Source organism: Cupriavidus sp. CER-90, assembly GCF_057652055.1.
On the sequence record NZ_JBYGYM010000001.1, the window covers coordinates 793,789 to 907,542 of the forward strand.

97 protein-coding genes and 1 tRNA gene (2 of these 98 cut by a window edge) are annotated in these 113,754 nt (G+C 68.4%); 44 read left to right on the forward strand and 54 right to left on the reverse strand.

Annotation, left to right across the window (positions count from 1 at the left end; genetic code table 11):
• Both AC24R4_RS03555 and AC24R4_RS03560 read right to left on the reverse strand, forming a co-directional pair.
• Positions 1 to 698, reverse strand: partial view of a DUF3182 family protein gene (locus tag AC24R4_RS03555; RefSeq protein WP_487522247.1) — the 5' portion only. The gene continues 493 nt to the left of window position 1, outside the view; 698 of the gene's 1,191 nt are visible here — the first part of the coding sequence; it begins with the start codon at positions 696 to 698; its stop codon lies off the left edge, out of view.
• A 75-nt stretch (positions 699 to 773) separates the two neighbouring features.
• Positions 774 to 1,283, reverse strand: coding sequence for a low affinity iron permease family protein (locus AC24R4_RS03560; RefSeq protein ID WP_487522248.1), 510 nt, complete (start codon positions 1,281 to 1,283; stop codon positions 774 to 776).
• 230 nt (positions 1,284 to 1,513) lie between these two features.
• On the opposite strand from AC24R4_RS03560, the gene AC24R4_RS03565 reads away from it, so the two are divergent.
• Positions 1,514 to 1,867 (forward strand): BON domain-containing protein, encoded by a 354-nt coding sequence (locus AC24R4_RS03565; protein ID WP_400396730.1) that lies wholly within the window; start codon positions 1,514 to 1,516, stop codon positions 1,865 to 1,867.
• 105 nt (positions 1,868 to 1,972) lie between these two features.
• On the opposite strand, the gene AC24R4_RS03570 is transcribed toward AC24R4_RS03565, so the two are convergent.
• From AC24R4_RS03570 to AC24R4_RS03590, 5 genes are all read right to left on the reverse strand, one after another.
• Complete coding sequence (locus AC24R4_RS03570; RefSeq protein ID WP_153946003.1) at positions 1,973 to 2,437, reverse strand: PRC-barrel domain-containing protein; 465 nt, start codon at positions 2,435 to 2,437, stop codon at positions 1,973 to 1,975.
• 82 nt (positions 2,438 to 2,519) lie between these two features.
• Positions 2,520 to 3,089: a hypothetical protein gene (locus tag AC24R4_RS03575; RefSeq protein ID WP_487522249.1), complete on the reverse strand. Its 570-nt coding sequence runs from the start codon at positions 3,087 to 3,089 to the stop codon at positions 2,520 to 2,522.
• 109 nt (positions 3,090 to 3,198) lie between these two features.
• Positions 3,199 to 3,531, reverse strand: a complete 333-nt coding sequence (locus AC24R4_RS03580) for a hypothetical protein (RefSeq protein ID WP_487522250.1) — start codon at positions 3,529 to 3,531, stop codon at positions 3,199 to 3,201.
• Positions 3,532 to 3,740: 209 nt separating this feature from the next.
• Positions 3,741 to 4,562, reverse strand: a complete 822-nt coding sequence (locus AC24R4_RS03585) for a sensor histidine kinase (RefSeq protein WP_487522251.1) — start codon at positions 4,560 to 4,562, stop codon at positions 3,741 to 3,743.
• 134 nt (positions 4,563 to 4,696) lie between these two features.
• A complete protein-coding gene (locus AC24R4_RS03590) occupies positions 4,697 to 6,100 on the reverse strand; it encodes a sigma-54-dependent transcriptional regulator (protein ID WP_400397250.1) in 1,404 nt (467 codons plus the stop codon).
• A gap of 311 nt (positions 6,101 to 6,411) precedes the next feature.
• On the opposite strand from AC24R4_RS03590, the gene AC24R4_RS03595 reads away from it, so the two are divergent.
• From AC24R4_RS03595 to malQ, 6 genes are all read left to right on the forward strand, one after another.
• Entirely contained in the window at positions 6,412 to 7,428 is a 1,017-nt protein-coding gene (locus AC24R4_RS03595) for a sigma-54 interaction domain-containing protein (protein ID WP_400397470.1), read from the forward strand.
• A gap of 335 nt (positions 7,429 to 7,763) precedes the next feature.
• Positions 7,764 to 11,096, forward strand: coding sequence for an alpha-1,4-glucan--maltose-1-phosphate maltosyltransferase (locus AC24R4_RS03600; RefSeq protein ID WP_487522252.1), 3,333 nt, complete (start codon positions 7,764 to 7,766; stop codon positions 11,094 to 11,096).
• Positions 11,093 to 14,494 (forward strand): maltose alpha-D-glucosyltransferase, encoded by a 3,402-nt coding sequence (gene treS, locus AC24R4_RS03605; RefSeq protein WP_487522253.1) that lies wholly within the window; start codon positions 11,093 to 11,095, stop codon positions 14,492 to 14,494. Before AC24R4_RS03600 ends, treS begins: the two co-directional genes overlap by 4 nt.
• Positions 14,481 to 16,754: a 1,4-alpha-glucan branching protein GlgB gene (gene glgB / locus AC24R4_RS03610; RefSeq protein ID WP_400395107.1), complete on the forward strand. Its 2,274-nt coding sequence runs from the start codon at positions 14,481 to 14,483 to the stop codon at positions 16,752 to 16,754. Before treS ends, glgB begins: the two co-directional genes overlap by 14 nt.
• Before the next feature lie 79 nt (positions 16,755 to 16,833).
• Positions 16,834 to 18,981 carry a glycogen debranching protein GlgX gene (glgX, locus tag AC24R4_RS03615; protein WP_400395108.1) on the forward strand — a complete coding sequence of 716 codons (2,148 nt, stop codon included), beginning with the start codon at positions 16,834 to 16,836 and terminating at the stop codon, positions 18,979 to 18,981.
• Entirely contained in the window at positions 18,978 to 21,263 is a 2,286-nt protein-coding gene (malQ, locus tag AC24R4_RS03620) for a 4-alpha-glucanotransferase (protein WP_487522254.1), read from the forward strand. Before glgX ends, malQ begins: the two co-directional genes overlap by 4 nt.
• 4 nt (positions 21,264 to 21,267) lie before the next feature.
• Here the strand turns inward: malQ and AC24R4_RS03625 are convergent, their stop codons facing one another.
• Together AC24R4_RS03625 and AC24R4_RS03630 are read right to left on the reverse strand one after the other, a co-directional pair.
• A complete protein-coding gene (locus AC24R4_RS03625) occupies positions 21,268 to 23,187 on the reverse strand; it encodes a hybrid sensor histidine kinase/response regulator (RefSeq protein ID WP_487522255.1) in 1,920 nt (639 codons plus the stop codon).
• Positions 23,188 to 23,310: 123 nt separating this feature from the next.
• Positions 23,311 to 23,472, reverse strand: a complete 162-nt coding sequence (locus tag AC24R4_RS03630) for a hypothetical protein (protein ID WP_153945994.1) — start codon at positions 23,470 to 23,472, stop codon at positions 23,311 to 23,313.
• A gap of 258 nt (positions 23,473 to 23,730) precedes the next feature.
• On the opposite strand from AC24R4_RS03630, the gene AC24R4_RS03635 reads away from it, so the two are divergent.
• The 4 genes from AC24R4_RS03635 (at position 23,731) to treY (ending at position 32,870) form a co-directional block, all read left to right on the forward strand.
• Entirely contained in the window at positions 23,731 to 26,241 is a 2,511-nt protein-coding gene (locus AC24R4_RS03635; RefSeq protein ID WP_400396050.1) for a glycogen/starch/alpha-glucan phosphorylase, read from the forward strand.
• A 322-nt stretch (positions 26,242 to 26,563) separates the two neighbouring features.
• Positions 26,564 to 28,177, forward strand: a complete 1,614-nt coding sequence (gene glgA, locus AC24R4_RS03640; RefSeq protein ID WP_487522256.1) for a glycogen synthase GlgA — start codon at positions 26,564 to 26,566, stop codon at positions 28,175 to 28,177.
• Between the two features lie 63 nt (positions 28,178 to 28,240).
• On the forward strand, positions 28,241 to 30,190 hold the full coding sequence (gene treZ, locus AC24R4_RS03645; RefSeq protein WP_487522973.1) for a malto-oligosyltrehalose trehalohydrolase: 1,950 nt from the start codon (positions 28,241 to 28,243) through the stop codon (positions 30,188 to 30,190).
• A gap of 7 nt (positions 30,191 to 30,197) precedes the next feature.
• Positions 30,198 to 32,870, forward strand: coding sequence for a malto-oligosyltrehalose synthase (gene treY / locus AC24R4_RS03650; RefSeq protein WP_487522257.1), 2,673 nt, complete (start codon positions 30,198 to 30,200; stop codon positions 32,868 to 32,870).
• Between the two features lie 9 nt (positions 32,871 to 32,879).
• On the opposite strand, the gene surE is transcribed toward treY, so the two are convergent.
• The 4 genes from surE to AC24R4_RS03670 all read right to left on the reverse strand — a co-directional run bounded on the left by surE (position 32,880) and on the right by AC24R4_RS03670 (position 36,550).
• Positions 32,880 to 33,665, reverse strand: a complete 786-nt coding sequence (gene surE / locus AC24R4_RS03655; protein WP_487522258.1) for a 5'/3'-nucleotidase SurE — start codon at positions 33,663 to 33,665, stop codon at positions 32,880 to 32,882.
• A gap of 144 nt (positions 33,666 to 33,809) precedes the next feature.
• Positions 33,810 to 34,217 (reverse strand): hypothetical protein, encoded by a 408-nt coding sequence (locus AC24R4_RS03660; protein WP_487522259.1) that lies wholly within the window; start codon positions 34,215 to 34,217, stop codon positions 33,810 to 33,812.
• A gap of 226 nt (positions 34,218 to 34,443) precedes the next feature.
• Positions 34,444 to 35,451, reverse strand: a complete 1,008-nt coding sequence (locus AC24R4_RS03665; protein ID WP_487522260.1) for a cytochrome-c peroxidase — start codon at positions 35,449 to 35,451, stop codon at positions 34,444 to 34,446.
• Positions 35,452 to 35,683: 232 nt separating this feature from the next.
• Positions 35,684 to 36,550 carry a LysR substrate-binding domain-containing protein gene (locus AC24R4_RS03670; protein WP_153945989.1) on the reverse strand — a complete coding sequence of 289 codons (867 nt, stop codon included), beginning with the start codon at positions 36,548 to 36,550 and terminating at the stop codon, positions 35,684 to 35,686.
• 125 nt (positions 36,551 to 36,675) lie between these two features.
• Between AC24R4_RS03670 and AC24R4_RS03675 the strand changes: the two genes are divergently transcribed.
• The 7 genes from AC24R4_RS03675 to AC24R4_RS03705 all read left to right on the forward strand — a co-directional run bounded on the left by AC24R4_RS03675 (position 36,676) and on the right by AC24R4_RS03705 (position 45,718).
• A complete protein-coding gene (locus AC24R4_RS03675) occupies positions 36,676 to 37,263 on the forward strand; it encodes a cysteine dioxygenase family protein (protein ID WP_400394518.1) in 588 nt (195 codons plus the stop codon).
• Between the two features lie 98 nt (positions 37,264 to 37,361).
• Positions 37,362 to 38,975, forward strand: a complete 1,614-nt coding sequence (locus tag AC24R4_RS03680) for a rhodanese-like domain-containing protein (protein ID WP_400394520.1) — start codon at positions 37,362 to 37,364, stop codon at positions 38,973 to 38,975.
• Positions 38,976 to 39,029: 54 nt separating this feature from the next.
• Positions 39,030 to 40,046, forward strand: coding sequence for a Bug family tripartite tricarboxylate transporter substrate binding protein (locus AC24R4_RS03685; protein ID WP_400394522.1), 1,017 nt, complete (start codon positions 39,030 to 39,032; stop codon positions 40,044 to 40,046).
• A 66-nt stretch (positions 40,047 to 40,112) separates the two neighbouring features.
• Positions 40,113 to 41,327 (forward strand): cystathionine beta-lyase, encoded by a 1,215-nt coding sequence (gene metC / locus AC24R4_RS03690; protein WP_400394524.1) that lies wholly within the window; start codon positions 40,113 to 40,115, stop codon positions 41,325 to 41,327.
• Positions 41,311 to 42,342: a M14 family metallopeptidase gene (locus tag AC24R4_RS03695; RefSeq protein ID WP_400394525.1), complete on the forward strand. Its 1,032-nt coding sequence runs from the start codon at positions 41,311 to 41,313 to the stop codon at positions 42,340 to 42,342. Before metC ends, AC24R4_RS03695 begins: the two co-directional genes overlap by 17 nt.
• Before the next feature lie 204 nt (positions 42,343 to 42,546).
• Positions 42,547 to 43,467, forward strand: coding sequence for a Bug family tripartite tricarboxylate transporter substrate binding protein (locus AC24R4_RS03700; protein WP_487522261.1), 921 nt, complete (start codon positions 42,547 to 42,549; stop codon positions 43,465 to 43,467).
• A 4-nt stretch (positions 43,468 to 43,471) separates the two neighbouring features.
• Positions 43,472 to 45,718 (forward strand): molybdopterin-dependent oxidoreductase, encoded by a 2,247-nt coding sequence (locus AC24R4_RS03705; protein WP_400396018.1) that lies wholly within the window; start codon positions 43,472 to 43,474, stop codon positions 45,716 to 45,718.
• A 6-nt stretch (positions 45,719 to 45,724) separates the two neighbouring features.
• Here the strand turns inward: AC24R4_RS03705 and AC24R4_RS03710 are convergent, their stop codons facing one another.
• The gene (locus tag AC24R4_RS03710) at positions 45,725 to 46,087 is read right to left on the reverse strand and encodes a HEPN domain-containing protein (protein WP_487522262.1); all 363 of its coding nucleotides are present in this window, start codon (positions 46,085 to 46,087) and stop codon (positions 45,725 to 45,727) included.
• Positions 46,088 to 46,101: 14 nt separating this feature from the next.
• The gene (locus tag AC24R4_RS03715; RefSeq protein ID WP_487522263.1) at positions 46,102 to 46,440 is read right to left on the reverse strand and encodes a nucleotidyltransferase domain-containing protein; all 339 of its coding nucleotides are present in this window, start codon (positions 46,438 to 46,440) and stop codon (positions 46,102 to 46,104) included.
• Positions 46,441 to 46,644: 204 nt separating this feature from the next.
• Between AC24R4_RS03715 and AC24R4_RS03720 the strand changes: the two genes are divergently transcribed.
• Positions 46,645 to 46,977 carry a 2TM domain-containing protein gene (locus AC24R4_RS03720; RefSeq protein ID WP_487522974.1) on the forward strand — a complete coding sequence of 111 codons (333 nt, stop codon included), beginning with the start codon at positions 46,645 to 46,647 and terminating at the stop codon, positions 46,975 to 46,977.
• Between the two features lie 17 nt (positions 46,978 to 46,994).
• Here AC24R4_RS03720 and AC24R4_RS03725 read toward each other — a convergent pair whose 3' ends face one another.
• The 6 genes from AC24R4_RS03725 to AC24R4_RS03750 form a co-directional block, all read right to left on the reverse strand.
• The gene (locus AC24R4_RS03725) at positions 46,995 to 47,756 is read right to left on the reverse strand and encodes a LytR/AlgR family response regulator transcription factor (RefSeq protein ID WP_400396833.1); all 762 of its coding nucleotides are present in this window, start codon (positions 47,754 to 47,756) and stop codon (positions 46,995 to 46,997) included.
• Positions 47,753 to 48,685, reverse strand: a complete 933-nt coding sequence (locus tag AC24R4_RS03730) for a sensor histidine kinase (RefSeq protein ID WP_400396836.1) — start codon at positions 48,683 to 48,685, stop codon at positions 47,753 to 47,755. Before AC24R4_RS03730 ends, AC24R4_RS03725 begins: the two co-directional genes overlap by 4 nt.
• A 138-nt stretch (positions 48,686 to 48,823) precedes the next feature.
• Positions 48,824 to 50,011 (reverse strand): L-rhamnonate dehydratase, encoded by a 1,188-nt coding sequence (gene rhmD / locus AC24R4_RS03735; protein WP_487522264.1) that lies wholly within the window; start codon positions 50,009 to 50,011, stop codon positions 48,824 to 48,826.
• Positions 50,012 to 50,035: 24 nt separating this feature from the next.
• Positions 50,036 to 51,358, reverse strand: a complete 1,323-nt coding sequence (locus tag AC24R4_RS03740) for an MFS transporter (protein ID WP_487522265.1) — start codon at positions 51,356 to 51,358, stop codon at positions 50,036 to 50,038.
• A gap of 111 nt (positions 51,359 to 51,469) precedes the next feature.
• Positions 51,470 to 52,222, reverse strand: coding sequence for an SDR family NAD(P)-dependent oxidoreductase (locus tag AC24R4_RS03745; RefSeq protein ID WP_487522266.1), 753 nt, complete (start codon positions 52,220 to 52,222; stop codon positions 51,470 to 51,472).
• On the reverse strand, positions 52,219 to 53,082 hold the full coding sequence (locus tag AC24R4_RS03750) for a fumarylacetoacetate hydrolase family protein (RefSeq protein ID WP_487522267.1): 864 nt from the start codon (positions 53,080 to 53,082) through the stop codon (positions 52,219 to 52,221). Before AC24R4_RS03750 ends, AC24R4_RS03745 begins: the two co-directional genes overlap by 4 nt.
• Before the next feature lie 126 nt (positions 53,083 to 53,208).
• Here AC24R4_RS03750 and AC24R4_RS03755 point away from each other — a divergent pair, with 126 nt between their 5' ends.
• Entirely contained in the window at positions 53,209 to 54,177 is a 969-nt protein-coding gene (locus AC24R4_RS03755; protein ID WP_487522268.1) for a LysR family transcriptional regulator, read from the forward strand.
• On the opposite strand, the gene AC24R4_RS03760 is transcribed toward AC24R4_RS03755, so the two are convergent.
• Both AC24R4_RS03760 and AC24R4_RS03765 read right to left on the reverse strand, forming a co-directional pair.
• Positions 54,174 to 55,439: an NAD(P)/FAD-dependent oxidoreductase gene (locus tag AC24R4_RS03760; RefSeq protein ID WP_400397403.1), complete on the reverse strand. Its 1,266-nt coding sequence runs from the start codon at positions 55,437 to 55,439 to the stop codon at positions 54,174 to 54,176. The two genes, AC24R4_RS03755 and AC24R4_RS03760, sit on opposite strands and share 4 nt — an antisense overlap.
• Positions 55,436 to 56,458: a LysR substrate-binding domain-containing protein gene (locus AC24R4_RS03765; protein WP_487522269.1), complete on the reverse strand. Its 1,023-nt coding sequence runs from the start codon at positions 56,456 to 56,458 to the stop codon at positions 55,436 to 55,438. The genes AC24R4_RS03760 and AC24R4_RS03765 overlap by 4 nt, the downstream gene beginning before the upstream one ends.
• Positions 56,459 to 56,603: 145 nt before the next feature.
• On the opposite strand from AC24R4_RS03765, the gene AC24R4_RS03770 reads away from it, so the two are divergent.
• The 5 genes from AC24R4_RS03770 to AC24R4_RS03790 all read left to right on the forward strand — a co-directional run bounded on the left by AC24R4_RS03770 (position 56,604) and on the right by AC24R4_RS03790 (position 63,027).
• On the forward strand, positions 56,604 to 57,629 hold the full coding sequence (locus tag AC24R4_RS03770) for a tripartite tricarboxylate transporter substrate binding protein (RefSeq protein WP_487522270.1): 1,026 nt from the start codon (positions 56,604 to 56,606) through the stop codon (positions 57,627 to 57,629).
• A gap of 21 nt (positions 57,630 to 57,650) precedes the next feature.
• Positions 57,651 to 59,174 carry a UxaA family hydrolase gene (locus tag AC24R4_RS03775; protein WP_400396349.1) on the forward strand — a complete coding sequence of 508 codons (1,524 nt, stop codon included), beginning with the start codon at positions 57,651 to 57,653 and terminating at the stop codon, positions 59,172 to 59,174.
• Positions 59,175 to 59,219: 45 nt separating this feature from the next.
• Positions 59,220 to 60,689 carry an NAD-dependent succinate-semialdehyde dehydrogenase gene (locus AC24R4_RS03780; protein WP_487522271.1) on the forward strand — a complete coding sequence of 490 codons (1,470 nt, stop codon included), beginning with the start codon at positions 59,220 to 59,222 and terminating at the stop codon, positions 60,687 to 60,689.
• Between the two features lie 49 nt (positions 60,690 to 60,738).
• Positions 60,739 to 61,542, forward strand: a complete 804-nt coding sequence (gene hpaI, locus AC24R4_RS03785; protein WP_400395834.1) for a 4-hydroxy-2-oxoheptanedioate aldolase — start codon at positions 60,739 to 60,741, stop codon at positions 61,540 to 61,542.
• A gap of 72 nt (positions 61,543 to 61,614) precedes the next feature.
• On the forward strand, positions 61,615 to 63,027 hold the full coding sequence (locus AC24R4_RS03790) for an FAD-binding oxidoreductase (RefSeq protein WP_400395836.1): 1,413 nt from the start codon (positions 61,615 to 61,617) through the stop codon (positions 63,025 to 63,027).
• On the opposite strand, the gene AC24R4_RS03795 is transcribed toward AC24R4_RS03790, so the two are convergent.
• The gene (locus AC24R4_RS03795) at positions 62,951 to 63,856 is read right to left on the reverse strand and encodes an EamA family transporter (RefSeq protein WP_487522272.1); all 906 of its coding nucleotides are present in this window, start codon (positions 63,854 to 63,856) and stop codon (positions 62,951 to 62,953) included. The genes AC24R4_RS03790 and AC24R4_RS03795 overlap by 77 nt on opposite strands.
• Positions 63,857 to 64,073: 217 nt before the next feature.
• Positions 64,074 to 64,253: a CsbD family protein gene (locus tag AC24R4_RS03800; protein WP_092598271.1), complete on the reverse strand. Its 180-nt coding sequence runs from the start codon at positions 64,251 to 64,253 to the stop codon at positions 64,074 to 64,076.
• A gap of 356 nt (positions 64,254 to 64,609) precedes the next feature.
• On the opposite strand from AC24R4_RS03800, the gene AC24R4_RS03805 reads away from it, so the two are divergent.
• The 3 genes from AC24R4_RS03805 to AC24R4_RS03815 all read left to right on the forward strand — a co-directional run bounded on the left by AC24R4_RS03805 (position 64,610) and on the right by AC24R4_RS03815 (position 67,324).
• A complete protein-coding gene (locus tag AC24R4_RS03805; protein WP_487522273.1) occupies positions 64,610 to 65,272 on the forward strand; it encodes an ABC transporter ATP-binding protein in 663 nt (220 codons plus the stop codon).
• On the forward strand, positions 65,269 to 66,066 hold the full coding sequence (locus AC24R4_RS03810; protein WP_487522274.1) for an ABC transporter permease: 798 nt from the start codon (positions 65,269 to 65,271) through the stop codon (positions 66,064 to 66,066). The genes AC24R4_RS03805 and AC24R4_RS03810 overlap by 4 nt, the downstream gene beginning before the upstream one ends.
• A gap of 202 nt (positions 66,067 to 66,268) precedes the next feature.
• Entirely contained in the window at positions 66,269 to 67,324 is a 1,056-nt protein-coding gene (locus tag AC24R4_RS03815) for a porin (RefSeq protein WP_487522275.1), read from the forward strand.
• Positions 67,325 to 67,472: 148 nt separating this feature from the next.
• On the opposite strand, the gene AC24R4_RS03820 is transcribed toward AC24R4_RS03815, so the two are convergent.
• Genes AC24R4_RS03820 through AC24R4_RS03830 form a run of 3 tightly spaced genes read right to left on the reverse strand, consistent with a single transcriptional unit; the run spans position 67,473 to position 70,622 of the window.
• Positions 67,473 to 68,732: an MFS transporter gene (locus AC24R4_RS03820; RefSeq protein ID WP_400392798.1), complete on the reverse strand. Its 1,260-nt coding sequence runs from the start codon at positions 68,730 to 68,732 to the stop codon at positions 67,473 to 67,475.
• Position 68,733: 1 nt separating this feature from the next.
• Positions 68,734 to 69,237, reverse strand: coding sequence for a flavin reductase (locus AC24R4_RS03825; RefSeq protein WP_400392796.1), 504 nt, complete (start codon positions 69,235 to 69,237; stop codon positions 68,734 to 68,736).
• An 11-nt stretch (positions 69,238 to 69,248) separates the two neighbouring features.
• Positions 69,249 to 70,622 carry an LLM class flavin-dependent oxidoreductase gene (locus tag AC24R4_RS03830; protein ID WP_400392794.1) on the reverse strand — a complete coding sequence of 458 codons (1,374 nt, stop codon included), beginning with the start codon at positions 70,620 to 70,622 and terminating at the stop codon, positions 69,249 to 69,251.
• Between the two features lie 151 nt (positions 70,623 to 70,773).
• Between AC24R4_RS03830 and AC24R4_RS03835 the strand changes: the two genes are divergently transcribed.
• Positions 70,774 to 71,340 carry a helix-turn-helix domain-containing protein gene (locus tag AC24R4_RS03835; protein WP_400392792.1) on the forward strand — a complete coding sequence of 189 codons (567 nt, stop codon included), beginning with the start codon at positions 70,774 to 70,776 and terminating at the stop codon, positions 71,338 to 71,340.
• Here the strand turns inward: AC24R4_RS03835 and AC24R4_RS03840 are convergent, their stop codons facing one another.
• The 7 genes from AC24R4_RS03840 to AC24R4_RS03870 all read right to left on the reverse strand — a co-directional run bounded on the left by AC24R4_RS03840 (position 71,341) and on the right by AC24R4_RS03870 (position 78,678).
• On the reverse strand, positions 71,341 to 72,126 hold the full coding sequence (locus AC24R4_RS03840) for a GntR family transcriptional regulator (RefSeq protein ID WP_400392790.1): 786 nt from the start codon (positions 72,124 to 72,126) through the stop codon (positions 71,341 to 71,343).
• A gap of 99 nt (positions 72,127 to 72,225) precedes the next feature.
• Positions 72,226 to 73,083: an isocitrate lyase/PEP mutase family protein gene (locus AC24R4_RS03845; RefSeq protein ID WP_400392800.1), complete on the reverse strand. Its 858-nt coding sequence runs from the start codon at positions 73,081 to 73,083 to the stop codon at positions 72,226 to 72,228.
• A 5-nt stretch (positions 73,084 to 73,088) separates the two neighbouring features.
• Positions 73,089 to 73,607: a LeuD/DmdB family oxidoreductase small subunit gene (locus AC24R4_RS03850; RefSeq protein WP_400392789.1), complete on the reverse strand. Its 519-nt coding sequence runs from the start codon at positions 73,605 to 73,607 to the stop codon at positions 73,089 to 73,091.
• Positions 73,604 to 74,878: a 3-isopropylmalate dehydratase large subunit gene (locus AC24R4_RS03855; protein WP_400392787.1), complete on the reverse strand. Its 1,275-nt coding sequence runs from the start codon at positions 74,876 to 74,878 to the stop codon at positions 73,604 to 73,606. Before AC24R4_RS03855 ends, AC24R4_RS03850 begins: the two co-directional genes overlap by 4 nt.
• A gap of 9 nt (positions 74,879 to 74,887) precedes the next feature.
• Positions 74,888 to 75,862: a Bug family tripartite tricarboxylate transporter substrate binding protein gene (locus AC24R4_RS03860; protein ID WP_400392785.1), complete on the reverse strand. Its 975-nt coding sequence runs from the start codon at positions 75,860 to 75,862 to the stop codon at positions 74,888 to 74,890.
• A gap of 368 nt (positions 75,863 to 76,230) precedes the next feature.
• The gene (gene ilvD, locus AC24R4_RS03865; protein WP_400392783.1) at positions 76,231 to 78,090 is read right to left on the reverse strand and encodes a dihydroxy-acid dehydratase; all 1,860 of its coding nucleotides are present in this window, start codon (positions 78,088 to 78,090) and stop codon (positions 76,231 to 76,233) included.
• A 150-nt stretch (positions 78,091 to 78,240) separates the two neighbouring features.
• A complete protein-coding gene (locus tag AC24R4_RS03870) occupies positions 78,241 to 78,678 on the reverse strand; it encodes an Lrp/AsnC family transcriptional regulator (RefSeq protein WP_400392782.1) in 438 nt (145 codons plus the stop codon).
• 141 nt (positions 78,679 to 78,819) lie between these two features.
• Here AC24R4_RS03870 and AC24R4_RS03875 point away from each other — a divergent pair, with 141 nt between their 5' ends.
• From AC24R4_RS03875 to AC24R4_RS03890, 4 genes are all read left to right on the forward strand, one after another.
• Entirely contained in the window at positions 78,820 to 79,725 is a 906-nt protein-coding gene (locus tag AC24R4_RS03875; protein ID WP_400392780.1) for a DMT family transporter, read from the forward strand.
• Between the two features lie 45 nt (positions 79,726 to 79,770).
• The gene (locus tag AC24R4_RS03880) at positions 79,771 to 81,021 is read left to right on the forward strand and encodes a serine hydrolase domain-containing protein (protein WP_400392778.1); all 1,251 of its coding nucleotides are present in this window, start codon (positions 79,771 to 79,773) and stop codon (positions 81,019 to 81,021) included.
• An 83-nt stretch (positions 81,022 to 81,104) separates the two neighbouring features.
• Entirely contained in the window at positions 81,105 to 81,419 is a 315-nt protein-coding gene (locus AC24R4_RS03885; protein ID WP_487522276.1) for a hypothetical protein, read from the forward strand.
• A gap of 101 nt (positions 81,420 to 81,520) precedes the next feature.
• Entirely contained in the window at positions 81,521 to 81,700 is a 180-nt protein-coding gene (locus tag AC24R4_RS03890) for a hypothetical protein (RefSeq protein ID WP_249641031.1), read from the forward strand.
• A gap of 1 nt (position 81,701) precedes the next feature.
• Here AC24R4_RS03890 and AC24R4_RS03895 read toward each other — a convergent pair whose 3' ends face one another.
• The gene (locus AC24R4_RS03895) at positions 81,702 to 82,457 is read right to left on the reverse strand and encodes an HAD family hydrolase (RefSeq protein ID WP_487522277.1); all 756 of its coding nucleotides are present in this window, start codon (positions 82,455 to 82,457) and stop codon (positions 81,702 to 81,704) included.
• A gap of 95 nt (positions 82,458 to 82,552) precedes the next feature.
• The gene (locus tag AC24R4_RS03900) at positions 82,553 to 83,233 is read right to left on the reverse strand and encodes a Crp/Fnr family transcriptional regulator (protein WP_400395990.1); all 681 of its coding nucleotides are present in this window, start codon (positions 83,231 to 83,233) and stop codon (positions 82,553 to 82,555) included.
• Positions 83,234 to 83,422: 189 nt separating this feature from the next.
• On the opposite strand from AC24R4_RS03900, the gene AC24R4_RS03905 reads away from it, so the two are divergent.
• On the forward strand, positions 83,423 to 85,060 hold the full coding sequence (locus AC24R4_RS03905; protein WP_400395988.1) for an acyl-CoA synthetase: 1,638 nt from the start codon (positions 83,423 to 83,425) through the stop codon (positions 85,058 to 85,060).
• 40 nt (positions 85,061 to 85,100) lie between these two features.
• Here the strand turns inward: AC24R4_RS03905 and AC24R4_RS03910 are convergent, their stop codons facing one another.
• Complete coding sequence (locus AC24R4_RS03910; protein ID WP_487522278.1) at positions 85,101 to 85,979, reverse strand: c-type cytochrome; 879 nt, start codon at positions 85,977 to 85,979, stop codon at positions 85,101 to 85,103.
• 251 nt (positions 85,980 to 86,230) lie between these two features.
• Between AC24R4_RS03910 and AC24R4_RS03915 the strand changes: the two genes are divergently transcribed.
• Positions 86,231 to 86,307 (forward strand) — tRNA-Val (locus tag AC24R4_RS03915).
• Between the two features lie 74 nt (positions 86,308 to 86,381).
• Positions 86,382 to 86,714: a DUF2322 family protein gene (locus AC24R4_RS03920; protein ID WP_400396233.1), complete on the forward strand. Its 333-nt coding sequence runs from the start codon at positions 86,382 to 86,384 to the stop codon at positions 86,712 to 86,714.
• 87 nt (positions 86,715 to 86,801) lie between these two features.
• Here AC24R4_RS03920 and AC24R4_RS03925 read toward each other — a convergent pair whose 3' ends face one another.
• From AC24R4_RS03925 to AC24R4_RS03970, 10 genes are all read right to left on the reverse strand, one after another.
• The gene (locus AC24R4_RS03925; protein WP_400396231.1) at positions 86,802 to 88,466 is read right to left on the reverse strand and encodes a cation acetate symporter; all 1,665 of its coding nucleotides are present in this window, start codon (positions 88,464 to 88,466) and stop codon (positions 86,802 to 86,804) included.
• Entirely contained in the window at positions 88,463 to 88,771 is a 309-nt protein-coding gene (locus tag AC24R4_RS03930) for a DUF485 domain-containing protein (protein WP_400396230.1), read from the reverse strand. Before AC24R4_RS03930 ends, AC24R4_RS03925 begins: the two co-directional genes overlap by 4 nt.
• Before the next feature lie 279 nt (positions 88,772 to 89,050).
• A complete protein-coding gene (locus AC24R4_RS03935) occupies positions 89,051 to 89,344 on the reverse strand; it encodes a GYD domain-containing protein (protein WP_153945945.1) in 294 nt (97 codons plus the stop codon).
• A gap of 268 nt (positions 89,345 to 89,612) precedes the next feature.
• Complete coding sequence (locus tag AC24R4_RS03940) at positions 89,613 to 89,951, reverse strand: hypothetical protein (protein ID WP_153945944.1); 339 nt, start codon at positions 89,949 to 89,951, stop codon at positions 89,613 to 89,615.
• A gap of 200 nt (positions 89,952 to 90,151) precedes the next feature.
• Entirely contained in the window at positions 90,152 to 91,042 is an 891-nt protein-coding gene (locus AC24R4_RS03945; protein WP_487522279.1) for a LysR family transcriptional regulator, read from the reverse strand.
• Positions 91,043 to 91,096: 54 nt separating this feature from the next.
• Positions 91,097 to 91,801, reverse strand: a complete 705-nt coding sequence (locus tag AC24R4_RS03950; RefSeq protein ID WP_487522280.1) for a cysteine hydrolase family protein — start codon at positions 91,799 to 91,801, stop codon at positions 91,097 to 91,099.
• Between the two features lie 136 nt (positions 91,802 to 91,937).
• Positions 91,938 to 92,348 carry a hypothetical protein gene (locus tag AC24R4_RS03955; RefSeq protein WP_487522281.1) on the reverse strand — a complete coding sequence of 137 codons (411 nt, stop codon included), beginning with the start codon at positions 92,346 to 92,348 and terminating at the stop codon, positions 91,938 to 91,940.
• Between the two features lie 179 nt (positions 92,349 to 92,527).
• The gene (locus AC24R4_RS03960; protein ID WP_487522282.1) at positions 92,528 to 93,346 is read right to left on the reverse strand and encodes a class I SAM-dependent methyltransferase; all 819 of its coding nucleotides are present in this window, start codon (positions 93,344 to 93,346) and stop codon (positions 92,528 to 92,530) included.
• Between the two features lie 164 nt (positions 93,347 to 93,510).
• Entirely contained in the window at positions 93,511 to 94,476 is a 966-nt protein-coding gene (locus tag AC24R4_RS03965; protein WP_487522283.1) for an NAD(P)/FAD-dependent oxidoreductase, read from the reverse strand.
• 6 nt (positions 94,477 to 94,482) lie between these two features.
• The gene (locus AC24R4_RS03970) at positions 94,483 to 96,903 is read right to left on the reverse strand and encodes a hypothetical protein (protein ID WP_487522284.1); all 2,421 of its coding nucleotides are present in this window, start codon (positions 96,901 to 96,903) and stop codon (positions 94,483 to 94,485) included.
• Between the two features lie 182 nt (positions 96,904 to 97,085).
• On the opposite strand from AC24R4_RS03970, the gene AC24R4_RS03975 reads away from it, so the two are divergent.
• A complete protein-coding gene (locus AC24R4_RS03975) occupies positions 97,086 to 99,449 on the forward strand; it encodes a xanthine dehydrogenase family protein molybdopterin-binding subunit (RefSeq protein ID WP_487522285.1) in 2,364 nt (787 codons plus the stop codon).
• On the forward strand, positions 99,416 to 99,877 hold the full coding sequence (locus tag AC24R4_RS03980; RefSeq protein ID WP_487522286.1) for a (2Fe-2S)-binding protein: 462 nt from the start codon (positions 99,416 to 99,418) through the stop codon (positions 99,875 to 99,877). The genes AC24R4_RS03975 and AC24R4_RS03980 overlap by 34 nt, the downstream gene beginning before the upstream one ends.
• Before the next feature lie 19 nt (positions 99,878 to 99,896).
• On the opposite strand, the gene AC24R4_RS03985 is transcribed toward AC24R4_RS03980, so the two are convergent.
• Positions 99,897 to 100,580 carry a GntR family transcriptional regulator gene (locus tag AC24R4_RS03985; RefSeq protein ID WP_228770783.1) on the reverse strand — a complete coding sequence of 228 codons (684 nt, stop codon included), beginning with the start codon at positions 100,578 to 100,580 and terminating at the stop codon, positions 99,897 to 99,899.
• Between the two features lie 245 nt (positions 100,581 to 100,825).
• On the opposite strand from AC24R4_RS03985, the gene AC24R4_RS03990 reads away from it, so the two are divergent.
• From AC24R4_RS03990 to AC24R4_RS04010, 5 genes are all read left to right on the forward strand, one after another.
• On the forward strand, positions 100,826 to 102,124 hold the full coding sequence (locus AC24R4_RS03990) for an MFS transporter (protein ID WP_153945934.1): 1,299 nt from the start codon (positions 100,826 to 100,828) through the stop codon (positions 102,122 to 102,124).
• 48 nt (positions 102,125 to 102,172) lie between these two features.
• Entirely contained in the window at positions 102,173 to 103,354 is a 1,182-nt protein-coding gene (locus AC24R4_RS03995; protein WP_487522287.1) for a serine hydrolase domain-containing protein, read from the forward strand.
• Between the two features lie 63 nt (positions 103,355 to 103,417).
• The gene (locus AC24R4_RS04000) at positions 103,418 to 104,146 is read left to right on the forward strand and encodes a maleate cis-trans isomerase family protein (RefSeq protein ID WP_153945932.1); all 729 of its coding nucleotides are present in this window, start codon (positions 103,418 to 103,420) and stop codon (positions 104,144 to 104,146) included.
• A gap of 27 nt (positions 104,147 to 104,173) precedes the next feature.
• On the forward strand, positions 104,174 to 105,592 hold the full coding sequence (gene hydA, locus AC24R4_RS04005) for a dihydropyrimidinase (RefSeq protein ID WP_487522975.1): 1,419 nt from the start codon (positions 104,174 to 104,176) through the stop codon (positions 105,590 to 105,592).
• 5 nt (positions 105,593 to 105,597) lie between these two features.
• On the forward strand, positions 105,598 to 106,335 hold the full coding sequence (locus AC24R4_RS04010) for an aspartate/glutamate racemase family protein (protein WP_487522288.1): 738 nt from the start codon (positions 105,598 to 105,600) through the stop codon (positions 106,333 to 106,335).
• Between the two features lie 105 nt (positions 106,336 to 106,440).
• On the opposite strand, the gene AC24R4_RS04015 is transcribed toward AC24R4_RS04010, so the two are convergent.
• From AC24R4_RS04015 to AC24R4_RS04030, 4 genes are all read right to left on the reverse strand, one after another.
• Positions 106,441 to 107,748 carry a TolC family protein gene (locus AC24R4_RS04015; protein WP_487522289.1) on the reverse strand — a complete coding sequence of 436 codons (1,308 nt, stop codon included), beginning with the start codon at positions 107,746 to 107,748 and terminating at the stop codon, positions 106,441 to 106,443.
• The gene (locus AC24R4_RS04020; protein WP_487522976.1) at positions 107,745 to 110,876 is read right to left on the reverse strand and encodes an efflux RND transporter permease subunit; all 3,132 of its coding nucleotides are present in this window, start codon (positions 110,874 to 110,876) and stop codon (positions 107,745 to 107,747) included. The genes AC24R4_RS04015 and AC24R4_RS04020 overlap by 4 nt, the downstream gene beginning before the upstream one ends.
• Complete coding sequence (locus AC24R4_RS04025; RefSeq protein ID WP_487522290.1) at positions 110,876 to 111,955, reverse strand: efflux RND transporter periplasmic adaptor subunit; 1,080 nt, start codon at positions 111,953 to 111,955, stop codon at positions 110,876 to 110,878. The genes AC24R4_RS04020 and AC24R4_RS04025 overlap by 1 nt, the downstream gene beginning before the upstream one ends.
• 87 nt (positions 111,956 to 112,042) lie before the next feature.
• Positions 112,043 to 112,471 carry a hypothetical protein gene (locus AC24R4_RS04030; RefSeq protein WP_487522291.1) on the reverse strand — a complete coding sequence of 143 codons (429 nt, stop codon included), beginning with the start codon at positions 112,469 to 112,471 and terminating at the stop codon, positions 112,043 to 112,045.
• Between the two features lie 405 nt (positions 112,472 to 112,876).
• Here AC24R4_RS04030 and AC24R4_RS04035 point away from each other — a divergent pair, with 405 nt between their 5' ends.
• Positions 112,877 to 113,131, forward strand: a complete 255-nt coding sequence (locus tag AC24R4_RS04035; protein ID WP_153945927.1) for a hypothetical protein — start codon at positions 112,877 to 112,879, stop codon at positions 113,129 to 113,131.
• A 49-nt stretch (positions 113,132 to 113,180) separates the two neighbouring features.
• On the opposite strand, the gene AC24R4_RS04040 is transcribed toward AC24R4_RS04035, so the two are convergent.
• Positions 113,181 to 113,754, reverse strand: the final stretch of a protein-coding gene (locus AC24R4_RS04040; protein WP_487522292.1) for an MFS transporter. It continues 695 nt past the right edge of the window; only the last 574 of its 1,269 coding nucleotides appear in the window; its start codon lies off the right edge, out of view; it ends in the stop codon at positions 113,181 to 113,183.

Sequence of the window (113,754 nt, forward strand, 5' to 3'; positions counted from 1 at the left end):
AGGTCGCCGATCTGTATCTGCCCCACGCTGAACGTGATCACGTCGTCGAGATTGCGCTCCAGCACCAGCCCTTCGCGCTTCACGCGCTCCGCGTCCAGCGCCTGCAGCGCGTGGTCCAGCTCCGCCTCGGTGGCCACCACCTGCTGGCCAAGGCCGCCAATCCCGCACGGTTCCTTGATGCGGACCTTGCCATCGCGGAGCATTGCCCGTGCGCCACGGCTGGCGTCGTCGATCGAGAACGCCGTGAAGCCGGGCAGCACGTGCGCGTGTATGCGGGCCGCGAACGTGTCGCTCCACCCGGCGGGGACGGCAGCGTCGGGCGCCACCCGCCCGTGCGAGATCGCCTTGGTGGCGATGAACGCATGCGGCACCACACCGCCCAGCAGGTCGTCCGCCCCGGCGATGCCAAGCTGGCGCGCGCTGTCGACGCCGGTCAGCGTATCGGCCGGCACGAAGTAGAGCCGGCCATCCGCGGGCCGGTGCGTGGCCGCGTCGTAGCTGCCGGCAAACGTGAAGCCGGCAAGCCTGGCCACCCGCTGGGCAATGCCCTTGAGCGTGGCGCCCTGGTGGCTGCCCGGGTCATCGCAATCGGCGCGGCCGTACACCACCACGCGGACGTCGCGTGGCTGCGGATCGGGGGCCGGGGCGGTATCCATGGCCACCGAGGTCGCTGCTGCATCGGGAGTCGGGGTTGCCAAGTCGGGCTCCTCTGCGGCTAGGCCGCGTGTTGTCGTGTCGGCGTTTCCGGTACGGGTGTAGCCGGTTGCCTGTGGCTACGCCGCGGCAGACGCCTGGGCGTCATCAACCGGTTTGCGGCGGGCGTGCCGCACGCGGGACTTTTCGGCGTGATTCACGTTGGCTTCGTCGATCGAATGGCTGCACTTGACGCCGCCCTCCTCGTCGGCCAGTTCGGCCAGATGGCGATAGAACGTCACCAGCTGGCGCAGTTCTTCCTCGTCGAGGTCTTCGATGGACACCAGGTGATTGCTGGCCTCGCGATGCGACGCCAGCAGTTCGTTGAGCTTCAGGTGAACCGCCATGGCGTCCTTGTTCTGGCTCTGCTGGATCAGGAACACCATCAGAAAGGTGACGATGGTGGTGCCCGTATTGATCACGAGCTGCCAGGTCTCGGAATACCCGAAGAGCGGGCCGGTGACGGCCCAGGCCAGGACGACGAAGACGGCGAGCGCGAAGGCCACCGGCGAGCCGGCCTGGCGGGTTGCGGCACCGGCGAAGCGGTCGAACAGGTGAAACAGGCGGCGACGCGTGGGCTGATGTGGCATGAAACGCTCCCGTGGCAAGGCAGGACTGTCTACATTGTAGGGAGCACCCCAACGCAGTTTCAGTCGGTGGCGTCCTACAAGGATGTCATCCGGCACCGTGACATGTCGTTTTTACAAGCAACGATCCGGATACCCGGGTGCCCCGGTGGGCATGGCGATTGCGTCTCACCGGCATGCCGGACGCGGCCTTGCCGCCGCGCGCCATCACTTACCAGACGAGGACCGCCATCATGCAAACGGAAAGCGAAGCACCCCGCCGTACCAGCCCCGACGACGAAGACGAACTGCTGCGCGAGCGTGTAGGGACCTGTATCGCGGAATTTTGCGGCGGTGACATGCCGGACGGCGTGGCGGTACATGTGGTGGAACGCCGCGTGACCATCACGGGCCAGGTCGAGGACATCGACATCGCCCAGCGCATCGAAAAGGCTGCATCGACGCCGCCGGGCATCCTCGGCGTATCGAACCAGTTGACGACGCGGGTGCCGCCGCCGCGCGAAGCGCCCGGGCAGCCCACGCAGGCCACGGGCATGCGCGCCGATCCGGCAGAGAAGCCGCCTGGCCAGATCAACCACAAGGTCTAGCAACGGAGTCGGCCCCGCCCCCCGGCAAGGGAACGGGGCCGCGCGCGCCAGCCAGGCGCCGGCTGAACGCCGCGCCCGCCGACACTCCGGTTCAGTCCAGGCCGCTCAGGCCCACGGGTCGTACCGGTCCTTTTCCCAGTACGGCGAAATGCCGTAGTACTCGTGGATGCTGGTGGCCCACTGCGAATTCGCCATGGTGGGCCAGTGCTCCTTGTCGAAGCCCGGCGCCGCCTTGATGCGCTCCTTTTCTATGCCGAGCACAAAGCACTTGCGACGCGTGTCCAGCGTCAGCGCCGACCATGGCAGCGCATGGAGCTTTTCACCGATACCCAGAAAGCCGCCCATCGCCAGAACCGCATAGGCGATACGGCCGCCGAGCACGTCCAGCATGATGTGGTCGATGGTGCCGATTTCCTCGCCGGACGGATCGACCACCTTGTTGCCCTCGAGCGTGTCGGACGCCATCACGAACGGCCCGCATCCGGCCGTGGTCTGGTCAACGTCGCCAATGATAGACGCGCCGCGCGGCGGCGCACCGGCGGGCGGGGTCTGCGGGTCCATGGGCTTCATGAGCGGTTCCTCCAGGGGTGGACAGTTGAACGGCAAAGCACTGCAAAGTCAAAAGACGCCGGGCGGTGCCCAGTTCGTCCGGTTAGCGGCTCGCCGGCACCGGCGGGGCCAGCGGGTCGAAATCCTCCCAGCGGCCGTCGCGCCACTGGCCTTTCGCACGCTCGACATCGCGCGCGCCGCCACGGCGAAGTTCGCTGGCCACCAGCGCCGTGTTGGCATCACTGACATGGGCGGCCAGCAGCACGCCGGCGTGCCGCACCGGGCCCGTGCCGCGCTCGGTGCCGGCCAGCGCGCCCATCAGCGACCCGGCATAGGCACCCACGCCCGTGGCAAACGCCATGACCAGAACCAGTACCCACGGCTGCACCGACGCGGCGCCGAACCAGGCGCGAGCGGCGGCCACCAGACAGATCCCCACCGCAAAGCCCAGCGCGGCACCGATCGCGATGCCTCGCCCGGCACCGGGGCCAGCCTTGCGCGCACCGGGGTCCACGGCCTCGTCTCCCCCTATGGGGAAGGTGGCGTGCTGACCTGGCGGATTCACATAGAACATGGTCAGATCGTCCTGCCTGACGCCCTTGGCCATCAAACGTGATGCAGCAGTCTCGGCCCGGGCAAACGTTTCGAATCGTCCTGCGATGATCGTAGACATCCTGAGGCTCCGTTCAAAGGCATGTTGCAGTGCGAGGGTGGGGCAGCGATCACATCACGACCGCACGGGCGAGGAAACCGCCCTCGGCCGTTCCCGACCCCATCCCCCCTCAACGCTTCTTGTCGCCGCGATCGCTGACGCCGGTGCGATGCGCCGCGGCCTTTTCGCCTGCGGGCTGGTGTTCGCTGCCCTTCTTGAGCTTCCAGTCCACATCGTCGCGGCGCGTGGCGGTCTGACGCTCGGCATGTTCGGCAGCCCCGGGCGAAATCGGGTCACTGGCCGGGAAGGTCATGTCGAGCGATTCATCCACGGCGGCCTGGTAGGTCTTGCCGGCCTTGTCAGACTTGCCGGCCCCGGCCTTGTCCGCCGACTGGGTGGACGGCTTGTTCGACGGCTTGGCCGAAGGCTTGTGTGAACCCTTCGAAGCATGGGCATGTGACATGGCATCTCTCCTGTTCGGAATCGAATTCGGGTCCCTTGTATGCGGGGCGCCGTCTCTGAGCGATGCAAACGCCGGGCCAGCGCCGCACACCGCGCGCGCCGCCGTGGCAGGGTGCGCGCAGCGGCGCGTCATGCCGGGAATCGGACGGAAAATGTGAAGGAGAGGCCGGCGGTGGCGCTGCAGATTGTGCGCCATGCGGTAAAAAGTGCTCAGGCCGGACTGGCCGTCTTCACGCGGGGAAAGCGCACGGCAATGCAGACCGTGACGTTGTCGGTGTCGCCGCAGTTCTCGGCCGTCAGCGCGGCACCTTGCAGTTCCACCATGCGGCGGGTCAGCAGCAGCGCGGTACTCTGGCGCGGCGAATGCCCGCCCCCGGCCGGCGAGCGCCGCCCGAAGAAATCGCTCAACGCGGCAAGCCTGCCCTCGCCCCGCGAGCGTTCCACGGGCGGGCTTTCGGTGATGCGGAACTTGACGAAGTCGGGTTCGGCGCTCAGGTACACCCGTACCGATCCGCCTGCCGCCGCGCGCCAGATGCAATGGACCAGCAGATGCCGGAGCAGCGCCCCGATGCGCAGGGCGTCGCCGGGCACCGTAAAGCCGGCGCCCGTGTTGTCCTGGGCGTCCAGTGCCGCCAGGATGACCCCGCGCGCCTCGGCGGCGGCCCGTTTGTCCTCGATGGCCAGCCCCGCCAGCACGCGCAGATCGGTTTCTTCCCACGACGGGCGACGATCGTCGGCCAGCAGCCGCACCCCTTCTTCCATTTCCTCGATCAGCGCCAGTTGCTGCTGCATGCCCGAGCGCATGCCATCCAGCGCCCGCTGCGCCGGGGCCGCCAGCGAGTCGATCGAGCGGTCCAGCACATAGCTCCAGCTCTGGATCGCATTGAGCGACGACCGCAGGTCGTGCGCGGCCTGCTCGATCAGCGCACCCACCTCGCCGATGCTGCGCACGGCGGGCGGGGCGTCGTCTGGGGCACCGCCACCGGCCGAAGGCGGCACGGCAGCGGGGGGAATGCGCGGAGCGTCAGTCATGTTCAACCATCGGATCGGCAATCAATTCGGAAACCCTCATGGGTTTCACACCACGCAAGAACCATGCACTGACACCGTCAGCCTGTCTTGCGCGCCACGCCGCATGCGTACGCAGCAGCCCTGTCCGACACCGCTCATGAGGCGGCAGGCGGGCTGGCGTCGCCGCCACGTGCTGCCCGCAGCCATTCCGGCAGTTCGCCCTTGGCTGCATAGTCCTCCAGCCGGTTGTACAAAGTCTTCAAACTGATGCCCAGAATTTCCGCTGCATGCTTCTTCACGCCGGCACATTGCTCCAGCGTGGCGAAGATCAGCTGGCGGTCCGCCTCGGCCAGCGACATGCCCACCGGCACCGACACCACGGCCGTGCCGGTGCTGGGCGCGGCCGCCACCTGCAGCGGGATCTGGACCTCGGTGATGACGTCCTGGTCGGCCATGATGTAGGCGCGCTGCACGAAATTGCGCAGCTCGCGCACGTTGCCGGGCCACGAATGCATGCGCAGGCTTTCCAGCACGGCGGACGAGAACCGGCGCTGCGTGCCCTGCTCCGCGTTCAGTTGCTCCAGCATCGTGTTGGCGATCTGCACCACGTCGTCGCCCCGGGCGCGCAGCGGCGGCAGTTCGATCGGGAACACATTGAGCCGGTGATACAGGTCGGCGCGCAGCTTGCCTTCGGCCACGGCCTCCTCGGGGTTGCGGTTGGTGGCGGCCAGCACGCGGACGTCGGCGTGGGTCTCGCGGTTGGTCCCCACGCGCATGAACGAGCCGGTTTCCAGCACGCGCAGCAGTTTCACCTGCAGTTCCAGCGGCATCTCGGTGATTTCGTCGAGGAACAGCGTGCCACCGTCGGCGCGTTCGAAGTAGCCCTTGTGCTGGCGATCCGCGCCCGTGAAGCTGCCGCGTTCGTGGCCGAACATCTCGGTCTCGATCAGCGTGGGCGAGATCGCCCCGCAGTTGACGGCCAGGAACGGCTGGCGGCGGCGCGCCGACAGTTCGTGCACGGTCTGGGCGGCCAGTTCCTTGCCCGTACCGCTTTCGCCGATCAGCAGCACAGTGGCCTCGGTGGGCCCGACCTTGCTGAGCTGGTCGTAGACGGTCTGCATGGCCTCCGAGCTGCCCAGCAGGCGCCCAAAGCGCCCGTAGCGGCGCAGTTCGCCACGCAGCGAATGCACTTCGGCACGGAGTTCGCTGGTGGTGGCAATGCGCTTGAGCACCGTCTGCAGCCGCGTGACGTTGATCGGCTTGACCAGGTAGTCGGTGGCGCCCAGGCGCAACGCCTCGACGGCCGATTCCACGCTGGCATAGCCGGTGGTCAGGATCACTTCGACCCCAGCGGAGCCGACTTCGTCGAACAGTTCCATGCCGTTGCCGTCCGGCAACCGAAGATCGGCCAGGATGGCATCGGGCATGCGCCAGCCGATCTGCAGTCGCGCTTCGCGCAGGCTGTTGGCGCTGGCCGAGGAAAAGCCTTCGATCGCGACGATCTCTGCCAGCGCCGCACAGGCGTTTTCGTCGTCGTCAACGATCAGGATATGTGGCATAGGAAGGTCGGGTGGCGTCGTATGACCGGCGTCTGTTTGTCATGGGCCTGCAGGTGGCGGCTGGTTGGCCAGGGCGTATGCGGACGGCACACGCCTGAGGATAGGCTGAAGTGTAACGACCGTCCCCTGGCCACGATGCCGGTGTCCGTCTGACACGCCTGTGGGACCTTGCCGCAACAGCGTTTCAGGCTGTAGCCACCCGGCGCGTGAACAGATAGCATGATAGACATCTTCCACCATTGCGACGCGCCCGCGCGCACCGGCCGCCCCCAAAGTTTTTCCACGCCGGACCGCAGGCTCCCTCTACGCCCGTGTCAACCACCGCCACGCTCCCTTCCGGCCGTCCCGCCGCGCCGCCGCGCCCGGCGGGACGCCGCGCCGCACCCGCGCAGGTTTCGCTGCTGTGGGAAAGTACTTCGCCAGCCATGCAGCGGCTGATCGGCCAGCTGAACCGGGTGGCAGCCACCGACGTCACGATGCTTGCCGTGGGCGAAAGCGGCAGCGGCAAGGAGGTGGTGGCGCGCGCCGTGCATGAACGCAGCAGCCGCCGGTCGGGCCCGTTCGTGGCCGTCAATTGCGGCGCCATCGCGCCCACGCTGATCGAATCGGAGTTGTTCGGCCACGAGAAAGGCGGGTTCACCGGCGCGCTGGAACAAAAGGCGGGCTACTTCGAGCAGGCCCAGGGCGGCACGCTGTTCCTGGACGAAGTTACCGAAATGCCGCTGGAGATGCAGATCAAGCTGCTGCGCGTGCTGGAAAGCCGGTCGTTCCACCGCGTGGGCGGCGATGCGCCGATGATCAGCGACGTACGCATCCTGGCCGCCACCAACCGCGACCCCATGGACGCGGTGCGCGGGGGCCAGCTGCGCGAGGACTTGCTGTACCGGCTGGCCGTGTTCCCGCTGCATATTCCGCCGCTGCGCGAGCGTCCCGAGGACATCATTCCGCTGGCGCGCCATTTCCTGGACGAGTTCAACGCGATGGAGCAGACGGAAAAGTCTTTCTCTCCCGGCTCGCTGGAACGGCTGGTGCGCTACGACTGGCCCGGCAATGTGCGGGAGCTGAAGAACTCCATCTACCGCGCCTACATCCTTGCCGACCGTCAGGTCGAGATCGGCAACCCGGGCCTGGCCAGCCAGCCGCCCCGCCCCACCACCGTGGACGGCGTGGTCAGCGTGCGCGTGGGAACCACGCTGGCCGACACGCAGCGCGAAATCATCCTGGCCACCCTGGCCAAGTACGACGGCGACAAGCGCCAGGCCGCCAAGGTGCTGGGCATCAGCCTCAAGACGCTGTACAACCGTCTCGACGTGTATCGGGCGAGCTGATCGCCCGGCTTCCACGTCCGACCTTCCACCTTCTCCCCGGCGGGCCGCCTGGCGTCCGCCAGTCCACACGCCCGCCTGGCCCCGTTCGGGTGTCCTGAATGCACGCATTCCCATCAGGGCATTCCTGCGTCCCCGCCATTTCGACCCTGTATTTCTTACATCGCCCGCCCGGCAGCGGCGTTGGCGTCATCCGTGCCAACCCTTGCTGCGCCGCACTTCCAGCGCGATGCCGGCGCCCGGCGCCCGGCTGGCACGTCCTCTGCATGTCCTTATGGAATTGACATGACGCGCGCCCGCTTGTCCTACGGGGCGCCCACGGCCAGAGGACGTGTGACGTGCGCATTTGCCAAATCAACCTGACGGAATCGCGAGCCCTGGACAACGACGCCCTGGTGCGCACCGCCAGGCTCGGATTCGACCATATCCTGCTGGCCGGCTGGTCAGCTTCCCATTCCCGCCCCGACGTCCTGAAAGCGGCGTTCGAAGCGTGCCGCAAGCACGGCCTGGCGCCGCTGCTGGATCTTGCGCTGGACCGGCTTCCCAGCGACACGGCGGCCATGCATGACGGCTGGATCGATCATGCCCGCCCCGCCGGCAGCCCGGATGCCACCGACAACCACCTGCCCGGCGTTCGCGTGCGCTGGTTCGACGACGCCACGGCGGGGCAGTTGCTGGCCTGGTGGACCGCCCAGCTCGGCGATGCCCTGGCCGCAGGCGCCGCCGGCTTCTGCTGCAGGGCACCATCGCGTGTGGCGGGTCGGCACTGGGCCCAACTGATAGAGGCGCTGCAACGCGACACCCCACCGGGCGATGGCGGCAAGCCGATATTCCTGGCCTGGACCCCGGGCAGCACCCCCCAGCAGCTCGATGACCTGGCCGCCGCGCCGTTCGACGGCGCGTTCTCGTCGCTGCCATGGTGGGACTATCGCAGCGCCTGGCTGACCGAGGAAATCGCGCGCCTGCGCCGCTTTGGACGCGTGCTGGCCGCGCCCGCGCTGGCCCCTGACGGCGTTGACGTGCTGGCTGCCCGCCGGGCGTTGTGGACGGCCGCCGCCATCGGCGACGGATGGCTGGTGCCCGCCGGTTACGAGACCGGCGCCGCAGCCGCGCATGGGGCACCGGGCGCGGCGCTCGACGCGTCACCCGGCGCGCAGGCCGACGGCCATCCCGACGATATCGTCGACGCGCCTTACGACCTGACCCATGAACTGATGCAGGCCAACGCCTGGCTCGCCGCCCGCGATGACGAACCCGCCGTGGCGGTGCGACAGGTCAGCGGGCCCGATGCCCCGCTGACCGTGCTGGCCCGCGTGCCGCGCCACCTGGCCAACGGCGCCGCGGGGAAACCGGCGCTGACCGTGGTGCTGAACCCCTGCCCCGTGCAGCCTGCGTCGTTTGGCGTCGACCGGGTGCTGAGCGGCCTGCCGCAGCCGGCGGCCACCCTGACGCCCGTGAACGGCGGCCCCGGGGGCACGCTGGAAGACGGTCTCGACAACCTGAGCCCATGCAGCACGATCACGCTGCCGCCCGCCGATATCCGCCTGTTCGAGGCCGTGCCCGCGCCCGTGATCGCGACGAACGGGCGCAAGGATACGCGCAACGGCACCCGTAAATCAGCGGGACGGTCGGCCGACCGCGCGCTGGCCGCCGCCATGGAAGCGCCGCGCGTGGCCATCGAGAACCTGTCGCCGGCCACCGACAACGGCCGCTTTGCCGTGCGCCGCACCGTGGGCGAACGCGTGGAAGTCAGCGCCGATATCTGGATGGACGGTCACGACAAGCTGGCCGCCGTGGTGCTGTGGCGCGGCCCCGGCGAACAGGCGTGGCACAGGGCGCCGATGGTCCACATCGTCAACGACCGCTGGCGCGGCAGTTTCCCGATGGTGGCCATGGGTCGCCATGAATTCACGGTCGAAGCCTGGCGCGATACCTTCGCCAGCTGGCTCGACGAAGTCGGCAAGAAGCGCAAGGCCGGCGTCAATATCAAGCTGGAAATCGAGGAAGGCGCGCGCCTGGTGGCCGCCACGCTCGGCACGCCGGAAGCCAGCGCCGTCGCCGATGCCGGCGCGATCCTGGCCGACCTGTCGGCGGCGGCCGACGACGCCCTGCGCCTGGAAATCCTGCTGTCGCCGCGTACCGAGGCCGCCATGCGTGCGGCGATGGAAACCCCGGCGGGCCGTCCGTTCGCCAGCCGATATCCCACCACCATGCCGGTCGAGGCGGACCGTCTGGCCGGCCGCTTTGCCAGCTGGTACGAACTGTTCCCGCGCTCCGAGAGCGGCGACGTAAATCGGCACGGCACGTTCGACGACGTGATCCGCCGCCTGCCCGCCATTCGCGCGATGGGCTTCGACGTACTGTACTTTCCGCCGATCCACCCAATCGGGCAGGCGCACCGCAAGGGCAAGAACAACAGCCTGAAGGCCGAGCCCGGCGACGTGGGCAGCCCGTACGCGATTGGCAGCACCGAGGGCGGCCACGACGCCATCCATCCGCAGCTTGGCACGCTGGAGGACTTCCAGCGCCTGCGCCGGGCCGCCAGCGACATGGGCATCGAACTGGCGCTCGACTTCGCCATCCAGTGTTCGCCTGACCATCCCTGGCTGCGCGAGCACCCCGAGTGGTTTTCCCATCGGCCGGACGGCACGCTGCGCTATGCCGAGAATCCGCCCAAGAAGTACGAGGACATCGTCAACGTCGATTTCTATGCAGCGCCACCGGCCGGCGAGCAGCTCTGGCAGGCGCTGCGCGACGTGGTGATGTTCTGGGCCGATCAGGGCGTGCGCATTTTCCGCGTGGACAATCCGCACACCAAGCCGCTGCCGTTCTGGGAATGGATGATCGCGGACGTGCGGGCAAAACACCCCGACACGCTGTTCCTGGCCGAGGCCTTCACGCGGCCCAAGATGATGGCGCGGCTGGCCAAGCTGGGCTTTTCCCAGTCGTACACGTACTTCACCTGGCGCAACACCAAGGCCGAGCTGATCGAGTACATGACCGAGCTGACGCAAAGCCCGCTGCGCGAGTTCTATCGCCCGCACTTCTTCGTCAACACGCCCGATATCAACCCGTTCTTCCTGCACGGCGGCGAGCGCCCGGCGTTCCTGATCCGCGCCGCGCTGGCCACGCTGCTGTCGGGCCTCTGGGGCATGTACAACGGCTTCGAGGTCTGCGAGAGCGCGCCGCTGATCCTGAACGGCGTGGAGCGCGAGGAATACCTCGACTCCGAGAAGTACGAACTGCGCGTGCGCGACTGGCAGGCGCCGGGCAACATCGTGGCCGAAATCTCGCGGCTGAATCAGATCCGCGCGAGCCACCCGGCCCTGCAGAACCACCTGGGCCTGCGCTTCTATCACGCCAGCGACGATGCCGTGCTGTACTTTGCACGCTTCGTGCCCACCGGGGCCGAACACGCCGGCGCATTTGGCGACGACGTGCTGCTGGCCGCCATCAGCCTGGATCCGCGCGCCGCGCGCGAGACCGACATCGAACTGCCGCTATGGGAATGGGGCCTGCCGGACAATGCCGCGCTGGACGCCGAGGACCAGATGTTCGGCACGCGCTTCACGTGGCACGGCAAGCGCCAGCACATCCGCCTGAATCCGCACGAACTGCCGTTCGCGCTCTGGCACGTCAGGCCTCAACAACAACCGGGAGACACGGCATGAAGCGACTCTCCGAGGGCGCCAACGCCGCACTGCTCAACGCCGACCCGCTCTGGTACAAGGACGCGGTGATCTACCAGTTGCACATCAAGTCGTTCTACGACGCCAATGGCGACGGCGTGGGCGACTTTGCCGGGCTGCATGCCAAGCTGGACTACCTGGTCAGCCTGGGCGTCGATACGATCTGGCTGCTGCCGTTCTACCCGTCGCCACGCCGTGACGATGGCTACGACATTGCCGACTACCGCAACGTCCACCCCGACTACGGCACGCTGGCCGAGGCCCGGCGGTTCGTGTCCGCGGCGCATGCCCGCGGCCTGCGCGTGGTCACCGAGCTGGTCATCAACCACACGTCCGACCAGCACCCGTGGTTCCAGCGCGCGCGCCGGGCCAAGCCCGGGTCCGCCGCCCGCAACTATTACGTGTGGTCCGACAACGACCAGAAGTACGCCGGCACCCGCATCATCTTCTGCGATACCGAGAAGTCCAACTGGAGCTGGGACCCCGAGGCCGGCGCGTATTTCTGGCATCGCTTCTACTCGCATCAGCCGGACCTGAACTTCGACAATCCGCAGGTGCTTAACGAAGTGCTGTCGGTCATGCGGTTCTGGCTCGACATCGGCATCGACGGCCTGCGCCTTGACGCGGTGCCTTACCTGGTGGAGCGCGAAGGCACCAGCAACGAGAACCTGCCCGAGACGCACGCGGTGATCCGCAAGATCCGCCGCCACCTGGATGAACGGTATCCGGGCCGCATGCTGCTGGCCGAGGCCAACATGTGGCCCGAGGACGCCCAGCAGTATTTCGGCGGGGCCAGCGGCGGCGGCACCGCCGACACCACCGGCGCCGCCAGCCCGGACGGCGGCATCCAGGGCGACGAATGCCATATGTCGTTCCACTTCCCGCTGATGCCACGCATGTACATGGCCATCGCGCGCGAGGACCGGTTCCCGATCACCGACATCATGCGGCAGACCCCCGAGGTGCCGCCGAACTGCCAGTGGGCGATCTTCCTGCGCAACCACGACGAACTGACGCTCGAAATGGTAACCAGCAGCGAGCGCGACTACCTGTGGGAGGTCTACGCTTCGGATCGCCGCGCCCGCATCAACCTGGGCATCCGCCGGCGGCTGGCGCCGCTCATGGAACGCGACCGCCGCCGCATCGAACTGATGAACAGCCTGCTGTTCTCGATGCCGGGCACGCCCGTGATCTACTACGGCGACGAAATCGGCATGGGGGACAACATTCACCTGGGCGACCGCGACGGCGTGCGCACGCCGATGCAGTGGTCGCCGGACCGCAACGGCGGCTTCTCGCACGCCGACCCCGAGCGCCTGGTGCTGCCGCCGCTGCAGGGTCCGCTGTACGGCTACGAGGCCGTCAATGTCGAAGCGCAAACGCGCGACCCGCATTCGCTGCTGAACTGGATGCGCCGCATGCTGGCGCTGCGCCGCCAGCACCGCGCCTTTGGCCGCGGCACGTTGCGCTTTCTGTTTCCGGGCAATCGCAAGATCCTGGCGTACCTGCGCGAATACGACGGCGAGCACATCCTGTGCGTGGCCAACCTGTCGCGCGCGCCGCAGGCCGTGGAACTCGACCTGTCGCAGTTCAATGGCCGCGTGCCCGTCGAAATGCTCGGCGCCACGCCCTTTCCCGCCATCGGCCAGCTGACTTACCTGCTCACGCTGCCGCCGTATGGCTTCTACTGGTTCGTGCTGAGCGAGGACGCGCAGCCGCCGTCATGGCACGTCAACGCACCGGAGCAGATGGTGGATCAGGTCACGCTGGTGCTGCAAAATCTTGGCGGACGTTCCGAACTGACCGACGCGGCGCGCCGCGTGCTGACCACCGAGGTCCTGCCGAACTACCTGGCGCGGCGCCGCTGGTTCGCATCCAAGGGCGAACGCATCGAGCGCGTGAACGTGGCCTATGCGTGGCCCGTGGCCCGCGTGGGCAACAGCGAGGAGGTCTGGCACTGCGAGGTCGAGGTATCGCTGCCGGGCCGCACCGAGTGCTACCAGTTGCCGGTGGCCCTGCTGTGGGACCGTGAAAATACCGATGGCATGTCGCAACTGATGACGGGCCTGTCGATGGCCCGCATCCGGCGCGGCGCCCGCGTGGGCGTGGCCACCGACGGCTTCGTGGTGGAATCCTACGCCCGCGCCGTGGTGCAGTCGCTGCGGGACAACGTCAGCGCCGAAACCCCGCACGGCACCATCCGTTACCTGGCCGAACCGGGGCTGTCCGAGGCCCCGCTCGAAGACGAGCCAGTACAGTGGATGTCGGCCGAACAATCGAACAGTTCACTGGCGTTCGGCAACACGGGGGTACTGAAGCTGGTGCGGCGCGTGGCCGGGGGCATCCACCCCGAAGCCGAGATGACGCGCTACCTGACCAGCCACGGCTACACCCATTCGGCACCGTTGCTGGGCGAAGTCGTTCGCACCGGCGCCGATGGCACGCCGCACACGCTGATGCTGCTGCAGGGCTACATCCTCAACCAGGGCGACGGTTGGGACTGGACGCTGGACTATCTGGGCCGGTCGATCGACGATGCCCTGCCGGCGGCCGAAACCGGCAACGAGGACGAGTTCGGCGAAGCCATGGCCGGCTACGCCACCATGGTCGGCACGCTTGGCAGGCGCCTGGCCGAACTGCATGCGGTCCTGGCGCAGCCGACCGATGAAGACGCATTCGCGCCGGTACCCGCCACCGAGGCGCAGGCTATCGACTGGGCAGAGGAAGCCCTGCGCTCGCTGGAGGAGGCACTGGGACTGCTCGAAGCGCGCCGCGCCAATGCCACGGGCACGTTCGCCGCGGACATCGACACGCTGCTGGCCGCGCGCGGCCAGCTGCCGCATCTGGTGTCGCGCCTGGCCGCCGCCGCGCCCGACAGCCTGCAAACCCGCATTCACGGCGACTTCCACCTGGGTCAGGTGCTGATCGCCCAGAACGACACCTACCTGGTGGACTTCGAAGGCGAGCCGCGCCAGCCGCTGGCGTTCCGCCGGCGCAAGACCTCGCCGCTGCGCGACGTGGCCGGGCTGCTGCGGTCCATCGACTACGCCGCCGCCACGGTCGGCACGGACCGCCAGGAGCGCACGCACGCCGCGCTGCCGCCGGCACAGGCGGATCGCCGTGCCGCGCTGCTGGATCGCTTCCGCAACACCGCCGGCGAAGCGTTCCTGAACTGCTACCAGCAGGCCATGTCGGCCGCGCCCCAGCCCTGGGCCGCCGCCGGCCAGCTGCAACCGCTGCTGCACCTGTTCCTGCTGGAGCGCGCTGCCTATGAAGTGGGTTACGAGGCGGCCAACCGCGTGGCCTGGATCGACCTGCCGACCAGTGGCCTGGCGCGCCTGGTCCGCAAGCTGCTGGGAGACGACCATGGCCAGGAATGATGCCGCCGCGCTTGCATTACCGGCGCCGACGCTGCCCGGGCCGGTCATCGATGCGTTGCGCGAGGCGCGCCTGGCCGATCCGTTCGGCGTACTGGGCCCCCACCGCGACGAACACGGCGTGGTGGTACGCACCATCGTGCCCGGCGCGGCAGCCGTCCAGCTGACCCGCGCCGATGGCGAATTCCTGGCCGACATGGTCCGGTTGCACGCCGACGGCGTGTTTGCCGGCCGCCTGCCCGGCTTCGAAGGCCGGCAACCGGCCGCCCCCGACTACCGGCTGCGCATCCGCTGGCCGGACGGCAGCGAGCAGTTCGGCGCGGACCCGTATGCGTTCGGGCTGCTGCTGGGCGAACTCGACCTGCACCTGTTCAACGAGGGCCGTCACCTGGAACTTGGCAAGTGCCTGGGCGCGCAATGCCTGACGATCGACGGTGAGCCGGGTGTCCGGTTTGCCGTGTGGGCGCCGAATGCGCGGCGCGTGTCCGTGATTGGCGACTTCAATGGCTGGAACGCGGCGCGGCATCCCATGCGCCTGCGCCACGGCGCGGGTATCTGGGAACTGTTCGTCCCGCAGGGCATGGGCGTCGGGCCGGGCAGCCGGTACAAGTACGACATGACCGGCCCGCATGGCGAAGTGCTGCCCGACAAGGCCGATCCGGTGGCGCAAGCCACCGAACTGCCGCCGGCCACCGCGTCGGTGGTGGCGTGCGCCGGGCATGCCGCGCCGCCGTTCCGCTGGAACGATGCCGCGTGGATGGAACAGCGTGCCCGCACCGACCCCCACGCCGCGCCGATGTCGGTCTACGAACTGCACGTGATGTCCTGGCAGCGCGCAGCCAACGACAGCGGCCGGGGCTGGGAAATCCTGGCCGAGCGGCTGGTGCCCTATGTGCGCGACCTCGGCTTCACGCATATCGAGCTGCTGCCCATCACCGAGCACCCGTTCGGGGGATCGTGGGGCTACCAGCCGCTGTCGCTGTTCGCGCCCACGGCGCGCCTGGGATCGCCCGAACAGTTCGCGTCGTTCATCGACCGCTGCCACCAGGCCGGCATCGGCGTGATCCTGGACTGGGTGCCGGCGCACTTTCCGACCGACCCCCACGGGCTGGCGATGTTCGACGGCACGGCGCTGTATGAACACCAGGACCCGCGCGAGGGCTATCACCAGGACTGGAACACGCTGATCTACAACCTGGGCCGCAACGAGGTGCGCGGCTTCCTGCTGGCCAATGCCGTCCACTGGCTCGAACACTTCCATGCCGACGCGCTGCGCGTGGATGCGGTGGCGTCGATGCTCTATCGCGACTACAGCCGCAAGTCGGGCCAGTGGGTGCCAAACCGTTTTGGCGGCCGCGAGAACCTGGAATCGGTGGCCTTCCTGCGCGAGATGAACACCGTGGTGCACGAACGCTGTCCCGGCGCGCTGACCATCGCCGAGGAATCCACCGCCTGGCCCGGCGTCACGGCCAGTGTGGAATCGGGCGGACTGGGCTTCAATTTCAAGTGGAACATGGGCTGGATGCACGACACGCTGCGCTACCTTGGGCACGAGCCGATCCATCGCCCCTGGCACCACGGCGACATGACGTTCGGCATGGTCTACGCGTGGTCGGAGGCGTTCGTGCTGCCGCTGTCCCACGACGAGGTGGTGCATGGCAAGGGATCGATGATCGGCAAGGCGCCCGGGGACGACTGGCAGCGATTTGCCAACCTGCGCGCGTACTACGGCTTCATGTGGACCCACCCCGGCAAGAAGCTGCTGTTCATGGGCGGCGAGTTCGCGCAGTGGCGCGAATGGAACCATGACGACGAGCTGGACTGGGCGCTGCTGGACCAGCCCGCCCATCGCGGCGTGCATTCGCTGGTGCGCGACCTGAACCGCCTGTACCGCGACCTGCCCGCGCTGCACGCGATGGACCATCGGCCTGAAGGCTTCCAGTGGATCGTGGGCGACGACCACCAGAACAGCGTGTTCGCCTACCTGCGGCGCGCCGCGCCCGACAGCCAGGACGTGGTGCTGGTCGTCGTCAACATGACGCCGGTGCCGCGCCATGGCTACCGCCTGGGTGTGCCGTTCGCCGGGACATGGGAGGAATGCCTGAACACCGACGCCGAAATCTATGGCGGCAGCAATCTGGGCAATGGCGGGCGCGTGCAGGCCGACGCAACGCCATCGCACGGCCAGCCCGCGTCGTTCTCGCTGACCCTGCCGCCGCTGGCCACGCTGATTCTGCGGTATGCGCCGGAGCATGCCCGGTGACACCGGAGCGCGCGCTGCCCGCGCGGCGGGCCATGACGACAACCGACAACCATAACCAGAACAACGAGGAGCTTTACGCATGGCGAGCCTTACCGTTGATCGCCTGCTGCCCGGCAAGCCGTATCCGCTTGGCGCCCATTGGGACGGACTCGGCGTCAATTTCGCGGTGTTCTCCGCGAACGCCAGCCGCATCGACCTGTGCCTGTTCTCGCCAAACGGGCGCAAGGAAGTGCAGCGCCTGGCGCTGCCCGAATGTACCGACGAGATCTGGCATGGCTACCTGCCGCACGCCCAGCCGGGCCTGCAATACGGCTTCCGCGCGTTCGGGCCCTACGAACCCACGCGCGGCCACCGCTTCAACCCGCACAAGCTGCTGCTTGACCCCTACGCCCGTGCGCTGAGCGGGCCGGTGCGATGGTCCGATGCGCTGTTTGGCTACCGCCTCAACAGCCCGCGCGCCGACCTCACGCCCGACCGCCGCGACAGCGCGCCGACGATGCCCAAGGCGGTCGTCATCGACGAGAGCTTCAACTGGGGCGATGACCGGCCGCCCCAACAGCCGTGGGCCACGACCTCGATCTACGAGGTGCACGTGCGCGGCGTGTCGATGCTGCGCGAGGACGTGCTGCCGCAATACCGCGGCACCTTTGCCGCGCTGGCCGATCCGCGCTTCATCGAGCACCTGCTCAAGCTGGGCGTCACGGCGATCGAACTGCTGCCCGTCCACGCGTTCCTGCAGGATCGCTTCCTGATCGAGCGCGGCCTGCGCAACTACTGGGGCTACAACACGCTGGCATTCTTTGCCCCCGAGCCGCTCTACCTGTCCGGCCGCCAGCACCACGAGGTGAAGATCGCGATCCGGCGCCTGCACGCGGCCGGCATCGAGGTGATTCTGGACGTGGTCTACAACCACACGTGCGAGGGCAACGAACTGGGGCCCACGATGTCGTGGCGCGGGCTGGACAATGCCAGCTACTACCGGCTGATACCCGGCGACGAGCGCCATTACATCAACGACACCGGCTGCGGCAACACGCTGAACCTGTCGCACCCGCGCGTGCTGCAGATGGTCATGGACTCGCTGCGCTACTGGACGGAAGTGTTCCACGTGGACGGCTTCCGCTTCGACCTGGGCAGCACGCTGGGCCGCGAAAGCAACGGCTTCGATCCCGGGTCTGGCTTCTTCGACGCCATCCTGCAAGACCCGGTGCTGTCACGCGTGAAGCTGATCTCCGAGCCCTGGGACCTGGGCCCCGGCGGCTACCAGGTGGGCAACCACCCGCCCGGCTTTGCCGAATGGAACGACAAGTTCCGCGACAACGTGCGCCGCTTCTGGCGCGGCGACGCGGGCCAGCGCGGCGAACTGGCGGCGCGGCTGACCGGCTCGGCCGACCTGTTCGACCGCCGCCACCGCAAGCCGTGGGCCAGCGTCAACTTCATCACCGCGCACGACGGCTTCACGCTGGCCGATGTGGTCAGCTATGCGCACAAGCACAACGAGGCCAACCACGAGGACAACCGCGACGGCAACGACGACAACGCCAGCGCCAACTGGAGCCCGGACGGCAGCATCGAAGGCCCCACCGACGACGAGGCCGTGCTGGAAACGCGCGCCCGGGTGGCACGCGCCATCATGGCCACGCTGCTGCTGTCGCAAGGCACGCCAATGATCACGGCCGGCGACGAATGGGGACGCAGCCAGCAGGGCAACAACAACGCCTACTGCCAGGACAACGAGCTGTCGTGGCTGAACTGGGACGATGCCGCCCATCCTTCCAATGCGCCGATGGGCCAGGTGGTCAGCCGCCTGCTGGCGCTGCGCCGCCGGTTGCCGGTACTGACCGAGAACCGCTTCGTCCATGGCCGCTCGCAGCCAGCGCCGGGCCTGGCCGATATTGCGTGGTTCGGACCCGACGGCAACGAACTGACCAGCGAGCAGTGGGCCAATCCCGAAGACCGTACGCTGGCGCTGCGCCGCGCCACGCACTGCCCCGAGGAAGAGGTGGAGGTCATCGTGCTGTGCCTGAACGCCAGCCACGAGGACGTGGTCTTTCGCATGCCGGCGCCGGGCGAGGACTGGCATCTGCTGTTCGACAGCACCGCGCCCGACCTGGAAGACGAACCCGTGGCGCTCGACGACGAAGGCCGACCCGCGTACAAGGTGCCGGCGCGCGGCCTGGCGCTGCTGTCCGCCGCGGTGCCCAAGGACGAGGATCCCTCGCGATGAGTCACGACGACGCGCTGCAACGGCTGGCTGAACGCGCGGGGCTGCAGGTGCGTTGGCGCGACGCGTGGAACCAGCCGCAGACGCTGTCGCCGGAAGCCCTGCGCACGGTGCTGACCGCGCTGGACCTGCCCTGCGGCACGGCCGGCGAGTGCGAGGCATCGCGCGCCCGGCTGGCCGCCGACGACGCGGCGCACGCGCTGCCGCCGCTAATCACCGCGGACCAGGGCAGGCCCGTGGTCGTGCCATGGGCACACCCGCTGCCGGAGCGGCCTTATCGCCTGGAATGCGAGGACGGCTCAATCATCGAGGGCATCGCCCGGCGCACCGGCGACGGCACGCTGCAAATCGCGCCGGTCTCGCAATGGGGTTACCACTACCTGCTGCTGGGCGATGTGGCTACCACGCTGGCGGTGGCGCCGCCGCGCTGCTTCAGCGTGGCCGACGCGCTCGCGGCGTCGCCGCGCCCGGTGCTGGCAAGCAAGCCCTGGGGGCTGTCGGTCCAGCTGTACGGGCTACGGCGCGGCGCCGATGCCGGCATTGGCGACCTGACCACGCTGGCGCTGACTGCCGAGGCGGCGGCAGGCGCCGGTGCCGACGCCATCGCCATCAATCCGTTGCATGCGGGATTTCCGGCACTGCCCGAGCGTTTCAGCCCTTACTCGCCGTCCAGCCGCATCTTTTTCAACCCGCTCTACGCCGACCCGGCGCGCATCTTTGGCCAGGCCGCCGTGGACCACGCGGTGGCAACCCTGGGCATCGGCGCGGCACTGGCCGAAGCCGAGCGGCGCACCGAGATCGACTGGCCGGCCGTCGCCCACGTGCGGCTGCGGTTGCTGCACTGGCTCTGGCAGCATCACGACACCCTGCTGTCCGCCGTGCAGAAGCAGGCATTCGCGGCATTCCGCGCGCGCGGCGGCAAGGCATTGCTGGCGCACGCCACGTTCGAAACCATCCAGGCCGAACGGCTGGCCGCCGCGGCCGACGGTGACGCCGCCCGCGACGCCGCCGACTGGCGACGCTGGCCGGCGTCGCTACGCCACCCCGATGGCGCGGCAGCCGCTGCCATTGCCACAAGCGCCGCCGACGCCATCGGCTATCACGCCTTCCTGCAATGGCTGGCCGCCGATGGCCTGGACGACGCGCAGCAGCGTGCGCGCGCGGCAGGCATGGCGATTGGCGTGATCGCAGACCTTGCCGTCGGCACCGACCCCGGCGGCAGCCACGCGTGGACGCGCCAGGCCGAGATCCTCAACGGCTTCCACGCCGGCGCCCCGCCCGACCTGTACAACCCGCTGGGGCAGGACTGGGGCGTGGCCGTATTCTCGCCACGCGGCCTGCGCCGCAACGGCTATGCCGCCTTCATCGAAATGCTGCGCGCCAATCTGGCCCACGCCGGCGGCCTGCGCATCGACCATGTGCTGGGTCTGGCGCGCATGTGGCTGGTGCCCGAAGGGGCGCCCGCCAGCGCCGGCGCCTATCTTACCTATCCGCTCGACGACCTGCTGCGCCTGGTGGCCATCGAGTCCTGGCGGCACCGCGCGATCATCATCGGCGAGAACCTTGGCACGGTGCCGGAGACGCTCGATACCGCACTGGCCGCGCGTGGCGTGCTGGGCATCGACGTGCTGTGGTTCGTGCGCGAGGCGGACGAGGCGGACGAGGCAGACGCGGCGGACGAGGCGGACGGCGATCGCGCCGCCGCCGATGCCCGGCCGGACACGCCACCCTCGCCACCCGCGCAGGCGCCCGGCGAAACCGCTGCCGCGGCCGGGCCGGCCTGCCCCGCATTCCTGCAGCCCGATCGCTGGCCCGCGCTGGCCGTGGCCACCACGACCACGCACGACCTGCCGACCATCGCGGGCTGGTGGGCGGGCCGCGACATTGCCTGGCGCGCCCGGCTGCACCAGCTGGCCGCCGACGAGACCGAGGCCGGCCTGATGGCGCTGCGCTCTGCCGAGCGCAGCGCGCTGTGGCAAGCCATGCGCGACGCAGGCGTGGCGCACGGCGCCGAGCCGCCCGCCGACACCGCGCCCGTGGAAACCGTGCTGCGCTGGCTGCATCGCACTGCTACCCCGCTGCGGCTGGTGCCGGTGGAAGACCTGCTGGCGCTGCGTGAACAGCCGAACCTGCCGGGGACGGTCTCCGGCCATCCAAACTGGCAACGGCGACTGGACGCCGATCCGCGCGACCTGTTCACGCGCCCCGAGGTGGCGCGGCGGGTGGCGGCACTGCGCGACGGGGACGCGCTGGAAAGCAGCGGGGGCGGAGACAGCGATGCGTGACGCGTCAGGGCGCGTGCGGGTCCGTCAGCGCGCGGCAGAGCGCCTCCACGGTCAGCGGCTTGACCAGGTGCGCGTCGAAGCCCGCCGCTTCGGTGCGGCGCCGGTCGTCAGGCGAGCTGCGTCCGGTGAGCGCAAACACGCGCGGCCCCAGGCCGCTCTGGCGCAGCGCATCCAGCACCTCGTAGCCGCTCATGTCGGGCATCTCCAGATCCAGCAGCACCACGTCCGGCGCGAAGCTGCGCGCCGCTTCCACCGCGCACATGCCCGTGTAGACCGGCTGGGCATGATGGCCGAGCACGGTCAGCAGTTCGGCCATGCTGTCGGCCGAATCGGCGCTGTCATCGACGATCAGGATGCGCTGGCCCGCACACTGGGCCGTTCCCGGACGCGGCACGCTGGCACCGTCCATCTGTACTTCGGGCAGCATGACGGTGAACGTGCTGCCATGGCCCTCGCCCGCGCTGCTGGCCCGGACGGCACCGCCGTGCGCCTCGATCACGGCCCGTGCCAGGGCCAGCCCGATGCCCAGCCCGGAGCGCGCGGTCTCGTCGCCTTCCTGGGCGAACAGATTGAAGATGCGGTCCAGCGCCTCCGGCGCGATGCCGCGCCCGGTGTCGCTGATCGTGGTCACCACGTTGCCACCGTCCGCGCGCACCCGCACCGTCACCGTGCCGCCGCGCGCCGTGTACTTGGTGGCATTGCTGAGCAGGTTCGACAGCACCTGCTCCAGCCGCGCCGCATCGCCGTTCACGAAGACGGGATCGGCGGGCAGCACCACGTCGAACTTCTGGCTGGCACCCTCCAGCGCGGGGCGCATCGCCTCGATCGCGGTGGCAACCACTTCGTTGTACAGCAGGGGCACCGGCTGCACCTTGAGCTTGCCCGACGTCACGCGTCCCACATCCATCAGGTCGCTGACCAGCCGCGTCAGCAACTGCAGTTGCCGGCCGATGATTTCCGCGCAATGGCGGATGCGGGAGTCGGCCACCGGCGTCAGCCGGATCACATCGACCGCATTGCGGATCGGAGCCAGCGGGTTGCGCAGTTCGTGGGCCAGGATGGCAAGGAACGCCTGTACACGGCGCCCCGCGTTATCCAGATCGGCCAGGCGGGCCGCGTCGGTCACATCGCGGGCGATCCACAGTACGCCCGACACGCCCTGCGCGGCATCGCGCAGCAATACCTGGCGGACATGGCACTGCACCAGCGTGCCGTCATGCCGCTGCAGGCGCTGCTCGCCCGACCATGCACCGCTGCCCCGCACGGCATCGAGCAAGCCCGGGGTGCTGGCCGGCCGTTGGCCGGATGGCACATCGGAAACCGTGTCCGGCGCCATGTCGGCCCGGGGGTGCACCAGCGACAGCGGCTGCCCCACGGCCTCCTGCGCGGTGTACCCGAACAGCGCCTGGGCGCCGGCGTTCCAGCTTCGGATCTGCCCTTCGGGGTCAAGCTCGCAGATGGCACAGTCGTCCATCGTGTCGAGCAGTTGGTGCCAGCGCGCCTCGACCGCACGGGCGTGCTCCTCGGCCGCGTACTGGACCGTGATGTCGCGGTAGACCACGCCAAAGCCGTCGGGTCCGCCATTGCGTCCACCGTCGGGCCCCGGCAGGGCCACGATCACGGTGCTGGCATAGAACACGCTGCCATCGCGGCGCAGGCGCCAGCCCCTGGATTCGGCCCGTCCGGCCGTGCGGGCCGTCGCCAGCAGCTGGTCGGCGCTCGCCGCCCCGTCGTCCGGATCGTCCGGCCTGGCGGGATGAAAGCGCGACAGCGGCGCACCGGCTGCCTCGTCGGCGGTGTACAGCAGCACGCGCCGCGCGGCCTCCGTCCACGCACTGACACGACCATCCGCCGCCAGCGCGAAGATCGCGGTGTCGTCGACCGCATCGAGCGCATTGAGCAATGCGCAACCCGCAAGGGTCATGGGTACGCTCCCTCTTCTCTTGTTGCCGCTGCCCTTCTTGGAGGCAGTCGCCGCATCGAGCGCGCCGGCCAGGCGGGCCGGCACGTCTGCGTTTGTAAAAACTACAAGGGGATGCCGAAAACGCTAGCCGTGTTCGCGCGCCGACCGGCTGACCGACGGCGGCGGCGGATGCTTGTCCGGCAGGTTGCGGGCGGGCTGGTCCCCTTTTTCCTTGTTGTGATCGGGGCTCTGGTCGGGCCGACGGTCCGGCCGGCGCACGGGGTCATGCGGGATGTGGGTAGCCATGGCGCGTCTCGCAGTGGTTCGCAGGATGGGAAGGCTCGTTGCGCTGCAGTTTTCATACCAGCACCGGCACTAATGATTCCCCGGTGCCCCCTGATTTCTTTTGTAGCCTGAAACCAGCACGAAGTCTCGATCCACGTTGATCTGTTCAGGAGTCAAGTGATGACCGATGCATCCCGGCTGCGGCCGGCCCCCGCCGATGCAACCCGCGGCACCCAGAGCACGACCGCCCAGGAGAACCCGGACGACACGCGCACCGCGATGTCCAGCGCCACCATCCGGCGCGCCTTTCTGGACCATGTGTTCTATACCCAGGGCAAGCTGCCCGGCCATGCCAGCGGCAACGATCTCTACCAGGCGCTGGCGCACACGGTGCGCGACCGCCTCGTGCAACGCTGGATCAGCACCGCCGAAACCTACCAGACGCAGCCGTCGCGCACGGTGGCCTACCTGTCGGCCGAATTCCTGATGGGCCCGCATCTGGGCAACAACCTCGTCAACCTGAGCATCGTCGACGAGGTGCGCGCGGCCATGACCACGCTGGACCTGGATCTGGACGACATCCTGTCGCACGAGGAAGAACCGGGGTTGGGCAACGGCGGCCTGGGCCGGCTGGCCGCCTGCTTCATGGATTCGCTGGCCACGCTGGAAATTCCCGCGCTGGGCTACGGCATCCGCTACGAATACGGCATCTTCCACCAGAACATCATCGACGGACAACAGGTGGAAACCACCGACACCTGGCTGCGCCATGGCAATCCGTGGGAAATCCAGCGATCCGAATGGGCGGTGCAGGTGCGGCTGGGCGGTCACACCGAGCACTACACCGACGACCGGGGCCGCTACCGCGTACGCTGGGTGCCCGAAAAGACCGTGGTGGGCGTGCCGTTCGATTCGCCGATCCTGGGCTACCGGGTCAACACCGTGAACACGCTGCGCCTGTGGCGCGCCGAAGCCACCGAGGCGTTCGACTTCCACACCTTCAACCGGGGCGACTACCTGGGCGCGGTCAGCAAGAAGGTGACCTCGGAAAACCTGACCAAGGTGCTGTACCCCAACGACGAAACCCAGCAGGGCAAGGAACTGCGGCTGGAGCAGCAGTACTTCTTCGTGGCGTGCTCGCTGCAGGACATGCTGCGCCTGCTGGCCTCGCACGGCATTCCGGTGTCCCGCTTCCACGAGAAGTTTGCCGTGCAGCTCAACGACACCCACCCCGCCGTGGGCATCGCCGAGCTGATGCGGCTGCTGGTGGACGATCACGGCCTGACCTGGGACGATGCCTGGTACATCACCCGCAACGCGTTTGCCTACACCAACCACACGCTGCTGCCCGAGGCCCTGGAACAGTGGCCGCTGGAACTGTTCCGGCGCGTGCTGCCGCGCCACCTGGAAATCATCTACGAGATCAACGCGCGCTTCCTGGACGAGGTGCGCATCCGCTTCTATGGCGACGAATCGCGGCTGGCGCGGCTGTCGCTGGTAAACGAGCAGGGCGGGCGCTACGTGCGCATGGCCGGGCTGGCCTGCGTGGGCAGCCACGCCATCAACGGCGTGGCCGACCTGCACTCGCGCCTGATGCGCGAGGACGTGCTGCAGGACTTTTACGCGATGTGGCCGGAGAAATTCACGAGCATCACCAACGGCGTCACACCCCGGCGCTGGCTGGCGCTGTCCAACCCGCGGCTGACCCGGCTGGTCAGCGATGCCATCGGCGATGGCTGGATCAAGGATCTGGACCAGCTGCAGGCGCTGGAGCCGTACGCCGGCGACGCCGGTTTCCGGGCCCAGTGGCAGGCCGTGCGCCGCGACAACAAGCGCGACCTGGCGCAGCTGATCCGCGACACCACCGGCGTGACGGTAGACCCGGCGTCGATGTTCGATGTGATGGTCAAGCGCATCCACGAATACAAGCGCCAGCACCTGGCCGTGCTGCACATCATCGCGCTGTATCACCAGATCAAGTCCGATCCCCACGCCGAGATCCCGCCGCGCACCTTCCTGTTTGCGGGCAAGGCCGCGCCGGGCTACCACTATGCCAAGCTGATGATCCGCTTTGTCACGTCGGTGGCGGAGGTGGTCAACCGCGATCCGCAGGTGCGCGACCGGCTCAAGGTGGTCTTCCTGCCAAATTTCAACGTGACCTACGGCCAGAAGATCTACCCCGCGGCGGACCTGTCCGAACAGATCTCGCTGGCCGGCAAGGAGGCGTCGGGCACCGGCAACATGAAGTTCGCTATGAACGGGGCCATCACCATCGGCACCATGGACGGGGCCAATATCGAACTGCGCGACGCCATCGGCGCGGACAACTTCTTCCCGTTCGGGCTCAACGCGTCCGAAGTCTATGCGCTGCGGGCGGCCGGCTATCATCCGTCCACGTATTACGAATCGAGCCCCGAACTGCGTGCCGTGGTGGACCTGATCCAGCACGGGTTCTTTTCCAAGGGCGACGCGGCCGTGTTCCGCCCGCTGTTCGACGGGCTGCTGCAGCACGACCCGTACATGCTGATGGCCGACTTCGCGTCGTACCTGCAGTGCCAGCGCGATGTTTCCGCCGCTTATGCGGACCCGGCGCGCTGGCAGCGCATGTCGGTACTGTCCACGGCGCGCTCGGGCCGGTTCTCGTCGGACCGGGCCATCCGCGAGTATTGCGCGCGCGTCTGGCATGTCGACCCAGTGCCCGTGTGCCTGCTCCGGCGGTCGAGCGGCCAGGTGCAGGGGCAGCGCCGCGCCGGCGACGCCATCGCCGGCTTCAGCGAACGCTGCCAATAGTCGCGCGGCGTCACAGGCGGCAGCCAACGCGGTAGCGCTGCCGCCACATGCCACCCGGGCCGATCCACCGATTGCAGATTGGTGGATGTCTGGCCCGCTTGCTGCACTTTCTACAAAAGTGGCGGCACCTTATACATCGGCGTTGCTCCGCGCCCGTCCCGCAAGTCCAGCCGCCTCAGGCGTCACGCGGCACGCCAGCCCGCGCCGGGGCTGGCACAAAGTTCGCATTGCTGTTCCCCTGCGTCCTGCGGCCCCTGTGTGCGGCGCCGCACGGAGCATCCACCCCATCCCAGCAGAACGGCAAACCAGCGGGAGTCTTTCCTTGAACGCGAACACCCTGTTTGTGGCGGCAGAAGCCCAGCCCCTGGCCAAGACTGGCGGGCTGGCCGACGTGGTAGGCGGACTTGCCCGTGCGCTGCTGCAGCGCGGCGCCGATGTCACGATCCTGATGCCCGGTTACCCGCGCGCCATTGCGGCGGCGCGCGACGTGCGCAGTCTCGGCGCGATCCGCCTGCCGATGGCGCTGCCGCCGGGACACAGCCCTGCGCGCCTGCTGCAAGGCCAGATGCCGGATAGCGGCGTGCGCGTGGTGTTCCTCGACTGCCCGTCGCTCTACGACCGGCCGGGATCGCTGTACGTTGACGCCACCGGCCGCGACTTCTGCGACAACGCCCAGCGATTTGCCGCGCTGGCGCATGCCGCCACGGCCATCGCGGCGGGCGAGACGCCGCTGCCGGTGCCGAGCCTGGTCCATGCGCACGACTGGCACGCGGCGCTGACGCCGCTGCTGATGCATGCGCGCGGCCTGCACACGCCCACCGTCTGCACGATTCACAACCTGGCCTTCCAGGGCGTGTTTCCCATGGCCGCGGCCGGGCCGCTGGGCCTGCCCCCGGAATCGCTGACACCCGATGGCATCGAGTTCTGGGGCAAGATCAATTTCCTGAAAGCCGGCATCCGTTATGCCGATCGCATCACCACGGTCAGCCATACCTATGCGCGCGAAATCCTGACGCCCCACTTCGGCCATGGGCTGGACGGCCTGCTGGCGCATCGCGCGGCCGTGCTGGGCGCCATTCCGAACGGTGTCGATACCGACACCTGGTCACCCCGTACCGACCGCCTGCTGCCGCAGTGCTACGACGCGCGCAACCTGGCAGGCAAGCGCGCCTGCAAGGCCGCCCTGCAGCAGCGCCACGGGCTGCCGGTGGAGGCCGACCGGCCGTTGATCGCCATGGGCAGCCGCCTGACACACCAGAAGATGGCCGATGTCGCGCTCGACGCGATCGCCCTGGCACTGGCCACACACACCGACGCGCAGTTCGTGATCCTGGGCTGCGGCGATCCCAGGCTAGAAGCCGCATTTTGCGCACTGGCCCAGCGCCATCCGCAGCGCGTGGGCGTGGCCATCGGCTATCGCGAGGAAGATGCGCATCTGCTGCACGCAGGCGCCGACATGCTGTTGCACGGCAGCCGCTTCGAGCCCTTCGGCCTGACGCCGGTCTATGCCATGCGCTATGGCACCGTACCGATCGTGTCGCGCGTGGGTGGCCTGGCCGACACCGTGCGCGACGTGGGCGACGGCACCGCACCGGCCGCCCGCGCGAACGGCATTGTTTTCGACGGCGAATCCGTAGAGGCGATGTGCGCAGCCATGACCCGTGGACTAGGATGGTATGGTCGCCAGCGCCACTGGCGCAGCCTGCAGCGTACCGGCATGCAAACCGACTTCGGCTGGGAAGGCCCCGCGCGCCAGTACCTCGCCATGTATGGCGCGCTGGCCCCGGCGCTGGCTCACGTGCCGGTCGTGGACGTGGAAGCCGTGGCAGCAGCGCCGACGGTACAGCCGGCGCGCGGTGGTCGCCGTCCGGTGGCAGTGCCCGACGCACCGGCGCTGTCGCCGTCCGACGCCGGGGCGGCCGCGACGCCCGCCTGAACCGCGTCCGGCGTGTCCCCTAACTGGATGTGCGATGTGCCTGCACGAAGGTAGCCTCAGATGATGACTGCTACGCCATCCCCGCCGCCCCGTGACGGCGCGCCGGTCCGCCGGAACTGGCAAACCCTGGGCGCCGATGCCAGGCTGCTGCCCTGCGGCGACGAAGCCGCCGAGGGCTACTGGTTCGGCCCGGTGCGCCTGGCAGACGGCCGCGTGCGCTTCCGGCTGTGGGCGCCAGACGCTGCCGCGCAGGGCCATGCGATACGGCTCGAAGTCGCTGGCATGGCCCCCGTGGTGATGACGGAAGGCAAACGCGGCTGGTTCGAAGCGGTGGTGCCGTGCTGCCACGGCGTGCGTTACTGGTTCCGGCTCGACGACGGCACCATCGTGCCCGACCCGGCTTCGCGCCTGCAGGCCGATGACGTGCATGGCCCCAGCGTGCTGTGCCTGCCGGAGGCCGGCGCGGCCTACGCCTGGCAGCATACGGAATGGCGCGGACGCCCGTGGCATGAAGCGGTGATCTACGAGCTTCACGTGGGCCTGTGCGGCGGCTACACCGGCGTGATGTCCGAACTGCACCGCCTGGCGGCGCTGGGCTTCACCGCCATCGAACTGATGCCGCTGTCGGAGTTTCCCGGCGCCCGCAACTGGGGCTACGACGGCGTGCTGCCGTTTGCTCCCGAGCACAGCTATGGTTCGCGCGACGCACTGCGCGCGCTGATCGACGCCGCCCATGGGCTGGGCATGATGGTGCTGCTCGACGTCGTCTACAACCACTTCGGGCCCGAGGGCAACTACCTGCACCAGTACGCCAGCCCCTTTTTCCGCACCGACCGGCAAACCCCGTGGGGGCCGGCCATCGACTTCCGCCGCGCGGAGGTTCGCCGCTTCTTCGGCGAAAACGCGCGCTACTGGCTGGAATCGTTCCGCTTCGACGGACTGCGGCTCGACGCCGTGCATGCCATCGAGGATAAGGGCTGGCTGCCCCAGCTGGCGCAGGAACTGCGCGCATGCCTGCCGGACCGGCACGTGCATCTGGTGCTGGAGAACGATCACAACGACGTGGCGCTGATCCAGGCCGGCTACGACGCACAGTGGAACGACGACGCCCATCACGCGCTGCACGTGCTGCTGACGGGCGAGCATGACGGGTACTACCGCGAGTATCAGTCGGCACTGCCCGGCGCCACGGCGGCAAAAGACATCGGCACGCCCGCGCTGCATCACCTGGCACGGGTGCTGGGCGAAGGTTTCGCGTGGCAGGGCGAAGTGTCGCCCCACCGCAGCGGCGACGAGAATGGCCCGCTGCAGGGCCGCGAGGTCCGGCGCGGGCAGCCCAGCGCCGGGCTGCCTCCCACGGCCTTCGTGATGTTCCTGCAGAACCACGACCAGACCGGCAATCGTGCGTTCGGCGAACGCCTGACCACGCTGGCGGACCCCGACGCCCTGCGCGCGGCGGTGGCGCTGCAACTGCTCTGCCCGCAGATTCCGCTGGTGTTCATGGGCGAGGAGCATGGCGCGCGCACGCCCTTCCTCTACTTCACCGACCATCCGCCGGAACTGGCCCAGGCGGTGCGCGACGGCAGGCGGCGCGAATTCGCCGCCTCGTCGGCCTTCCGCGACGACGCCCATGCCGCGCGCATCCCCGACCCGAACGCGCCGGAGACGTTCGATGCCTCGCGTCCGGTCTGCGACGATACCGACGGCGATTGCCGCGCGTGGAACCACTACTACGGCGAACTGCTGTCGATCCGCCGCAACGAGATCGTGCCGAGGCTGCGCCATTGCCAGCCGATTGGCGTCACGCCACTGGCCGACCGCGCGCTGGTGGCGCGCTGGCGCCTGGGCGACGGCAGCCAGCTGTCAATCTGGCTCAACCTTGGCGCCGAGCCCGTGGAAGCCGACTGCGCCGGCGGCCGGATGCTGCATGCCAGCCAGGCTGGCGCCATTGCATCGCTCAACGCCGGCATCCTGACCGAACGCTGCTGCGTCACCTGCCTGCATCCCGCCTGACACCGCCATGACCACACCCGCCGACGTGCATCACGCCGACCTCGATCATGCCGGCGTGCCCCGCGCCACGGCGCGGCTGCAACTGCATGCCGGCTTCACCTTTGCCGATGCCGCTACGCTGGTCCCCTATTACGCCGGGCTCGGCATCAGCCATCTGTATCTGTCCCCGATCACCGAAGCGCGGCCGGGCTCCACGCACGGCTATGACGTCACCGACTGCACGCGGATCAGCACGGCGCTGGGCGGTGAAGACGGCTTTGTGGCGCTGGCCAGCCAGGCGCGCGAAGCCGGCCTGGGCATCGTGCTGGACATCGTGCCCAACCACATGGCCGCCGACGCCACGCACAACGCATGGTGGCGCGATGTGCTGGCGCAGGGCGAACGCAGCCCGTTTGCCCACGACTTCGATATCGACTGGCAATCACCCGACCCCGCCCTGCGTGGCAAGGTGCTGCTGCCGGTGCTGGGCGACCCGTACTGGCAGACGCTGGAGTCGGGCGCGCTGACCGTCGAACGCGGCAGCGATGGCCGGCCGACGCTGCGCTACGGCGACCACGACCTGCCGCTGTCGATGCCGGATGGGTCAGCCTTGCCCACCGACGCACAGGCACTGCACGCGCTGCTGGAACGCCAGCCCTACCGGCTGGCGTGGTGGCGCACCGGGGCCGCCATGCTGAACTGGCGCCGCTTCTTCGAGATCACGGAACTGGTAGGCGTGCGCCAGGAGTGCGAGGACGTGTTCGAGGCCACGCACGCGCTGCCGTTCCGTCTCTACCGCGAGGGCTGGATCGACGGGTTGCGCATCGATCATGTGGATGGCCTGGCCGACCCGGCCGGCTACTGCCGCCGCGTACGCGCGCGCCTGGACGCCCTGCGGCCCGGCCGGCCTGCCGCGCTGGCGCGCGCGCATCCCTGGCTGGTCGTCGAGAAGATCCTGGGCGAGCGCGAACCGCTGCCGCGCGACTGGCAGGTGGATGGCACCACCGGCTACGACTTCATGGACGAGGTGGGCGCGGTGCTCCACGACCTGCACGGCGTGGCCCCGCTGAACATGCTCTGGCTGCAGATCAGCGGCGACGACCGCACGTTTGCCGAACAGGTGCATGCCGGGCGGCATCGCGTGCTGGCCCGCCATCTTGTCACGGAGGTCGCGTCGCTCTGCGCGCGGCTGCTTGCGCGGGCCCGCAGCGACGTCGCCACGCGCGACCTGTCGCCGCACGCGCTGCAGCATGCGCTGTCGGCATTCATGACGGCCATCCCGGTGTACCGCAGCTACTACGTGTCCGGCGACGATGACCGGGACCGTTCGTTCGACGACGACATCGTGTCGGCCGCAGCCGACGCCGCGCGCCGCCACCTGGCGCCGGACGAATCGGCCGCGCTCGACTTCATCGTGGCCGCCTTGCGCGCCGACGCCCCGCTCGACGCCGCCGCCGGGCAGCTTCGCACCAAACTCCAGCAACTGATGCCGGCGCTGGCCGCCAAATCCACCGAGGACACCGCGTTCTACCGCTATGGGCGGCTGCTGTCCCGCAACGAGGTGGGCAGCGATCCGGGCACGCTGGCCATTGCAGCCGAACGCTTTCACCAGCGGATGCAGGTGCGCGCCGACACATGGCCGCACGCCATGCTGGCCGTATCCACCCATGACCATAAGCGCGGCGAGGATGCGCGGATGCGGCTGGCCGTGCTGAGCGAGTTGCCCGAGGCCTGGGCGGAAGCCGTGGCCGGCTGGGAGACGCATCTGGCGCCGCTGCTGGCGGCATCGCCCAGAGGCCCCGACGGTATCGACCGCCTGATGCTGTACCAGACGCTGGTGGGCGCATGGCCCGCCGATCCGGGCGCGCTGGCGTCCGAAGACGGCCAGCGCGCCTTCGTCGACCGCATCCTGGCCTGGCAACGCAAGGCCATTCGGGAGGCCAAGCGTCACGGCAGCTGGACCCATCCCGACAGCGAATACGAGAACGCGTGCGAGGCGTTTCTACCCGCCATGGCCATCGGCGGGCCGGACAGTGTGCTGGAGAGCATCGGCGCCTTCGCGGCGCGCATCGGCACGGCTGCGGCGCTGAACAGCCTGGCGCAGACGCTGTTGCAACTGACCGCGCCCGGCGTGCCGGACCGCTACCAGGGCAATGAAACCTGGGACTTCAGCCTCGTCGATCCCGACAACCGGCGCGCACCCGATTACGCGCGCCTGCAGGCGCAACTGGAATGCCGGGCGGGCTGGCCGCACTGGCTTGCGCACTGGCGCGACGGCCGCATCAAGCAGCAACTGATCCGCAGCGTGCTGGCCTTTCGGCGCGACAACCCCGCGCTGTTCGACCGGGGCAGCTACCGTGCGGTGTCCGCGAGCGGCGATCTGGCCGGGTCCGTGCTGGCGTTCGCGCGCCAGTGCGGCAACGTGGAAGCGGTGGTGGCCGTGACCCGGCTCGCCGCGCGCCATGTGGACCCGGCCGTGCCGCGTATCCCACCGCATTGCTGGCACGATACGGGCCTGCATACGGGCGATGGCGGCGGCGCGGGCGGTAACGGCGTCGGTAGCGGCGTCGGTAGCGGCATCAATAGCGGCGACGGCTGGACCGACATCCTGACCGGCCATGCCGTGACATCCCACGCGGGATGGCTGCGCGCCAAGGATGTATTTGCCACGCTACCCGTGGCGCTGCTGGTGCGACGCTGACGCCAGGTACTAACCGAGGGCGGCAGCCAGTTGCGTGGCCAGTTGGGCGGCCGCGTCGTCATCGGTGCGCTCGAAGCGCAGCGGCGTGACCGACACCGCGCCCCGCCCCACGACCATCGCTTCGGCATCCTCCACATCGGGCCGCGGGCCACGCGAGAACTGGAGCCAGTGGTACGGAATGCCGCGCGGGTCCACATGCGCGCGCACGTCGATGGCCTTGACCAGCCCCATGCCCTGGCGCGACACCTCCAGCGGGCCGGCTTGCTCCGCTTCGACATCGGGAAAATTCACGTTCAGGCACGCCCCGTCCGTCCACCCTGCCGCCAGCAGGCGGCGGATCACATCCGGCGCCAGCGCGCGCGACGTCTGCCATTTCACCGCATCGCGATCGGTGAACACCTGGCTCAGCGCGATGGAACGGATGCCGAGCAGCATGCCGGTCATGGCGGCGCCCACCGTGCCGGAGAATACTGTTTCCAGCCCCAGGTTGCCGCCCCGGTTGATGCCGGACAGCACCAGATCGGGCGGCGCGTCGCGCATGAGATGGCGCGCCGCCATCACCACGCAGTCACCCGGCGTGCCGCTGATGCCGAAGCGGCGTGGGCCATGTCCGGTCACGCGCAGCGGCGCGTGCAGGCTGATCGAGTGCGACGTGCCGCTCTGGTCGTGATCCGGGGCGACGATCCACACCTCACGGGCCAGCGTGGCCGCCACCTGCTCCAGCACGGCAAGGCCGGGCGCCTCGATGCCATCGTCATTGGTCAGCAGCACGCGATCGACTACGAAATCAGACATGGGGACACTCTTTGGAGGACGAATGAACGGCCCCTACTGTATCGCAACCATGCCCGGTCCCGTGGCTGCGCGATGGCCCGGGATGCCTCGTTGCACCCAAAAAAAACGCCCACATCGCCGGATGCGGGCATCGCCGTCGCAGCCTTAGTGCAGGCGGTGCGCGTCGCTGTCGAGTGCCCGCTCTGCCGCGTCGCCGGTCGCGCCGCGATAGTAGAGATGGACGCCGATGGCCAGCGAATCGTGACGGATTTCATGCAGGGCACGCCACGCCTGCACAGGATCCTTGAAGACCAGATAGTGCGCCTCGCGTTCCACCAGCGTGGCCACCTCGTGCAGCCCGTGGTTGCGCAGGGCGCCGACCAGGTGATCGAGACTGCGATGCGTGCGGGCGTCCGTACGCGGATAGAGCATGTGCAGCACGGCTACCGGCGAAGCCGACGGCTGCGCGGTGAACGCGGCAACGATGTCCTGATGATGGATGGCCGTGACGGCAGCGTCATTGGCCTGCGTGCGGAAGGACTGAAGTCCTGCGTCGAGGGTCGTGTTGTTCATCTCAGCACCTCCTGGTCAAAATCTGAACGACAGTGGTGCAAAGATAGGGGATATTTGACGCGCCGCAATACGCGTTTCTCGCAACAGTGAATTCCAGCTATTCCGCCGAACGGAACGCGCGGCAGGTTGTCCATGGATCGCATGTCTTTCCAGCAGCTTTCCATGGGCTTTCAATTGGCTTTCGCCGCTGCCCCGCACCCGGGGTGCGGCGGCAGCGGCTGACCCGTTATTCGAACGGACGCGGCTTCGGCGTCTTGTCGTTCGAAGGCGGCAGGATGGGCAGCATCAGGCGCGGCTGATCGCCCGTCAGCGTATGCAGGAAGGCCACGATATCGGCGTTTTCCTCCGCCGTGAACTTGCGGCCGAGTTGCAGACGCCCCATCACGTCCACCGCCTCGGTCAGCGTCGCCGCCTCGCCGTCGTGGAAGTACGGATAGGTCAACGCCACGTTGCGCAGCGTGGGCACCTTGAAGCTGAAGCGGTCGGCGTCCTTCCCTGTCACGCCGGCCCGGCCTTCGGACGGGTTCTTCGTCTTGTACGGCTCGATCAGGCCCATCTTCTGGAACGACCCGCCGCCAAGGTTCGGACCGTTGTGGCAGGCCACGCAGCCGGACGACTTGAACAGCTGGTAGCCGCGCAGTTCCTGCGCGTCGATGGCCGTCTTGTTGCCTTTCAGCCATTTGTCGAAGCGGGCATTCGGCGTGACCAGCGTCTCTTCGAACGCGGCGATGGTCAGCGTGATCTCGTTCATCGTCAGCTTGCCGGATGGGAACACCTTGCGGAATTCGGCCCGGTATTCGGGAATGGATTTCACGGTATCGACGGCCAGGTCATGCGTAAAGGCCATCTCGATCGGGTTGGCAATCGGCCCGTGCGCCTGCTCCTGCAGGTCCTTGGCGCGGCCGTCCCAGAACTGCACGAAGTTCAGGCTCGAATTGAGGACGGTGGGCGAATTGAGCAGCCCCTTGTTCCATTTGTCGCCAATCGACGTCTTCAGGTTGTCCGAGCCGCCCATGCTGAGGTTGTGGCACGAATTGCACGAGATGAAGCCCGAGCGCGACAGGCGCGGATCGAACCAGAGCTTTGCGCCCAGGGCCACGCGGGCCGGGTCCTTGATCTTTGCGGGTTCGATGGGCTGTACGGGTTCGGCCGGCTGCGATGTGGCGGACGCCACGCCGGCGGCGACGGATGCCGTGATCCACAGCAGTACTGGTAGGAATTGTCTGAGCTTCATGGGAGGACTCCGAATTTCTTTGGACCGCTCCGGCATCACCGATGCATTGGAACGGGCTCTCGGATTAGGCTCCCATGGCCTGTGGCTTACCCTGACGGGCGTCAATGCCGCCCTGAAAGCCGACGGAAAGGTGCCCTCGCATATCCATACACGATCTTCTTCGTTGGCGCAGTGTTGCGCGCGCCCTACGATCTCGTCTTTGCCCTTTGGGAATTCGCGGCAGCGGCCGGCGTCAGGCGCTGGCCAGGCCGCGCTGCAAGGCCGTTTTGAGCATCGAGAAGACATGTCGCGCCACAGGATTGACCGCATTGGGACGCGCCCACAGGTAGTACGTGACATCGGGCAGCCGTGGCAGGCCATCGCTTTCGCCCAGGATGCGCATGTCGGCCTGCAGCAGGTCGATGCTGCGCGCCGTGATGCCCAGGCCGGCGCGCAATGCCGCCTTGATGCCGATCAGGCTCGGGGCCAGATAGGCGATGCGCCACGGCACGCCGGCCTGCGTCAGCGATTCCAGCGACAGCTTGCGGAACAGGCTTGGCTCGTCGGCAAGGATCAGCGGCACCGCCGTGCCCCGCTCATAGACAAAATCGGCCGCGCAGACCCAGATGGTGGGCGTGGTACGCAGCACGATGCCTTCGAGCGCGCTGTCCTCGCGCGTGGAAACGGTCAGGTCGATTTCACCGCGCCGCAGCGACTCCATCAGGAAGGGGCTGCGGCCGACATGGATCTCCAGCCGCAGGGCCGGCGACGACCGCGCAATATGCGACAGCAGCACCGGCAGGATGGTATCGGCCACATCGTGCGGCGCACCAATGCGCAGCGAGCCCGTCAAATCGCCCTCGCGCAATACGCGCAGCGCCTCGTCGTTGGTGCTCAGCAGTTGCCGCGCGTACTCCAGCAGCTTCTTGCCGTGCCGCGTGAACTGCTTGCTGCGGCCCTGCCGCTCGAACAGCGGCAGGTCGAGCTGCTCTTCCAGCCGCTGCATCTGCTGGGTCACCGCCGACTGGGTACGCTGGACGGCCTCGGCGGCCGCCCCGAACGTATCGTGATCGGCAATGGCTACCAGCGTGCGCAGCAGGTCGAGGTCAAGGTTTCGCATTCATTAGCAGCGCTAATGGATTTTCGTCGCGCATTAAGTGGTTTTCAGAACAGGTGTTCATTACAGTGAAACACGAAGCACCGTTCTACCCCCGAAAAACAGAGATTGCAAGGATTGATCGCACCATGTCCCTCGCAGCACAGCGCCAGTCCGCCGTTGGCGACACCATCGAATCCATTAGAAACATTGTAGACAAGGGCGGCGTGACCCGCGCCAGCCTGGCTGAAGTGCTGCCCCTGGTGGAAGACCTGGCCGCCCGCACCGAACTGTGGAATGAAGCCGACTATCCGCCGCCCGAGGCCAACGAGCGTCAGGCCCGCTACCTGATTGCCGAAGACCCGGACCAGACCTACGCGCTGTACCTGAACGTCATGCGGCCCGGCAAGCGTATTCCGCCGCACAACCACACCACCTGGGCCTGCGTGGCCGGCGTGAGCGGCGTGGAGGTCAACGACGTCTACGTGCGCACCGACGACGGCAGCCAGGCCGGCGTGGGCACGCTGGAACATTCGCACACCGTGGAAGTGGGCCCGCGCAACGGCATCGCCCTGCTGCCCGACGACATCCATTCGGTGGAAATCCGGGGCGATGCCGTCATCCGGCACCTGCACATGTACGGGCGCGCGCTGGAAACGCTGACCGAACGGCTGACGTTCGACCTCGAGACCGGACGCTGCCAGATCATGAACATGGGCGTCCAGACCCGCCGCTAAGCCACACCTGACCGGGGCCGCCGCGCCCCGCCAACTCCTGAATCGAAGCCGACTCCTCGCTCCCGCAGCGAGGACGGCCCCCTTTTTCCCAAAAATTCATGACCCAGCCCACCTACACCGCCGTCGATGCCGTCACCCTGAAGGGCTGGCTGCACGATGCCGACGAAATCGCGCTGTTCGACGTCCGCGAGCACGGCCAGTATGGCGAGGGCCATCCTTTCTATGCCGTGCCGATGCCCTACAGCCGGCTGGAGCTCGATGTCGGCCGGCTGGCCCCGCGCACCGATGCCCGCATCGTGCTGGCCGACGACGGCGATGGCGTGGCGCAGGCCGCCGCCGCGGCGCTGGCATCGCTCGGCTATACGAACCTGTTCGTGCTCGACGGCGGCATGCCGGCCTGGCGCGCCGCCGGCTATACGCTGTTCGCGGGCGTCAATGTTCCGTCGAAGACCTTCGGCGAACTGGCCGAGCACCATTACCACACGCCGCGCGTGACCGCGCAGGAACTGGCCGCGATGCAGGCCGGCCCCCAGGCGCCGGTCGTGCTCGACGGACGCCCCGCCAGCGAATTCCGCAAGATGAACATTCCGGGCGCGATCTGCTGCCCCAACGGCGAGCTGGCCTATCGCCTGCGCGACCTGGTGCCCGACAGCACCACCCCGATCGTCATCAACTGCGCGGGCCGCACGCGCAGCATCATCGGCGCCCAGTCGCTGATCAACTTCGGCGTTGCCAATCCTGTCTACGCGCTCGAAAACGGCACGCAGGGCTGGTACCTGAACGATTTCCCGCTCGAACACGGCGGCACCGCGCGTTATCCGGACAATGGCCTGCCGCGGGACATCGACGCCGCCCGCCGCGCCGCCCAGGCGCTGACGCAACGCTTCGACGTGCCCCACATCGACGCCGCCCAGGCCCGGGCATGGCTGGCTGACACGACGCGCACCACGTTCCTGTGCGACGTGCGCACCGCCGAGGAATTCGCCACCCAGACGCTGCCCGGCGCACAGCACACGCCCGGCGGCCAGTTGATCCAGGCCACCGACCAGTACGTCGGCATCCGCCGCGCCCGGCTGGTGCTGTTCGATGCCGAAGGCGTGCGCGCCCCGGTGGTGGCCAGCTGGCTGCGCCAGATGGGCCATGACGCCGTGGTGCTCGAAGGCGGCCTGCAGGCCGGTCAGGCCGCCGGCGTACGCGCCCCCCAGGGCCCGACCCATGAAGTGACCGCACTGCCGGCCATATCCGCCGCGCAGCTGGCAGCGGGCCTGGCCGACCAGTCGATGCTGGCGCTGGACCTGCGCGGCAGCATGGCCTACCGCGCCGGACATGTCGCCGGGGCGCGCTGGTCCATCCGGTCCCGCCTGGCGCAGGACCTGCGCGGCGTGCCGCACGACACCACGCTGGTGCTGATCGGCGATGCCGATGGCGACGATCCCGCCGAGCTGGCCGTGGCCGATCTGCGCGCGCTGGGCTTCCGCGATCTGCGCCGGCTGCAGGGCGGCTTTGCGGCCTGGCGCGATGCCGGCCATGCGGTGCGCCAGGGCGCCGACACGCTGCCCGATGCGCGCTGCATCGACTACCTGTTTTTCGTACACGACCGCCACGACGGCAACAAGGCCGCCGCGCGCCAGTACCTGGCCTGGGAAACGGGCCTGATCGCCCAGCTCGACGCGCAGGAACTGGCCACGTTCCGCTTCCCGCCCGCCGGCTGATTGCCACCCGCGCCATTCCACTTTCCACCTGCCATAGAAGAACGAGGTCGCCCCATGTCCCGTCCGATGTCATCCCGCCTGTCGTCACGTCTTGCGCAGTACCTGGTTGCCGTATGCACCGTCACGCTGTCCGCCGCCGCCACGGCGCAGCAGCCCATGGCACCCGTCAACGGATTTCCGTCGCAGCCGCTGCGGATCGTCTCGCCGTTCCCGGCCGGCGGCGGCAACGATGCCGTGACCCGCGTGGTGGCCACGCGGCTGTCGCAGGTGCTGGGCCAGAGCGCCGTGACCGACAACCGGGGCGGCGCGGGCGGCAACATCGGCACGCGCTACGTGGCCGAGGCCAAGCCCGACGGCTATACGGTGCTGACCTCGCAGGTGTCGATCATGGCCGTCAACCCGACGCTGTACCGCGCGCCTGGCTTCGATCCGGTCAAGCAGTTCATCCCGGTCACGCAGATCAACGCGGCGCCGCTGGCCATCGTGGTATCGGCCAACGCCCCGTGGAAGACTTTCGAGGAACTGGCCGCGCAGGCCAAGGCGCAGCCGAACCGGATCACGTTCGCCACGCCCGGCAACGGCACGCTGTCGCACCTGGTGGGCGTGGTGCTCGACAAGGACAGCCAGGTTTCGCTCCAGCATGTGCCCTACAAGGGCGCGGGTCCGGCCATCAACGACCTGCTTGGCGGGCAGGTGGACGTGCTGATCACGTCCACGTCGTCGGTGTCCAGTTTCATCCAGACCGGCCGCATGCGTGCGCTGGCCGTCACCAGCCCGCGCCGTCTCGGGGTATTCACCAAGGTGCCGACCCTTGAAGAGCTGGGCTATCGCAATGCACGCTTCGAGGACTGGTACGGCTTCTTCGTACCGGCCGGCACGTCGCCGGAACGCGTTGCGCTGCTGAACCGCGCCATCGTGCAGGTGCTGCAAATGCCCGAGGTGGTGAAGACCATCAACGAAGGCGGCAGCGACGTGGTGGCCAACAGCTCCGAGGCATTTGCCGCGCAGATGAAGCAGGACATTGCCCGCTGGTCGCAGATCGTCAAGCTGTCCGGCGCGCACGTGGACTGATCGACCGGTGCAGGCACGCGCCTTGCGACCCTCTCACACAACATGCGCCAACCCACAGGCCAGCCAATGACGAAAGCGATCCCCACCCGCCTTGCCCATGCCGGACGCACCGCGGCCGTGCCCGGCGGACAGCCGGTCAATCCGCCCGTGGTGCGCGCCAGCACCGTGCTGTTCGAGTCCGTCGCGCAGCAGCGCGAGATGCGCGCCCGGCGCGACACCGAGCGGCTGTTCACCTACGGCGCGCGCGGCAACCCCACCAACTTCGCGCTCGAAGACATGGTGACCACGCTGGAAGATGGCTATCGCACGCGACTGTTTCCGTCGGGCCTGGCCGCCGCCGCGATGACGATCCTGGCCTACGTGCGCCCCGGCCAGCACGTGCTGCTGCCCGATTGCGTCTACGAGCCGGTGCGCAACCTGGCCAACGGCTTCCTGCGCCAGCACGGCATCGCGGCCGACTTCTATGCCGCCAACGGCGCCGATCTGGACGCGAAGCTGCGCCCCGACACGCGGCTGGTCTATGTCGAGGCGCCCGGTTCGCTGGCCTATGAGATGTGCGACCTGCCCGCGCTGGCGGCCCGCGCCCATGCGCACGGTGCGCTGGTGGCGGCGGACAATACCTGGGGCTCGGGCCTGCTGTACCGCCCCTTGACGCTTGGCGCCGACATCTCGCTGATGGCCGCCACCAAGTACCTGGGCGGCCATTCCGACGTGATGATGGGCACGGTGTGCACCACCGAGGCCGCGTGGCAGCCGCTGGCGACCATGGCCGATGCCTTCGGCATGACCGTGAGCCCCGACGACGCCTACCTGGTGCAGCGCGGCATCCGTTCGCTCGGTGCGCGCCTGGCCCAGCACCAGACCAGCGCGCTGGCCGTGGCGCAGTGGCTGCTCGACCGCCCCGAGGTGGCCGAGGTCTTCTGCCCCGCGCTGCCGCACGATCCCAATCACGCGCTGTGGCAGCGCGACTGCCACGGCACCAACGGCCTGCTGTCGTTCACGTTGCGCTCGCAGGCGCCGGTGGCGCCCGAACGCTTCGTCGACAGTCTGCAGCTGTTCGGCATCGGCGCCTCGTGGGGCGGCTTCGAAAGCCTGGCCGTGCTGGCCGACATGCGCCGCGCGCGCAGCGTCACGGACTGGTCGCAGCACGGCACCGTGATCCGGCTGCATATCGGCCTGGAAGCCGTCACCGACCTGCTGGCGGACCTGGATCAGGCATTCGCCGCCATCGCTCATCTCGACTCGACAGAAAAGGACACTTCCCATGCCCATCATCGGTGACTGGCTGCGCCAGCAATCCGGCCCTGCCCGCACCAGCGGGCAGCTGCCCGTTGGCTCGATGGCCTCCGGCATGTCCGTCACGCTGCCCTACGTGGCCGTACGTGGCGCACGGCCGGGGCGCACGCTCTGGCTGCATGGACAGGTGCATGGCGACGAGATCAACGGCATGGTGGCGGCCCTGCGTTTCGCGCGCAGCCTGGACCCCGCGGCCATGCGCGGCAACGTGGTGGTCACGCCCACCGGCAATCCGCAGGCGCTGGACGCGCGGCGCAAGCGCAATCCCTATGACGAGCTGGACCTGGACCAGACCTATCCGGGCAGCGCCGGCGGCCTGGTCTCCGAGCGGCTGGCCCATGCGCTGATGAGCGAGGTGCGCGGCGTGGCCGACGTGCTCATCAACCTGCATACGATGAATCCGCTGTTCGACGCCCGCCCCTACACGGTCTACAAGGTCCACCCGGGCAGCAGCGTGACCGAGGCCGAAGTGCTGGCCGCCATGGCGCCATTTCATCCCCACGTGGCCTGCCAGCAGGACGTGGGCGGCAAGGGCGAATTGCCCGGCAACATCGCCGGCGCGCTCGACTACCAGTGCCTGGCCGCCGGGGTCTGCGCGTTCATGCTCGAGCTGGGCAGCGGCAGCCGTTTCGAGGCCGACAACATCGCCGTGGCCGAGACCGGCTTCCACACGCTGGCCGTGCAGATGGGCATTCTCGACGGCCCGCCGGCCAGGCCCGCCGCCACCACGCTGCGGCGCGTGACACGGCGCGGCTGGATTACCGCCGATGACGGCGGCCTGTTCATCCCGGCGGCACGGGCCGGAGACAAGCTCGGCGAAGGCGCATCGATTGGCGACACGCTCAAGCTCGACGCCTCGCTCACGCCCGTCAAGCCGCTCGCGCGCGACGGCGTGCTGATCGGCCTGCGCAGCGACCCCGTGGTCCACACCGGCGAGCGCCTGGCGTTCGTGGCGTGGGAATGGGACACGGTATCGATCCAGCCTTTTCGTACGGCATGACAACGGCCTGCCCTCTCCCCCGCCCCTCTCCCCCGCCCCTCTCCCGTGAACGGGAGAGGGGAGAAAACCAAGGGCCATTCGCATGCGCTGGTTCGCTCCCCGGGGGAGAGGGCGGGCGCCGCAACGCCTCACCAAGCCTTGAAGCAAGACCATCGGAGCCTCACCATGTTTGCCCGCCGCGCCCTCGTTCTCAGCCTTGCCCTCATGACACCCCTGGCCCATGCGGCCTGGCCCGATCCGTCCAAGCCGATCCGCGTGGTGGTTGGCTTTCCGCCCGGCGGCGGTGCCGACGCGCTGGCGCGCGCCATTGCCCCGGCGCTGTCGGACCAACTCAAGGCCAACGTCATCATCGACAACCGGCCCGGCGCGGGCGGCCTGATTGCCACCGACATGGTCGCCAAGGCCGCGCCCGACGGCTACACGCTCTACATCGCCACGCCGGGATCGTTCACGATCTGGCCGAACCTGCGCAAGCTGGCCTACGACCCGCAGAAGGACTTCGCGCCGGTCAGCGTGCTGGTGACCATGCCCAACGTGCTGGTGACCGGCGCCGACACGCCGTACAAGGACGTGCAGGGCCTGCTGGCGGCCGTGAAGCGCGCGGACGGCAAGTTCTCGTACGCATCGGGCGGCAATGGCACGATCGGCCAGATCGCTGCCGAGCAGTTCAAGATGCTGGCCGGCGTGCAGATGCAGCATGTGCCGTACAAGGGCACCACCCCGGCGCTGACCGACGTGATGGGCGGCGTGGTGCCGATCACGTTCTCCGATCCGTCGGCCAAGCCGCTGATCGCGTCGGGCAAGCTGCGCGTGCTGGCGGTAACCACCGCCAAACGCTCGCCGCAGTTCCCCGGCGTGCCAACCGTGGCCGAAGCCGGCGTGCCCGGCTACGAGGTCACCAACTGGTACGGGCTGGTGGCGCCGGCCGGCACCCCGCCCGATGTCATCACGCAGCTGAACAAGGCGCTGGTCAAGGTCATGGCCGACCCCGAGATCCGCCACCGCCTGGCCATATCGGGCATGGATGCCACCTCGGACACGCCGCAGCAGTTCGCGAAGCTGCTCGACAGCGAGCGCGCCAAGTGGGGCGACCTGATCCGCAAGGCCGGCATCCAGGGGGATTGAACCCGTGACAGTCCGCCGCTACCCGCAACTGGCGCATTGGGGGGCCTTCACGGCCGTCGTCGAGAATGGCAGGCTGGTCCGCTGCGAACCGTTCGCCGCCGATCCCAACCCGTCGCCCCTGCTCGATGCCATCGTGCCGATGGTCTACTCGCCCACGCGCATCCGTACGCCGATGGTGCGGCGCGGCTGGCTGGCGCAGCGCGAGGCCAGCGACGGCCATGCGCGCGGACGCGACGATTTCGTCGAGGTGTCGTGGGATGTCGCGCTCGACCTGGTGGCGGGCGAGATCCGGCGCGTACGCGAGCAACATGGCCCTGCCGGCGTATTCGGCGGCTCGTACGGCTGGTCGTCGGCCGGGCGGCTGCATCACGCGCGCTCGCTGATCCGCCGTTTTCATTTCACGGGCGGCGGCTGCGTCGACCAGGTGGGCAACTACAGCTGGGGCACCGCGCAATTCCTGCTGCCCCACGTCATCGGCACCGACCGGCCGCTGACGGGCCGCGTCACGGCCTGGCCCAGCCTGATCGCCCATACCGAGGTCTTCGTGGCCTTCGGCGGGCTGGCGCTGAAGAACGGCCAGGTGTCGTCGGGCGGCGCCGCCGAGCATACGCAGGCGTCCTGGCTGCGCAAGCTGGCGGCCAGCGGCGCCACGGTCATCAATATCAGTCCCACGCGCGACGATTGCCCCGATTTCCTGGGCGCTGAATGGATTCCGATCCGGCCGAATACCGATGTCGCGCTGATGCTGGCGCTGGCTTACGAACTGCGCCGCACGGGCGCGCACGACGCGGCATTCCTGCAGTCGCATTGCAGCGGCTGGGCCGAACTCGAATCCTATTTGCTGGGCCACGCCGACGGCGAGCCGAAGACGCCCGCGTGGGCGGCCGCCATCACCGGCATTCCGGCCGCGCGCATCGCCCAACTGGCCGCCCAGCTGGCCGGCAAGCGCAGCTACCTCACCTGCAGCTTCGCCGTCCAGCGCCAGCATCGCGGCGAGCAGCCGTACTGGATGGCCATTGCGCTGGCGGCCATGCTGGGCCAGATCGGTCTGCCCGGCGGCGGTTTCGGCTTCGGGCACGGATCGATGAATGGCGTGGGCAACCCGCGCGTGGCCACGCCGGGCCCGGAAATGCCGGTCGGCCGCAACCCGGCCAACCTCGACATCCCCTGCGCACGGCTGTCGGACATGCTGCTGAATCCGGGCACCGCCTACCGCTTCCAGGGCGAGACGCGCCACTATCCCGATGTGAAGCTGGTGCACTGGGCCGGCGGGAACCCGTTCCATCACCACCAGCAGCTGGGGCGGCTGCGCCAGGCGTGGGCGCGCCCGCAGACCGTGATCGTGCAGGACATCTGCTGGACGGCCACCGCACGCCATGCCGATATCGTGCTGCCGGTGACCACCGCGCTGGAACGCAACGATATCGGCGGCTCGTCGCGCGACCGCTATGTGCTGGCCATGCACCAGGCCATCACGCCACTGCATCAGGCGCGCAGCGATCTCGACATCTTTACCGACCTGTCCGACCGCCTCGGCTATCGCGCGGCCTTTACCGAGGACCGCGACGAACGCGGCTGGATCGCGGCGATCTACGCCCGCTGCCGCGACGCCCAGGCCAGCGCCGGCATCGAACTGCCGCCGTTCGATCAGTTCTGGCGCAGCGGGCACGTGGCCCTGCCCGCGCCCACCGACGACTTCGTGCTGTTCGACGATTTCCGGCAAGACCCGCTGGCGCATCCGCTGCGCACGCCAAGCGGACGCATCGAGCTTGCCAGCCCGACACTGGGCGCCATGTCCGAAGACTGCGGCAGCCATCCGAACTGGCAGCCGCCTGTCGAATGGCTGGGCGCCGCCGAAGCGCGGCGCCACCCGCTGCACCTGGTTTCCGTGCAGCCGGCCGACCGGCTCCATAGCCAGCTCGATGCCGCCCCACTGGCCCAGGCGGGCAAGGTGGCCGGCGCCGAACGGATCACGCTGCACCCGGCCGATGCCGCCGCGCGCGGCCTGCACCCCGGCATGCGGGTGCGCGTGCACAACGCCCGCGGCGCCATTGCCGCCGGGCTGGCGGTGAGCGACGGCGTGGCCCCCGGCGTGGCAATGATCGCCACGGGCGCCTGGTACGACCCCGATGCCGACGGCGTGGACCGCGCCGGCGCCGCCAATACGCTGACGCTCGACATCGGCACATCGGACCTGACCCAGGGACCGAACGCGATGAGTTGCCTGGTGGAGGTGTCGCGGGAGGGGTAGGTTCGGTTAGCCGCCCGCGGGGATGCGGTGGCCAAGGTAAGCATGGATCGCCGCCACGAACGATCCGGCCTGTTCGATCATTTGACGGGCGTCTTCGGGCTCCACAGGCTCGCCTTCATAGTCGGCGACATAGCGGCGCGTTTCCGCCTGCTTGAGCAAGCGGCCCATTTCCCGGGAGATAGGGCCGTTCTTGACGAGTTGATCGCTGAAGGCGTTCAGGACACCCTTGTGGGTCTTGCCGATCTCGGCCCCTGCGGCAATCAGCGCGGCATCGAACATGGCGTAGTAGCCGCGGTTGCACGCGCCATCGGGATCCCCCGCCTCGAGCAGAAGCCGGGCCGACGCCAGCGCCTGGTCCGCCTTGGCCATCAGGTCTGCAGCCTTCACAACCGCACCCCTTCTCTTGCAATATTCCGAAGCAGAGCCGGATTGGCGAATCGCTCGGGATGATCCCACTGGTCGAGCCAGATGGGCAGCGGAGAAATGTTGATGCCAGTGTCGAGTAGTACGTCGTACGCGACGTCGGCCATGGCCAGCGTTGTGGGGAGCGCACGCTGATGCTCCCCGTTCAGCAGGATCGCGACGTCCGCGTCGCTGTCGGGACGGAAGGTGCCCCGGGCCCTGCTGCCAAAGACGATGGCGCCCGCCACGTCGAAACGCGGTGCGAGTACGGCCAGAAACTGACGAACGGCACTTTCAGTGTTAGGGTCAAGGCGATTCATATGTCACCTGCGAGGCGATTCGTGTCAATCATAGCGCGTCTGGGTGAATCCGAAGTCAGTTGCCGGCCGCCATTGGCGCCATGGTTCCGTAGCTGACGCCGCAAACCCGTCGATTCAGCCCCTGCCCCTGGCAAGTGCCTTCGCCGTGGCTTATACCTGTCACATCGCAACGACATTCACGACGAGGACCGAGCCATGCGCCATATGCATCCCCCCTTTCCGAACGCCAGCGCCGATGACGACCAGGCGTGGGCCTACTGGCGTGCCCGCCGCATGGTGCGGGCGCTGCGCGGCTGGTATATCCATCTGCTGATCTACGTGGTGGTGAACAGCTGGCTGTGGCTGCGCTTTTTCTACTTTCCGACACCGTCCTGGTCGCACTACGCCACCTCGGGCTGGCCGTGGCCGCTGACGACCACGCTGGCCTGGGGGCTGGGGCTGGGCGTGCATGGCATCCTGGTCTGGACGCGCCTGTCGCGCTGGGGCCGCGACTGGGAAACCCGCAAGATCCAGGAATTCATGAACCGGCAGCAGTGACCGGCCGGCCCCGCAGGCTACATCTGCCGGAATTTGTGCACGTAGGCGCGCGATACCGGCAGTTCCGTGTCGCCGCCGCGCATCCGCACGAACAGGCGCCCCGAATCGTCGCGCCGCGTGCCGGCCACGTGCTCCATGTTGACGATGGTCGAGCGGTGCACCTGCCAGAAGACTTCGGGGTCCAGCCCGTCGATCAGTTCCTGCAGCGGCGTGCGGATCAGGTGTTCACCGTCCTGCGTGTGGACCACCACGTATTTGTCGTCGCTCTGGAAATACAGCACGTCCTGGATCGGCACGTGGCTGGTGGTGTTGCCCCGGCTCGCGCGCACCCACCGCAGCGGCCCGGCACCATCCGCGCGCGCCTGTCCCCGCGCCAGCTGACCCAGCAGCTGCGCCAGTTCGGGCAGCGGCGCGGACTCCTGAAACGCCTTGCGCAGCCGTTCGATGGTGCGGCCCAGCCGCTCGTCGGTGACGGGCTTCACCAGATAGTCGACGGCGGCGCGTTCGAACGCGTCGAGCGCGAACTCGTCGTAGGCGGTGACGAACACCAGGCGCGTGTCGGTCTCGATGCCCTGCGCCACTTCCAGCCCCGACAGGCCCGGCATCTTGATGTCGAGAAAGGCCACGGCAGGCGCCAGCCGGGCGATGGCCGCGGCCGCTTCCAGGCCGTTGGCGGCTTCGGCCACGATGTCCAGCTCCGGCCAGAGCCGGGCCAGCTTGCCGCGCAGGTGCGCGCGCAGGTGTTCCTCGTCATCGGCGATCAACGCGGTGGGCTTCATGCGGGGTCTCCGTTATGGCGCGCGCGTGGCAGCGGGATGTCGATCAGCACGGCGGTGCCGGGTGCGCGGTCCTCGATGCGGACGTGGGCATCGCCGTCATAGAGCACGGCCAGCCGCTCGCGCAGGTTGGACAAGCCCACCCCGGCATTGCCGCCCGGCCTGAAGCCCATGCCGTCGTCCTCGATCGTGGCCAGCATGCGCGCCCCGCGCCGTTCCAGCCTCACGAGCAGGCGGCCGCCTTCCACCTTGGGTTCCAGCCCGTGCTTGACGGCGTTTTCCACCACGGGCTGCAGCAGCATCGGCGCCAGCGGCACGGTGTCCAGCGATCCATCGACGTCCACCGTGTACTGCAGCCGCTCGCCCATGCGAATCTTGATCAGCGCCAGGTAGTCGCGCAGCAGCGTGGCTTCCTGCGCCACGGTGCCTTGCGTGGCCCGGCTGGCCGCCAGCGATGCCCGCAGGTACGCGATGAAGTGTTCGAGCATCAGCGTGGCCTTCTGCGGCGCGGGCTCGATCAGGCTCACCACGTTGGCCAGCGTGTTGAACAGGAAATGCGGCTCGATCTGGGCCTGCAGCAGCCGCATCTGCGCTTCCACCAGCTGTTTCTCGGTGGACAGCGTGCGTACCTGGTCGCGCGCCATGAATTCGGCAATCTTGCGTTCTTCCCAGCCCCGGCCCAGCAGGCCCACCCGGCTCCAGGTCATGATGCCGTGCACGGCCAGGCCGATGCCCCAGCCCATCAGCGGCGCACGCACCCACGGCCGCTCGGGCGACGTCACCAGGTTGATGACGATCAGCAGCGCGTTGACCCCCACATAGACCAGCGCATGCATGTAGAAGAAGCGCAGCGCCCGCACGCGGCGGCGCGCGTCCTGATAGGCGCGCTGGTCGGCAGCGGTACGCCAGAGTTCTGGATCGACGGAACGCAAGGTGGAATCCCGGGGGCGGGGGTGGAGTTGCCGCGAGATTACCACCGGCCCGGCACGGCGGACACCGGAAAAGTGCGGATCGACAGGAATCCGGCGCCGCCCGTCGCTATGCGGCGCCAGCGACGGATCTACGCCGGGCTACCTCGGATGCGGCCGGTGCAGCGGCAGATCCGGGTTCAGCCGTACGCCAAACCCTGGCGCATCGAGCGCGGACGCCTTCATCCGGCCGTTGACGGGCACCGGCTCGTCCAGCAGTTGCGGATCGAACATCGGCACGATCTGGTCGGCGCCCGGCGACATGTTCAGGAATTCGGCAAACGGGCTGTTATGGCGCGTGATGACGAAGTGGTAGCTGTAGACCGACGACCCGTGCGGCACCACGAGCTTGCCGTGGGCGTCGGCCAGGGCCGAGATGCGGATCAGTTCGGTGATGCCGCCGCACCACCCCACGTCGGGCTGGATGATGTCGCAGCAGCCCATCTCCAGCAGCATCCTGAAGCCCCAGCGCGTGGCCTCGTGCTCGCCGGTGGTCACCAGCATGCCGCGCGGCACGTTGCGGCGCAGTTCGGCATAGCCCCAGTAGTCGTCGGGCGGCAGCGCCTCCTCGATCCATTTCAGGCCGAAGTCGTGGTACGCCGCCTGCGCCAGGCGCGTGGCGTATTCCACGTCCAGACTCATCCAGCAGTCGTACATGAGCCAGAAGTCCGGGCCGCAGGCCTCGCGCATCCGCCCCAGCAGTTCCAGGTTCCTGCGCAGCCCCGCCTCTCCCTCCGCCGGGCCGTGGTGCAGCGGCAGTTTGCCGCCGATAAAGCCCTGCTTCCGGGCCAGGTCGGGCCGCGCCCCGGTCATGTAGAACTGCAGTTCGTCGCGCACGGGGCCGCCCAGCAGCGCGTGCACCGGTTCCTTTCTCACCTTGGCCAGCAGGTCCCATAGCGCCAGGTCCACCCCCGATATCGTGTTCAGCACGATGCCCTTGCGGCCGTAGTACAGCGTGGCGTTGAACATCTGGTCCCAGATCTTCTCGATGTCGGTGACCTTCTGGCCCTCGATAAACCGCGCCAGGTGCTTCTCGACGATCCAGCAGCCCAGTTCGCCGCCCGTGGTGACGGCGAACCCGACCGTGCCGTCGCTGGCCTCGATTTCCACCACCAGCGTGCCCAGCACGTTGATACCGAAGCGCTGCCGGCTGCGGCGGTATTCGGGGTACTTCGCCATCGGCGTGGCGATGTGGTCGTCGATCCAGTGGCCGGCGCCCTGGTCGTGATAGTCGGCGCCGGCGCCGCGCAGCGTGAAGGCACGGACGTGCCGGATGGTGGGCATGCTCATGTTGCGGTGCTCCAGGAATCGGAATCAGGAAAATTGGCGACGGGCGGCCGCGTCGGCGTGCGCCTGCACCGGGCGCGCGCCGCGCAGGCCCAGAAACAGCAGCCCGCCCAGCACGGTCATCGCGGCCAGCAGGTTCATGCCCGCCGTGTGCGACGCAAACGCCTGCTCGGCCCACGTCTTGATGTTCGGCGCGACAAACCCGCCCAGCGCGCCCAGCGAATTGATCAGCGCAATGCCGCCGGCCGCGGCCGCGCCGCCAAGGTAGCTGGTGGGAAAGGTCCAGAACAGCGGCTGCACGGCGATAAAGCCGGCCGCCGCGAAGCACAGCGCCACGAGCGCCAGCAGCGGCGACGCCGTATGCACGGACAGTGCGATGCCCGCCGCCGAGACCACAAGCGTGCCCAGCGCCAGCCGCGCATGATTGCCGTGCCGCTCGGCCACGCGCGGCAGCACGTAGGCCGCCACCAGCGCGCAGACCCATGGAATGGCCGTGACCAGCCCCACCTCCAGGCCCACCTTCTTGCCGAGCAGCGCCGCCACCTGGGTCGGCAGGTAGAACACCACGCCGTACACGCTGGCCTGGATCAGGAAGTAGATCAGCGCCAGAAACAGCACCCGTCCGTTGCCCAGCGCGCGCATCACCGTGGCGGGACCGTGCGCGGCCTTGCGTTGCTCCTCGCTCTCGATGGCCTGGGCCAGCGTCTCGCGTTCGTCGGCACTGAGCCAGCGCGCATCGCGCGGTTCGTTGTCGAGATACCAGTAGGCCCACACGCCCACCGCGCTGGCCAGCAGCCCTTCGACCAGGAACAGCCACTGCCAGCCCTTCAGGCCCAGCGCGCCGTCGAATTCGAGCAGCAGCCCCGACAGCGGGCTGCCGAAGATGAAGGCCAGCGGCGCGCCGAAGTAGAACAGCCCCATGACCCGCGTGCGCGAGCCGGCCGGAAACCACTTGGTCAGGTAGTAGATGACACCCGGGAAGAAGCCCGCTTCGGCCACGCCCAGCAGAAAGCGCAGCACGTAGAAGCCGGTTTCGCTGTGCACGAACATCAGCGCGGCCGACACCAGGCCCCACGTCACCATGATGCGGCACATCCAGATGCGCGCACCCACGCGATGCATGATCAGGTTGCTGGGCACTTCCAGCAGCGCGTAGCCGATGAAGAACACGCCGGCACCCAGCGCGAACATCGCGTCGGAGATGCCGGTATCGAGCTGGAATGCCTTCTTGGCGAAGCCGATGTTGGCGCGGTCCAGGAACGCCAGCACGTACATCAGCAGCAGGAACGGCACCAGGCGCGCGATGGCCTTCGCCGTGACGGACGCCAGGTCCGGGCGGTGGGATTGCATGACGAGTGTCTCCTCTGCGCAGGACCGGCCGTCGGCAAGACGCCAGGCCGTGCGCATGGGTTGAGGTAGCCGCCCCGGGATGCTTGCCCCGGGGTCTGTGCCGCAGGAAGCTCAGTAGGTGGCGCGTCCGCCCGACAGGTCGAACACCGCGCCCGTGCTGAAGGCGCAGTCCTCGGTCGTCAGCCAGGCGATCATCGACGCGGCCTCTTCCACTTCCAGGAAGCGGCCCATCGGGATCTTCGACAGCATGAACGCGATGTGCTGCTCGGTCATCGAGTCGAAGATCGGCGTGCGCGCCGCCGCCGGCGTCACGGCATTCACCAGCACGCCGCTCTGCGCCAGTTCCTTGCCAAGCGACTTGGTCAGGCCGATCACGCCCGCCTTCGACGCGCTGTAGTGGGATGCGTTCGGGTTGCCCTCCTTGCCGGCCACCGACGCGATATTGACGATGCGCCCGAACTTGCGGGCCATCATGTGCGGCACCACCGACCCGCAGGTCAGGTAGCTGCCGATCAGGTTCACCTCGATCACGCGCCGCCAGACGGCCGGGTCCAGTTCCCACGTGGGGGCATTGCCGCCCGTGATGCCGGCGCTGTTGACCAGCGCGTCGATGTGCCCCAGCTTCTGGATCGTGGCTTGCGTGGCCCGGTCGACGGCATGCTCGTCGGTCAGTTCCACGACCTCGCCGGTGACCTGGCCCAGCTTCGACAGCGCATCGCCAGCCTTGACCAGCTGCGCCTCGTTGACGTCCCACAGCGACACCACGGCACCCGAACGCAGCATCCGTTCGGCCACGGCGTAGCCAATGCCCTGCGCACCGCCGGTAATCACGGCTACGCGGCCCTTCAGGTCGAGCTGGTTCATTGCGGGTCTCCCACGTTGGCCGCCACGGTGCGCTGCTGCTGTTCGCCCAGCCCGGTGATGCCCAGGCGCATGGTCTGTCCCACGGTCAGGTACACCGGCTGCGGCTTCTGCCCCAGGCCCACGCCGGGCGGCGTGCCGGTGGAGATCACGTCGCCGGGCTGCAGGCTCATGAACTGGCTGATATAGGACACCACGGTCGGCACGTCGAAGATCATCGTGCGGGTGTTGCCGTGCTGGTACCGCTTGCCGTCCACCTCCAGCCACATCTCCAGGGCCTGGGCGTCGGGCACTTCGTCGCGCGTGACCAGCCACGGGCCCATCGGGCCAAACGTGTCGCAGCCCTTGCCCTTGTCCCACTGCCCGCCGCGTTCCAGCTGGTAGGCACGCTCGGAGACATCATTGACGATGCAGTAGCCGGCCACATGGTCCAGCGCATCGGCCTTCGACACATAGCGCGCTGTCTTGCCGATCACCACGCCCAGTTCGACTTCCCAGTCCACCTTTTCGGCGCGCGGCGGAATCTCCACGTCGTCGTTGGGCCCGACGATCGCGCTGGTGGCCTTCATGAACAGCACCGGCTCGGTGGGAATCGGCATGCCCGATTCGGCCGCGTGGTCCGAATAGTTCAGGCCCACGCAGATCATCTTGCCCACGTTGCCCACGCACGCGCCGATGCGCGGCGCACCTTGCACCAGCGGCAGCGATGCCGGGTCGATGGCGGCAAGGCGGGCCAGGGTATCGGGGGAAAGCGTGGCGCCGGTGATGTCCGGCACATGGGCAGAGAGGTCGCGCAGGCGTCCCTGGGCATCGATCAGGCCGGGCCGTTCCTGGCCGGCCGCACCGTGGCGAATCAGCTTCATCTTGTCTCCTGTCTTTATCGTGATGGGTGAGAAGCGTCCGTTGCACTGTAGGCCGCCAGCCTATATCGTTCCAATCAATTTTAAACAGCGAGCCATTCCATATTGGAATAGCCAAGGAGACACCGCATGTCGCTGACACGCCGCCTGGTGAACCGGCTGAAACTCAAGCATTGGGCGCTGCTGAGTGCGCTGGCCGACACCCCCACGCTGAACCAGGCCGCCGCGCTGATCCACGTCACGCAGCCGTCGGCCACGAAGATGCTGGCCGATATCGAACAGGCGTTTGGCTTTGCGATCTTCGAGCGCCACGCCCGCGGCATGCGGCCGACGCCGCTGGGCATCGAGGTGGTCACCTATGCCCGCCACACGCAGGCCAGCCTGGACCGCTTTCTGGAGGATATGGAAGCGCGCCGCCGGGGCGGCCACGGGCATCTGGTGTTTGGGGCGATCATGGGGGCCGCGCCCGACCTGGTGGCGGCCGCCGTGGCCGACATCAAGCGCGAGCGGCCGCGCCTGGGCGTGCGCATCCTGGGCGAAACCAGCGACCAGATCGGCGTGCTGCTGGAGCGGCACGAGATCGAACTGGCCGTCGGGCGCTTTGCCGGCCCGCTCGACCACAACCGGTTCGACTTCTGCGCGCTGTCCGACGAGCCGCTGCGGATCGTGGTGCGCAGCGGGCACCCGCTGGTGCAGGCGTTCCGGCAACACGGTCACGACAGCCCGGGCTGGGACGAACTCGTGCGCTGGCCCTGGGTGCTGCAGACGCTGACCAGCCCGGCGCGGCTGATGCTCGAAGACCAGTTCGCGCAGGCCCAGGTGTCCACGCCGCAGGACGTGATCGAGTGTTCGTCGATCTTCGCCACGCTGCAGCTACTGCAATCGGGCGATGCCATTGCGATGCTCCCCGAATCGGTGGTGCGCGATCATGTCCGGGCATCGCTGCTGGCCACGCTGCCCGTGGAAGTGGGGCAGGACATGAAGGCATTCGGTATCCTGACCCGCAAGAACGAGGCGCTGTCGGACGTGGCCACGGCGTTCGTCGGCTACCTGCAGGCGCGCGCGCAGTCGAAGGCCGCGGCGGCTTCGGCAGCTTAACGGCCGAAGCGGCGCGGGTCGTACGGCGCGGGGTCCACGTACGGCGTTTCGCGGTCGAACAGTTCACCCAGCAGGCGCGCCGTGGCCGGCCCCAGCGTCAGGCCCTGGTGGCCATGGCCGAAGTGGAACCACAGGTTGGCATGACGCGGCGCACGCCCCACCACCGGGCGCATGTCGGCGATGCACGGTCGCGCGCCCATCCACGGCTGAGCCTCCACGGGCTGGCCCAGCCGCACCAGATCGCCGGCCAGCATTTCCGCCCGCACCGACTGCACCGGCGTGGGCGGCGATTCATGATGCGCGAACTCGGCGCCCGTGGTCAGCCGCAGGCCCTGGCGCATCGGTGCCAGCAGGATGCCGTTCTCGGCGTCGAGCAGCGGCCTGTCCGGCATGGCGTCCACATGGTAGTGGCGGTGGTAGCCGCGCTTGACGAACAGCGGCAGCCGGTAGTCGAGCCGGCGCGTCAGCCCCGCCGCCCATGGCCCCAGCGCGATCACGGCGTGTTCGGCCTGCACCGCGCCATCGCGCGTGCGCACCGTCCAGCCGCTGCCCGACTGGCGCAGCGTATCGGCGTCGCCCTGCAGCAGCACGCCCCCCTCGCGCTCGAACAGCGCCGCGTAGCGCGCCACCAGTTCGCCGGGATCGCTGACCGTCCACGGGTCCTGCCAGTGCACCGCGCCGGCCATCGGCCGCTGCAGCACCGGCTCGGCGGCGGCCAGTGCCGCGCTGTCCAGGACCGCGTGGCGCAGATCGTGCGCGGCCGCGACCGTGCCGGCCGCGTTGGCCGCCGCGTCGAACGCGGCCGGCGTCCGGTAGGCCTCCAGCCAGCCCGATTTGCGGACCAGGTCCTGGGCACCGGCGCGTTCGATCAGCGGCGCATGTGCGTCGATGCAATGGCGGATCAGCGCCGCGTAGGCACTGACCGTGGCCATATAGCGTTCCGGCGCCGACGCGTGCCAGTAGCGCGCCAGCGACGGCACCAGCGACGGCAGCGCCCGCAGGTGGTAATGCACGTCGTTGCCACGCCGTGCCGCCACCCGCAGGATTGCCTGCCAGGCGCGCGGAAACGCGTACGGCTGCACTGCCTCGCGCTGGATGATGCCGGCATTGCCGTACGAGGTCTCGCGGCCCGGCGCCTTGCGGTCGATCAGGCACACGGCATGGCCGCGCTGTTGCAGCGCCAGCGCCGTGGCAACGCCAACGATGCCGGCACCCAGCACAACGACTTCGGTCTGGCGGGACGTTCTGGAAGTTTCTGTCATGAGGTCTTGCTTGCGGGTTTAGCGGTCTTGCGCGTCCGGCCGCCCTTTCCGGCGCTGCCGGGGCTGCCGGGGCTGCTGTTTGCCATGTCGATCTCCCGCGCCGTCTCGCGCAGGCAATAGGCCAGTTCGGCCACGCTTGGCGGCAGCCGGCGGTCGCGCAGCGTGATGAGGCCTACGGGCGGCAGTTCCACTTCCACGGGCATCGCCAGCACGTGGAAGCGCCCTTCCGCCTGCCATTGTCGGCCCACGGAGCCTGCCACGAAGCCCACCGCCTGCCGCTGCGCCACGAAGGTGGTGACGGCCAGGTACGACGACGACTCGATCACGTCGGCCGGTGGCTGCTGCCCATGGCGGAAGAACGCCTGCTCGATCTTGACGCGCAGCGATGCCCACGGCGGCGGCAACACCAGCGGATGCCGCGCCAGGTCGGTCCAGTCGGGGCTGGCCTGCCGCGACAGCGGATGGCCGGCGGCCACGATGGCCACCATCGGATCCTCGTAGAGCGCGTCGGTGATCAGGTCCGGCGCGGCGTAGCTGGGTTCCAGGCGGCCAACGATCACGTCGAGTTCCGACAGCCGCAGGCGGGGCAGCAGATGCGTGAGGTCGCCCTCCTCGACCAGCACCGTGGCACGCGGCGAGCGGTCCTTGAGGCGCGCCACGGCCCGGGCCAGCAGCACGGGCAGCGTGGCGCCCATCGACCCCACGCGCACGCGGCCTGCCGCGCCGCTGGCCACGGCCTCGATCTCGTCGCGCGTCACGTCGTACTGGGCCAGCACGGCGCGCGCAAAGCGCACCAGCGATTCGCCGGCCGGCGTGGGCTCCGTGCCGCGCGTGGAGCGCGTGAACAGCGTCAGCCCGAGCATTTTCTCCACTTCGGCCAGCACCTTGGACACGGCCGGCTGGCTGACCGACAGGAATTCGGCGGTGCGGCCCAGATGCCGGAACTCGTCCAGCGCCACCAGCAGTTGCAGGTGGCGAAGCTTGATATTGGAGCGGAAGGCCCGGTCGATATGCGCCATGGCAGCGAGTCTACCTAACCGGAAGGTTATGAAGCAATGCCAATTTTCTATTGGATGGTTATGTTCGGGACGCCCACAATCGCTCCCAGAGCGGATTGGCATCGACGCCGGTCCGCGACCTAAAACAAGATCGGAGACATCCCCCATGACGCAAGGTCTTCCCGCCAGCCTTTCGCGCCGCCGGCTACTGCTGGGCAGCGCCGCCACCGCCGCCGTTGCCGCCACCGGCACGGCCAGCCTGCTTGTGCCGCGCATGGCACGCGCCGCCGGCGAATATCCCGACCGGCCCATCACGTTCATCTGCCCCTGGCCGGTGGGCGGCACGGCCGACCAGTCGATGCGGGCCCTGTGCCAGGTGGCGTCGGGGATTCTCAAGCAGTCGATCGTGGTGGAAAACCGCGCCGGCGCATCGGGCATGATCGGGACCAAGGCGCTGGCCCGCGCCAACCCCGATGGCTACACCATCGGCCAGATCCCGATTTCGGTCACGCGCTTCTCGCAGCTGGGCATGCTGCAGCTGGACCCGCGCACCGAACTGACCTACCTGGCACGCACCTCGGGCCAGACCTTCGGCATCGCCGTGCCGGCCGGCTCGCGCTTCAAGACGCTGGCCGATGTGGTGGCCGAGGCCAAGGCGCATCCGGGAAAGCTCACCTACGCGCATGCCGGCATCGGCGGCGCCACGCACGTCGGCATGGAGCAGTTCGCGCTGGCCGCCGGCGTGAAATTCAATGCCATCGCCTACAAGGGCGGCTCGCAGGCCCTGCAGGACGTCCTGGCCAACCAGGTGGACCTGCTGGCCGATTCCAGTTCGTGGGCGCCGCATGTGGAAGCCGGCAAGCTGCGCCTGCTGGCCACCTGGGGCGAGCAGCGCACGCCGCGCTTCAAGGACACGCCCACGCTCAAGGAACTGGGCTACAACGTCGTCGTGGAAGCTCCCAACGGCATCGGCGCGCCCAAGGGCCTGCCGCCCGACATCGAAAAGAAGCTGCGCGATGCGTTCCGCGCCGCCGTGGCCAGCGCCGAATTCAGGGCCGTGGCCGCGCGCATCGACGCGCCGATCATGTACCTGGACGGCCCCGACTACAAGAAGTACGTGGCCGAGGTCTACAGCCAGGAAACGCAGCTGATCCAGCGCCTGAAACTCAAGGAAATGCTCGCGCAGAGCTAACCCGCCCCCACCCTGTCAATCGTGACCCTGAACCCCGTCATTCGCCTGCACGCCAACGACAACGTCCTGATCGCCCGCGCCGACCTGACGCTGGGCCAGCACCTGGAGGACCTGGACGTGCGCGTGCGCGCCCAGGTGCCCGCCGGCCACAAGATCGCCGCCCGTGCGATCCCACGCGGCGAGCGGGTCAAGAAATACGACACCGTGATCGGCGTGGCCGACCGCGACATCGCCGCCGGCGAGCATGTGCACAGCCATAACCTGCGGCTGGTGGACGACTACCGCGATCCCGCGTTCTGTGCCGATGTGCGCCCCGTGGCCTACGTGCCGGAACGCGAACGCGCGACGTTCATGGGCTATGTGCGGCCGGACGGGCGCGTGGGCACGCGCAACTTCGTCGGCATCCTGTCGTCGGTGAACTGCTCGGCCACGGTCATCAAGCACATCGCCGCGCATTTCACCACGGAGCGGCTGGCCGCCTATCCCAATGTCGATGGCGTGGTGGCGTTCGCGCAGAGCAGTGGCTGCGGCATGTCGTCGCCAAGTGAGCACTTCGACCTCCTGCGCCGCACTATCGCCGGCTATGCGCGGCATCCGAACCTGGCCGGCGTGCTGATCGTCGGCCTGGGCTGCGAACGCAACCAGGTGGCATCGCTGGTGGAATCGCAAGGGCTGGTCCCCGGCGAGAACCTGCACACGCTGGTGATGCAGGACACGGGCGGCACGCGCGCCACGATCGAGGCGGGCATCCGCGCCATCGAGGCCATGCTGCCGGCCGCCAATGCCTTCCGGCGCCAGCCCGTGAGCGCCAGCCATATCAAGATCGGCCTCGAATGCGGCGGCTCGGACGGCTTCTCGGGCATCACGGCCAACCCGGCGCTGGGTGCGGCCATGGATATTCTGGTGCGCCACGGCGGCACCGCGATCCTGTCGGAAACCCCGGAAATCCACGGCGTGGAGTTCATGCTCACGCGCCGGGCGGTGACGCCCGAGGTAGGCCAGAAGCTGCTGGATCGCCTGGCCTGGTGGGAACGCTACACCGCCGGACACAACGCCCAGTTCAATGGCGTGGTCGGGCATGGCAACCAGCAGGGTGGCCTGGCCAACATTTTCGAGAAATCGCTGGGCTCGGCCATGAAGGGCGGCACCACGCCGCTGCAGGCCGTGTACGAGTACGCCGAGCCGATCGACCGTGCCGGGTTGGTCTTCATGGATTCCCCCGGCTACGACCCGGTGGCCGCCACGGGCCAGATCGCCAGCGGCGCCAACCTGATCTGCTTCACCACCGGCCGCGGCTCGATGTTCGGCTCGAAGCCGGCCCCGACCATCAAGCTGGCCTCGAATTCGCCGATGTTCCGACGCCTGGAGGAAGACATGGACATCAACTGCGGCCTGGTGCTCGATGGCGAACTCAGCGTGGCGCAGATGGGCGAACGGATCTTCGAGCACATCCTGCGCGCCGCATCCGGCGAACCCACCAAGAGCGAGCTGCTTGGGCTGGGCGATCACGAATTCGTGCCCTGGCACGTGGGGATCGTGAGCTAGGCCCTTCGCATATCAGACGCTTCCAACATCCGACCCCGCCATCGCATGCTGACCACCCTCACCGACCCGACCCTGCTTCGTAGCCAGAACTTCATCGACCAGCAATGGTGCGACAGCCGCGCCCGCCTGGCAGTCACCGACCCGGCCACGGGCGCAGTGATCGCCGACGTGCCCGACAGCGATGCCGCCGACGCCCGGCGCGCCGCCGATGCCGCCGCGGCGGCCTTCCCGGCCTGGAGCCGCCGCACCGCCCGCGACCGTGCCCAGATCATCAAACGCTGGCACGCGCTGATCCTGGCCAACGAGCAGGACCTGGCCCGCATCATTTCCGCCGAGCAGGGCAAGCCCATGCACGAGAGCGTGGGCGAAGTGCGCTACGGGGCTTCGTACGTGGAATGGTTCGCCGAGGAAGCCACGCGCATCTGCGGCGACGTGGTGGCCGAGGCCGTGCCGGGCCGCAAGATGATCGTGCTCAAGGAGCCGGTGGGCGTGGTCGCCGCCATCACGCCATGGAACTTTCCGCTGGCGATGATCGCCCGCAAGATCGCGCCCGCGCTGGCCGCCGGCTGCACCGTGGTGGCCAAGCCCGCCGAAGACACCCCGCTGACCGCGCTGGCGCTGGTCCGCCTGGCGGAACGCGCGGGCATGCCGCAAGGCGTGTTGAACATCGTCACCGCATCGCGCGCCAACACCCCGGCCGTGGTCGATGCCTGGCTGGCCGATGCGCGCGTACGCAAGATTACGTTCACGGGCTCCACGCCGGTGGGCAAGCACCTGGCCCGCGAGTCGGCCGGCACGCTCAAGAAGCTGTCGCTGGAGCTCGGCGGCAACGCCCCGTTCATCGTGTTCGACGATGCCGACCTCGATGCGGCCGTGGAGGGCCTGATGGCCGCCAAGTTCCGCAACGGCGGCCAGACCTGCGTGTGCCCGAACCGCGTGTACGTGCAGGCTGGCGTCCACGACGCCTTCGTCAGCAAGCTGGCCGCCCGCGTGGGTGCGCTGCACGTGGGCCCGGCCACCGAGCCCGCCGCGCAGATCGGTCCGATGATCAACGCCCGCGCCGTCGACAAGATCGACCGCCATGTGCGCGATGCCGTGGACCAGGGCGCCCGCGTGGTGGTGGGCGGCGAGCGCGTGCGCACCGCCGACGGCCCGCACTACTACGCCCCGACCGTGCTGGCCGGCGCCACGCCCGCGATGGCGCTGGCGCACGAGGAAACCTTCGGGCCCGTGGCGCCCGTGTTCCGCTTCACCCACGAGGATGAAGTGATCCGCGACGCCAACGACACGCCGTTCGGGCTGGCCGCCTACTTCTATTCCAACGACGTGCGGCGCATCTGGCGCGTGGCGCAGGCGCTGGAAACCGGCATCGTGGGCATCAACGAAGGCGCGCTGGCGTCCGAGGCGGCGCCGTTCGGCGGCGTGAAGGAATCGGGCTACGGCCGCGAAGGATCGCGCCACGGGCTTGACGATTACATGCATACCAAGTATCTGTGCCAGGGCCAGTTGCACTGACAACGCCCATCGAACCCCGTTCGACACCCGCACCGACAGGAGACACCCCATGCCCGCCCATAACCCGTTCAAGGCCGCGCTGGCCGCCCGCCAGGCCCAGATCGGCCTCTGGATGTCCGCCGCCACGCCCTACGTTGCCGAAATCAGTGCCACGGCCGGCTTCGACTGGCTGCTGGTGGACGGCGAACACGCGCCCAACGACGTGCGCACCATCCTCCAGACGCTGCAGGCACTGGCCCCGTACCGCTCGCAGCCCGTGGTGCGCGCCGTGTCGGGCGAGACCGCACTGATCAAACAGCTGCTGGACATCGGCGCCCGTACGCTGCTGATTCCGATGGTGGACACCGCCGAACAGGCCGCCGCGCTGGTGCGCGCCACCCGCTACCCGCCGTTTGGCGTGCGCGGCGTGGGCAGCGCCGTGGCGCGCGTGTCGCAATGGAGCGCCCGCAAGGACTACCTGGCCGTGGCCGATGACGAAATCTGCCTGCTGGTGCAGGCCGAGACCGTGACCGCCATGCAGAATCTGGAAGCGATCTGCGCGGTCGACGGCGTGGACGGCGTCTTCATCGGCCCGGCCGACCTGGCGGCGTCAATGGGCCATCGCGGCAACCCGGGGCACCCCGAGGTGCAGGCGCAGATCGAGACGGCCATGCGCACGATCATCGCCAGCGGCAAGGCCGCCGGCACGCTGACGTCAGACAATGCGCTGGCGCGTCGTTACCTGGAACTGGGCTGCACCTTCGTGGCCACCGGCGTCGACGTGCTGGTCTACGCCAACGCGGCGCGCAAGCTCGCCGCCGAATTCCTGCCGGAGCGCGCCCAACAGGTGTCCGCGCCCGGCGCCGCCTACTGAGTATCGAAGATGTCCCCGCTGCCTTCCCAAGCCCTGCCCTCCCAAGCCCTGCAAGCCGACCTGCTGCAGGCCATGCTGGCCATCGTCGGCCCCAACGGCTGCCTGACCGCCGACGCCGACACCGAGCCGTACGTGACCGACTACCGCCGCATCTATCGCGGCAAGTCACCGTTGGTGGTCATGCCCGCCACCACCGAACAGGTCAGCCGCGTGATGGCCTGGTGCCATGAACACGACGTGCCCGTCGTCCCGCAGGGCGGCAACACGTCGCTGATGGGCGGCGCCGTGCCCGACGACAGCGGCACAGCCGTGGTCATCAGCCTGAAGAAGATGAACCGCGTGCTGGCCATCGACACCGTCAACGACACGATGACCGTGGAAGCCGGCGTGACGCTGTCCGGCGCACGCGCCGCGGCCGACGATGCCCGCCGCCTCTTTCCGCTGCGCATCGGCTCGGAGGGCTCGTGCCAGATCGGCGGCAACCTGTCGACCAACGCGGGCGGCACGGCCGTGCTGCGCTACGGCAACATGCGTGACCTGGTGCTGGGCATCGAGGTGGTGCTGCCCGACGGGCGCATCTTTTCGTCGCTCAAGGGCCTGCGCAAGGACAATACCGGCTACGACCTCAAGCACCTGTTCATCGGCGCCGAAGGCACGCTCGGCATCATCACCGGCGCGGTGCTGAAGCTGATGCCGCAGCCGCGCTCCACCGCCGTGGCGTTCGTGGCCGTGGACGGCCCGGAAGCCGCCGTCAAGCTGCTGGGCGAGGCCCGCGCGCTGTCAGGCGGCGCGGTCACGGCCTTCGAACTGATCTCGGCCCCGGCGCTGGACCTGGTGCTCGAATACCTGGGCGACGTGCCGTCGCCGCTGCCGGGGCGTCATGACTGGATGGTGCTGATCGAACTGACATCGGGCACCGACGAGGCAACGCTCGGCGGCACGCTGATGGAGATCCTGGAATCGGGCCTGGGCAACGGCTGGGTCGTGGATGCCGCCGTGGCGGCGAGCCTGGCCGACGTGCAGCAGTTCTGGCGCATCCGCGAGGAAATCTCGGACGCCCAGACGCGCACCGGCGGCAGCATCAAGTGCGATATCTCGGTGCCGGTGTCGCGCATCGCGCAATTCATCGAGAAGGCGTCGGCCGAGGTGCTGGCGCTGGAGCCGGCCACCCGCATGGTGATCTACGGCCATATGGGCGACGGCAATGTCCACTTCAACCCGCTGCGCCCCAAAGACCGCGATGCCAGGGACTTCCTGGCGCAGTGGTACAAGCCCGTGTCGGATCTGGTCGATGGTCTGGCCCACGCCGAGAACGGCTCGATCTCGGCCGAGCATGGCATCGGCGTGGCCAAGCGCGACGACCTGGGCCGCTACAAGTCGCAGGTGGAGCTGGAGCTGATGTGGCAGGTCAAGCGCGCGCTCGATCCGAAGAACCTGTTGAACCCGGGGCGGGTGCTGCCACGGATCGCTGGGCCCGCTGACTGAGCCAGACCCCGCCGAGCACCAGCACCATGCCCGCAATCTGCGCCGTGCTCAGCGTCTGGCCCAGCACGATCCAGCCGATCAGCACCGCCGTGAGCGGGCTCAGGAACCCCAGCGTTGCCACGGCGCCGGGGCCCAGCCGCGCGATGCCCCGGAACCACAGGACATAGGTCAGCGCCGCGCCGATCACCGTCAGCCACGCCATGCCCAGCGCGTTGGCCAGCGTGGGCGTGGGCAGCGGCGGCTCCAGCCATAGCGCGAACGGCACCAGCAGGATGCCGCCCGCCGTCAGTTGCCAGGCCGTGAACGTCAGCGCCGGCACCGGCGGCTGCCAGCGGCGCGTGAGCACGGTGCCCAGCGCCATCGACACCGCGCCGGCCAGTCCGGCCGCCACACCCACCGCATCGAGCGTGGCCTTCGGGGTCAGCACCAGCAACGCCACGCCCGCCAGCCCGGCCAGCGCCGCGGCAATCGCGCCCCCCCGGATCGCAGATCCCAGCAACACCCGCGACAGCGCGATCACGATCAGCGGCTGGATGGCGCCGAGCGTGGCCGCCACGCCACCGGGCAGCCGGTAGGCCGAGACGAACAGCATGGCCCAGAAGAACGAGAAATTGAGCGCGCCCAGCACCAGCAGCCTGGGCCACCAGCTGCGCGCCGGAAACTGCCGGCCCAGCAGCCAGAGCAGCATGCCCGCCGGCAGCGCACGCAGCGTGGCAACCGTCAGCGGATAGCCGGCCGGCAGCCAGTTGGTGGTCACAAGGTACGTGGTGCCCCAGATGGCGGGCGCCAGGGCGGTCAGCAACAGGTCTGTCGAACGGCGTGTGGCCATGGGGATTCCCTTTGGGACCAGTGCAGGTGGAGGAACGCGATGAATGTGCGCACATTACAGCACTGCACCGTCCGACGGAAGCCGACGGATATGGAACACAGCATTTACCGCCCGTCATGAATCGGGGCGCCATGCAAAAAGCGGGGCCGCAGCCCCGCTTTACGGTGTTTGGGTGCCGCCAGTGGCTGGCGGCCCCTGCCTCGTGCCGGATCAGGCCCTAGCGCGGGTTCTTCTTCATGTCTTCCTTGGTATCGCCATAGCTGGCCTGCGTGCGGCCGGCCACCTGCTGGGCCTTGCCCTTCATTTCGGTGGAAGTCTTGCCGGTTACCTTGCCGGCCAGTTCCTTTGCCTTGCCCTTGGCCTCGTTCATGCGGCCCTTCACCTGGTCCTTGTTCATGATCGCACTCTCCTGATGGGTCGGTTCGTAGGGCGTCCGGCGTCCGCGCGCTGGCCCGGCTGACGGGCGCTGCGGCAGGCAACGGCGCTACTGGACAGTGTAGAAAGGGCACGGGAGCTGTCGTGTAGGACATGGCCGCAACAGGCTGTCGGACGGTGCCAATGCGGTTCTCCCGGCGCCGATGCCTCGCCCTTGCACCCGCCGCGACTGCGCCCACAATGGACCCAGGCGTGCGCATGCATCGCGAGCCGATGCCGCCTGACGTCATACGATATGCCTCACTTAATCCGCCATTCATCGAATGACGATACGCTTGCGGCACTCCGCCTTCCACCTGCCTTGCCCCGCCCCGCCCCATGGACGGCCACCTGCATATCCAAGACCTGACCGGCCACGGCCGCGGCCCTTATACGTTCGACGTGACGGGCGGCAAATGCACGGTGCTGTCTGGCCCGTCGGGCAGCGGCAAGAGCCTGCTGCTGCGCATGATTGCCGACCTCGATCCCAGCCACGGCAGCGTACGCATCGGCACCACGCCGCGCGAGGCGCTGAGCGGGCCGGCCTGGCGACGCGAGGTGATCTATGTCGCGGCCGAATCGGGCTGGTGGGCCGACGACGTGCGCAGCCATTTCGACGACCTCGGCCCGGCCGACATCCCCGATACGACCCGGGGCTCCGGAACACCTGGCACCGCCGATACCCGGCTGGCGCGCCTGGCGCGCCGGCTCTGCCTGCGCGACGACATCCTGGCCGCGCGCGTCAGCCATCTGTCCACCGGAGAACGGCAGCGGCTGGCGCTGCTGCGGGCCATCGTCCGCCGCCCCCGCTTCCTGCTGCTCGACGAGCCCACCTCGGCGCTCGATCACGACACCACACTGGCCGTGGAAGCCGTGCTGCGCGAAGTCATGGCCGAAGGCGTCGGGTTGCTGGTCGTTTCCCACAACACCGAACAGGCAGCGCGCCTGCAGCACGCGCACTGGCGCCTGTACCCGTCCGGACTGGAGCCCCTGCACCCATGAACCCGATCCTGCTGACAACGGGCGACCTGACGCTGGCCAGTCTGCTGATCGTGGCCGGCGCGGCGCTGTCGCTGGCCATGTCGCTGGGCATCCATCGCGCCCTGCTCTGGGCCGCGGCCCGCATGGTGGTGCAACTGATACTGGTGGGCCTGGTGCTGCGCGCGGTCTTTGCGCTGTCGTCGCCATGGCTCACGCTGCTGGTGGTGACGGCGATGATCTTCGCCGCGGCGCGTGAATCCGGCAGCCGGCTGGAGCGTCGCTTCGCGCCGCGCTGGCAGATGGCGATCGGACTGGCGTCGGTCAGCGCGCCCACGCTGGTCATCACGGTGCTGGCCCTGCTGACCGCCCTGCGCCCCACGCCGTGGTACGACGCACGCCACGCGATTCCGCTGGCCGGCATCATCCTGGGGAACGCCATGAACGCGGCCAGCCTGACGCTGCACGCCACGCTCAACGCCGCGTGGCACCAGCGCCAGGCCATCGAGGCCAGGCTGGCCCTGGGGGACGACCGCCATGCCGCCTTGCGTCCGATCCTGCGGCAGGCGGTGCGCGGCGGCCTGCTGCCGACGATCAATACGATGGCGGCAGCGGGCATCATCACGCTGCCGGGCATCATGACCGGCCAGATCCTGGCCGGCATGGACGCGATGGACGCCGCGCGCTACCAGATCCTGCTGATGTTCCTGCTGGCCGGCGGCAGCCTGCTGGCCGTGGTGGTGGCCGGCTGGCTGGCCGTATGGCGCCTGACCGACGAGCGCCACCGCCTGCGCCTGGACCGCCTGCACGCGGCCTGAACCGCCACCCAACTGCAACATCCCTGACACCATTGACATGGCACTTCGTAGAACTGCCATGTGGTGACGCATTTCCGTGCAACAGTCTCATCTCGAATGAGAAAAATCTCATTCAGAGTGACGAAGAAGCGAGCCAAATCAAAGCTGAAACATTCATGCCTTCCGATCATTGCGGATTCCTTCCCAACCTGGAGAACAAGGCATGAAACTGAAACTGGCAGCGGCTGCTGCAATCACGATGTTTGCCGCGGGCGCTCAGGCGCAGTCGAGCGTCACCCTGTATGGCGTGGCCGACGTCGGCGTGGAATACCTGAACCGCACCGCCGGCGACCACAGCAACGTGCGCATGCAGTCCGGCAACGGCATCACCACCGGGTCCTGGTGGGGCATGCGCGGCACGGAAGACCTGGGCGGCGGTCTCAAGGGCGTGTTTGTGCTGGAGAGCGGCTTCAACCTGGACACCGGCACATCGGCCAGTAGCCGTCTCTTCAACCGGCAGGCATTCGTGGGCCTGCAGGGCCGGTTCGGCGCCGTGATGCTGGGCCGCCAGCAGACGCCGATCTACGACTTCACGCTGGCGTTCGACCCGATGGCCGCCACCTCGCAATACTCGATCGTCAATCTGGACCCGTTCATGGCCAGCCGGGCCGACAACGCCATCCAGTACAAGGGCACGTTTGGCGGCCTGACGGCGGCGGCGCTGTACAGCTTCGGCTATGACAACAGCACCGCGTTCGGCTTCGGCAGCGGCGAGGTGCCGGGCAACTACAAGAAGGGCCGCGAGTACGCCGCCAGCCTGCGCTACACGACCGGTCCGTTCGACGTGGGCGTGGTGTACGACCTGCGCCAGCCCGACACCGATATCAAGGACCAGCGCGCGTCCGTGGCCGGCAGCTACGCCTTCGGCCCGGCCAAGGTCTTTGCTGGCTATCGGTGGGAAAACCTGAGCGGCGCGGGCGCGGCCTTCAAGCACAGCAACATCTACTGGATGGGACTGGGCTACCAGGCCACACCGGCACTGATGCTGAAGGGCGCGGTGTACTACAACGACTATGCCGAGACCAGCGCCGACCCGGTCGTCTTCGTCGCCACGGCCGACTACGCGTTTTCCAAGCGCACCAGCGCCTACCTGGACCTGGGCTACGCGTGGAACCGCACCAGCAAGGGCGTGGCGTCGCGCGCCAGCCTGAGCGCGGACAATATCCGGGCAGGCGACAGCCAGTTCGGCGCGATGGTGGGGGTACGCCACCGCTTCTGACCCCGCCGCAAGACACTTTCCGATTTTGCCCGGCCGCGCGCCGGGCTTTTTTATCTCGGCTTCCTCGAAAAACGGCCCGCCGGGTTCCCGAATCGCGCCGCCAACCACCTGCCTGACTTCGCATAACGCCCGCGGACGTGCCGGCAATTCAGCGCCGGCCACCCGCCAGCTTCCGCGCGTCGGGATGGCTGCGCAGCCGCCACATCGCCACGCAGCCAAGTGCCGGACCGATGGCCAGCATGCCGAAGCCGGCGCGCCAGCCAAGCCATTCGACCACGTCGGGCACGAGGTGGATGCTGGCCAGCGTCAGCAGGAAGCCGGCGCAGGTCTGCGCCGTCAGCAGCGTGCCGATCGATGACGGTTCGGCCAGTTCGGTCACGCTGGCCGAGAACTGGGCGGAATCGGCGATGACCGACACACCCCATACCAGCGCCACCGTCACCAGCACCGCCATCGGTGCCGTATCGAGCCAGCCCATCAGCGCCGCGCAGCTTGCGCTGATGGCCATGGCACCGATGGTGACGGCGGTGCGGCCCACGCGGTCGGCCAGCCATCCGCCCGCCCAGGCACCCAGCGCGCCAACGGCAATCGCCGCGAAGGTCAGCAGTTCCGCCCGGCCGCGCGCATCGGCCATGCCGCGTGCGGCAAACGTCTGCTGCAGGAACAGCGCCAGCCACGCCCACATCGCGTAAAGCTCCCACATGTGGCCCAGATAGCCCAGGTTGGCCAGGCGCACTGCGGGCTGGCGCCAGGCCTGCGCGATCTTGGTCGGGTCGATGCGTGCGGCCTTCCGGAGATTGGGGCCGATCGCCGCCATGCCGATCAGCAGCGCCGCGCCGGCCGCGCAGGCCGCCGCCACGGCGTAGATAGTGCGCCAGTCGGGGCCGCCCGCAGCGGGCGTCAGCCACGCGGCCACCAGATGCGGACTGGCCGACCCGAGCGTCAGCGCGCCCACCAGCAGCCCGATCAGCAGGCCCAGGTCAGCCCGCGCCCAGGTTGCCGCCAGCCGCATGCCCACTGGATAGACCCCGGCCATGCACATGCCGGTGATAAAGCGCAACGCCACCACCGCGCCGCCCGTGGGCGCGATGAACGCGAGCATGCCCGTGGCCAGCGCCGCCACCAGTGCCGATCCGGCGAACAGGCGGCGCAGGTCGTAGCGGTCGGGCAAGGACAGCAGCGCCGACATCAGCGTGCCGGCGACAAAGCCGAACTGCACGGCAGTAGTCAGCAACGCCTCGTCGAACGCCGAAATGGCCTCGGTGCGCTGGATCAGCGCCACGGCGGTGCTCGCAGAGAACCACACGCCCATCGCCGCCACTTCGGCCAGCAGCAGGATGGCGATCGAGAACAGCTTGCCGCGCTGGCGCTGCCGCACTGGCGCGGCCGCCGAAGTGGGTGCCGTCATCTCAGACGGCCGCCGGGTGTGCGACGGTGCCCACGGGATGGAAGTCGCGCCCGAAGTAGATCAGGCCCGCCTGGCCGCTGGCGCTTTGCGCGGCCTTCACGGCGCAGAAGAACACGGTATGCGTGCCGACTTCGGTTACCGACGTGATCTCGCAATCGAGCGCGCTGATGGCGCCATGCAGCACCGGCGCGCCCGTGGCCAGTTGCCGCCACTCGGCGCAGGCAAACCGCTCGTCCAGCGACAGGTCCCTGTCGGCAAAGCGCACGGCCACGTCGCGCTGCCCGGCGGCCAGCACATTCACGCAGAGCCGGCCGTTCTGGCGGATGGCGGCGTTGTTGCGGCTGGACCGGTTGATGCAGACCAGCACGGTGGGCGGATCATCGGTAACCGGACAGACGGCGGACGCCGTGCAGCCGCCCAGCCCGGCCACGCCGTCCGTGGTGATGACGTTGACGGCGGCACCCAGGCCCGCCATCGCGTCGCGAAACGTTGTCTTGTCTACCATGATGCGTCTGTCTATGCCCGATTGGCGCCGGTTCCGCGATATTGCGCCGCCGCGTGGGTGGCTGGCAAGCGGGCCGTGCCGAACAGCTTGTCGCGATAGGTGCCCGGCTGGTAAGCGGTCTTGTAGGCGCCGCGCTCCTGCAGCAGCGGCACCACCAGGTCGATCACGTCCTCGAAGCACTCCGGCACCACCGTGCGCGACAGGTTGAAGCCGTCCACGCCGGTCTCCTCGCTCCAGGCCATCAGCAGGTCTGCCACATGGTCGGCCGCGCCCACCCACGGCGGCTGGCGGCTGCCCAGCACCATCTGTTCCAGCAGTTTGCGGCGCGTCCATTGCGGGCCCGCGCTGCGCGTCATGGCTTCCACGTTCGACACGATGGCCTGGCTCTTGCCGGTATCGATCGGCTCGTCCAGGTCGTAGCGCGAGAAGTCGATGCCCAGCGACGCCGCCGCGTGCACCAGCGCGGCCTCGGAACTGACATAGCGCCGGTATTCCTCGAACTTGTCGCGCGCCTCGGCGTCGGTGCGCCCGACCACCAGCGTGGCGCCCAGAAACACCTTCACGTCGTCGGCCTGCCGGCCCAGCCCCACGGCCTGCGCGCGGATGTCGTCAACGATTTCCTTCACGCCCTCCTTCTTCTGCCCGTTCACGAACACGCACTCGGCGTGCGTGGCGGCAAAGCGGCGGCCCCGCGTCGACGACCCGGCCTGGTACAGCACCGGCGTGCGCTGCGGCGACGGCGCGCACAGGTGCATCGCATCCACCTTGTACTGCGGGCCGCGATGATGGATCACGCGCACTTTTTCGGGATCGGCATAGACCCCGGCCGTGCGGTCGGCCACCACGGCGCCGTCGTCCCAGCTGCCTTCCCAGAGCTTGTAGACCAGCGCCATGTACTCGTCGGCCAGGTCGTAGCGGTCGTCGTGGGCCACCTGGCCGTCGATGCCGATGGCCCGCGCCGCGCTGTCCAGATAGCCCGTGACGATGTTCCAGCCGATGCGCCCGCCGGTCAGGTGATCCAGCGTGGACATGCGGCGCGCAAACAGGAACGGCTGCTCGTAGGTCAGGTTGGCGGTCACGCCAAAGCCCAGGTGCCGGGTCACGGCCGCCATGGCCGGTATCACCAGCGTCGGGTCGTTGACCGGCACCTGCACCGCGCCGCGCAATGCGGCGTCGGGGCTGGCGCCATAGACATCGTAGACGCCCACCACGTCGGCAAAGAAAATGCCGTCGAACAGGCCGCGCTCCAGCGTCTTCGCGTAGTCGGTCCAGTACTGAAGCTCGGCGTAGCGGTGCGACTGGTCGCGCGGGTGGGTCCACAGGCCCTGCTGGATGTGGCCCACACAGTGCATGTCGAAAGCGTTCAGGCGGATTTCACGGGGCATGGGGGCGGCTCCGGGGGGAAAGGGGCGGTCTCGGCTCCATCCACTATAGTGGACGAATGAGCATCATCGTGAGGATTTCAGGCTGAGGGTTAACCCGCGCCACGCAATGCCGCTTCTATAATCGGACCACCTTCCCCGCGCCTTCGCCACCATGAGCCGCCTGCCCGACGACCCCACCACCGCCATTTCCGTCCGCGTGCGCATCGAGCGCGAATCGCGCGGCTGGTCGCTGGCGGAGCTGGCGGACCGCTCCGGGGTGTCCAAGGCGATGATCAGCAAGATCGAACGTGGCGAGGCCAGCCCCACGGCGACCGTGCTGGGCCGGCTGTCAGGCGCGTTCGGGCTGCAATTGTCGATGCTGCTGGCGCTGGCCGAGCAGGCCGGCGAACGCCTGAGCCGCGCCGCCGAACAGCCGGTGTGGCAGGACCCGGAAACGGGCTACACGCGCCGTGCGGTATCGCCGCGCAACGGCGGCATGCTCGAACTGGTGGAGGTGACGCTGCCGGGCCACGCGCGGGTATCGTATCCGTCGTCGGCCTTCACGTTTCAGCATCAGCAGATCTGGGTGCTCGATGGCACGCTGGTCTTCGAGGAAGGCGAGCTGGCGCACACGCTCGCCGCCGGCGACTGCCTGCAGCTGGGGCCGCCCGCGCCCTGCACGTTCATCAATCCCGGCCCGGACGCCTGCGTCTACGTGGTGGCGCTGGTGCGCCGCTGATCAGGGCTGGTCGGCATCGATCCATACGCGCGTCGACGCGCCCGCGCGCGTCAGCCGCATCTGGTAGGTATAGCGTTCGGGGTGGTAGAGCCCGACCAGGAACTGCACCGGGCGGCCGTTCGTGTCGGATGCCACGCGCGACACGCGCAGCAACGGCACGCCGGGCGCGATGCGGAAGATGCGGGCCACGTCCAGATCGGCCACGGCGGCGCCCAGCGTCTGCTCGGCCGAGATCACTTCGACGCCATGCTGCGCCAGCGCCACCAGCATCGGCGTGTCCTGCAACGTATGGCGGTCCAGCGCCGCCGCCAGATCGTCGGGCACGAACACTTCGGTATAGGAAATGGGCTGCGCCTTGAACTTGCGCACCCGTACCACCTTGAGCACGGGCGCGCCGGGCGGCAGGTCCAGTGCGGCGCTGACGGCGGCGGGCGCCGCCATGCGCTTCCATTCCAGCACCTGCACGCGCGTACGCATGCTGACGCTGACGATGTTGTCGAGCAGGCCGCCTCGCACGGTCTGCACGGCGGTCCCGGCCGGCGCCACGTTGCGCGCGGTCGGCACCGTGCCCTTGCCGCGCAACCGCATCACCAGGCCTTCTTCCTGCAATCGCGCCAGGGCCGACCGCACGGTCACGCGCGCCACGCCGAACTCCTCGGCCAGCTGGCGTTCGCCGGGCAGGGGCAGGCCGGCTGCGTAGTGACCGCCGCGAATGCGCTCGCGCAGGATCAGGCGAACCTGCTGGAAACGCGGCAGCGAGGTCAGCGGGGCGTGGGCATCGAGCATCGGGCGGGGGCGGCAATCAGGCGGGTGAGCCGGGAACTGCCGGCGATGCCGCCACGGTACGCGTGCCGCCCCGGTCAGGCAAGCACGCGTCGCATCGGGTTATTCGTACTGCTTGCCCAGCGCCAGCATTTCCGGCGTGCCGATGACGTCATTGAGCGCCTGGAACGACAGCATCCTGTCCAGGTACGGCGTGGTGGTGCCGTTGGCGTGCAGGCTGGCCAGGTAGTCGCGCAACGCAAAGCTCAGCGCGCGCACGGTGCCGCCCGGGAAGATCACGATGCGGAAGCCGATGGCCTCCAGTTCGGCGGCCGGCAGCACGGGCGTCTTGCCGCCTTCCACCATGTTGGCCAGCAGCGGCGCGCGGCCGCCCAGGCGGGCGATCGCTGCCGTCATGTCCTCGCGGCTGCGCAGGGCCTCCACGAAAAGCACATCGGCGCCCGCTTCGGCGTACTGCTCGGCGCGTGCCAGCGCGGCGTCCATGCCTTCCACGGCAACCGCATCGGTGCGCGCGATGATCAGCGTATTGTCGTCGCGCCGCGCATCGCAGGCCGCGCGGATCTTGCCGGCCATCTCCGCGGCGCTGACCACGGTCTTGCCATCCAGATGACCACAACGCTTGGGCATCGACTGGTCTTCGAACTGGATGGCGGTGGCGCCGGCACGTTCCAGCACGCGCACCGTCTGCATCACGTTCAGTGCATTGCCAAAGCCGGTGTCGGCGTCCACGATCAGCGGCAGCGTGGGGCAACGTTCGCGGATATTGCGCGTGACCGATGCCACGTCGTCCATCGACAGGAAGCCGATATCGGGCCGCCCCAGCCGCGTGTAGGCGATGCTGGCGCCGGACAGGTAGGCGGCCTGGAAGCCGGCCTGCTCGACCAGCAGGGCCGAAAAGGCGTCGTAGACGCCCGGTGCGGTCACGATGCCGGTGCCTTGCAGGCGTTGCTTCAGCGTCATTGCAGTCATTGCACTCCCTCTTTGACCGAAAGTTGGCCCGACGCGATCCGGCGCGCCAGGTGCGGGACCAGCCCGCCATCGCGGATCATGGCCACCAGATGCGGGGGCACCGGCTCGCACTGCAGCGCCGGCGCGTTGTCAATATAGACCTGGGCCGTGTCGATCTCGCACCCCGCGCGCTGGCCGGGCGTCACCGGCGGCAGCGCCGGGCAGGTCAGCAGCGGCAGCCCGAGGTTGAATCCATTGCGGTAGAACAGGCCGGCGAACGACGGGGCCACCACCGCCACCACGCCCAGGTGGCGCAATACCTCGACCGCCTGCTCGCGCGACGATCCCGCGCCAAAGTTGCGCCCGCCAAAGACGATGTCGCCGGGGCGCACCTGCGCCGCGAACGACGGGTCCACGGCTTCCAGGCAATGGCGCGCAATCTCTTCGATGCCAAACTTCATGTAGGCGCCCGGCGCCAGGAAATCGGTATTGATATCGTCACCAAACACCCAGGCCCGGCCGGAAAAACGACTCATGCCAGCACCTCCCGTGGATCGGCAATGCGGCCGGCAACGGCCGAAGCGGCCACCGTGTACGGCGAGCCCAGGTAGACCTGCGACGATGCCGCGCCCATACGGCCCTTGAAATTGCGGGCCGTGGCGCTGATCACCACGCTGTCTTCGCCAAACCGGTGCTCGCCGTAGCCCGCGCAGGCGCCACAGGCGTTGGGCAGCAGCTCGGCGCCGGCATCGGTCAGCGCGGCCAGCGTGCCTTCCTGCGCGGCGCGCTGCTGGTCGGCGGCACTGGCCGGCGCCACCAGCAGGCGCGTGCCCCGTGCCACGCGCTTGCCGCGCAGCACCTGTGCCGCCATGCGCAGGTCGTCCAGCTTGGCGCCGGTGCAGGCACCGATATAGGCGATGTCGATGCCCACGCTGCCGAACGTGCCCACGTCGTCGGCGTTGGCCGGCGTGTGCGGCCGCGACACCTGCGGCGCCAGCGTCGCGGCATCGAAGTCATGCACCGCCAGGCAGGCCGCGTCGGCGTCCGACTGCCAGTCGTCGATATCGACGGCATCGGCCGGCGCACCGGCGGCCAGCAGCCAGTCGCGCGTGGTGGCGTCCGGGGCGATGAGGCCCACCTGCCCGCCCAGTTCGGCGGTCATGTTCGACAGCGTCATGCGTTCCTGCATCGACAGCGCCGACACGGCGTCGCCGGTGTACTCCACGGCCTGGTACTGGCCGCCGTCCATGCCGAAGCGCGTGCACATGCGCAGCATCATGTCCTTGGCCGAGACACCGGCGCCCAGGCGGCCATGCCAGCGCATGCGGATGGTCTGCGGCACGCGCACCCAGATCTCGCCCGTCACCAGCACACCCAGCATCTCGGTGGCGCCGATGCCGAACATGTAGGCACCGAACGCGCCGCCGGTGGACGAATGGCTGTCGCCGCCCACCGCGAACATGCCCGGGCGCAGATAGCCCTTCTGCGGCACCACCACGTGGCAGATGCCCTCCATGTCGTGGAAGCGCGCCACGCCTTCGTCGCGCGCCCAGTCGCGCGCGATCTGCACGATCCTGCGGCTGTCGGCGTCATGCGCGGGCACGTAGTGGTCGGTGACCAGCACCACCTTGTCCGGATCCCACACCTTCGCGCCGAGCTTTTCGAGCATCGGCTTCACGCGGCGCGGCCCGCTGGAGTCATGCATCATCGCCAGATCCACGCGACACGTGACAATCTCGCCGGGCGCCACGTCGGCCCGGCCCGCGGCCCTGGCCAACAGCTTCTGCGCCAATGTCTGGCCCGTCATTGCTATTCCTTACTCGACTTTGGTACCGGACGCCTGGATCACCTTGGCCCAGTGCTGGATGTCGCTGCGCACGAACGCGCCGAACGCCTGCGGCGTCATGCTGACGGCCGTGGCGGCTTCGGTCTCCATGCGTTGCTTGTAAGCTGGGTCTTCGACGGCCACCTTCACCGCGCGATAGAGCTGGTCCGTGACGGCCGGCGGCAGCCGGGCCGGGCCGAACAGGCCGAACCACGCCGACGACTCGAAGCCCTTCACGGTCTGGCCGATCGGCGGCACACCCGGGAACTGCGGCAGTGCGTCCCGGCTGCTGACGCCCAGGAACTTCAGCGTGCCCGACTTCAGGTGCGGCAGCACGTTCACGGTGCTGGCGAACATCAGGTCCACGGTGTTGTTGCCCAGTACATCGGTCAGCGCCGGATTGGTCCCCTTGTACGGGACGTTCACGATGTCGGTGCCGGTGGCCAGCTTGAACTGCTCGCTGGCCAGATGCAGCGACGAGCCCTGCGCGCCAATCGCAAACGTGAGCTTGCCGGGGTGCTTCTTCGCGTAGGCGATCAGGCCCGCCGTGTTGTCGAACGGCACGCCCTTGCGGGCCACCAGCACGCTGGGCACGCGCGCCACCATCGTGATCGGCGTGAAGTCCTTGACCGGATCGAACGGCAGGTTCTTGTAGAGCGACGCGTTGATGGTATGGCCGGTAAAGCTCATCAGCAGCGTGCTGCCGTCCGGTGTGGCGCGCGCCACATATTGCGCGGCGATATTGCCGCCAGCGCCGGGCCGGTTGTCCACCACCACGGTGCGGTGCAGCGTGTCGCCCAGCGAGCGCGCAATCAGGCGTGCCAGGGCGTCGGTGGTGCCGCCGGCCGGGCTGCCCACCACGATCGTGATGGGCTTGTCCTGCGCCGCCGCGCGCTGGACCGGGGCCAATATGGCAAACATGGCCAGCGTCGCGCCGGCCAACAGCTTTCTTCGACTGATCAACATCCGTGTCTCCGCCTCTGTGTACTTCCTGTGGGGTTCAGGCGGACTCTATGCCCCATGGCCCGGTCACTCAATGGAACCAGCTGGTCCTATCCACGGGACCAGTCAGCGCAATGGATGTACAGACATTGTCGGCCCCGCATGGCAGGCATCCCTGTGCACGCCGCGCCGGCGCCGTCCGAAAGCGCGCCATGGTACACAGACATGGCGCAAGTCAATACAACGCAATGCAATGCAAAGGGGAATGTCGGGGGCGACGCGAGGGAGCCATTTGCCGGCTGAAACCGGGGCCAGATGCAAAAACGCCGCGCGTCCCGACTGGCGGGGCGCGCGGCGTTGCGCGATCGAGCGGGCCACGCGGGCCCGGCAGATCAGTCGTCGAGCAGCGACAGGTCGCGCACGGCGCCCTTGTCGGCCGACATCACCAGCTTGGCATAGGCCTTGAGCGCGGCCGACACCTTGCGCGGACGCGCCTTGGCCGGCTTCCAGCCACGGGCGTCCTGCTCGGCACGGCGGGTGGCCAGTTCCTCGTCCGACACCAGCACGTTGATCGTGCGGTTGGGAATGTCAATGCGGATCTTGTCGCCATCGCGCACCAGGCCAATGGCGCCCCCGGCCGCCGCCTCGGGCGAGCAGTGGCCGATCGACAGGCCCGACGTGCCGCCCGAGAAGCGGCCGTCCGTCAGCAGCGCGCACGCCTTGCCCAGGCCCTTGGACTTGATGTAGCTGGTCGGGTACAGCATTTCCTGCATGCCCGGGCCGCCCTTGGGGCCTTCGTAGCGCACGATCACCACGTCGCCGGCCTTGACCTTGTCGTTCAGGATGTTCTCGACCGCCTCGTCCTGCGACTCGGTCACGTGGGCCGTGCCCTCGAACACCAGGATGCTTTCGTCCACGCCGGCGGTCTTCACCACGCAGCCGTCCAGCGCGATATTGCCGGTCAGCACGGCCAGGCCGCCTTCCTTCGAGAACGCGTGCTCGTACGAGCGGATGCAGCCCTCGGCGCGGTCCAGGTCCAGGCTCGGCCAGCGCGTGTTCTGGCTGAACGCCACCTGCGTGGGGATGCCGGCCGGGCCGGCCATGTAGAACGTGCGCACGGCTTCGTCCTGCGTGCGGACGATGTCCCACTGGTCCAGCGCGTCCTTGAGCGTGGGCGTATGCACGGTCGGCACGTCGGTGTGCAGCTTGCCGGCGCGGTCCAGCTCGCCCAGGATGGCCATGATGCCGCCAGCGCGATGCACGTCCTCGATGTGGTACTTGTTGGTGTTCGGCGCCACCTTGCAGAGCTGCGGCACCGAGCGCGACATGCGGTCGATGTCGGCCATCGTGAAGTCGATCTCGGCTTCACGGGCAATCGCCAGCAGATGCAGGATGGTGTTGGTGGACCCGCCCATGGCGATGTCCAGCGTCATGGCGTTCTCGAACGCCTTGAAGCCCACGGAACGCGGCAGCACGCGCTCGTCGTTCTGCTCGTAGTACATGCGGGCCAGATCGACGATGCGCTGGCCGGCGCGCTTGAACAGCTGTTCGCGGTCGGCGTGCGTGGCCACCACGGTGCCGTTGCCGGGCAGCGACAGGCCCAGCGCCTCGGTCAGGCAGTTCATCGAGTTGGCCGTGAACATGCCCGAGCACGAGCCGCACGTGGGGCAGGCCGAACGCTCGACCTGCGCCACATCCTCGTCCGAGTACGACGGATCGGCGGCCATCACCATGGCGTCCACCAGGTCGAGCTTCTTCAGTTCGATGGTCTTGGTCACCGGGTTGGCCAGGCGCGTCTTGCCGGCTTCCATCGGGCCGCCCGACACGAAGATCACGGGGATGTTCAGGCGCATGGCGGCCATCAGCATGCCCGGGGTGATCTTGTCGCAGTTCGAGATGCACACCATGGCGTCGGCGCAGTGGGCATTGACCATGTATTCCACCGAATCCGCGATGATGTCGCGGCTGGGCAGCGAATACAGCATGCCGTCGTGGCCCATGGCGATGCCGTCGTCCACGGCGATGGTGTTGAATTCCTTGGCCACGCCGCCGGCGGCTTCGATCTCGCGCGCGACGAGCTGGCCCAGATCCTTCAGGTGGACGTGGCCCGGCACGAACTGGGTGAACGAATTGACCACCGCGATGATCGGCTTCTGGAAGTCTTCGTCTTTCATGCCGGTGGCGCGCCACAGCGAGCGCGCACCTGCCATGTTGCGGCCGGCGGTGGAGGTCTTGGAACGGTATGTGGGCATTGTGGGTGCTTGGAAATAACGCAAACGCAGCGGCCCACAGCGGATCGACAGGGCCAGGACAAACCCCTGCGGGCGGCCTTGTGAGCCGGGCGCCGGGCAAAGCTCGGGATTATCCCACAGCCCTTGCCCGGGTTGGGTGCCGGTCCGCGGCTACAGCGGCGGGAGTCTTCGCTTGACCGGCTGCGCCTTGACGATGGCCGAACTGGTCTCGGCCATCTCGGTGATCTGCTCCAGGATATGGTCCAGGTGCTCGATAGATCGCAAATACAGCCGACCGATAAAACAGTCGTCGCCGGTCACCTTGTCGCATTCGGCGAATTCGGGGATGGCCTCGATCAGCTTCTGCACCGCCTGCAGCTTGCCGGGCAGCGGCCTGATGCGGACGATGGCCTGCATCGGAAAGCCCAGCGTGCGCGGTTCCACATCGACCGTGAAGCCGCGGATCACGCCCCGGTCCTCCAGCCGGCGCAGCCGTTCCGACGCGCCGGGGGACGACAGGCCCACCTGCTCGGCCAGAGTTTTTACCGGCATGCGGGCGTCCTGCTGCAGCAGGACCAGGATGCGACGGTCGATATCGTCAAGCGACATAAGGTATTTTCCTAAAAACGCCTTACAAAATACAAAAGAAAGCGAGAACAGCCTGCATTTTCGACTGTGGATTGTAGGCCAGAGGCCTTAAACTGCAACCCTCATTTTGCGACGATGCACGCACAGGGACAGGAGATAGCCGTGGACGACAGAACGCGGGGCATGCTGGAAATGGTGGCGGCGATGGTGATCTCGGGCACCATCGGCTGGCTGGTGGTGGTATCGGGGCGGCCGGTCACCCAGGTGGTGTTCTGGCGCTGCGCCTTTGGCGCGGTGGTGCTGGTGCCGGTCTGCCTGGCGCGCGGTTACCTGCGGCCGGGCGGCATCTCGCTGCGCCAGGTGCTGCTGGCGGTGGCCGGCGGGGTGGCCATCGTCGCCAACTGGCTGCTTCTGTTTTCGGCCTACGAAGGCGCATCGATCTCGATTGCCACGGCCGTGTACAACACCCAGCCGTTCATGCTGGTGGCGCTGGGCGCGCTGTTCCTGGGCGAGCGCCTGACCGTGGCCAAGGTGGCATGGCTGCTGCTGGCGTTCGGCGGCATGCTGCTGATCGTGCAGGGCAAGCCCGGCGCCGGCGCAGCGCATGGCAACTACCTGCTGGGCATCGGGCTGGCACTGGGCGCGGCGTTCTTCTACGCGCTGGCGGCGCTGATCGCCAAGCAGCTCAAGGGCGTGCCGCCGCACCTGATCGCGCTGATCCACGTGCTGGTGGGCACCGTCATGCTGCTGCCGATGGCGCTGCGCGCCGACCTGCCGACCGGCGCCCTGCCCTGGGCCACGCTGGCGACCATGGGCTTTGTCCATACCGGGCTGATGTACATCCTGCTGTATGGCGCGATCCAGAAGCTGCCCACGCACCTGACAGGCGCCCTGTCGTTCATTTATCCTATCGTGGCCATTCTGGTGGACCGGCTGGCCTTCGGACATCATCTGCTCCTGTCGCAAATCGGCGGGGCGGCGTTGATCCTGCTGGCCGCCGCAGGCATGACGCTGGGATGGCCCTGGCGCGGAATGCTGCCGTGGGGGGCGCGCAAGCCCTCCGCCTGACGGCGGCCCGCGCCCCGACTTCAACTCTGACAGGGAGGCGCGCAGATGCAGCAGACGCAGGGGATGTCGCGGGATCGGCTGGACCGGATCGGACGCTTTATCGACGAGACCTACGTCGCCACCGGCAAGCTGCCGGGCGCGCTGGTGCAGGTCTGGCGGCGCGGCGAACTGGCCTTGAACACCGTGCTGGGCCTGGCCGACCGCGAGCGGCAGGTGCCGCTGGCCGAGGACTCCATTTTCCGCATCTATTCGATGACCAAGCCGATCACGTCGGTGGCCATCATGATGCTGGTGGAGGAATGCAGAATCGCCCTCGACGACCCGGTCAGCAAGTACATCCCGGCCTGGGAAAAACTGGGCGTGTTCGCGGGCGGCTTCATGGACAGCTTCCAGACCCGCCCGCCCGCGCGGCCGATGCTGGTGGTGGACCTGCTGCGCCATACCGCCGGCCTGACATACGGCTTCCAGCAGAACAGCAACGTCGACGCGGCCTACCGCAAGCTGAAGATCGGCGAACTGGCCACCGAAGGCACGCTCGACGACATGATCGAGAAGCTCGCCACGCTGCCGCTGGAATTCTCGCCCGGCGAGGCCTGGAACTACTCGGTGGCCACCGACGTGCTGGGCTACCTCGTCGGCAAGATCAGCGGCATGCCGTTCGACACCTTCCTGAAACAGCGGATTTTCGATCCGCTGGGCATGGTCGATACCGGCTTCCACGTGCCCGCGCACAAGGCCGCCCGGTTCTGCGCGTGCTACGCGGTCGGTGCGCTCGGTTCCAAGGTGATCTCGCCGCGCGGGCCGATGCTGCAGGACGATCCGCAGACCAGCCCCTACCTGCAGCCGCCCGCCTTCCTGTCGGGCGGCGGCGGCCTGGTATCGACGGCCGCCGACTACATGCGCTTTGCCCGCATGCTGCTGAACGGCGGCGAACTCGACGGCGTGCGCCTGCTCGGCCCCAAGACGCTGGCGCTGATGACGGCCAACCACCTGCCCGGCGGGGTGGACCTGCCACGCCTGTCGCGCTCGATGTTCAGCGAAGCCACCTACGACGGCGTGGGCTTCGGCCTGGGCTTCGCCACCACCATCGCGCCGGCCAGCACGCTGATTCCGGGCAGCGCCGGCGACATGTTCTGGGGCGGCGCCGCCAGCACGTTCTTCTGGGTCGATCCGAAAGAAGACCTGATCGGCCTGTTCCTGACCCAGCTGCTGCCGTCGTCGGCCTACCCGGTGCGCCGCCAGTTGCGCACGCTGGTCTACAGCGCGATCACGGAATCGGGGCCCGCACCGCGCTAGCCCGGCTGCCCGCGCCAGGGCGGCCCGGCGCGGGCGCGAGTAAAATACGGCCACGTGAAACCCGCTACGGACCCGACCGAAACATGAAGCTCCGCACGACGATCGTCACGATGTCGCTGGCCGCCATGGGCGCCCTGAGCCCCCTGGCCCACGCCAGTGTGTCTTCCGATGCACACGCCTTCAAGGAAGGCGTCAAGGAAGCCGGCAAGAAAACCGGCCACGCGGTGGCCGATGTGGCCCGCACGATTGGCCACGGCGCCAAGGAAGCCGGCGTCACCATCGGCCATGGCGCCCGGGACGCCGGCCACGCGGTGGCCGACACCACGAAACGCGGCTATCAGGCGACCAAGCAGGCCATCAAGGGCGACGGGAAGAGCGAAGGCCGCGGCGAGGATTAATCCCGGATTGCGCCGACGATCTGGCGACGATCAGGCCCGATGTCGCGCCGCCCCGCCGCACATGCGTACAATGCGCGGCTTAACCAATTGGAAAGCTGTCCGTGAAGAAAACCGACCTGGAAAAAAACAAGGGCCTGAAGATCAACAACAATCTGAAGCAGGCCGGCGCCAACCGGGCAGGTGGGCTCCCGAAGTCGCAGCGCCAGCAGGGCACCGGCAAGAACGGCCTGCTCGGCAAGCTGCTCGGCAAGGCCGTGCCGCAGGAAAAAACCGAGGATTGAATCAAATCGCCGGGGCCGCCGGCATCGCGCGCGCCACCGGGCAGGTCGGGTCGATGGCCCGGCACAGCGCATAGAGATCGCGCACGATCACATGCGGCGCCGGGCTGCTGCGGGCCCAGCGCGCCGCAGCGGCATCGTCCGAGCGCACCACCCATGCGGCCTGAAAGCCAGCCGCGATCGCACCCACCACATCCAGATCCGCATCGTCGCCGACGTGCAGCATCCGTTCGGGCCGGCACCCAGCCAGTTCGGCCGCCGCATGGAAGATCGCGGCATCGGGCTTGGCGCAGCCCGCACTCTCCGGATTCAACGCCGCATGGAAGAAGTGATGGCCGCCCGTCACCTGCAGGCTGGCGTTGCCGTTGGACACGGCCACCAGCGGAAAGCGGGCGCTCAGCCATTCCAGCGCCGGGAACGCATCGTCAAAGAAATCCACGCGCTGGCGCGCGGCAAAGAATACGTCATAGGCCGCTTCGGCCAGTTGCGGGTCTTCGTCCGACAGTTCCAGGAGCATGCGGATCGATCCCAGCCGCAGTTCGCGCAGGCTGTGCGACAGGTCGGGGCGCTCGGCCTGGAACCGCGCGCGTAGCTCGCCCAGCACCTGCGGCGACGTCAGCAGGCCCGATGTGCGCGGCGCCTGCGCCAGCAGCCAGTCGTGCAGGGTCTGCTCGGCCCGGATGACGGCGGGCGTGAAGGGCCACAGGGTATCGTCGAGATCGAGCGAAATGGCCGCGAGGCTGGCCAGTGGTTGTTGCATGGGGACAGGGCACGGAATGGGGAATCGGTCCGAATTGTGCCAGTGTTCGCCGCGCCCCGTACGGCAATCGCCCCGCATTCGGCACGCTGGCCGCCTTACAGTTCCGAAATTCCGAAACGCCGCAGCGCCTCCAGGTCCGTGACCCGGATGGTCTGGTACGACAATCCGACCATGCCTTCGGCTTCGAGCCGCCGTAGCGCCTGGTTCACGCGCTGGCGCGACAGCCCGGTGAGCAGGCCGATTTCCTCCTGCGACAGCTCCAGCACCGCCGTCGTCTTCGGATAGAGCGCCCGGTGGAACAGCTGGGCGATGGCCTGCGCCACGCGGGCATCGGCGCCCAGCAGGCGGTCGTTCTGCACCATGGCGATGAACTGGCCCATGCGCTCGTTGAGCTGACGCACCACGTAGCCTGCAAAGGGCAGGCTGTCCGCCAGCAACGTGTTGAAGACCGTCTCCGCCACCAGCAGCACGCGCGACTCGCGGATGGCGATCACATCGTAGCGCCGGTCTTCGCGCTTGATGACGCTGCCCTCCCCGCACCAGCCACCGGCCGGCACGCCACAGAAGGTGCAGCCGCGCCCGTCCGGCGTGTAGACCGCCAGCTTGATCAGGCCGGCATCCACGCCGATCCAGTGGCGCGAATATTCGCCGCGCCGCGCGATATAGCTGTCGGGCGCGAACGTCCGCACCCCGGTGCCCGACGCCGCCAGCGCCTGGTGTTCCGGCGCCAGCGCGCGATACCAGTCGTGTTGTTCAAGCAATTCGTGGACGTTCATGAGCGTGCGGCAACGGTTACGCAATGAAATCTGACGCGAAACTTACGCCAACGGGGCACAAGATGCATCAATGTCGCGGTTGGGGCAGATCTGTCGCCTGCATGACAGTGTCGGCCCGCGCGAGAATGATAGCGTGGCCCCCGACCACACAACACGAATCCAACAGGATCCAAACAGGAGACACGCATCATGCCGACCGACTTCGATACCGGGCTGGCCCGCAACGCCGCCAATTTCGTGCCGCTGACCCCGCTGGACTTCATCGCCCGCGCGGCCGAAGTCTACGGCCAGCGGCTGGCCATCGTGCATGGTCCGCTGCGGCAGAACTGGCGCGATACCTATGCGCGCTGCCGCCGGCTGGCCAGTGCCCTCGCGCGCGCCGGCGTCGGCAAGGGCGACACGGTCGCCGCGTTGCTGCCCAACACGCCGGCCATGATCGAGGCGCATTTCGGCGTGCCGATGTCCGGCGCCGTGCTCAACGCGCTGAACATCCGCCTGGATGCCGCCAACCTCGCCTTCATGCTGCGCCATGGCGAGGCGCGCGTGCTGCTGGCCGATACCGAGTTTGCCGATGTGGCGCGCCAGCTTGCGCGCGAGGTGCAGGGGCTCAAGGTCATCGCGGTCCATGACGTGCTCGGCCCCGAGCCCGACGCGCCGTTTGGCGACACCGACTACGAGCGCTTCCTGGCCGGCGGCGACCCCGACTACGACTGGCAGATGCCGGCGGACGAATGGGATGCCATCGCGCTGAACTACACGTCCGGCACCACGGGCGACCCCAAGGGCGTGGTCTACCACCACCGTGGCGCGGCCATGAACGCGGTGTCCAACATCCTGGAATGGGACATGGCCAAACACCCGGTCTATCTGTGGACGCTGCCGCTATTCCACTGCAACGGCTGGTGCTTCGCCTGGACCGTGGCCGCCCGCGCCGGCGTAAACGTCTGCCTGCGCAAGTTCGATCCGAAGCTGGTGTTCGATCTGATGCGCGACGAGGGCGTGACCCACTACTGCGCCGCGCCCATCGTGCATACCGCGCTGGTCAGTGCCCCGGCCACGTGGCGCGAAGGCCTGCGCGGGCCGGTGCGGGGCATGGTGGCGGGCGCCCCGCCGCCAGCTGCGGTGCTGGCGCAGATGGAACAGATGGGCTTCGAACTGTCGCACGTCTATGGCCTGACCGAGGTGTACGGCCCGGCCGCGGCCTGCGCGGAGCAGGACGACTGGCGCGACGTGTCGATGGAAGAACGCGCCGTCCTGAAGGCTCGCCAGGGCGTGCGCTACCACCTGCAGGCAGGCGTGGCCGTACTGGACCCCGACACCATGCAGCCGGTGCCGCGCGACGGCGAAACCATCGGCGAGATCATGTTCCGCGGCAATATCTGCATGAAGGGCTACCTGAAAAACGACCGCGCCACGCGCGAGGCGTTTGCCGGCGGCTGGTTCCATACGGGCGACCTGGGCGTGTGCATGCCCGACGGCTATATCAAGATCAAGGACCGCAGCAAGGACATCATCATCTCGGGCGGCGAGAACATCTCCAGCGTCGAGGTCGAGGACGCCATCTACCGCCACCCGGCCGTCATGGCCGCCGCCGTGGTGGCCCAGCCCGACGCCAGGTGGGGCGAAACCCCGTGCGCGTTCGTCGAACTCAAGGACGGCGCCAGCGCCACCGCCGAGGAAATCATCGCCCACTGCCGCACGCTGCTGGCCGGCTTCAAGGTGCCCAAGGCCGTGTACTTCGGCCCGCTGCCCAAGACATCGACGGGCAAGATCCAGAAGTTCGAGCTCCGGCGCCGGTTGCAGTCTGCCGCCGCGATCGACGTCTGACGCCCCCCCGCCGTGCAACGCGCCGCTGCGCTGCCGCGCCTCAGGGCTTGGGCGGCGGGGCGTCCGCCTTGCGCCCCGCCATGTGGTGCAGGTAGGCCAGCAGATCCTTGAGCTCGGCGTCGGACAGCGTTTTCTGGTCGATCGACGACATCTTCGAGCCCGGCCACCAGCGCAGCGCCTGCGGGTTGCGGATCAGCTTCGACAGCTTGTCGTCGCCCAGGTACTCCACCGGGTTGTAGGGCACGTTCAGGTCCGGCCCCAGGTTGGCGTCGCCGGCGCGGTTCATCGAATGGCACGAGAAGCAGACGCGCTGGAACGCCGCAAAGCCGCGCATGACCGGGCCGTCGGCGGGCTCGCCTTCGGCCGGGCGGATCGCCGCAAAACGCTCGGCGGCGGTGCCGCCCAGATCGATGCGCGCAATCGCCCAGGTCCACAGGCTTTCGGTGATCCGCACCGGCGCGTCGGGCTGCCTGGCGGACTTCGGCACGGTCCAGATCAGCCGGAACGGGCCGATGTCCTGCCCTTTCAGCTTCGGCCACGGCTTTGCCGGGTTTTCCACCGCCAGCCACGCACGCGGGCCATCGGGGCGGTCGGCCAGCAGCAGGCCCAGCGGCAGATGCGAGACATAGCCATCGGTGGCGGCCGTGGAGGCGCTGCCGTCCGGCGTTGCCGGCAGGCCCGCCAGCAGCGCCGCCATCGGGATGGCCTTGAACGTCATGCGGCGCTTGTAGTTGTCGTCATCGACGGTGACGCTGGCCAGGCGCCGGTCTTTCAGCAGCGCATCGCGGGTCAGGATCTTCTGCTGGTTGCCAGCGGTGATGGTCAGCTTGGCGGCATCCTCGGCGTGCGCCGGTGCGGCGCCGATCAGGGCCAGCGTGCAGCCAATGGCTGCGGCGGCGCGGGTGAGCCAGGGGGTCATGTTCTCTCCTCGTGCGGGCGTTGGGGTGTTATCGCGGCGGGCGCCCTAGCCGTAACCCTAAACGATGCCCATGACAGCCTGCAAATCTCCCCTGCCCCCCAACACACTGTCCGCCCGCATGGCGCATGCTTCCCGGGATGCTGGCTGGCAATCGGAATGGCGCCGCCGCAGCCCGTCGCCCCCCAGCAAAGATTTTGCAAAAGAAATACTTGCGCTTTGCCAAAGTCGTCTATAGAATTCGCGCCTTCGCTAGGCTCGTAGCTCAGCTGGTTAGAGCACCACCTTGACATGGTGGGGGTCGTTGGTTCGAGTCCAATCGAGCCTACCAACGCACAAACAGGAACGGACGGTCGCCCCTCGGCACCGTCCGTTTTTGCATTCCAGACCGAACGGAACCCTTTCATGATCCAGCCAAGCCCGGTATTCAAGGACAACCTCGCCCAATTGCCCGCCATCGACGGCATCGCCCGCATCGACCTGGTCGACACTGGGGGCACCGTGGTGGCCAGCATCGAGAACGTACAGGGCAAGCAAGGCTCGCTGGCCGTGTACCACTACCTGCAGCAGGTCTTCGGCAAGCTCGATGCCCAGGCCGCCGAGCATGGCCTGGCCGTCTTTGCCGAACACACCGCCGATGCGCGCAATCGGCCGGGCGCGCATCCGAACGTGGACCGCCTGCTGGCCGTCGCCAGCGGCGGCGAAGCCCTGCGGATCGAGGTCGTCGCCCGCGCCTAAAGCGGCCTGCCGTCCGCCGCCCGACGCAGACAAAGACAAACGGCCCCTTGCGAGGGGCCGTTCTTCCATTACGGAGTGGCGAGGATCCTAGTGCGCGGTCGCTTCGCCCGCGCCGATGCCCGTCTCGGAGCGCAGTTCCTGCGCCTCGAAGCCAGCCTTGTCCAGCAGGGCGCGCCGTGACTTGTCGGTCACCGAGAACAGCCAGATGCCGACGAAACCGATCGTCATCGAGAACAGCGCCGGCGACGTGTAGGGGAACGGCGCGTTCTTGAAGTGGAACACATCGACCCAGACGGCCTGCGACAGCACGGTCAGCACCACCGCCGACACCAGCCCCAGGAAGCCGCCCACCATCGCGCCCCGCGTGGTGCAACCCTTCCACAGCACCGACAGGAACAGCACCGGGAAGTTGGCCGATGCCGCCACCGCGAACGCCAGCGACACCATGAACGCGATGTTCTGCTTCTCGAACACGATGCCCAGCACCACGGCGATGAAGCCCAGCACGATGGTCGTGAGCTTCGACACACGCAGTTCCTCGGCACTGGTGGCCTTGCCGTGCCTGAACACCGTCTGGTACAGGTCGTGCGACACCGCCGACGCACCGGCCAGCGTCAGGCCCGCCACCACGGCCAGGATCGTCGCGAAGGCCACGGCCGAGATAAAGCCCAGGAACACATTGCCGCCCACTGCGCTGGCCAGGTGAACGGCAGCCATGTTCACGCCACCGAGCAGCTTGCCGCTACCGTCCTGGAAGCTGGCGTTGGTGCTGACCAGCACGATCGCGCCAAAGCCGATGATGAACGTCAGGATGTAGAAGTAGCCGATCCACGTGGTGGCCCAGAACACCGACTTGCGGGCTTCCTTGGCGTTCGGCACGGTGAAGAAGCGCATCAGGATGTGCGGCAGCCCGGCGGTACCGAACATCAGCGCGATGCCGAACGAGATGGCCGAGATCGGGTCCTTGATGAAGTTGCCGGGGCTCATGATCGAGTCCTTCTTCGCATGCACTTCCACGGCCTTGGCAAACAGCTGCTCGGGGCTGAAGTGATACTGCGCCAGCACCATGAAGGCCATGAACGACGCACCGCCCAGCAGCAGGCAGGCCTTGATGATCTGCACCCACGTGGTGGCGGTCATGCCGCCGAACAGCACGTAGATCATCATCAGCGCGCCCACGATGACCACGGCCACCCAGTATTCCAGACCGAACAGCAGCTTGATCAGCTGCCCCGCGCCCACCATCTGGGCGATCAGGTAGAACGCCACCACCACCAGCGTGCCCGACGCCGCGAAGGCACGGATCGGCGCCTGCTTGAAGCGGTACGCCGCCACATCGGCAAAGGTGAAGCGGCCGAGATTGCGCAGCCGTTCGGCCAGCAGGAAGGTGATGATCGGCCAGCCGACCAGGAAGCCGATCGAATAGATCAGCCCGTCATAGCCATTGGTGTAGACCGCTGCGGAAATGCCCAGGAACGACGCGGCCGACATGAAGTCGCCGGCAATCGCCAGGCCATTCTGGAAGCCCGTGATGCCGCCGCCCGTGTAGAACGTGGCGGCGGACTTGGTTTTCTTGGCCGCCCACTTGGTAATGAACAGCGTGCCGATGACAAACACCACGAACATGCCGATGGCCGTCCAGTTGGTGGCCTGCTTCACGGCCTGGCCCAGGTCGCCGCCGGCGGCGAAGGCATTGGCGGACAGCAGCAGTGCCGCGCCGAGCGCGGTGGCGCCGAATGCGTGACGGTTCATCGTGCTACCTCCTGCTTGATGCGATCGGTCAGGTCGTCATAGACGCGGTTGGCATGGCGCACGTACAGCCCGGTAATCACGACGGTAAAGAGAATCACGAACAGCCCGATCGGCATGCCCCAGGTCATGACGCCCTGGCCCACGCGCGTTGCCAGCAGTTCCTTGTCGAAGGCGATCAGCAGCACGTAGCCGTAGTACACCACCAGCATCACGGCCGTCAGCAGCCAGCCAAGCCGGCCGCGCCGACGCACCAGTTCCTGATACTGCCGGCTGGCCTTCAGTTTCTCGATCACATCCTCTTGCATGCTTGTCTCCTCCGCATCGCGGCTGCACGTGCTTGCCACATATATTTGCGTTTGCCGCGCGGGTTGCCTCCGCACGGCGTGGTGACAAGGTAATGCGCGCCCCTTACCCGGTTCTTACACGGTGCGCCTGGCGATGCGGGGGTAAACGCCTAGCCTGTGAGTCCGTGGAGGTACAGGGAGGTCGCGTAATTCGACTGGCCGCAGGGGATCTGCGCCGGGGACCGCCGCGCGCATCGACCCGTTCGCGGGTGCGACGCGCGGCGGCGTGGCAAGCGCCGTTCAGCGCATCTTGCCGAGGATCGCCTTCATCTCGTCTTCGGTGAAGGCGCGCAGTGTCTGCGTGTGAACATTCCCTTGCGAGCCGATCGACAGACCAAAGGCCGTCACGGAGGCGTCGTCCTGCGCTTCCAGCGTCAGGATCACGTCATATTTTCCGAGCGTCCAGAACACGTCGGTCACCTTCACGCCGAACTGCGGCGCCATTTCGCGCACGGCCGCGGCGCGTTTGGTGGTGTCCTTGACAGTGCGTATGCCCTGGTCTGTAAAGCTTGCGAGCACGATGTATCGGGTCATGGCAAATCTCCGACAGGATGGGACAGCGTCGTCAGCGCGCTGACGGCGGCTCATGGCTTCGGAGCGTGACCCGACAGGTGCGCGCAACGCACCGTCCTGACAAAACCGGATCGTGGACGCGTACACCTTGCAGGCGACACGCCGGGGAGTGTGAGCAACTTCGCAGCGATGCAAGGAGCGAGCCACTGGCCGCACCATGCAGGCTGGCGGGCGGGGGCCATCCCTGACGCGGACGATCCGCGCCCAGGCCGTTGCAAGCCTGAAACAGTCAGCGTGACGGCGTGCGCACCGGCCCCGGACACGCCTTGAGCCCGAGCCATATCACGCCAATCACGATATTGACCGGGACGCTGAGCGCGCCCGGCACATAGAAGCACGCCGACAGCACCGGCGCGCGCATCAGCACCTCGACGGCACCGCCCAGCCCGTACAGCAGCACCCCGCACCACAGCCACCGCCGCATATAGGTCAGCAGCCAGTGCGCGCGGGCCTGGTTGAAGCGCCAGGCCGCCGTGCGCGCGATCAGGTCGCCCCGGCTGGCGTCCGCAAACATCCAGTCGAAAAAGAAGTACCGATACAGCAGGGTGCGAAAGGCAAGCTCTTGCATGATCAGGGTGGGCCAACTCTGGCCGTATCGCGCAAAGACCGTGCCCACGCCGCTTCCGGCGCCGGGACTTCCACTACTTTAGGCGCTTCAGGCGCACCGGGCGGATTTTTCACGCCCGTCCTCGCATCGGCCAGACACATGCACCGGGGCGATGCATTGGCCAGCGATGCCGGTCGCCGTGCCGCCATGCGTCGCGTGCATCACTGCGCGCCGTAGTGCTCCGCCATGAAATCGATGAAGGCCCGCGCACGCGGTGTCAGGTGCCGGGTGTGCGGATAGAGCGCGTAGTAGTGGCTGGCGCCCGCGTGGTACTGCGGCAGCACACGCACCAGACCGCCACGCGCCACTTCGCTGCGCGCGGTGCGCTCGGTGAAGGCCGCGATGCCGGCGCCGGCCAGCGCCGCCGCGTACAGCGCGGTGATCGCATCGGCAGCCAGCGCGCCGCGCACGGCCACCCGTTCGGTCTGGCCGTTGGCATCGGTCAGTTGCCAGGTATCGGGCGCCGCGGCGAATGCCAGCAACTGATGGCGGGCCAGATCGCTGGCGTTCACCGGCAGGCCAGCTGTGGCCAGGTAGGCCGGTGACGCCACCAGGACCGTATCGGACCTGGCCAGACGCCTGGCCATCAGACTGCTGTCGGCCAGCGGTGCGCTGCAGATGCGCAGCGCCACGTCGAAACGCTCGGCCACCAGGTCGACGAACTGGTCACTGCACGACAGTTCCAGCCGGATCTCCGGATAGCGCGCACGAAACGCAGGCAGCCAGTCCTGCAGTTCGAGCGTGCCGATGGCCAGCGGCACCGTCACGCGCAGCGGCCCGGACAGCTGCGCGCCTTCACCGGTCATCGCCACGTTCATGGCGTCGATGCGCGCCAGGATATCGGCGCAGTGGCGGTAGTAGCGTTCGCCGGCGTCCGTCAACGCGAAGCGCCGCGTGTTGCGGTTCAGCAGCTGCACCCCCATGCTGGCTTCCAGTTGCTTGAGCTGCCGGGACACGGTGGAGTGGGACAGGTCGAGCCGCTCCGCCGCCGCCGAGAATCCCCTGGCCTCGACGATGGCGCGAAAGACACGCATGGCAAGCAGCTGGTCCATGAAAATGCCGTCCCCCAAAAGCAGAAACGCCCCGCGGGGCGTTCCAGGATAGTGTCAGCGCAGCGGCAGATGGGTGATGGCTGCGGTGGTCATCACATCGCCGAAGGTGTCTTCGATCTCCGCAAGCGCAGCGTCATGCAGCGCGTCCTTGCCGATCGTACGGCCATCTGCGCGCGTGATGGCGCGCGTGGCCGAGGCGTCGGATGCTACCACAACGTGAAACCCGAGCGGCACCGCGTCGCGCGCGGCGCCTGCCACGCAGGCATGGGTCATCAGGCCCGCCAGCACGATGGTTTTGATGCCCATTGCCTTGAGGCGGCGCTCCAGGTCCGTGCTGGCAAACACGCTCACGGTTTCCTTGCGCAGCACGACGTCCTGCTGGCGCGGCGCCATGCCGGGCTGGAAGTCCACCGTCTGGCCATCCACGGCAAAGACGGCCGCGCCGGCCGGCGCGATGTGCTGGATCTGGAAGACGGGAATACGGTGGCGATCGGCAAACGCCAACAGGCGCTGCGCGTTTTCCATCGCGCGCTGACCATCCGGAATCGGCATCCGGCCGGAGAAGTACTCCTTCTGGAAGTCGATGACGACCAGCGCCGTGCTGCGCGGATCGAGATGCTCGACAGGCTTGGCACCCAGCATCGCACGGATGCCCGGGTGGGCGTTGTCTGGCGCCGCGTGGACGGCACCGCCGGCAGATGCCGCAAGCGACAGGCTCACGGTGGCCAGGCGGAAGCAACGCAACAGGGTCAGGGTCATGACAGGCTCCTCAATGAATCGAGGCGCCAGTCTAGGTTTGCACGGGTGGCCTGTTCAACGCCATGCGCCGCACAGCATTTGTGCGGCGCATGCACAGGCGCGCGGTGCGACGCCGGTGGCACCGGCGTCGGTCAGGTCAGGCGCCGTCGAGGTAGACGTTGCGTCGGCCCAGGCGACTGCCGAGGGCGTCCGGCGGCAGGCTCATGCTGGCGGGGTCGGCGGCGACCGGCGCTGGTGCCATGGTCGCGGCACCCGGCGCAGGTGCCATGGTCGCGGCGCCGGGCGCCGGCGGCACGCCCATCTGCACGGTTTCCATCGAACCCTGCGCGTAGGGATTGGCGGCGGGTTGCTGCTGCGCGACGCCAACGGGTGCGGCCGGTGCTGCGTAGCCGGTGGACGCGGCAGGGGCAACAGGCGCGCCAGGCGCGGCCTGGGTGGCGGGCATCGGCTGGGCCTGCTGGGCTGGGGCCAACTGCTGCGCGAGCAGTGGGTACGACGCGATCAGTGCGCCAGCCATCAACAGGGATTTCGCCAGATGTTGCTTCATTCGTGTACCTCCAGAAAAAGCCTACAGACTTGGGAACGCCCACTGTAGCGTCGAGGCACCTGACAAAGTGTTCCGTTTTGCAACTGTCATTAACGAGACTTGCGGCCGACATGCATGCGCGGTATTTGCGCGCGCGTGCATCGACCGCCACCTGGCGCGGGTCGCGTGCGGCGGCACGATCACGGCGGCGTCATGACGGTCACGCGCAGGTAGGTCGCCGGAATCTCGGTGACGTCGGGCTTGCCACTCCGGTTTTGCGCGTGGAACAGCGCGTCGAGTTCGCGCTGCAGATCGTCGCGCTTGCCGTTCGCCTCCGCGGCGGCAAATGCGTTCATGGTGGGGCCGTAGAAATCGCGGAACGTCGCCAGGAAGTCAGATGGCTTGCCGGCGTACCGGAAGACATAGGTGTCCCGGTCAAAGCCGATGTTCTCCGGCGGCACGCCTGCGGCGCCGAATCGCTCGGTCACGATGATCTCGTGGCCCCATAGCATCGGGCTGATGAAGCCTTCCGGCGGTGGCGGCGAATAGGCCATGCTGATCTTCAGCACCTGCGCGACCAGCGTGGGATCGTTCGGAATCCAGTTGCCCATCACGATGCGCCCGCCGGGCTTGGCCACGCGCACCATCTCGCTGGCAACCTCCGCCGGCTTGGGCGCGAACATGGCGCCGAACATGCTGACGACCAGGTCGAAGGTGTGATCCGGCAGGTCCGTCAGCGCGCAGGCATCGCCCTCCTGGAAGCGCAGGTTCCCGAGCCCCGCTTCCTGCGCGCGCCGGTTGCCGGCGGCCACCAGGTTGCTGGCGATATCGACGCCCAGGACGTCGGCCCCGCGCTTCGCTTCGGGCAGTGCGGTGGTGCCGTCCCCGCAACCCAGGTCCAGCACCTTCATGCCGGGCGTGACGCCCAGCCGCGCCACCAGTTCGTCGCCACTCTCGCGCATGGCCGCCGCCAGCCGCGTGAAGTCGCCCTTTTCCCACAGCGCCTTGTTCGGATTCATCTGGTGTGCCCCCTTGTTGCCATGTCGTTGGATCGTTGTCAGTGCCGACACCGTCGGCACCCGGCACCCGCGTTGCGGGTTCTGGTTTTGTAGTGCATGGGACAGCGGCGGGCAATGGGACCGAAGCCCCGCGCGACGGACGAGACACCCGGGGGCACCGGCGGTCACCGCACGGCCAGGTGGGCGCGCGCGTACACGTCGCTTAGTGCGGCGCGACTGGCGCGGTAGGTCTGCAACACCCAGTCCGCATACAACGCGGCCGCCAGGCTGCTCCGCTGCGGCCAGCGCACCACGCCGGCGGCCAGCGCGCCGGCACGGGCACCCGATTCCAGCGCAAAGCGCAGGCCGTCGCCGGTAGCCGGATCGAGATAGCCGGCGGCATCGCCGCAAACGAAGTACCCCGCGCCTGCGGCCTGCCGCAAATGCCGCCAGCGCCGGCACTCGCGCCAGATCCGGCCCACGGGTCGTATGCCGGGGGGCCATGCCACGCTGGTGTCACGCGTGCCGCACAGCGCCGTCCAGATGCAGCCCTGCGGCGTGGCGTGCCGCCACAGCCATCCGCGGGGGCCAATCACGAACTGCGTACCCGGTGCGCTGGCCTGCCCCGCAGCCAGCACGCCAAAGCCGCGCTGCAGCCACCAGACCCGCGAGTCGATCCCTTCCGGCAGGCCCAGGCTGCGGCGCAGCCAGCCGTTGACGCCGGACGCGTCGATCACGACATAGGCGCCGGCAGCAAGGCCACGGCCGGACAGGCCCTCCACACCGGTCACGCGATGGCCGGCCAGACGCGGCCGCAACATGGCCGCCGGCATGACCTGGTAGTCGGTGCCGGCGCACACCGCCGCCTCGCGCAGACCGCGATCGAGCAGCGCACGATCGACGGCACGGCCTCGCTGTGCATGAACGGTAGCGTCGTGCCCTGCATGGTCGAGCCAGATGTCGGACCGGACAGCCAATGCCGGCGAGATGGCGTCCAGGAGCCGCAACGCTCCCACGGACGCGCATTCCGGCACCGCGCGCGTACGGCCGGCGCCCACCATCGTCACCGGGCAACCGGCGCGCGCCGCCCCAATGGCTGCCGCGCATCCCGCCGGACCGTCGCCAACCACCAGCACGCCCCCATTGCGCATGATCGGTCAGTACAGCGCCAGTGCTTGCGGGCCCGGCGGGCGGCGCCGCACCGCGCCAATCAGGCCCGCCGGGGTGGCATCGCATTGCAGCGCCTCGGCATACGGCACGCGCAGCCGCCCGGGTTCATGCTGGCGGGGGACGGCGGTGGCATCGGCGGGCAGCACGAACACGAAGCGATAGACGATATCGGCCGCGCCATCGTGGGCACGTGCGGGAGCGGCGGCGTCCAGCCGGCGCGCCGACACCAGCCACAACCGCGTGTGCGACGGCACCTGCCCGTTGTCGCACGCCGCCACCGCGTGGCGCAGCGCACTGATCCGGCGGATCAGCTCGGCCGAGTCGACATGCTCGAACGCACCGAACAGCATCTGGCCACGCAACGCATTGGCCACGTAATCCGAACGATGGATGTCGGCGTAGTCCACCTCGCCCGCCGGGGTCAGGTACGGGCCGTACTCGCCGTCCCAGCCCGGCCGTGCCGCCCCGCCATGCGCCAGCGGATGCGACGGGTGATAGCCCAGTTCGTCGTCGAGCATCGGCAGCGCCGTGGGGGCGTCGGCGCGACGGAACGTGCGCGACGCGTCCGGGCTTAGCGCCGGCCAGAAGCTGTTCGACGCCGCGCACAGCTTGATGTCCTCTGCAAACGGACTGCCCAGCCCGAACGTGGCCAGATAGATGCCGCCCCATCCGCCGGCATAGGTCACATCCCAGCCCGGCGCAAACACGCTGGACGATGCATCGGACAGGAACGACACCATGCGCGGCGCGTACGTGCCGTCTGCCTGCGGTGCCTGCCCGCGTGGCGCCAGGCTGAACGACACCGGCATGGTGGTCTCGCCGGGCGCGAACGCCCGCGCCCCGCTGAACGGGTCCCGGTGCATGGGATTGGCGGGCAGCCGTTCGGCACTGAGCGACAGCGGCGATCCGCTGCGAAATTGCGACTTCGGGTCGATGTTCTGCTCGCGGAACCAGCGCTGCAGCTCCGCCTGGTCGGCGTAGGGATAGAAATCGGGTGCGGCCACCACGGAATAGGCCGGAAACACGTGGCGGCGCGGCCATTGCGCCACGCGCACGCTGACCGCCCCTTCCGCGCAGTGGTCCAGGAACAGCTGGGCGTGATAGCCGCCCCGCTTGACTTCGGCCAGGAACTGGTCGCGGTCCGACGGCTCCGCGCACATGTCGCGATAGGTGGCCCCGTCGTCTTGCCAGCGGTGTCGGATATTGATGTACTCGGGCGCGTTGCGAGGCTCCGGATAGCGCAGGAACGCCGGGGCGAAATGGGGGATATATCGCTCGCGCAACGCGTTGATGCCCTCCAGGAACAGCTTGAACAGGTCAGAGACAATGCGCTGGGTGGTGAAGCGCCGGTTGACCACCGGCACCACGCGCCATTGCGCCGGCACGCGGAAACCCCGAACCCTGAAATGCTCTGGCGTCAGCGGTTCGATCAACGGCAACGCCCCCGGCATCAGCCAGACCGAATCGCCCTTGCGCACCAGCGCGATCGGCGGGGCCGTGGAGCCCGGCACCGGCGCGGCGCCCTGCGCGGCATCCGGGAAGCGCCACGACTGCGAATACGGCGGATCGGCCAGCACGGCCCTGGGCTCCGGCTTCACGCCCCAGCGCGCCTTTACGGCGCGGCGCAGCTTGTCGCCGACGTGATGGTGGCCAAATTCCAGCGTCAGGTCCTGCCCCGGCACGCAACCGCTGGCGAACAGCTTGCGCACGGGCACCAGGAATTCGCGCGCTGCGTCGCCCTCGCGTTCGCCTTCGACCAGGCTCAGCGCGCCGGCACCGCACGTCCTGCGCACCAGGAATGCCGCGTAGTGGGCGGGCAGCACGCGTACGTGCTGCGGGTGCCCCGCCACGGTCGGCACGTGGCTGCGCGTGCGGGGGTCGTAGCTCGATTCGGTGTCGCCGTTGCGCGCAATGCCGAGCCGCGAGAACACCAGGTCTGCATGCTGCTGGTGCCCGGTGCGGCGTGCCGGCCGGTATTGGCAGGCCAGCACCGCGATATCGAGCGATGCCCAGTCGTCGGGCAACGGCGCGCGGGAATAGATGTAGTTCTCCAGCAGGTCCAGGTCGGCCAGCTCGACGCCGGCATCCAGCGTCGGGCACTCCGCCAGCGCCAGCATGTGATAGAGCAGGCTGCGCGCGGGATCGCCCGGTTCCACGGCACGCTGCGTGGCACGGCTAAGTTCGGCCACGCGCGGGTCCGACCAGTCGATCCGCAGCGGACGTTCGAGGATGTCGGCGGTGTCGTCGGCCGATCGAACCATGGACAGGTCCAGGCCATGCCGCAGCAGCGCCTGTTTCCACGGCGCCGACAATCGCAGCACCCAGGCATGCATCGCTTCGACGGGCATCGCGCACCTCCCCCGGGACAGCTGGCGGCGTGCCCGCATGCGCTGGGCGCGCGCTTTCATCGGATTTCCATCCGTATTCCATCGCATTGATGTCTGGCGGGTACACGTTGGCCTTTAGGCCTAGACGTACCGGTGGCGCCTCGCGATGGCGGGCGACATTGACTAATATAGGTGATCGCAGCAGCAAGAGAACCGGGCTTGCGCGCTTGCGTTTGCGACCAGGGGCGACCAGGGGCCATGTCATGCTGACGCGCAGAACCTTTCTACTCGGCGGTGCGGCGGCGGGCGCGCTGGTGGTGGGATGGACGTTGCTGCGGCCCGAGGACCGTCTCGACGCCGACCTGCCGCCGCCCGCCACCACCGGCGATGCGCGCCTGAACGGCTGGGTCGTGATCGGCGCCGACAACCACGTGACCATCGTCATGAGCAAGGCCGAAATGGGCCAGGGCGTGCATACGGGCGCCGCCATGCTGCTGGCCGAGGAACTCGATGCCGACTGGTCGCAGGTGCGCGTGGAGCAGTCCGCCATCGCACCGCTCTACGTCAATCACGAAAACCTGCCGCGCAGCCTGCCGTTCCGTCCCGACGACGACGGCGCGCTGGCCCATATCAGCGAATACCTGGCCCGGCGCGGGGCGCGCCTGCTGGGGTCGATGGTGACCGGCGGATCGACCAGCATCGTGGACCTGTGGCAGCCGATGCGCGAAGCAGGCGCCTCCGCGCGCGCCATGCTGTGCGGCGCGGCCGCGCGCCGCTGGGATGTGCCGCCGGAACAGTGCCAGGCCCGCTCCGGACGCGTGTTCCACGCGGCGTCGGGGCGTTCGGCCAGCTTTGGCGAACTGGCCACGGATGCGCGCGACGTGCCGCATCCCGCCCATCTCACGCTCAAGGACCCGAAGACGTTCACGCTGATCGGCAAGCGCCTGAATCGTATCGAGGCAAAGGCCAAGCTCGATGGCACCGCGCGCTTCGGCATCGACGCGTTGCCCGACCACCTGCTCTATGCAAGCGTGCTGATGTGCCCGACCTTGGGCGGCACCGTGCGCAAGTTCGACGCGAACCGGGTGATGCACAAGATCGGCGTAAAGGGGTTTTACCCGATCGATGCGTACCACGGCGGCACGGGGGGCGTGGCAGCGATCGCCGAGAATCCGTTTATCGCCATGCGGGCGCTGTGTGAATTGCCGGTCGAATGGGATCACGGGCCGGCCGCGGGCCTGAACACCGAAGACGTGCGCGCGGCGCTGACCCGTGCGCTGGCATCCAGCAGCGGCGGCCATACGTTCTATCGTACCGGCGACGCCGAAGCGGCGCTCAAGCGCGGCAAGGTGCTGGAAATGCGCTACGAGGTGCCCTACCTCGCGCATGGCGCGCTGGAGCCGGTCAACTGCACGGTGCAGGTGGACGGCGGCAAGGCCCAGGTGTGGGTGTCCACGCAGGTACCGATGGCCGCGCGCAAGGCGGTGGCAAACATGCTGGGCCTGAGCGCCGACGACGTGCAGATCCACCAGCAACTGCTGGGCGGGGCGTTCGGGCGACGGCTCGAAATCGACTTCATCGTGCAGGCCGCCGCCATCGCACGGCACGCTTCGCCCAACCCGGTGCAGACCATCTGGTCGCGCCCGCAGGATATGACGCATGATTTCTACCGGCCCGCCTGCATGGCGGTCTGCCGCGGCACGCTGGACGCCGATGGGCGGCTGGTGGGGTGGGAAAGCGTCACGGCCAGCCAGTCGATCGCCGAACAGGCGCTGCCGCGCGCGTTCGGCAAGCCGCGCTTCCTGACCCGGCTGCTGCCCGATGCCACCATGGCCGAGGGCGCGTTCGACCAGCCCTACGCGTGCCCCAACATGCGGGTGCATCACCATCGCGTCGATCTGCCCGTGCCGGTCGGCTACTGGCGCTCCGTCGGCCATTCGCACCAGGCGTTTTTCGTCGAGTGCTTTCTCGACGAGATGGCGGCGGCGGCGGGCAAGGACCCGATCGCATTCCGGCTGGCACTGCTCACGCAGCCGGCGCACCGGCGCCATGTACGCGTGCTGGAGACGCTGCGCGAGCGCGCCGCATGGCGCGGACCCGCGCAGTGGACCGACCGCGATGGCGTGGCATTCGCACGCGGCATGGCGATGCACGAATCGTTCGGCAGCGTGGTGGCCCAGGTGGCCGAGGTGGCGGAGGTCAAGCGACAGGGTGCCCCGGCCGCTGATTTCCGCGTGACGCGGGTGGTCTGCGTGATCGATTGCGGCCGCGCCATCAATCCGAACCTGGTGGAGCAACAGATGGAAAGCGGCATCGTGTTCGGGCTGTCGGCCGCGCTGCAACAGGCCATCACATTGCGCAACGGGCAGGTGCAGCAGCACTACTTTCCCGACTTTCCGATCATCGACATGGAGACCTGTCCCGTCATCGAGACCTATGTGCTGGACAGCGACGCGGCGCCAGAAGGCGTGGGGGAATCCGCCACCCCGCCCATCGCGCCCGCCGTGGCCAACGCCTTGTTCGCGCTGACCGGGCAGCGCCACCGCAGGCTGCCGCTGCAGGCGACACCTGCCGTACCGGAGGGCAACGACCCATGGTGTCAGTCCGTCTCAACGGCAAGACCGTAGACCTGAAATCCGCCACCGACACGCCGCTGCTCTGGGCGCTGCGCTGCGAGCAGCGCCTGACCGGCACCAAGTTCGGGTGCGGCATCGGCGTGTGCGGCGCGTGCACGGTCTTGCTCGACAACCGTGCCACGCCGGCATGCCAGCTGCTGCTGAAGGATCTGCGCGGTGCGCGCATCACCACGGTCGAAGGCCTGCAAGGCCCGGTCGCGCAGGCCCTGCGCGCGGCGTGGATCGAATTCGATGTGGTGCAGTGCGGCTACTGCCAGAGCGGCCAGCTGGTGGCGGCCGCGGCGCTGCTGGCCCGCTGCCCGGTGCCGACAGACCTGCAGATCGATATGGCGATGCGTGGCATCGTCTGCCGCTGTGGCACGTTTCCGCGCATCCGCAAGGCCATCCACAAGGCCGCCGCCATGTGCCGGCGCGGCTGAGCGGCTGGCGCCGGAGGCGTCAGCGGCCGCGCCGTGCGTTGGCCACGCGGGCTGCCGGCTCGGCGGATTCGGCCAGCGTCAGCTCCACCACACGCAGCACTTCCCGGGCCGTGTTTTCCGAATGCTCGCGCAGGATGCCCGCCAGGCGCGGACGCCCCGGTTCGTGCAGCGCGGTCATGATGGCCTCGTGTTCCTCGTGCGATTCCTGCCAGCGCATCAGGTCGGCATTCGCCGCGCCGCGCGCGCGATGCACCTTGCTCATCAGCGTGGCATAGATGCCCGACAGCACGGCGTTGTCGGCGCTGTCGACGATCATCTGGTGAATTTCCTGGTTGATGCGGAAGTAGTCGGTGCGACGCCCGGCATCGTGGGCGTCGATCATGGCCCGATGCTTGCGTTCGATCTTCGCCAGCGCCGCATCGTCGAGCCGTTGCGCGGCCAGATCGCCCGCATGGGCTTCCAGCCCGTGCAGCGTCTCGAAGGTGGCGCGCAGTTCGTCAAGGTCGAGCGGTGCCACGCGATAGCCGATGTACTGGCGATGCAGCACCAGGCCTTCGGACACCAGCACCTTGAGCGCCTCGCGCAACGGCGTCTTCGATACGTCGAACGCGTCGCAGAAGGCCTTCTCGTCGATGCGCACGCCGGGCGGCAGCTCGCCCTCCTGGATCATCGTGCGCAGCCGCGCCGCGATTTCGGCCGACATGCCCAGTGTGCGCAGGCGGGCGGTTTTAGGAAGCACTTGTGTCACGAACGTCACCAGAATAGGGAATCTGCACCAGTCCGAAGATTAGCACACCCAGATTGGTGCTTACCCTATGACTATACGAATCAACAACTTAGCAGCGTTGTAATTACAGATTACGTATCCTATACTCCGTTCCAGTTGCGCGACACCCAAACAGAAACGCCTCGAAAACGCAGCACCCCAGGAGCAAGGAGACCCCCGTCATGTCAACCACAAGCCAGGCCGCCACGATGACGGCCCCGCGCAGCAGCGTCCGCTGGAAGATCTTCCTGATGATGCTGTTCCTCATCGCCATCAACTACATCGACCGTGCGTCGCTGTCGGTGGCCATGCCGCTGATCGCCAAGGAATTCGACCTGAGCCCCACCATGCAGGGTATGGTCCTGAGCGCGTTCTTCTGGACCTATGCGCTGATGCAGGTGCCGGGCGGCATGCTGGCCGACAAGTACAAGCCGCGCATCGTGATTGCCTGCGCCACCGTGTTCTGGGGCGCATTCCAGGCACTGGCCGCCGTTTGCACCAACACCACCGCCCTGCTGCTGACCCGCCTGGGCCTGGGCGCCGCCGAAGCGCCGATCTACCCGGCGGGCGGCAAGCTCAACGCGATCTGGATGACGCAGAACGAACGCGGCCGCGGCGCCACGCTGCTCGATGGCGGCGCGCCGCTGGGCGCGGCGCTCGGCGCGATCATCATCACCTGGCTGATTTCCTCGCTCGGTTCGTGGCGCCTGGCCTTCGTGGTCGCCGGTGTCGGTACCGTCATCGCCGGTGTCGTGGCCTGGTGGTACATCCGCAATTCGCCGCGCGAACACGCTGGCGTCAATGAACTGGAAGCCAGCTATCTCGAAGAAGCCCACGCCACCGAACACCGCGCCGAGCCGGCCAACCTGTCGGGCCGCTCGCTCGATTTCTTCAAGTACCGCTCGGTCTGGTGCATGGCCATTGGCTGGATGTGCTTCAACACCGTCTTCTACGGCCTGCTGACCTGGATGCCGAACTACCTGAACAAGGTGCATGGCTTCGACATCAAGGCCATGGGCGGCGCCAGCTTCATCATCTTCTTCAGCGGCTTCATCGGCGAACTGATCGGCGGCTGGATTGCCGACAAGTGGAAGGAAGCCGGCGGCCGGCCCAACGTGGTCATGCGCACGCTGTTCGGCATTGCCGCCGTGGTGGCCACGGTGTCGATCTTCTCGGTGGCCTATGTGACCAACCCCGTGGTGGTCGTGGCCCTGCTCTCGTCCACGCTGTTCTTCCTGCGCTGGTGCGGCCTGTTCTGGTGCATCCCGTCGATCCTGGGCACCCGCAACAAGATCGGCTTCCTGGGCGGCGTGATGAACCTTGGCGGCAATATCGGCGGCATCAGCGTGCCGATCATCGTCGGCATGATCGTGCAGTACACCGGCTCGTACTTTCTGGCGCTGATGTTCTTCGCGGCGGCCGGCGTGGGCCTGCTGCTGGCGTCCACGGCCATCGACTACGAAAAGAAGATCCCGGTCTGACGACCCGCTTCGTACCGCCGATCCACAATCCGGCTGGAGGAGACACCCATGACACGACTCACCCCGATCCTGGCTGCGGCCCTGCTGGCCTTCGGCGCACCGCTCGCGCAGGCTGCCCCGGCCACGGCCGGTGGCATCCCCACGGCACAGCCCGAAGCGGTCGGCGTCGATTCCGCGCGGCTGGTCGCGCTGTCCGAATGGATTCGCCGCGACAAGCTCGACGTGCGCAGCCTGCTTGTCATCAAGGACGGCAAGCTCGTGTTCGAACGCTACAGCGAAGGCCTCGGACGCGACTACAACCACGAGCTGTATTCGGTGACCAAGTTCATCAGCGCGTTGCTGGTAGGCACGCTGGTCGGTGACGGCAGGCTCGCCGCCACCGACACCCCGGCGCCGCGCCTGGCGGCGGCACGCCCGGACCTTGCACCGGCGCTGGCCGACAAGCAGCAGATCCAGCTGCGCCATCTGATGTCGATGTCGAGCGGCCTGTCGTACAAGCTCGTCGAGGGCACCGACACGCTCTACTACGGCGTGCCTGACCGCCTGAAGGTGGCCGCCTCGGCCAGCGTGCGCACCACGCCAGGCACCGAGTTCGACTACATCGACGTCAACCCGGTGCTGGTCGGCGCCACGGTCAGCCAGGTCACCGGCATGCCCGAGCAGCAATATGCGGCCAAGCGGCTGTTCGAACCGCTCGGCATGTCCCACTACCGCTGGGACGGTGCCGACGGCAAGGGCGCCGTCTCCGGCGGCTGGGGCCTGCGGCTTCGCTCGATCGACATGGCGCGGCTCGGCATGCTGATGCTGAACCAGGGCCGCTGGAACGGCCAGCAGATCGTGCCGGCGTCCTGGGTGGCGCAGATGACCACGCCGCCCGGCCCGGCAAGCGACTACGGCTACTACTGCTGGGTCAACAACATCGTGAAGGGCGAGCGCGAATTCAGCGCCATGGGCTACAAGGGCCAGTTCATCACGGTGCTGCCCAAACAGAACGCGGTGATCGTCATGAACAGCATCATGTCGACGCAGGGCGGACTGCGCGACGCAAAATACCTGGACCTGTATCGTCAGATGGTCAACGATTACGTGCTGCCGGCATTGCAGGCCGGCGCCGCCGTCAAGCCAGACGCCGCGCGTCAGGCCGCGTTGAAGAAGGAGCTGGAGCTCGCACGCACCACTCAGGGCGTGCCCGGCACCCAGCTCGCCTTCAACGACAAACCCGAACAATAAGACCAACATTCAATCCCGAGGCACCGCGCCCAGACGGTGCCCGAATACTCTTGAGAACCAACCATGAGCAAGCAGATTCGTCTTGGCATGCTGACGCCATCTTCCAACACGGCGCTGGAGCCCATTACCAGCGCGATGGTCAGCGGCCTGCCCAACGTCAGCGCGCATTTCTCGCGCTTCACGGTCACGGAGATTTCGCTGCGTGACCAGGCGCTGGGCCAGTTCGACCTCGAAAAGATCCTGGGCGCGGCCCGCCTGCTGGCCGATGCGCGCGTCGATGTGATCGCGTGGAACGGCACGTCGTCGGGCTGGCTCGGCTTCGATCGCGACCAGGCCCTGTGCAAGCAGATCACCGAGGCCACCGGCATCCCGGCCACGACCTCGGTGCTGGCCCTGAACGAGATCCTGGAGAAGACCGGCGCCCGCCGCTTCGGCCTGGCCACGCCCTACCTGAACGACGTGCAGCAGCGCATCGTCGCCAACTACCAGCGCAGCGGCTTCGATTGCGCGGCCGAACGCCATCTTGACCTGCACGTGAACTACAGCTTCGCCGAAGTCGAGGAAGACACCATCCGCAAGATGGTGCGCGAGCTGGCCGGCCAGAACGTGCAGGCCATCAGCACGTTCTGCACCAACCTGCGCGCCGCGCACCTGGCCGAGGAACTGGAGGCCGAGACCGGCATCCCGTTGTACGACACGATCTCGACCGTGGTGTGGAAGTCGCTGCGGCTGGCTGGCGTGGACACCAGCGCCCTGAAGGGCTGGGGCCGTCTGTTCCGCGAAGTCGCGTAACGCCGAGCAAACCGGAGCGTGATGATCATGCCTGCAGACAACAATCTTGACCTCGTGATCCGCAATGCCGACGTGGTCACCGCTTCCGACCGCTTTCGCTGCGACATCGGTGTGCGCGGCGGCAAGATCGTGGCCCTTGGCCACGGCCTGCCCGCCGCACGGCAGGAAGTCGACGCCGCCGGGCTGCTGGCGCTGCCCGGCGGTGTCGATGGCCACTGCCACCTGGACCAGCCCATGCCCGACGGCATGCGCATGGCCGACGACTTCTTCACCGGCACGCGCGCGGCCGTGTGCGGGGGCACCACCACGGTGATCCCGTTCGCCGCGCAGGAAAAAGGCGCGTCGCTGAAGGCCGCCGTGGCCGACTACCACCGCCGGGCCGACGGCCGCGCCGTGATCGACTACGCATTCCACCTGATCGTCGCCGACCCCACGCCGGCCGTGCTGCAGGACGAACTGCCGTCGCTGATCCGTCAGGGCTACAGTTCGTTCAAGGTCTACATGACCTACGACGACCTGAAGCTTTCCGACCGCGAAATGCTCGAAGTGCTGGACGTCGCGCGCCAGAACCAGGCCCTGGTGATGGTGCATGCGGAGAACGCCGACTGCATCTCATGGCTGACCGACAAGCTGACCGGGGAAGGGCGCATCGCGCCGCGCTTCCACGGACTGGCCCGCCCGGCCGTGGTCGAGCGCGAAGCCACGCACCGCGCGATCTCGTTCGCCGAACTGGTCGACGTGCCGATCCTGATCGTGCACGTGTCCGGCAAGGAAGCCATCGAGCAGATCCGCTGGGCGCAGGGCCGCGGCCTCAAGATCCTGGCCGAGACCTGCCCGCAGTACCTGTACCTGACCGCCGAAGACATGGGCCTGCCCGGAGACGAGGGCTACGAAGGCGCCAAGTGCATCTGCAGCCCGCCGCCGCGCGACCCGGAAAACCAGGCCGCCGTCTGGCGGGCGCTGGCCAACGGCGTGTTCAGCGTATTCTCGTCGGACCACGCGCCGTTCAACTACGACGACCCCGAAGGCAAGAAGCTTGGCGGCGTGGCCCAGCCGTTCGACCATATCCCGAATGGCGTGCCCGGCATCGAGACCCGCCTGCCGCTGCTGTTCGATGGCGTGCAGCGCGGCAAGCTGTCGCTCCACCAGTTCGTCGAACTGACGTCGTACCGTCCGGCCAAGATCTACGGCCTGTACCCCCGCAAGGGCACCATCGCGGTGGGCGCCGATGCCGACATCGTGCTCTGGGACCCGGCGCGCAAGGTCCGCATCGCCAACAGCAACCTGCACCACGCGGTCGATTACACACCGTATGAAGGCATCGAAGTCACCGGTTGGCCGATGACCACGTTCTCGCGCGGCGAGATGATCGTGCGCAACGGCGAATACCTGGAGCCAGCCGCAGGACGCGGCAAGTTCCTCGAAGCCGGCCAACCCGAACTGTGAGCGCCATGAACCTCCTGATCGTCAATCCCAATATCAGCGCGTCGGTCACCGACCTGATCCACGCGGAAGCCCAGCGCACGGCGTCGCCGGACACCCGCATCACGATGGCCACGGCTGCTTTCGGCGTGGCCTATATCGAAACCCGCTTCGAGGCGCTGGTGGGCGGCTACGCCACGGCGTGCGCCGCGGCCGAGCACGCGGGCAACTTTGACGGCCTGATCGTCGCCGCGTTCGGCGACCCCGGGCTGGCCGGCCTCAAGGAACTGTTCGACGTACCGGTCGTCGGCATGACCGAAGCGGCGCTGGCCAGCGCCTGCCTGCTGGGACAGCGTTTCTCGATCATCGCGATCTCGCACCGCATCGAAGCCTGGTACCGCGAATGCGTGACCGCGAACGGCCTGGCATCGCGGCTGGCCAGCATCCGGTCGCTGCAGACGCCGCTGCGCGACATCGGCAGCGTACAGGAAGACCACGCGGCCCGGCTGGAAGCGATGAGCCTGCAGGCCGTGCGCGAAGACGGAGCCGACGTGATCATCGTGGCCGGCGCCCCGCTGGCCGGACTGGCGCGTTCGCTGCAAGGCCGGATTCCGGTGCCGGTGGTCGATGGCGTCAGCAGCGCCGTGCGGCATTGCGAATCGCTGGTGGCGCTGCGCGCCGGCAGCGCCCGCGAAGGCAGCTTCGCGCGGCCGCCGCAGAAGGCCAACGCGGGCCTGCCGCCCGCCCTGGCGCGCCTGCTGGCGTAATCCCTGCCGCACGCTTGCGCGCCCCAGGCGCAAGCCAGTATCGCCGCCGGATTGCCACCGGGCGCCCGAGAACGAGGTGCCCGGCGTGGCGCCGGGCACCTGCGGTCAAGGCGATTCGAACCGCGACTGCTCGTGCAATGCCAGCCGCAGCTTCTGCTGCGCCTCCAGCGCATTGACCATGGCCGTGCGCGCCGCGAGCGTGCTCTCGGTCAGTCCGCGACGCACCACCAGCAACTGGCCGATGCCGATCTCGCCGGCCGCATAGGCCCGTGCGGCGCGATCGGCGGCGCTCTGGTCGAGCGTCAGCGCCGTCTGCTGCGCGCGCGCAGCCTGCTCCAGCCCGGCCACCGATCTGGCCAGCACATCGAACTCTGCCTCGGCGGTCTGTTCCACGGCCGCACGGCGCCGTGCCGCGGCTTCGGCGTCGGCCGCCGCCGCCAGCGCGACGGATCGCCGATGCGCGGACCCCAGCGGCATCGAGATCGACAATCCCGCAATGCGTTCGGCGCCGCCTCGCTCGACCATGACGAACGCCCCCACCGTCGGATCGGGCTTGCGCTCCAGGTCCGAGCGGCGCGCGGCACGGCTGGCTACCGCCTCATCGGCAATGGCCAGCCGTACGGCATGGCTGACGTCGAGATAGCGGGCCCGCGCGCCCTCGCCAAGCAGGTCGCCGGCCACCGCTGGCGGCAGCGTGGCAATCTGCGTGCCGGCCGGCATGGCGGCGGGCAGGCCCAGCGCCGGAAAACGCGCCCGCAGTTCGGCTTCCGCCGCGCCCTGGGTGGCCCTGGCGCCGGCCAGCGCCGCTTCGGCGCGCGCCTGTTCGGCCTGCACGATTTCCAGGTCCATCGGCGCGGCATCGCTGGCGCGCACACGCTTGCCCGTTGACACGACCAGGTCGGCGGCAAGCGCAGCACTGCGCGTCATGGCGGCCGTGGCCTGGCGTGCGCGCAGCACGTTGAACCACAGCGCCAGCATCTGCTTGGACGTTTCGTGCAGCGCGTCGTCCAGCGCGATATCGCCCTGGTCGATCGTGGCATCGGCCAGCGCCGCGTCCGCATCGGACTTGCCCCACAGGCGCAGCGGCCGCTCGAGGGCGACCTGCCCTTCCGCGAAGTTGTCGGACGGGTCGCGCACATGGCGACGCTGCCCCGTGGCGCGCACCACGAACTCGGCCGTGCCGGCGCGAATACCGCTGGCCCGCGCGCTGGCGCCATCGCGGCGCGCCCTGGCTGCCGCCACGTCCGGCGCGGCATCGAGCGCGGCGCGCACCGATGCGGCCGTCGGCAGATAACCGTCCTCGATCACGGCAAGGCTGGCCGATGCCGGGGCGTCCGCGGCACAGGCGCCCGAAGCCCACCATCCGGCGACCAGCACGATAACGAGCGTCAGTTTCAGGTCATGCGTCTTCATTGTTCCTGCCCTCCCACCACGGCAGCCGGGGGATTGGCTTGCGCGGTGCGCTTCGGCATACCGAAGCGTTCAAACAGCAGCGGCAACAGCAGCAGCGTCAGCGCGGTGGAAGTCACCAGCCCGCCCGACACCACGATGGCCAGCGGACGCTGGATCTCCGAGCCCGGCCCACTGGCCAGCAACAGCGGAATCATGCCGAGCGCCGTGATGCAAGCCGTCATCAGCACCGGACGCAGGCGATCCCTCACGCCGCGCTGCACCGCGCCGTGGATGTCGAGCCCCTCCTCCAGCAGCACGTTGAAGTGCGACACCAGCACCACACCGTTGAGCACGGCAATGCCCAGCAGCGCGATAAAGCCGACCGATGCCGGCACCGACAGGTACTCGCCCGAGATCCGCAGCGCAGCAATGCCGCCGACCAGCGCGAACGGGATGTTGCCGATCACCAGCAGCGCCTGCCGCACCGAGCGGAACGTCAGCATCAGCAGCAGGAAGATGGCCGCAAGCGCCAGCGGCACCACCAGCCCCAGGCGCGCGGCCGCGCGCTGCTGGTTCTCGAACTGGCCGCCCCAGACAATGCGCAGGTCCTTCGGCATGCCGGGCAGCGCGGCCACCGCCGCACGGGCATCCTCGACGAACCCGGTCAGATCGCGCCCATCGACGTTGACCTGCACGATGCCGAAGCGCGCGCCGTTCTCGTGGTGGATGCGCACCGGCCCGTCCACGCGACGCACCGTTGCCAGCGACGTCAGCGGCCAGGTCTTGCCGTCCGGCGCGGTCACCATCAGGCTCGTAAAGCTTTCGGGGGTCTGCCGCAGCGCGTCGCTGCCGCGCAACAGCAGCGGCGTGCGCACCACGCCTTCGGGCACGATGCCGATGCGTTCGCCCTCCACCTGCGCACGCAGCAGCGCCTGCAGCGCATCGCCGGACAGGCCGGCGCGGCCCAGCGCGGCCCGGTCCACGGCCAGCGTCAGGTACTGCACGCCGTCGTTGCTGGCGGCGATCACCTCGGCGGCGCCCGGCACCTTGCGCATCTGCTCGGCAATCGCGGCGGACGCATGGTTGATGGCCGCCAGATCGTTGCCGAACACCTTGATGGCCACGTCGCCGCGCGTGCCGGTCATCATCTCGGCAATCCGCATCTCGATGGGCTGGGTAAAGCTGTACATCACGCCCGGGAATTGGTCCATGACCTTGCGGATATCGGCGGCGATGTCTTCCTTGGTGCCCCGCCATTCGGACTTGGGCTTCAGCACCAGGAACGCGTCGGTCTCGTTCAGGCCCATCGGGTCCAGACCCAGGTCGTCCGACCCCATGCGCGCGACAATGGACCGGATCTCGGGCACCGCCTTGAGCAGCGCCGCCTGCACGCGGCGGTCGATATCGAGCGATGTCTCGAGCGACACCGACGGCGCGCGCTGCATCTGCACGATCAGGTCGCCCTCGTCCATCGACGGCATGAACGTCTTGCCCACCGACGCATAGAGCGCCACCGCCAGCAGCAGGGCCGCGCCGGCCGCGCCGAACACCACGCGGGCGCGACGCTGGCTCCAGACCTGCAGCCGGTCAAAGCGTGCGGACACCCAGCGCATCAGGAACGGCGCGTGCCCGTCATGCGCGCGCAGCAGCAGCGATGCCAGCGCCGGCACCACCGTCAGCGCGATCACCACGGACGCGCCCAGTGCCAGCACGATCGTCGGGGCGACGGGGCCGAACAGCTTGCCCTCCAGCCCTTCGAGCGACAGCAGCGGCAGGAATACGATGGCGATGATCGACACGCCGGCCAGCATCGGCACGGCCACGCTGGACACCGCATGCCGGATGATGGCGGGCCGCAGGGCCGGATCGGTATGCCGCGCATGCGCGCGCGCGAGCCCCGACTCGATGTTCTCGACCACCACCACGGCCGCGTCGACAAGCATGCCCAGCGCGATGGCCAGCCCGCCCAGGCTCATGAGGTTGGCCGTCAGGCCCACGTAACGCATCATCAGGAAGGTGGCCAGCAGCGACAGCGGCAACGTGGCTGCCACCACCAGCGCCGCCCGCAGGCCCCCCAGGAACAGGTACAGCGTGACGATCACCAGCAGGCTGGCCTCGACCAGCGCGCGCACCACGGTGTTTGCCGCGCGCGATACCAGTTCGCCCCGGTCGTAGAACACCTTCGTGCTCATGCCCCTGGGCAGGGTGGGCGCCAGTTCGTCGAGCTTGTCCTGCACGGCCTTGACGACCTTGGACGCATCGGCGCCGCGCAAGGCCAGCACCAGCCCCTGCACCGCCTCGCCCTTGCCGTCCATCGATACCGCGCCGTTGCGCGTGGTGGACCCCAGCCGCACGGTCGCCACGTCGGCCACGGTGACCTGGGCTACCTGCGCCGCATCGGCGCCCGCCGGCACGACGATGCGCCGCAGGTCGTCCAGCCCGCGCACGCCGCCTTCCACGCGCACCACCCAGGTTTCGTCGCCCTGCTCCACGCGCCCCGCGCCATCGTTGCGGTTGTTGCTTTCCAGCGCCTGGCGCAACTGCTCCAGCGTCACGCCACGCGCGCGCAGCCGGGCCGGATCGGGAATCACCTCGTAGCTGCGAACCTCGCCGCCCAGCGCATTGACATCGGCCACGCCGCTCACGGTACGTAGCGCCGGGCGAATCACCCAGTCCAACACCTGGCGGCGCTCGGCCAGCGTGTGGGTATCGCTTTCGAGCGTGAACATGAACATCTCGCCCAGCGGCGTGGTGATCGGCGCAAGGCCGCCCACCGCGTTGTCGGGCAGGTCCCGCATCAGGCCGGACAGCCGTTCGGTCACCTGCTGGCGGGCCCAGTACGGGTCCACGCCCTCCTCGAAGTCGACGGTCACGTCGCTGAGCCCGTACTTCGACACCGACCGTACGATGGTCTTCTGCGGGATGCCCAGCAGTTCCTGTTCGATCGGCGTGGACACACGCTGCTCGACTTCCTCGGGCGTCATGCCGGGAATCTTGAGGATGACCTTGACCTGCGTCGGCGCGATATCCGGGAAGGCATCGATCGGCAGGTTGGCATACGCCCAGGCGCCGGCAAATGCGAGCACGGCGGCCGCGATCAGCACCAGCACGCGCTGGCGCAAGGCCGCATCAACGATTCTGTCCAGCATCATTGGCCTCCGACGAACATGCCCTTCAGCGCGCCGATGCCCGTGACGGCCACCCTGGCGTTGGCCGGCAGCACGCCACGCACCGTGGCAAAGGCATCGTCCGTGGCATCGACCGTCACCGGGTGATAGGCCACGCCGTCCTTGACGGCCACGAACACCCCGGCCTTGCCTTGCGTGTAGGTCAGCGCGGCCACCGGCACGCGCAGGCGGACGCCGGACTGACCGGTTGCGCCGCCAGTGGCCTCGCCCAGGTGGATGACAACGCCGACGCTCTCGCCAGCCTGCAGGCCGCCCCGCGCGTCCAGCGTGGCCCGGATGCGCACCGCGCCAGTCCCGTCGCTGGACGGCACCACGCCCGCCACCTTGCCGGCCGCGCCACGCTGGCGGACTTCCACGCGCTCGCCACCCCGGATCGTGGGCACGTCGCGGCCTACCAGCAGGTCAAGCTCCAGCGCATCGGGATCGACGATGCGGAACAGTGGCGCCGAGGCATCGACGCGCGTGCCCGGCACGGCGTGGATCTCGGCAACCAGCCCGTCGCGCCCCGCCACCATGCGCGCGTCGCCACGCGGGCCTACGCCGATGCCGGCGGCCGCCATTTCGGCCTCGCGCGCCCGCACGGCTGCGGCGGCCTCGCGGGCGCGCGCCTGGGTGGTCTCCCAGCGGCTGCCGGCAATGATGCCGTCGTCGTGCAACTGGCGGTCGCGCTTGAGCGCAAGCTGGGACAGCGCTGCCTGCGAACGGGCCTCGGCCAGCGCACGGCTGGCCTCGAACATTTGCGGGCTGGCAAACAGCGCCAGCGGCTGGCCCTTCTTCACGGACTGGCCGATGGCAACCAGCACTTGCGACACCATGCCCGGATATGGCGCGGCCACCACAAACTGCGCATCGGGACGCAGCACCACGCGCGCGGTGGCGCCGATTTCCATATGCGTGGCGTTTTCGGCCGCCGCGAAGCGGATACCCAGCGCCTGGGCCTGGGCGGCGCTGAGCGCCAGCGTACGTGCCTGGACGGGGGCGATACTGGTCAGCGCCGAGACCGCAAATGCGGCCAGCGCCAGACGACGACGGAAAGACATTCCTGACTCCGAATCAATGCGAGGGAAAGCCGCACGCCGCGGGTCGCGGGCGTGCAAGGGCACCGGGTGGGCCCGGTGGGTTCGCGGTCAGGAATACAGGGGAGGCGCGTGTGCGGGCGGGGGATGGCTGCTGCCGCCGCGCCAGCGCAGCCGGTGCGGCGTGGCGGCACGTACCAGCGGCCAAGCGACCCATGTCGCCAGCACCAGCAGTACGGCACACAGGGCCAGCAGCGCCTCGATCATCGACGGATCGACATCGAGCCCCGGCCCGGCATGGCTCAGGCCTTTTTCGACATCGATCGAAAAAGGCTCGTCATCGGCATGGGAAACGGCAGGGATGGCCTGGGCCTTGCGCTCGTCGAGCACGACCTTGAACAGGCCCGGCATCGGGATATCCAGATGGAAGCCGGTCTGGTGCGGCGTGCCCATGTGGGCATGCAGCAGCGGACCCAGGCACTGGATCACGATCAGGATCGTCAGGAAACCAAATCTGGTGAAAGGTACAAGGCGCCCCATGGCGGCGGAATCACAAGGTTGGGGCTGGCGGCGTTTGCGAGCAGGAAAGCCGCTTGCCGGCGCCATGGCTGGTCTGGCCAGGCATGTGGACGACGGCGCCCCCGTGGTGGAGGCAGGCTGCTCCCCCAGGACGGACCGAATGCTAGCACGGCTTCGTTGCCGCTGCCACCGCACCCCGGACATGGCCGGGGCATGGCCGGCGGCCGGGCGAACGGGGCGAGCCGGGCGACATGTCGCAACATGACATGACGGGACTTGTCAATCGCCCATTTCGACGACAAAAAAGCGCATGACCGGGCGACCGTTCGATCGGCACACTATTGGCAGCAATGGCACAGAATCTGCCGTATGCTGAATTGTTCAGCGTGCAAGCGCGCCCAGTCCGACCCTGCCCGGAGGCGACTCATGCTTGTTGGAAGCGCAGTAGACAAGCTGCGACGTGAAGCAGCCGTCGCACGCGAGACCGCGCCCGTCGATCGGCGCATCGCCCGACTTCGCCAGGATATTCGCTGGCAACTGCACTATGCAAAAACGCAGAAGGCGCGCGGCTACCCGGCGCGGGACTACGCGCGGGTACTCCGGCTGCTGAGGCAGACGCTGAGCGTCGAAAGAGCCTATCGGGCCGCGTTGCGCAAGGCGGCGCTGGCCCGGCTGCTTTGAACCACCGCCGGGCTCCCGGCCGGGGAGCGGCGCACCGGCCACCCGGCGCTCACGGGCTTTTGGCCGCCCACCGCACAGGACACTCCGGTTCGACGCACGCGGGGGCCTTGCGCGTGGCGGCCCAGAACACCAGTGCCGCCACGCTGACCGCCGCACCCAGTGCGCAGACGCCATACCATCCCCCGGCCCCGTATGCCGCGGTGGTGCCGATGGCGCCCAGCCCGCTGCCCACGGCATAGAACAGCATATAGAGACCGATGAGGCGGCCGGGCGCCTCGGGGCGCGTCCGGACGATCATGCTCTGGCTGGTGACATGCAGCGCCTGCCCCGCGGCGTCAAGCAGCACGATCCCCACGGCCAGTATCCACAGCGACACATGCAGCTGGGCAAGCGGCCACCAGGCCAGCACCAGCATCACCAGTGCCGCCATGGTCGTGCGCTGGCCGTGTCCGGCGTCCACCCACTTGCCGGCACGCGCGGCCGCCAGCGCGCCAATCACCCCCACCAGCCCGAACGCACCGATGGCCGTGTGCGGCAGCGAGAACGGCGGCGCACCCAGCGGCAGTACCACTGCGCTCCAGAAAATGTTTAGCGCGGCAAACATCAGCAGCGCCAGCATGCCC

What these genes read in the sequence shown, in the direction of transcription:
- AC24R4_RS03560 (WP_487522248.1), bottom strand. Translation starts at nt 1,283, where the DNA reads ATGCCACATCAGCCCACGCGTCGCCGCCTGTTTCACCTGTTCGACCGC.
- AC24R4_RS03565 (WP_400396730.1), top strand. Translation starts at nt 1,514, where the DNA reads ATGCAAACGGAAAGCGAAGCACCCCGCCGTACCAGCCCCGACGACGAA.
- AC24R4_RS03570 (WP_153946003.1), bottom strand. Translation starts at nt 2,437, where the DNA reads ATGAAGCCCATGGACCCGCAGACCCCGCCCGCCGGTGCGCCGCCGCGC.
- AC24R4_RS03575 (WP_487522249.1), bottom strand. Translation starts at nt 3,089, where the DNA reads ATGTCTACGATCATCGCAGGACGATTCGAAACGTTTGCCCGGGCCGAG.
- AC24R4_RS03580 (WP_487522250.1), bottom strand. Translation starts at nt 3,531, where the DNA reads ATGTCACATGCCCATGCTTCGAAGGGTTCACACAAGCCTTCGGCCAAG.
- AC24R4_RS03585 (WP_487522251.1), bottom strand. Translation starts at nt 4,562, where the DNA reads ATGACTGACGCTCCGCGCATTCCCCCCGCTGCCGTGCCGCCTTCGGCC.
- AC24R4_RS03590 (WP_400397250.1), bottom strand. Translation starts at nt 6,100, where the DNA reads ATGCCACATATCCTGATCGTTGACGACGACGAAAACGCCTGTGCGGCG.
- treS (WP_487522253.1), top strand. Translation starts at nt 11,093, where the DNA reads ATGAAGCGACTCTCCGAGGGCGCCAACGCCGCACTGCTCAACGCCGAC.
- glgB (WP_400395107.1), top strand. Translation starts at nt 14,481, where the DNA reads ATGGCCAGGAATGATGCCGCCGCGCTTGCATTACCGGCGCCGACGCTG.
- glgX (WP_400395108.1), top strand. Translation starts at nt 16,834, where the DNA reads ATGGCGAGCCTTACCGTTGATCGCCTGCTGCCCGGCAAGCCGTATCCG.
- malQ (WP_487522254.1), top strand. Translation starts at nt 18,978, where the DNA reads ATGAGTCACGACGACGCGCTGCAACGGCTGGCTGAACGCGCGGGGCTG.
- AC24R4_RS03625 (WP_487522255.1), bottom strand. Translation starts at nt 23,187, where the DNA reads ATGACCCTTGCGGGTTGCGCATTGCTCAATGCGCTCGATGCGGTCGAC.
- AC24R4_RS03630 (WP_153945994.1), bottom strand. Translation starts at nt 23,472, where the DNA reads ATGGCTACCCACATCCCGCATGACCCCGTGCGCCGGCCGGACCGTCGG.
- AC24R4_RS03635 (WP_400396050.1), top strand. Translation starts at nt 23,731, where the DNA reads ATGTCCAGCGCCACCATCCGGCGCGCCTTTCTGGACCATGTGTTCTAT.
- treZ (WP_487522973.1), top strand. Translation starts at nt 28,241, where the DNA reads ATGACTGCTACGCCATCCCCGCCGCCCCGTGACGGCGCGCCGGTCCGC.
- treY (WP_487522257.1), top strand. Translation starts at nt 30,198, where the DNA reads ATGACCACACCCGCCGACGTGCATCACGCCGACCTCGATCATGCCGGC.
- surE (WP_487522258.1), bottom strand. Translation starts at nt 33,665, where the DNA reads ATGTCTGATTTCGTAGTCGATCGCGTGCTGCTGACCAATGACGATGGC.
- AC24R4_RS03660 (WP_487522259.1), bottom strand. Translation starts at nt 34,217, where the DNA reads ATGAACAACACGACCCTCGACGCAGGACTTCAGTCCTTCCGCACGCAG.
- AC24R4_RS03665 (WP_487522260.1), bottom strand. Translation starts at nt 35,451, where the DNA reads ATGAAGCTCAGACAATTCCTACCAGTACTGCTGTGGATCACGGCATCC.
- AC24R4_RS03670 (WP_153945989.1), bottom strand. Translation starts at nt 36,550, where the DNA reads ATGCGAAACCTTGACCTCGACCTGCTGCGCACGCTGGTAGCCATTGCC.
- AC24R4_RS03675 (WP_400394518.1), top strand. Translation starts at nt 36,676, where the DNA reads ATGTCCCTCGCAGCACAGCGCCAGTCCGCCGTTGGCGACACCATCGAA.
- AC24R4_RS03680 (WP_400394520.1), top strand. Translation starts at nt 37,362, where the DNA reads ATGACCCAGCCCACCTACACCGCCGTCGATGCCGTCACCCTGAAGGGC.
- AC24R4_RS03685 (WP_400394522.1), top strand. Translation starts at nt 39,030, where the DNA reads ATGTCCCGTCCGATGTCATCCCGCCTGTCGTCACGTCTTGCGCAGTAC.
- metC (WP_400394524.1), top strand. Translation starts at nt 40,113, where the DNA reads ATGACGAAAGCGATCCCCACCCGCCTTGCCCATGCCGGACGCACCGCG.
- AC24R4_RS03695 (WP_400394525.1), top strand. Translation starts at nt 41,311, where the DNA reads ATGCCCATCATCGGTGACTGGCTGCGCCAGCAATCCGGCCCTGCCCGC.
- AC24R4_RS03700 (WP_487522261.1), top strand. Translation starts at nt 42,547, where the DNA reads ATGACACCCCTGGCCCATGCGGCCTGGCCCGATCCGTCCAAGCCGATC.
- AC24R4_RS03710 (WP_487522262.1), bottom strand. Translation starts at nt 46,087, where the DNA reads ATGGCCAAGGCGGACCAGGCGCTGGCGTCGGCCCGGCTTCTGCTCGAG.
- AC24R4_RS03715 (WP_487522263.1), bottom strand. Translation starts at nt 46,440, where the DNA reads ATGAATCGCCTTGACCCTAACACTGAAAGTGCCGTTCGTCAGTTTCTG.
- AC24R4_RS03720 (WP_487522974.1), top strand. Translation starts at nt 46,645, where the DNA reads ATGCATCCCCCCTTTCCGAACGCCAGCGCCGATGACGACCAGGCGTGG.
- AC24R4_RS03725 (WP_400396833.1), bottom strand. Translation starts at nt 47,756, where the DNA reads ATGAAGCCCACCGCGTTGATCGCCGATGACGAGGAACACCTGCGCGCG.
- rhmD (WP_487522264.1), bottom strand. Translation starts at nt 50,011, where the DNA reads ATGAGCATGCCCACCATCCGGCACGTCCGTGCCTTCACGCTGCGCGGC.
- AC24R4_RS03740 (WP_487522265.1), bottom strand. Translation starts at nt 51,358, where the DNA reads ATGCAATCCCACCGCCCGGACCTGGCGTCCGTCACGGCGAAGGCCATC.
- AC24R4_RS03745 (WP_487522266.1), bottom strand. Translation starts at nt 52,222, where the DNA reads ATGAACCAGCTCGACCTGAAGGGCCGCGTAGCCGTGATTACCGGCGGT.
- AC24R4_RS03750 (WP_487522267.1), bottom strand. Translation starts at nt 53,082, where the DNA reads ATGAAGCTGATTCGCCACGGTGCGGCCGGCCAGGAACGGCCCGGCCTG.
- AC24R4_RS03755 (WP_487522268.1), top strand. Translation starts at nt 53,209, where the DNA reads ATGTCGCTGACACGCCGCCTGGTGAACCGGCTGAAACTCAAGCATTGG.
- AC24R4_RS03760 (WP_400397403.1), bottom strand. Translation starts at nt 55,439, where the DNA reads ATGACAGAAACTTCCAGAACGTCCCGCCAGACCGAAGTCGTTGTGCTG.
- AC24R4_RS03765 (WP_487522269.1), bottom strand. Translation starts at nt 56,458, where the DNA reads ATGGCGCATATCGACCGGGCCTTCCGCTCCAATATCAAGCTTCGCCAC.
- AC24R4_RS03770 (WP_487522270.1), top strand. Translation starts at nt 56,604, where the DNA reads ATGACGCAAGGTCTTCCCGCCAGCCTTTCGCGCCGCCGGCTACTGCTG.
- AC24R4_RS03780 (WP_487522271.1), top strand. Translation starts at nt 59,220, where the DNA reads ATGCTGACCACCCTCACCGACCCGACCCTGCTTCGTAGCCAGAACTTC.
- hpaI (WP_400395834.1), top strand. Translation starts at nt 60,739, where the DNA reads ATGCCCGCCCATAACCCGTTCAAGGCCGCGCTGGCCGCCCGCCAGGCC.
- AC24R4_RS03790 (WP_400395836.1), top strand. Translation starts at nt 61,615, where the DNA reads ATGCTGGCCATCGTCGGCCCCAACGGCTGCCTGACCGCCGACGCCGAC.
- AC24R4_RS03795 (WP_487522272.1), bottom strand. Translation starts at nt 63,856, where the DNA reads ATGGCCACACGCCGTTCGACAGACCTGTTGCTGACCGCCCTGGCGCCC.
- AC24R4_RS03800 (WP_092598271.1), bottom strand. Translation starts at nt 64,253, where the DNA reads ATGAACAAGGACCAGGTGAAGGGCCGCATGAACGAGGCCAAGGGCAAG.
- AC24R4_RS03805 (WP_487522273.1), top strand. Translation starts at nt 64,610, where the DNA reads ATGGACGGCCACCTGCATATCCAAGACCTGACCGGCCACGGCCGCGGC.
- AC24R4_RS03810 (WP_487522274.1), top strand. Translation starts at nt 65,269, where the DNA reads ATGAACCCGATCCTGCTGACAACGGGCGACCTGACGCTGGCCAGTCTG.
- AC24R4_RS03815 (WP_487522275.1), top strand. Translation starts at nt 66,269, where the DNA reads ATGAAACTGAAACTGGCAGCGGCTGCTGCAATCACGATGTTTGCCGCG.
- AC24R4_RS03820 (WP_400392798.1), bottom strand. Translation starts at nt 68,732, where the DNA reads ATGACGGCACCCACTTCGGCGGCCGCGCCAGTGCGGCAGCGCCAGCGC.
- AC24R4_RS03825 (WP_400392796.1), bottom strand. Translation starts at nt 69,237, where the DNA reads ATGGTAGACAAGACAACGTTTCGCGACGCGATGGCGGGCCTGGGTGCC.
- AC24R4_RS03830 (WP_400392794.1), bottom strand. Translation starts at nt 70,622, where the DNA reads ATGCCCCGTGAAATCCGCCTGAACGCTTTCGACATGCACTGTGTGGGC.
- AC24R4_RS03835 (WP_400392792.1), top strand. Translation starts at nt 70,774, where the DNA reads ATGAGCCGCCTGCCCGACGACCCCACCACCGCCATTTCCGTCCGCGTG.
- AC24R4_RS03840 (WP_400392790.1), bottom strand. Translation starts at nt 72,126, where the DNA reads ATGCTCGATGCCCACGCCCCGCTGACCTCGCTGCCGCGTTTCCAGCAG.
- AC24R4_RS03845 (WP_400392800.1), bottom strand. Translation starts at nt 73,083, where the DNA reads ATGACGCTGAAGCAACGCCTGCAAGGCACCGGCATCGTGACCGCACCG.
- AC24R4_RS03850 (WP_400392789.1), bottom strand. Translation starts at nt 73,607, where the DNA reads ATGAGTCGTTTTTCCGGCCGGGCCTGGGTGTTTGGTGACGATATCAAT.
- AC24R4_RS03855 (WP_400392787.1), bottom strand. Translation starts at nt 74,878, where the DNA reads ATGACGGGCCAGACATTGGCGCAGAAGCTGTTGGCCAGGGCCGCGGGC.
- AC24R4_RS03860 (WP_400392785.1), bottom strand. Translation starts at nt 75,862, where the DNA reads ATGTTGATCAGTCGAAGAAAGCTGTTGGCCGGCGCGACGCTGGCCATG.
- ilvD (WP_400392783.1), bottom strand. Translation starts at nt 78,090, where the DNA reads ATGCCCACATACCGTTCCAAGACCTCCACCGCCGGCCGCAACATGGCA.
- AC24R4_RS03870 (WP_400392782.1), bottom strand. Translation starts at nt 78,678, where the DNA reads ATGTCGCTTGACGATATCGACCGTCGCATCCTGGTCCTGCTGCAGCAG.
- AC24R4_RS03880 (WP_400392778.1), top strand. Translation starts at nt 79,771, where the DNA reads ATGCAGCAGACGCAGGGGATGTCGCGGGATCGGCTGGACCGGATCGGA.
- AC24R4_RS03885 (WP_487522276.1), top strand. Translation starts at nt 81,105, where the DNA reads ATGAAGCTCCGCACGACGATCGTCACGATGTCGCTGGCCGCCATGGGC.
- AC24R4_RS03895 (WP_487522277.1), bottom strand. Translation starts at nt 82,457, where the DNA reads ATGCAACAACCACTGGCCAGCCTCGCGGCCATTTCGCTCGATCTCGAC.
- AC24R4_RS03900 (WP_400395990.1), bottom strand. Translation starts at nt 83,233, where the DNA reads ATGAACGTCCACGAATTGCTTGAACAACACGACTGGTATCGCGCGCTG.
- AC24R4_RS03905 (WP_400395988.1), top strand. Translation starts at nt 83,423, where the DNA reads ATGCCGACCGACTTCGATACCGGGCTGGCCCGCAACGCCGCCAATTTC.
- AC24R4_RS03910 (WP_487522278.1), bottom strand. Translation starts at nt 85,979, where the DNA reads ATGACCCCCTGGCTCACCCGCGCCGCCGCAGCCATTGGCTGCACGCTG.
- AC24R4_RS03920 (WP_400396233.1), top strand. Translation starts at nt 86,382, where the DNA reads ATGATCCAGCCAAGCCCGGTATTCAAGGACAACCTCGCCCAATTGCCC.
- AC24R4_RS03925 (WP_400396231.1), bottom strand. Translation starts at nt 88,466, where the DNA reads ATGAACCGTCACGCATTCGGCGCCACCGCGCTCGGCGCGGCACTGCTG.
- AC24R4_RS03930 (WP_400396230.1), bottom strand. Translation starts at nt 88,771, where the DNA reads ATGCAAGAGGATGTGATCGAGAAACTGAAGGCCAGCCGGCAGTATCAG.
- AC24R4_RS03935 (WP_153945945.1), bottom strand. Translation starts at nt 89,344, where the DNA reads ATGACCCGATACATCGTGCTCGCAAGCTTTACAGACCAGGGCATACGC.
- AC24R4_RS03940 (WP_153945944.1), bottom strand. Translation starts at nt 89,951, where the DNA reads ATGCAAGAGCTTGCCTTTCGCACCCTGCTGTATCGGTACTTCTTTTTC.
- AC24R4_RS03945 (WP_487522279.1), bottom strand. Translation starts at nt 91,042, where the DNA reads ATGGACCAGCTGCTTGCCATGCGTGTCTTTCGCGCCATCGTCGAGGCC.
- AC24R4_RS03950 (WP_487522280.1), bottom strand. Translation starts at nt 91,801, where the DNA reads ATGACCCTGACCCTGTTGCGTTGCTTCCGCCTGGCCACCGTGAGCCTG.
- AC24R4_RS03955 (WP_487522281.1), bottom strand. Translation starts at nt 92,348, where the DNA reads ATGAAGCAACATCTGGCGAAATCCCTGTTGATGGCTGGCGCACTGATC.
- AC24R4_RS03960 (WP_487522282.1), bottom strand. Translation starts at nt 93,346, where the DNA reads ATGAATCCGAACAAGGCGCTGTGGGAAAAGGGCGACTTCACGCGGCTG.
- AC24R4_RS03965 (WP_487522283.1), bottom strand. Translation starts at nt 94,476, where the DNA reads ATGCGCAATGGGGGCGTGCTGGTGGTTGGCGACGGTCCGGCGGGATGC.
- AC24R4_RS03970 (WP_487522284.1), bottom strand. Translation starts at nt 96,903, where the DNA reads ATGAAAGCGCGCGCCCAGCGCATGCGGGCACGCCGCCAGCTGTCCCGG.
- AC24R4_RS03975 (WP_487522285.1), top strand. Translation starts at nt 97,086, where the DNA reads ATGCTGACGCGCAGAACCTTTCTACTCGGCGGTGCGGCGGCGGGCGCG.
- AC24R4_RS03980 (WP_487522286.1), top strand. Translation starts at nt 99,416, where the DNA reads ATGGTGTCAGTCCGTCTCAACGGCAAGACCGTAGACCTGAAATCCGCC.
- AC24R4_RS03985 (WP_228770783.1), bottom strand. Translation starts at nt 100,580, where the DNA reads ATGTCGGCCGAAATCGCGGCGCGGCTGCGCACGATGATCCAGGAGGGC.
- AC24R4_RS03990 (WP_153945934.1), top strand. Translation starts at nt 100,826, where the DNA reads ATGTCAACCACAAGCCAGGCCGCCACGATGACGGCCCCGCGCAGCAGC.
- AC24R4_RS03995 (WP_487522287.1), top strand. Translation starts at nt 102,173, where the DNA reads ATGACACGACTCACCCCGATCCTGGCTGCGGCCCTGCTGGCCTTCGGC.
- AC24R4_RS04000 (WP_153945932.1), top strand. Translation starts at nt 103,418, where the DNA reads ATGAGCAAGCAGATTCGTCTTGGCATGCTGACGCCATCTTCCAACACG.
- hydA (WP_487522975.1), top strand. Translation starts at nt 104,174, where the DNA reads ATGCCTGCAGACAACAATCTTGACCTCGTGATCCGCAATGCCGACGTG.
- AC24R4_RS04010 (WP_487522288.1), top strand. Translation starts at nt 105,598, where the DNA reads ATGAACCTCCTGATCGTCAATCCCAATATCAGCGCGTCGGTCACCGAC.
- AC24R4_RS04015 (WP_487522289.1), bottom strand. Translation starts at nt 107,748, where the DNA reads ATGAAGACGCATGACCTGAAACTGACGCTCGTTATCGTGCTGGTCGCC.
- AC24R4_RS04020 (WP_487522976.1), bottom strand. Translation starts at nt 110,876, where the DNA reads ATGCTGGACAGAATCGTTGATGCGGCCTTGCGCCAGCGCGTGCTGGTG.
- AC24R4_RS04025 (WP_487522290.1), bottom strand. Translation starts at nt 111,955, where the DNA reads ATGTCTTTCCGTCGTCGTCTGGCGCTGGCCGCATTTGCGGTCTCGGCG.
- AC24R4_RS04030 (WP_487522291.1), bottom strand. Translation starts at nt 112,471, where the DNA reads ATGGGGCGCCTTGTACCTTTCACCAGATTTGGTTTCCTGACGATCCTG.
- AC24R4_RS04035 (WP_153945927.1), top strand. Translation starts at nt 112,877, where the DNA reads ATGCTTGTTGGAAGCGCAGTAGACAAGCTGCGACGTGAAGCAGCCGTC.